Annotated in this window: 109 protein-coding genes (1 of these 109 cut by a window edge); 62 read left to right on the top strand and 47 right to left on the bottom strand. The window is 63.6% G+C overall.

Going from position 1 to position 113437, the window contains the following annotated elements; genetic code table 11:
• Positions 1–190: the start of a tRNA preQ1(34) S-adenosylmethionine ribosyltransferase-isomerase QueA gene (gene queA, locus C84B14_RS09845; protein WP_353223745.1), read on the bottom strand. Its footprint begins 839 nt before the window's first position; 190 of the gene's 1029 nt are visible here — the first part of the coding sequence; the start codon lies at positions 188–190; the stop codon falls past the left edge of the window.
• Positions 191–330: 140 nt separating this feature from the next.
• Between queA and C84B14_RS09840 the strand changes: the two genes are divergently transcribed.
• From C84B14_RS09840 to mscL, 3 genes are all read left to right on the top strand, one after another.
• Positions 331–1101 (top strand): glutathione S-transferase N-terminal domain-containing protein, encoded by a 771-nt coding sequence (locus C84B14_RS09840; protein ID WP_353223743.1) that lies wholly within the window; start codon positions 331–333, stop codon positions 1099–1101.
• A gap of 5 nt (positions 1102–1106) precedes the next feature.
• Positions 1107–1526, top strand: a complete 420-nt coding sequence (locus tag C84B14_RS09835) for a hypothetical protein (RefSeq protein WP_353223741.1) — start codon at positions 1107–1109, stop codon at positions 1524–1526.
• Positions 1527–1601: 75 nt separating this feature from the next.
• Positions 1602–2021, top strand: a complete 420-nt coding sequence (gene mscL / locus C84B14_RS09830; RefSeq protein ID WP_348764765.1) for a large-conductance mechanosensitive channel protein MscL — start codon at positions 1602–1604, stop codon at positions 2019–2021.
• A gap of 151 nt (positions 2022–2172) precedes the next feature.
• Here the strand turns inward: mscL and C84B14_RS09825 are convergent, their stop codons facing one another.
• Positions 2173–2619 carry an SRPBCC family protein gene (locus C84B14_RS09825; protein WP_353223739.1) on the bottom strand — a complete coding sequence of 149 codons (447 nt, stop codon included), beginning with the start codon at positions 2617–2619 and terminating at the stop codon, positions 2173–2175.
• 161 nt (positions 2620–2780) lie between these two features.
• Here C84B14_RS09825 and C84B14_RS09820 point away from each other — a divergent pair, with 161 nt between their 5' ends.
• Positions 2781–3161, top strand: coding sequence for a hypothetical protein (locus tag C84B14_RS09820; RefSeq protein ID WP_353223737.1), 381 nt, complete (start codon positions 2781–2783; stop codon positions 3159–3161).
• A 365-nt stretch (positions 3162–3526) separates the two neighbouring features.
• Here C84B14_RS09820 and C84B14_RS09815 read toward each other — a convergent pair whose 3' ends face one another.
• Positions 3527–4648 carry an enoyl-CoA hydratase/isomerase family protein gene (locus C84B14_RS09815; RefSeq protein ID WP_353223735.1) on the bottom strand — a complete coding sequence of 374 codons (1122 nt, stop codon included), beginning with the start codon at positions 4646–4648 and terminating at the stop codon, positions 3527–3529.
• Positions 4649–4831: 183 nt separating this feature from the next.
• On the opposite strand from C84B14_RS09815, the gene C84B14_RS09810 reads away from it, so the two are divergent.
• The gene (locus tag C84B14_RS09810; protein ID WP_006914525.1) at positions 4832–5086 is read left to right on the top strand and encodes an Lpp/OprI family alanine-zipper lipoprotein; all 255 of its coding nucleotides are present in this window, start codon (positions 4832–4834) and stop codon (positions 5084–5086) included.
• Positions 5087–5195: 109 nt separating this feature from the next.
• On the opposite strand, the gene C84B14_RS09805 is transcribed toward C84B14_RS09810, so the two are convergent.
• The 3 genes from C84B14_RS09805 to C84B14_RS09795 form a co-directional block, all read right to left on the bottom strand.
• On the bottom strand, positions 5196–6155 hold the full coding sequence (locus C84B14_RS09805) for a L,D-transpeptidase family protein (RefSeq protein ID WP_353223733.1): 960 nt from the start codon (positions 6153–6155) through the stop codon (positions 5196–5198).
• 291 nt (positions 6156–6446) lie between these two features.
• The gene (pdxH, locus tag C84B14_RS09800) at positions 6447–7091 is read right to left on the bottom strand and encodes a pyridoxamine 5'-phosphate oxidase (protein WP_353223815.1); all 645 of its coding nucleotides are present in this window, start codon (positions 7089–7091) and stop codon (positions 6447–6449) included.
• 43 nt (positions 7092–7134) lie between these two features.
• Complete coding sequence (locus C84B14_RS09795; protein WP_293626725.1) at positions 7135–7353, bottom strand: dodecin; 219 nt, start codon at positions 7351–7353, stop codon at positions 7135–7137.
• 130 nt (positions 7354–7483) lie between these two features.
• Here C84B14_RS09795 and C84B14_RS09790 point away from each other — a divergent pair, with 130 nt between their 5' ends.
• From C84B14_RS09790 to C84B14_RS09770, 5 genes are all read left to right on the top strand, one after another.
• Entirely contained in the window at positions 7484–8470 is a 987-nt protein-coding gene (locus C84B14_RS09790) for a YhdH/YhfP family quinone oxidoreductase (protein ID WP_353223731.1), read from the top strand.
• A 52-nt stretch (positions 8471–8522) separates the two neighbouring features.
• Positions 8523–9656, top strand: coding sequence for a bifunctional 2-methylcitrate synthase/citrate synthase (gene prpC, locus C84B14_RS09785; RefSeq protein WP_353223729.1), 1134 nt, complete (start codon positions 8523–8525; stop codon positions 9654–9656).
• A 67-nt stretch (positions 9657–9723) separates the two neighbouring features.
• A complete protein-coding gene (locus tag C84B14_RS09780; protein ID WP_348764772.1) occupies positions 9724–10116 on the top strand; it encodes an MAPEG family protein in 393 nt (130 codons plus the stop codon).
• A 315-nt stretch (positions 10117–10431) separates the two neighbouring features.
• Positions 10432–11931 carry a WS/DGAT/MGAT family O-acyltransferase gene (locus C84B14_RS09775; protein ID WP_353223727.1) on the top strand — a complete coding sequence of 500 codons (1500 nt, stop codon included), beginning with the start codon at positions 10432–10434 and terminating at the stop codon, positions 11929–11931.
• Between the two features lie 275 nt (positions 11932–12206).
• Positions 12207–13904 (top strand): glutamine--tRNA ligase/YqeY domain fusion protein, encoded by a 1698-nt coding sequence (locus C84B14_RS09770; protein WP_353223726.1) that lies wholly within the window; start codon positions 12207–12209, stop codon positions 13902–13904.
• A 337-nt stretch (positions 13905–14241) separates the two neighbouring features.
• On the opposite strand, the gene C84B14_RS09765 is transcribed toward C84B14_RS09770, so the two are convergent.
• Positions 14242–15729, bottom strand: coding sequence for an acyl-CoA carboxylase subunit beta (locus C84B14_RS09765; protein ID WP_353223724.1), 1488 nt, complete (start codon positions 15727–15729; stop codon positions 14242–14244).
• A 149-nt stretch (positions 15730–15878) separates the two neighbouring features.
• On the opposite strand from C84B14_RS09765, the gene rsmG reads away from it, so the two are divergent.
• From rsmG to glmS, 17 genes are all read left to right on the top strand, one after another.
• Positions 15879–16526 (top strand): 16S rRNA (guanine(527)-N(7))-methyltransferase RsmG, encoded by a 648-nt coding sequence (gene rsmG, locus C84B14_RS09760; protein ID WP_353223722.1) that lies wholly within the window; start codon positions 15879–15881, stop codon positions 16524–16526.
• A 138-nt stretch (positions 16527–16664) separates the two neighbouring features.
• The gene (locus tag C84B14_RS09755) at positions 16665–17510 is read left to right on the top strand and encodes a ParA family protein (protein WP_353223720.1); all 846 of its coding nucleotides are present in this window, start codon (positions 16665–16667) and stop codon (positions 17508–17510) included.
• 27 nt (positions 17511–17537) lie between these two features.
• On the top strand, positions 17538–18386 hold the full coding sequence (locus tag C84B14_RS09750; protein WP_348764778.1) for a ParB/RepB/Spo0J family partition protein: 849 nt from the start codon (positions 17538–17540) through the stop codon (positions 18384–18386).
• 181 nt (positions 18387–18567) lie between these two features.
• Complete coding sequence (locus C84B14_RS09745; RefSeq protein ID WP_348764779.1) at positions 18568–18918, top strand: ATP synthase subunit I; 351 nt, start codon at positions 18568–18570, stop codon at positions 18916–18918.
• Between the two features lie 52 nt (positions 18919–18970).
• On the top strand, positions 18971–19813 hold the full coding sequence (gene atpB, locus C84B14_RS09740; protein ID WP_348764780.1) for a F0F1 ATP synthase subunit A: 843 nt from the start codon (positions 18971–18973) through the stop codon (positions 19811–19813).
• Between the two features lie 50 nt (positions 19814–19863).
• Positions 19864–20142, top strand: a complete 279-nt coding sequence (atpE, locus tag C84B14_RS09735; protein ID WP_293626704.1) for a F0F1 ATP synthase subunit C — start codon at positions 19864–19866, stop codon at positions 20140–20142.
• 53 nt (positions 20143–20195) lie between these two features.
• A complete protein-coding gene (locus C84B14_RS09730) occupies positions 20196–20669 on the top strand; it encodes a F0F1 ATP synthase subunit B (RefSeq protein WP_353223716.1) in 474 nt (157 codons plus the stop codon).
• A gap of 2 nt (positions 20670–20671) precedes the next feature.
• A complete protein-coding gene (locus C84B14_RS09725; RefSeq protein WP_353223714.1) occupies positions 20672–21208 on the top strand; it encodes a F0F1 ATP synthase subunit delta in 537 nt (178 codons plus the stop codon).
• Between the two features lie 70 nt (positions 21209–21278).
• Positions 21279–22820, top strand: a complete 1542-nt coding sequence (atpA, locus tag C84B14_RS09720) for a F0F1 ATP synthase subunit alpha (RefSeq protein WP_348764783.1) — start codon at positions 21279–21281, stop codon at positions 22818–22820.
• 37 nt (positions 22821–22857) lie between these two features.
• A complete protein-coding gene (atpG, locus tag C84B14_RS09715) occupies positions 22858–23718 on the top strand; it encodes a F0F1 ATP synthase subunit gamma (RefSeq protein WP_353223712.1) in 861 nt (286 codons plus the stop codon).
• A 68-nt stretch (positions 23719–23786) separates the two neighbouring features.
• Entirely contained in the window at positions 23787–25178 is a 1392-nt protein-coding gene (gene atpD / locus C84B14_RS09710; RefSeq protein ID WP_348764785.1) for a F0F1 ATP synthase subunit beta, read from the top strand.
• Between the two features lie 71 nt (positions 25179–25249).
• Entirely contained in the window at positions 25250–25663 is a 414-nt protein-coding gene (locus C84B14_RS09705) for a F0F1 ATP synthase subunit epsilon (RefSeq protein WP_353223710.1), read from the top strand.
• A 168-nt stretch (positions 25664–25831) separates the two neighbouring features.
• Positions 25832–27028, top strand: a complete 1197-nt coding sequence (locus C84B14_RS09700) for a hypothetical protein (RefSeq protein WP_353223708.1) — start codon at positions 25832–25834, stop codon at positions 27026–27028.
• Between the two features lie 133 nt (positions 27029–27161).
• On the top strand, positions 27162–28889 hold the full coding sequence (locus C84B14_RS09695) for an OpgD/OpgG family glucan biosynthesis protein (protein ID WP_353223706.1): 1728 nt from the start codon (positions 27162–27164) through the stop codon (positions 28887–28889).
• Positions 28886–31387 carry a glucans biosynthesis glucosyltransferase MdoH gene (gene mdoH, locus C84B14_RS09690; protein ID WP_353223704.1) on the top strand — a complete coding sequence of 834 codons (2502 nt, stop codon included), beginning with the start codon at positions 28886–28888 and terminating at the stop codon, positions 31385–31387. The genes C84B14_RS09695 and mdoH overlap by 4 nt, the downstream gene beginning before the upstream one ends.
• A gap of 31 nt (positions 31388–31418) precedes the next feature.
• Positions 31419–32795: a bifunctional UDP-N-acetylglucosamine diphosphorylase/glucosamine-1-phosphate N-acetyltransferase GlmU gene (glmU, locus tag C84B14_RS09685; RefSeq protein ID WP_353223702.1), complete on the top strand. Its 1377-nt coding sequence runs from the start codon at positions 31419–31421 to the stop codon at positions 32793–32795.
• A 60-nt stretch (positions 32796–32855) separates the two neighbouring features.
• Entirely contained in the window at positions 32856–34688 is a 1833-nt protein-coding gene (gene glmS, locus C84B14_RS09680) for a glutamine--fructose-6-phosphate transaminase (isomerizing) (RefSeq protein WP_353223700.1), read from the top strand.
• Between the two features lie 153 nt (positions 34689–34841).
• On the opposite strand, the gene C84B14_RS09675 is transcribed toward glmS, so the two are convergent.
• Both C84B14_RS09675 and C84B14_RS09670 read right to left on the bottom strand, forming a co-directional pair.
• Positions 34842–35414: a pesticin C-terminus-like muramidase gene (locus C84B14_RS09675; protein WP_353223698.1), complete on the bottom strand. Its 573-nt coding sequence runs from the start codon at positions 35412–35414 to the stop codon at positions 34842–34844.
• A gap of 12 nt (positions 35415–35426) precedes the next feature.
• Positions 35427–35897, bottom strand: coding sequence for a hypothetical protein (locus tag C84B14_RS09670; protein WP_353223696.1), 471 nt, complete (start codon positions 35895–35897; stop codon positions 35427–35429).
• Positions 35898–36309: 412 nt separating this feature from the next.
• Between C84B14_RS09670 and C84B14_RS09665 the strand changes: the two genes are divergently transcribed.
• On the top strand, positions 36310–36753 hold the full coding sequence (locus C84B14_RS09665; RefSeq protein ID WP_353223694.1) for a hypothetical protein: 444 nt from the start codon (positions 36310–36312) through the stop codon (positions 36751–36753).
• A 128-nt stretch (positions 36754–36881) separates the two neighbouring features.
• On the opposite strand, the gene C84B14_RS09660 is transcribed toward C84B14_RS09665, so the two are convergent.
• Complete coding sequence (locus C84B14_RS09660) at positions 36882–37772, bottom strand: LysR family transcriptional regulator (RefSeq protein ID WP_353223692.1); 891 nt, start codon at positions 37770–37772, stop codon at positions 36882–36884.
• A 78-nt stretch (positions 37773–37850) separates the two neighbouring features.
• Between C84B14_RS09660 and C84B14_RS09655 the strand changes: the two genes are divergently transcribed.
• The 4 genes from C84B14_RS09655 (at position 37851) to C84B14_RS09640 (ending at position 41655) form a co-directional block, all read left to right on the top strand.
• Positions 37851–38525, top strand: a complete 675-nt coding sequence (locus C84B14_RS09655) for an NADPH-dependent F420 reductase (RefSeq protein ID WP_353223813.1) — start codon at positions 37851–37853, stop codon at positions 38523–38525.
• Positions 38526–38734: 209 nt separating this feature from the next.
• The gene (locus tag C84B14_RS09650) at positions 38735–39907 is read left to right on the top strand and encodes an amidohydrolase (protein WP_353223690.1); all 1173 of its coding nucleotides are present in this window, start codon (positions 38735–38737) and stop codon (positions 39905–39907) included.
• 60 nt (positions 39908–39967) lie between these two features.
• The gene (locus tag C84B14_RS09645; RefSeq protein WP_293626681.1) at positions 39968–40195 is read left to right on the top strand and encodes a hypothetical protein; all 228 of its coding nucleotides are present in this window, start codon (positions 39968–39970) and stop codon (positions 40193–40195) included.
• On the top strand, positions 40192–41655 hold the full coding sequence (locus tag C84B14_RS09640; protein WP_353223688.1) for a sodium:solute symporter family protein: 1464 nt from the start codon (positions 40192–40194) through the stop codon (positions 41653–41655). Before C84B14_RS09645 ends, C84B14_RS09640 begins: the two co-directional genes overlap by 4 nt.
• Positions 41656–41762: 107 nt before the next feature.
• On the opposite strand, the gene C84B14_RS09635 is transcribed toward C84B14_RS09640, so the two are convergent.
• The 7 genes from C84B14_RS09635 to C84B14_RS09605 all read right to left on the bottom strand — a co-directional run bounded on the left by C84B14_RS09635 (position 41763) and on the right by C84B14_RS09605 (position 51182).
• Positions 41763–42932 carry a fatty acid desaturase family protein gene (locus C84B14_RS09635; protein WP_353223686.1) on the bottom strand — a complete coding sequence of 390 codons (1170 nt, stop codon included), beginning with the start codon at positions 42930–42932 and terminating at the stop codon, positions 41763–41765.
• Positions 42933–42982: 50 nt separating this feature from the next.
• On the bottom strand, positions 42983–44041 hold the full coding sequence (locus C84B14_RS09630) for a ferredoxin reductase (protein ID WP_353223684.1): 1059 nt from the start codon (positions 44039–44041) through the stop codon (positions 42983–42985).
• A gap of 397 nt (positions 44042–44438) precedes the next feature.
• Positions 44439–45269: a glutamate racemase gene (gene murI, locus C84B14_RS09625; RefSeq protein ID WP_353223682.1), complete on the bottom strand. Its 831-nt coding sequence runs from the start codon at positions 45267–45269 to the stop codon at positions 44439–44441.
• Between the two features lie 158 nt (positions 45270–45427).
• On the bottom strand, positions 45428–47011 hold the full coding sequence (locus C84B14_RS09620) for a gamma-glutamyltransferase family protein (RefSeq protein WP_353223680.1): 1584 nt from the start codon (positions 47009–47011) through the stop codon (positions 45428–45430).
• 564 nt (positions 47012–47575) lie between these two features.
• Positions 47576–48019: a BLUF domain-containing protein gene (locus C84B14_RS09615; RefSeq protein ID WP_353223678.1), complete on the bottom strand. Its 444-nt coding sequence runs from the start codon at positions 48017–48019 to the stop codon at positions 47576–47578.
• A 15-nt stretch (positions 48020–48034) separates the two neighbouring features.
• Entirely contained in the window at positions 48035–49657 is a 1623-nt protein-coding gene (locus C84B14_RS09610; RefSeq protein WP_353223676.1) for a putative bifunctional diguanylate cyclase/phosphodiesterase, read from the bottom strand.
• Between the two features lie 124 nt (positions 49658–49781).
• Positions 49782–51182, bottom strand: a complete 1401-nt coding sequence (locus tag C84B14_RS09605) for a sensor domain-containing diguanylate cyclase (RefSeq protein ID WP_353223674.1) — start codon at positions 51180–51182, stop codon at positions 49782–49784.
• A 281-nt stretch (positions 51183–51463) separates the two neighbouring features.
• Between C84B14_RS09605 and C84B14_RS09600 the strand changes: the two genes are divergently transcribed.
• Positions 51464–52699 (top strand): MFS transporter, encoded by a 1236-nt coding sequence (locus C84B14_RS09600; protein WP_353223673.1) that lies wholly within the window; start codon positions 51464–51466, stop codon positions 52697–52699.
• A gap of 18 nt (positions 52700–52717) precedes the next feature.
• Here C84B14_RS09600 and C84B14_RS09595 read toward each other — a convergent pair whose 3' ends face one another.
• The 6 genes from C84B14_RS09595 to C84B14_RS09570 all read right to left on the bottom strand — a co-directional run bounded on the left by C84B14_RS09595 (position 52718) and on the right by C84B14_RS09570 (position 59666).
• Positions 52718–53107, bottom strand: coding sequence for a DUF2267 domain-containing protein (locus tag C84B14_RS09595; protein ID WP_353223672.1), 390 nt, complete (start codon positions 53105–53107; stop codon positions 52718–52720).
• A 156-nt stretch (positions 53108–53263) separates the two neighbouring features.
• Positions 53264–55684 carry a heavy metal translocating P-type ATPase gene (locus C84B14_RS09590; protein ID WP_353223670.1) on the bottom strand — a complete coding sequence of 807 codons (2421 nt, stop codon included), beginning with the start codon at positions 55682–55684 and terminating at the stop codon, positions 53264–53266.
• Complete coding sequence (locus tag C84B14_RS09585) at positions 55677–56072, bottom strand: MerR family transcriptional regulator (protein ID WP_353223668.1); 396 nt, start codon at positions 56070–56072, stop codon at positions 55677–55679. The genes C84B14_RS09590 and C84B14_RS09585 overlap by 8 nt, the downstream gene beginning before the upstream one ends.
• 321 nt (positions 56073–56393) lie before the next feature.
• Positions 56394–57203 (bottom strand): copper resistance protein B, encoded by an 810-nt coding sequence (locus C84B14_RS09580; RefSeq protein WP_353223666.1) that lies wholly within the window; start codon positions 57201–57203, stop codon positions 56394–56396.
• A complete protein-coding gene (locus C84B14_RS09575; RefSeq protein ID WP_353223664.1) occupies positions 57196–59181 on the bottom strand; it encodes a copper resistance system multicopper oxidase in 1986 nt (661 codons plus the stop codon). The genes C84B14_RS09580 and C84B14_RS09575 overlap by 8 nt, the downstream gene beginning before the upstream one ends.
• Positions 59182–59225: 44 nt before the next feature.
• A complete protein-coding gene (locus C84B14_RS09570) occupies positions 59226–59666 on the bottom strand; it encodes a DUF411 domain-containing protein (RefSeq protein ID WP_348765376.1) in 441 nt (146 codons plus the stop codon).
• Positions 59667–59988: 322 nt separating this feature from the next.
• Between C84B14_RS09570 and C84B14_RS09565 the strand changes: the two genes are divergently transcribed.
• The gene (locus C84B14_RS09565) at positions 59989–60933 is read left to right on the top strand and encodes a Gfo/Idh/MocA family protein (protein WP_353223662.1); all 945 of its coding nucleotides are present in this window, start codon (positions 59989–59991) and stop codon (positions 60931–60933) included.
• Positions 60934–61020: 87 nt separating this feature from the next.
• On the opposite strand, the gene C84B14_RS09560 is transcribed toward C84B14_RS09565, so the two are convergent.
• Entirely contained in the window at positions 61021–61932 is a 912-nt protein-coding gene (locus tag C84B14_RS09560; RefSeq protein WP_353223660.1) for a LysR family transcriptional regulator, read from the bottom strand.
• 128 nt (positions 61933–62060) lie between these two features.
• Between C84B14_RS09560 and C84B14_RS09555 the strand changes: the two genes are divergently transcribed.
• Positions 62061–62912: a carbon-nitrogen hydrolase family protein gene (locus C84B14_RS09555; protein ID WP_353223811.1), complete on the top strand. Its 852-nt coding sequence runs from the start codon at positions 62061–62063 to the stop codon at positions 62910–62912.
• A gap of 93 nt (positions 62913–63005) precedes the next feature.
• Positions 63006–64478 (top strand): sodium:solute symporter family transporter, encoded by a 1473-nt coding sequence (locus tag C84B14_RS09550; RefSeq protein ID WP_353223658.1) that lies wholly within the window; start codon positions 63006–63008, stop codon positions 64476–64478.
• Between the two features lie 144 nt (positions 64479–64622).
• Here C84B14_RS09550 and xth read toward each other — a convergent pair whose 3' ends face one another.
• Positions 64623–65396, bottom strand: coding sequence for an exodeoxyribonuclease III (gene xth, locus C84B14_RS09545; RefSeq protein WP_353223656.1), 774 nt, complete (start codon positions 65394–65396; stop codon positions 64623–64625).
• Between the two features lie 84 nt (positions 65397–65480).
• Here xth and C84B14_RS09540 point away from each other — a divergent pair, with 84 nt between their 5' ends.
• Positions 65481–65951 carry a DUF1499 domain-containing protein gene (locus C84B14_RS09540; protein WP_353223654.1) on the top strand — a complete coding sequence of 157 codons (471 nt, stop codon included), beginning with the start codon at positions 65481–65483 and terminating at the stop codon, positions 65949–65951.
• 14 nt (positions 65952–65965) lie between these two features.
• On the opposite strand, the gene C84B14_RS09535 is transcribed toward C84B14_RS09540, so the two are convergent.
• Positions 65966–68038 carry a M3 family metallopeptidase gene (locus tag C84B14_RS09535; protein WP_353223652.1) on the bottom strand — a complete coding sequence of 691 codons (2073 nt, stop codon included), beginning with the start codon at positions 68036–68038 and terminating at the stop codon, positions 65966–65968.
• Positions 68039–68187: 149 nt separating this feature from the next.
• Here C84B14_RS09535 and gorA point away from each other — a divergent pair, with 149 nt between their 5' ends.
• The 4 genes from gorA to gpmA all read left to right on the top strand — a co-directional run bounded on the left by gorA (position 68188) and on the right by gpmA (position 71804).
• Positions 68188–69534 (top strand): glutathione-disulfide reductase, encoded by a 1347-nt coding sequence (gorA, locus tag C84B14_RS09530; RefSeq protein ID WP_353223650.1) that lies wholly within the window; start codon positions 68188–68190, stop codon positions 69532–69534.
• Positions 69535–69676: 142 nt separating this feature from the next.
• Positions 69677–70546, top strand: a complete 870-nt coding sequence (locus C84B14_RS09525; RefSeq protein ID WP_353223648.1) for an alpha/beta hydrolase — start codon at positions 69677–69679, stop codon at positions 70544–70546.
• 113 nt (positions 70547–70659) lie between these two features.
• On the top strand, positions 70660–71004 hold the full coding sequence (locus C84B14_RS09520) for a 3D domain-containing protein (protein ID WP_353223646.1): 345 nt from the start codon (positions 70660–70662) through the stop codon (positions 71002–71004).
• Between the two features lie 50 nt (positions 71005–71054).
• Positions 71055–71804 carry a 2,3-diphosphoglycerate-dependent phosphoglycerate mutase gene (gpmA, locus tag C84B14_RS09515; protein WP_353223644.1) on the top strand — a complete coding sequence of 250 codons (750 nt, stop codon included), beginning with the start codon at positions 71055–71057 and terminating at the stop codon, positions 71802–71804.
• A gap of 14 nt (positions 71805–71818) precedes the next feature.
• On the opposite strand, the gene C84B14_RS09510 is transcribed toward gpmA, so the two are convergent.
• On the bottom strand, positions 71819–72322 hold the full coding sequence (locus tag C84B14_RS09510; RefSeq protein WP_348765365.1) for a hypothetical protein: 504 nt from the start codon (positions 72320–72322) through the stop codon (positions 71819–71821).
• Between the two features lie 92 nt (positions 72323–72414).
• On the opposite strand from C84B14_RS09510, the gene C84B14_RS09505 reads away from it, so the two are divergent.
• The 4 genes from C84B14_RS09505 to C84B14_RS09490 all read left to right on the top strand — a co-directional run bounded on the left by C84B14_RS09505 (position 72415) and on the right by C84B14_RS09490 (position 75970).
• On the top strand, positions 72415–73221 hold the full coding sequence (locus tag C84B14_RS09505; protein WP_348765364.1) for a hypothetical protein: 807 nt from the start codon (positions 72415–72417) through the stop codon (positions 73219–73221).
• 5 nt (positions 73222–73226) lie between these two features.
• Positions 73227–73640, top strand: coding sequence for a CoA-binding protein (locus C84B14_RS09500; protein ID WP_353223642.1), 414 nt, complete (start codon positions 73227–73229; stop codon positions 73638–73640).
• A gap of 229 nt (positions 73641–73869) precedes the next feature.
• Positions 73870–74661: a ZapG family protein gene (locus tag C84B14_RS09495; protein WP_353223640.1), complete on the top strand. Its 792-nt coding sequence runs from the start codon at positions 73870–73872 to the stop codon at positions 74659–74661.
• A 133-nt stretch (positions 74662–74794) separates the two neighbouring features.
• On the top strand, positions 74795–75970 hold the full coding sequence (locus C84B14_RS09490; protein ID WP_353223638.1) for an alpha-hydroxy-acid oxidizing protein: 1176 nt from the start codon (positions 74795–74797) through the stop codon (positions 75968–75970).
• A gap of 253 nt (positions 75971–76223) precedes the next feature.
• On the opposite strand, the gene C84B14_RS09485 is transcribed toward C84B14_RS09490, so the two are convergent.
• Together C84B14_RS09485 and C84B14_RS09480 are read right to left on the bottom strand one after the other, a co-directional pair.
• Positions 76224–76994, bottom strand: coding sequence for an SDR family NAD(P)-dependent oxidoreductase (locus C84B14_RS09485; RefSeq protein WP_353223636.1), 771 nt, complete (start codon positions 76992–76994; stop codon positions 76224–76226).
• Between the two features lie 100 nt (positions 76995–77094).
• Positions 77095–77511 carry a SufE family protein gene (locus C84B14_RS09480; protein WP_353223634.1) on the bottom strand — a complete coding sequence of 139 codons (417 nt, stop codon included), beginning with the start codon at positions 77509–77511 and terminating at the stop codon, positions 77095–77097.
• A gap of 107 nt (positions 77512–77618) precedes the next feature.
• Between C84B14_RS09480 and yidD the strand changes: the two genes are divergently transcribed.
• From yidD to C84B14_RS09465, 3 genes are all read left to right on the top strand, one after another.
• Positions 77619–77897 (top strand): membrane protein insertion efficiency factor YidD, encoded by a 279-nt coding sequence (yidD, locus tag C84B14_RS09475; RefSeq protein ID WP_353223632.1) that lies wholly within the window; start codon positions 77619–77621, stop codon positions 77895–77897.
• Positions 77898–77986: 89 nt separating this feature from the next.
• Positions 77987–81175 (top strand): isoleucine--tRNA ligase, encoded by a 3189-nt coding sequence (gene ileS / locus C84B14_RS09470; protein WP_353223630.1) that lies wholly within the window; start codon positions 77987–77989, stop codon positions 81173–81175.
• A 55-nt stretch (positions 81176–81230) separates the two neighbouring features.
• The gene (locus C84B14_RS09465; protein ID WP_293623607.1) at positions 81231–81494 is read left to right on the top strand and encodes a type B 50S ribosomal protein L31; all 264 of its coding nucleotides are present in this window, start codon (positions 81231–81233) and stop codon (positions 81492–81494) included.
• 139 nt (positions 81495–81633) lie between these two features.
• Here the strand turns inward: C84B14_RS09465 and C84B14_RS09460 are convergent, their stop codons facing one another.
• Both C84B14_RS09460 and C84B14_RS09455 read right to left on the bottom strand, forming a co-directional pair.
• Positions 81634–82266: a 2-hydroxychromene-2-carboxylate isomerase gene (locus C84B14_RS09460; RefSeq protein WP_353223628.1), complete on the bottom strand. Its 633-nt coding sequence runs from the start codon at positions 82264–82266 to the stop codon at positions 81634–81636.
• An 850-nt stretch (positions 82267–83116) separates the two neighbouring features.
• Complete coding sequence (locus C84B14_RS09455) at positions 83117–84010, bottom strand: LysR family transcriptional regulator (protein WP_353223626.1); 894 nt, start codon at positions 84008–84010, stop codon at positions 83117–83119.
• Between the two features lie 138 nt (positions 84011–84148).
• Between C84B14_RS09455 and metE the strand changes: the two genes are divergently transcribed.
• Positions 84149–86425 (top strand): 5-methyltetrahydropteroyltriglutamate--homocysteine S-methyltransferase, encoded by a 2277-nt coding sequence (gene metE, locus C84B14_RS09450; protein WP_353223624.1) that lies wholly within the window; start codon positions 84149–84151, stop codon positions 86423–86425.
• 58 nt (positions 86426–86483) lie between these two features.
• Here metE and C84B14_RS09445 read toward each other — a convergent pair whose 3' ends face one another.
• Positions 86484–87239, bottom strand: a complete 756-nt coding sequence (locus tag C84B14_RS09445; RefSeq protein WP_353223622.1) for an NAD(P)H-dependent oxidoreductase — start codon at positions 87237–87239, stop codon at positions 86484–86486.
• A gap of 87 nt (positions 87240–87326) precedes the next feature.
• On the opposite strand from C84B14_RS09445, the gene C84B14_RS09440 reads away from it, so the two are divergent.
• Positions 87327–88202 (top strand): LysR family transcriptional regulator, encoded by an 876-nt coding sequence (locus C84B14_RS09440; protein ID WP_353223620.1) that lies wholly within the window; start codon positions 87327–87329, stop codon positions 88200–88202.
• Between the two features lie 9 nt (positions 88203–88211).
• Here C84B14_RS09440 and C84B14_RS09435 read toward each other — a convergent pair whose 3' ends face one another.
• Positions 88212–88676 (bottom strand): GNAT family N-acetyltransferase, encoded by a 465-nt coding sequence (locus tag C84B14_RS09435; protein ID WP_348765351.1) that lies wholly within the window; start codon positions 88674–88676, stop codon positions 88212–88214.
• 292 nt (positions 88677–88968) lie between these two features.
• Between C84B14_RS09435 and gltX the strand changes: the two genes are divergently transcribed.
• A complete protein-coding gene (gene gltX / locus C84B14_RS09430) occupies positions 88969–90399 on the top strand; it encodes a glutamate--tRNA ligase (protein ID WP_353223618.1) in 1431 nt (476 codons plus the stop codon).
• A gap of 37 nt (positions 90400–90436) precedes the next feature.
• On the opposite strand, the gene C84B14_RS09425 is transcribed toward gltX, so the two are convergent.
• Positions 90437–91180: an HAD family hydrolase gene (locus C84B14_RS09425; RefSeq protein ID WP_353223616.1), complete on the bottom strand. Its 744-nt coding sequence runs from the start codon at positions 91178–91180 to the stop codon at positions 90437–90439.
• 25 nt (positions 91181–91205) lie between these two features.
• On the opposite strand from C84B14_RS09425, the gene C84B14_RS09420 reads away from it, so the two are divergent.
• From C84B14_RS09420 to C84B14_RS09405, 4 genes are read left to right on the top strand one after another with little or no spacing between them, the layout of a single operon-like run.
• Positions 91206–91520 (top strand): ArsR/SmtB family transcription factor, encoded by a 315-nt coding sequence (locus tag C84B14_RS09420; RefSeq protein WP_353223614.1) that lies wholly within the window; start codon positions 91206–91208, stop codon positions 91518–91520.
• A gap of 5 nt (positions 91521–91525) precedes the next feature.
• Entirely contained in the window at positions 91526–92488 is a 963-nt protein-coding gene (locus C84B14_RS09415; RefSeq protein ID WP_353223612.1) for a cation diffusion facilitator family transporter, read from the top strand.
• Positions 92489–92525: 37 nt separating this feature from the next.
• The gene (locus tag C84B14_RS09410) at positions 92526–92882 is read left to right on the top strand and encodes a DUF488 domain-containing protein (RefSeq protein ID WP_353223610.1); all 357 of its coding nucleotides are present in this window, start codon (positions 92526–92528) and stop codon (positions 92880–92882) included.
• Positions 92879–93088: an acetyltransferase gene (locus tag C84B14_RS09405; protein ID WP_353223608.1), complete on the top strand. Its 210-nt coding sequence runs from the start codon at positions 92879–92881 to the stop codon at positions 93086–93088. The genes C84B14_RS09410 and C84B14_RS09405 overlap by 4 nt, the downstream gene beginning before the upstream one ends.
• 102 nt (positions 93089–93190) lie before the next feature.
• Here the strand turns inward: C84B14_RS09405 and sat are convergent, their stop codons facing one another.
• From sat to C84B14_RS09385, 4 genes are all read right to left on the bottom strand, one after another.
• Positions 93191–94375 (bottom strand): sulfate adenylyltransferase, encoded by a 1185-nt coding sequence (gene sat / locus C84B14_RS09400; protein WP_353223606.1) that lies wholly within the window; start codon positions 94373–94375, stop codon positions 93191–93193.
• A gap of 476 nt (positions 94376–94851) precedes the next feature.
• Complete coding sequence (gene fur, locus C84B14_RS09395) at positions 94852–95286, bottom strand: ferric iron uptake transcriptional regulator (RefSeq protein WP_348767428.1); 435 nt, start codon at positions 95284–95286, stop codon at positions 94852–94854.
• An 86-nt stretch (positions 95287–95372) separates the two neighbouring features.
• On the bottom strand, positions 95373–96719 hold the full coding sequence (locus C84B14_RS09390; protein WP_353223604.1) for a dihydroorotase: 1347 nt from the start codon (positions 96717–96719) through the stop codon (positions 95373–95375).
• A 140-nt stretch (positions 96720–96859) separates the two neighbouring features.
• Positions 96860–97111: a Trm112 family protein gene (locus C84B14_RS09385; protein WP_348767426.1), complete on the bottom strand. Its 252-nt coding sequence runs from the start codon at positions 97109–97111 to the stop codon at positions 96860–96862.
• A gap of 155 nt (positions 97112–97266) precedes the next feature.
• On the opposite strand from C84B14_RS09385, the gene C84B14_RS09380 reads away from it, so the two are divergent.
• Together C84B14_RS09380 and C84B14_RS09375 are read left to right on the top strand one after the other, a co-directional pair.
• The gene (locus tag C84B14_RS09380; RefSeq protein WP_353223602.1) at positions 97267–98796 is read left to right on the top strand and encodes a methyl-accepting chemotaxis protein; all 1530 of its coding nucleotides are present in this window, start codon (positions 97267–97269) and stop codon (positions 98794–98796) included.
• Positions 98797–98889: 93 nt separating this feature from the next.
• Positions 98890–99936 carry a methyltransferase domain-containing protein gene (locus C84B14_RS09375; RefSeq protein ID WP_353223600.1) on the top strand — a complete coding sequence of 349 codons (1047 nt, stop codon included), beginning with the start codon at positions 98890–98892 and terminating at the stop codon, positions 99934–99936.
• A 375-nt stretch (positions 99937–100311) separates the two neighbouring features.
• On the opposite strand, the gene C84B14_RS09370 is transcribed toward C84B14_RS09375, so the two are convergent.
• Together C84B14_RS09370 and C84B14_RS09365 are read right to left on the bottom strand one after the other, a co-directional pair.
• Positions 100312–100626 (bottom strand): DMT family transporter, encoded by a 315-nt coding sequence (locus C84B14_RS09370; RefSeq protein ID WP_348767423.1) that lies wholly within the window; start codon positions 100624–100626, stop codon positions 100312–100314.
• On the bottom strand, positions 100623–100955 hold the full coding sequence (locus tag C84B14_RS09365) for an SMR family transporter (RefSeq protein WP_353223597.1): 333 nt from the start codon (positions 100953–100955) through the stop codon (positions 100623–100625). Before C84B14_RS09365 ends, C84B14_RS09370 begins: the two co-directional genes overlap by 4 nt.
• 97 nt (positions 100956–101052) lie before the next feature.
• Between C84B14_RS09365 and C84B14_RS09360 the strand changes: the two genes are divergently transcribed.
• The 5 genes from C84B14_RS09360 to zigA all read left to right on the top strand — a co-directional run bounded on the left by C84B14_RS09360 (position 101053) and on the right by zigA (position 106542).
• Positions 101053–101655, top strand: coding sequence for a TetR/AcrR family transcriptional regulator (locus tag C84B14_RS09360; RefSeq protein WP_353223595.1), 603 nt, complete (start codon positions 101053–101055; stop codon positions 101653–101655).
• Between the two features lie 76 nt (positions 101656–101731).
• On the top strand, positions 101732–103912 hold the full coding sequence (locus tag C84B14_RS09355; protein ID WP_353223593.1) for a TonB-dependent receptor: 2181 nt from the start codon (positions 101732–101734) through the stop codon (positions 103910–103912).
• 94 nt (positions 103913–104006) lie between these two features.
• A complete protein-coding gene (locus tag C84B14_RS09350) occupies positions 104007–104825 on the top strand; it encodes a ZIP family metal transporter (RefSeq protein WP_353223591.1) in 819 nt (272 codons plus the stop codon).
• 74 nt (positions 104826–104899) lie between these two features.
• Positions 104900–105307 (top strand): TraR/DksA C4-type zinc finger protein, encoded by a 408-nt coding sequence (locus tag C84B14_RS09345; RefSeq protein ID WP_353223589.1) that lies wholly within the window; start codon positions 104900–104902, stop codon positions 105305–105307.
• A gap of 32 nt (positions 105308–105339) precedes the next feature.
• Positions 105340–106542 carry a zinc metallochaperone GTPase ZigA gene (zigA, locus tag C84B14_RS09340; RefSeq protein ID WP_353223587.1) on the top strand — a complete coding sequence of 401 codons (1203 nt, stop codon included), beginning with the start codon at positions 105340–105342 and terminating at the stop codon, positions 106540–106542.
• A 140-nt stretch (positions 106543–106682) separates the two neighbouring features.
• On the opposite strand, the gene C84B14_RS09335 is transcribed toward zigA, so the two are convergent.
• The 7 genes from C84B14_RS09335 to C84B14_RS09305 all read right to left on the bottom strand — a co-directional run bounded on the left by C84B14_RS09335 (position 106683) and on the right by C84B14_RS09305 (position 113332).
• Positions 106683–107567, bottom strand: coding sequence for a hypothetical protein (locus C84B14_RS09335; protein WP_353223585.1), 885 nt, complete (start codon positions 107565–107567; stop codon positions 106683–106685).
• A 185-nt stretch (positions 107568–107752) separates the two neighbouring features.
• The gene (locus C84B14_RS09330; RefSeq protein ID WP_353223583.1) at positions 107753–108853 is read right to left on the bottom strand and encodes a CobW family GTP-binding protein; all 1101 of its coding nucleotides are present in this window, start codon (positions 108851–108853) and stop codon (positions 107753–107755) included.
• 36 nt (positions 108854–108889) lie between these two features.
• Positions 108890–109135, bottom strand: a complete 246-nt coding sequence (locus C84B14_RS09325) for a hypothetical protein (RefSeq protein WP_353223582.1) — start codon at positions 109133–109135, stop codon at positions 108890–108892.
• A gap of 108 nt (positions 109136–109243) precedes the next feature.
• Positions 109244–110425, bottom strand: a complete 1182-nt coding sequence (locus C84B14_RS09320) for an S-(hydroxymethyl)glutathione dehydrogenase/class III alcohol dehydrogenase (protein ID WP_353223580.1) — start codon at positions 110423–110425, stop codon at positions 109244–109246.
• Positions 110426–110562: 137 nt separating this feature from the next.
• Positions 110563–111360: a DUF3299 domain-containing protein gene (locus C84B14_RS09315; protein WP_353223579.1), complete on the bottom strand. Its 798-nt coding sequence runs from the start codon at positions 111358–111360 to the stop codon at positions 110563–110565.
• Positions 111357–112688: an ABC transporter permease gene (locus tag C84B14_RS09310; RefSeq protein ID WP_353223578.1), complete on the bottom strand. Its 1332-nt coding sequence runs from the start codon at positions 112686–112688 to the stop codon at positions 111357–111359. Before C84B14_RS09310 ends, C84B14_RS09315 begins: the two co-directional genes overlap by 4 nt.
• A complete protein-coding gene (locus C84B14_RS09305; protein ID WP_353223576.1) occupies positions 112685–113332 on the bottom strand; it encodes an ABC transporter ATP-binding protein in 648 nt (215 codons plus the stop codon). The genes C84B14_RS09310 and C84B14_RS09305 overlap by 4 nt, the downstream gene beginning before the upstream one ends.
• Positions 113333–113437 lie beyond the last annotated feature (105 nt).

Here is a 113437-nt window from a genome sequence, read left to right as displayed (position 1 = left end):
TCACGCGCGTATCGTTGAACACGAGCAGATCGCCGGGCGCCAGGCGATCGACCAGCTGCCCGATTCGGCCGTCGATGAGCGCGCCCGTGTGCCGGTCGAGGCTGAGCAGCTTCGAGGCGCTGCGCTCGGCCAGCGGCTGCTGGGCGATGGCTGTAGCCGGCAGGTCGTAGTCGAAGTCGTACTTGTCCATCGTATCGGCCCGATTCGTGCAGAGAGTGGCGCGGGCCGTGGATTCTGGCCAGCAGCGCGCGCGGCGACAAGTCGCGGCGTTCAGCTTCGTTTACGCAAAGCGGCGTAAAATACATCTTTCAGACGCAAAGAGACGCCGGGATGCAGTTGATCAATGCACTCACGTCCACGCTCGCGAGCACGGCCCGCGGTTGGCGTGGCACCAAGGCGGCACGCACATCGCGTCAGCCGGAAACAATGCTCAAACTCTACGAATACGAAGGTTGCCCGTTCTGTCGGTTGGTGCGCGAAGCGCTCACCGAACTCGACCTGGACGCGATCATTCATCCCTGCCCCCGCGGCGGCACGCGCTGGCGGCCAGAGGCCGAGCGCATTGGCGGGCGGGCCCAGTTCCCGTTGCTGGTGGACGACAACACCGGGGATGTGCTCTACGAGTCGGCCGACATCATCGCCCATCTGCGCCAGAACTATGGCACCGGCCATCGTCGCGAAGCGAAAGCGCCGGGCCTGCGCGCTCAGGTAGGGTCCAGCGCGGCGAGCGCGCTGCGTGGGTTTGCCGGCACGAATGCGCGCGCTGGCGCGGTCACGTCGCCGGCACAGCCGCTGGAGCTCTACAGCTTCGAATCCAGCCCGTTTTCACGCATCGTGCGCGAAGCGCTCTGCGAGTTGGAGCTTGCCTATGTGCTGCGCAACATGGGCAAGGCGGTCAACGCCGATATGGGCCCGCCCTGGGTACGCGAGAAGTTTTTTGCCGATACGCCGGTCGAAGGGCGTAATCGCAAGGCCATGCAGGAAGAAACTGGACGCCTGCAGGTGCCTTATCTTATCGACCCCAATACCGATACGCGCATGTACGAATCTGCCGATATCGTGCGCTATCTGCATACGACCTACGGTAGCCAAGCGAGATAACCGCGATGCAAACAAAGATATGGCGTTTCGGGCTGGGCATGGCGGCGCTGCTGGCGCTTGCAGGCTGTGCCAGCCAGAAACCGGTGCTCTACCCCAACTCGACCCTGCAGCAGCGCGGCGAAACGGCCGGTAATCAGGCGATCGAGGCTTGCATGCAACGTGCCGATGCGGCCGGCCTGGATTATTCCAAGGGCAACGTGGCCCGGCGTACCGCCGAAAGCGGCGCCATTGGCGGTGCGGGCGGTGCCGTCGGCGGTGCCATTTATGGCAGCGCCACCCGCGGCGCGATCGCCGGTGCGGCCGGCGGTGCGACCGCCGGGCTGATTCGCGGCATGTTCGATCGCAACGATCCGGCGCCGGTCTATCGGGCCTATGTGAACCGTTGTCTGGCCGAGCAGGGCTACGAGCCGATCGGCTGGGAATAAGGAAGCTACCGCGCGGCCAAGCCACCGACTATGATTCGCGCCAACGCATATGCGTTGCAAGAACCGGAGCGAATCATGGGTTTTTTGAGTGAGTTCAAGGCATTTGCCGTACGCGGCAACGTCATTGATCTGGCCGTGGGTCTGGTCATCGGGACCGCGTTCGGCAAAATCGTGTCGTCGCTGGTCGCCGATATCATTTCCCCGCCGCTGGGCCTGCTGATCGGCGGCGTCGACTTCTCGGGTCTGAGCGTGACCTTGCGTCAGGCGGTCGGCGACACGCCGGCGGTGACGCTCAACTACGGCGTATTCATTCAGACTGTCATCAGTTTCGTGATCGTCGCCTTCGCGATTTTCCTGGTGGTGCGGGCCATCAACTCACTCAAGCGCAAGGAAGCCGAAGCGCCCAGCGCGCCGCCGGCGCCCTCGGTGCAGGAAACGCTGCTCACCGAAATCCGCGACGCCCTGCGCGAGCGCAACGCCCAGGACCGGCCCTAGGGCGTGCCGTCATAAGATAAGGCGGCGCATCGGCTTGGCCGTCGACCGATCGTTATTCTTTGGGGTTGCCCGCGCCGGACGCGCCATGCCGCTGGCGGACCTTGACCGTGGGCCCGCCACGCTCGGCGGCCCGCGCCCTGGCTGACACGCCCTAGCGCAGCCGCCGGGCCCAGATCATCAACGCCAGCCGATAGGCCACCGCCATTTGACGGGCCACGGCGAACTCCACGCCGCGGCCGACCAGGGGCGTGATCGCCTCCAGGGTCGAGCGCCAGTGCACGCGGGTATGCGGCGTGCTGCCCGCAAGCGGCTCGAACGTCAGGCGCGCGCCGTGGTGCACGATGGGCAGGGGCGACGAAATGATGCGATAGCCCAGCGCGCTGGCGGGCTCGTATTCGGTGATGCGCTCGACGATTCGGGCCACGCCCAGGTCGAGTACGCGCTCGGCGTTGACGCCGTCGCGGTGATGGTCGCCGGCGCGGCGCAGCCAGGCATGGCGAACACCGGGCAGGCTGACATAGCCGGCATGATCGCTGACCACATCGAAAGCGGTCGCGGCATCGACGGCAAAGACCTGGGCGACGTGAAGCTTCTGCATGAGAACTCGCGGGCTCAATCCGAAACGCCATCTTATCGCTTTTCGGCATGCGCGAGGTGCGCCCCGCTTATGCAGATGACATCGACCCTTAGTCGACAGGGCCCCCATAAGCCGCGTTTTGTTCTAGACTTTTTGTCCACAAACATTCTTGGGGGAACGTGATGGCCATTCCATACCTGCGCGCCTGGACGATCTCGGCCGCCGCTGGTGCATGCCTGCTGATGACGGCCTGTGCCAGCGATCCGAAGCCGGCCCAGCCCAGCGTGCTCGACGAACCGGTCGATGCCTTCGACGCCGTAGCCGAGCCGCGACGCCCCGGCGCCGGCAACAATCGCGATGCGAATACCCTCTCCACCGATATCGAACGGCTACAGAACGCGCGCCAGGCCTATCGGCTGGAGCAGGAGCGTCTGCGCGCCGAAACGTCGCGTCGTCAGGCTGAATGCCGTGCCCGAGAAGGCTCGCGCGAAGTGCCGATTCAGGACGGCAGCGGCGACGCCAGCGCGACCTATTGCCAGCCGGCATCGCAGAACGAGCGCTGATTCGAGTGGGTTGAGCGTGGCCCGTGGGCATCGCGACGGGCCAGCCCATGACCGCTACAGGCCGTAGCGCCGCGGCGCGTGGCTTGGATAGCGACGGCAACGGTTACATGGAAGGCCTTTATCCGCAGACCGACGCGGATTCACGCAGATTGGATAAGTAACTCCGGCAAAGCGCATGTCGGGGGTTCAGTCGCATGCCGCATTTCAAACGCAGCACAGTCGCCAACGTGGTGGCCTGCAAACCTGTAGATCGATCTGCGCGAATCTTTGCTGATCTGCGGTTAAGAAGAAACCGTTCGGCCTAGAACCCACTGCCGCGCGACGAAAATTGTGCGGCTGCGTGTTGAATCAAACCCGCCGTCGCTTCAGGGCTTTACGTCCGGCAGGTCGCGCAGCGGGTGGTCGCCGTCCCAGGGGGCACGGAAATGGGCGTCGACATACTCGCTGGGCACGGCGGCCACCGATTCGAAGATCCATTGCGGCTCGCGGTCCTTGTCGACCAGCAGCGCGCGTACGCCTTCGGCGAAATCCGGGTGGCGACAGCACTGCAATGCCATCTTGAGTTCGCGCATCACGGCCTGCTTGAGCGACAGATAGCGGCCGTCGCGCAGCTGGCGATAGATCAGGTGGGCGGTCACCGGGCAACCGTTTTCTACGTTGCTAGCCGCTTCGATCAGCCATGGATCCTCGGCGTCTGCGAGTTTGCGAATGCCGGCGACGATACCGGCCAGGGTGGCGGCATCGGTGGCGTCGCGAATGGTCATGGCGTGTTCGAGCAGTTTCGATTCGCCCAGGCCCGCCGGCTGTTCCCGGGCATGCTGGCGCAGCACGCGATCGACCGCGGCATGCGGCTGGTTCCAGTCGGTGATACGCGTCAGGGCATCGAAGACGGTCTGTTTGGCGGCGTGGTCGATGGCGCGATCGGCCAGGCCTGCTACCAGTGCGTCCTGGGCGCCGAGCGTGGCGCCGGTCAGGGCGACGAACAGGCCGAGTCGTGTGGGCAGGCGGTTGAAAAACCAGGTGGCCGCACAGTCGGGAAAAAGGCCAATCTTGATTTCCGGCATCGACAGGGTCGAGGCTGCGGTGACAATCCGATGTGAGGCCGCCGAGAACACGCCCATGCCGCCGCCCATGATCAGGCCATTGCCCCAGGCGATACAGGGCGTGGCGAGCATATGGATCGCGTGGCACAGCCGGTATTCGAGAGTGAAGAAACGGTCGGGATAATCCGGATCGCCCTGCCCGGTCATGCCCTTGTAGAGCGACACGATATCGCCGCCTGCGCAGAAGGCCTTTTCGCCGCTGGCGTCGATGAAGATCGCGGCGATTTCGGTGTCGGCATCCCAGGCGGTCAGCTGCTTGTACAGCGGCTCGAGCATGTCCAGGCTCAAGGCGTTGAGTGCGCTCGTGTTATTGAGCGTAACGTGGCCGATGCGCTTGCCGTTGGTGCTCACGACCTCGTCGAAAAGAATGGCGGCATCTGTCATGGGCAATCTCTTAGCCGGGCTGGTCGGGCGCGCATGCTCGCGCGGAATACGCGCATGCACAAGAATTTGTTTTCGGCTGCAGAATATGATCTACAAAAGTGTATGGCTGTGATAGCTTATAGACGCCCTGTCAGGCGGTTTGCCTGGCCTTATATGAAAGAAATGAAAGACAGGAGTCTTATTATGACCAAGACGCTGCTGAAATCCGCGTTTGTTGTTGGTGTTGTTGCTGCTGCTGCTGGTTGCGCGAGCAGCTCCGATGGCATGCAGTCCAGTGTTGACCAGGCCATGCGTAAGGCCGAATCCGCGCAGTCGACCGCCAACGAAGCGCAGCGCACGGCCAACCGCGCCATGCAGACGGCGCAGGAAGCCAAGTCCGCCAGCCAGGCGAACTCGCAGCGCATCGAGCGTATGTTCGAGTCCTCGCAGCGCAAGTAAGCGTTCGCGAACGACGGCGGCCTGAGCGCCGTCGCGTGAAAAACCCCGCCTTAGCGCGGGGTTTTTTTTGTCCGGTAGCGCGACACGATGGTCGCGCCAGACTGAGCCGCTAGCGTTGTTCGACGGTCACGCCGATCGGTTCCGGCATGCCGTCGGCTTTTTCGACCACGGCCTGGGCGCGATCCCAGTCGATCGGCGCCTTGGGATGATCGGCCGTCGCCGAAATCAGGCTTTCGACCCAGGGCGTAAAGGAACGCACCGGCGCATCGCCGTTGGCATCCGGCGGGTGCGATTCGATAAACAGCGTATTGCCTTCCCAGCCGATCTTGTACGGTTCGCTGATGATATTCACCGGCGTGCCCGTGGGCACCAGCGCGAACAGCGACGCGATATCTTCCGGATAGAGCCGGATACAGCCGTGCGACACCTTCAGGCCGATACCGGCCGGTTTGTTGGTGCCGTGCAGCAGGTACGAGGGCAGCCCCAGATAAAGCGCATGCTGGCCGAGCGGATTGTCCGGCCCGGCGGGCACGACCGCGGGCAGCGTATCGCCTGCCTTTTCATGTTCCGCGCGAATCGAGGCGGGCGGTGTCCAGGTCGGATCCGCCTTCTTGCGGACAACCGTGGTTTTCGCCAGCGGCGTGGACCAGCCTTCGCGGCCGATACCCAGCGGGTAGGTCACCACCTTGCCGGCGTATTCGCTGCCCTCGGGCGGGAAGTAATACAGCCGCATTTCCGGGATGTTGATGACGATGCCCTTGCGCGCCACGTTGGGCAGCACGTAGCGGGTGGGGATCACCATGGGCGTGCCGTCGCCGGGCAGCCATGGGTCCACGTCGGGGTTGGACAGCCGCAGCTCGCGATAACCCACGTTATAGCGGCGCGCGAGTTTGACGAAGGTGTCGTCTTCCTCGGTCTTGATGTGCTGGAGCTTGCCGACCACATCCGAGCCTTCGGGCGGCATATCGTAAATCGCGGCATGGGCGGCGCTCGTGGCAAGGCCGAAGCCCAGTACGGCCAGCGCAAAACTCAGAAGGGAATACCGGCGTAGGCGCGCGGACAAAGTCATAGCATCAGTTCCATCAAAGCGGTACGACCGATATCGGCATTCGGTCCATGCAACTGCAGACTGTACCGAATTCGGCCGGTCGCAGTCGCGCACGAAGCCACGGCTGCCAGGGCCTGTCGTGGCGAGATAAGCCGTCGCATCGGCGACCAAGCCGCGGCAAGACAAGGCATCGCGAGTGGCGCGTGGTTGCATCAGGTAAGCGAGCCAACCCATGAACCATGACGCCGGATTGCCGTGGCTTGGCCGCCGACCGATCGTTATTCGTTTGGGGTTAGCCCGTGCCGACAGGCGCTAGGGCGCGAGCCGATCGATCTGCCAGCGGTCGCCGCTGCGCTGATAACGCAGCCGGTCGTGCAGGCGGCTACGACGTGCCTGCCAGAATTCGTACATATCGGGCACTAGCGCATAGCCACCCCAGTGATCCGGGCGGGGCACATCCTGTTCGGCAAAGCGGGCTTCGACATCCACCACGCGCTGTTCGAGCTCGGCCCGGTCGGCAATCACCCGGCTTTGCGGCGAAGCGTGCGCGCCCAGCCGGCTGCCGCGCGAGCGACGCGCGAAATACGTATCCGATGCGCTGGCATCGAGCTTGTGTACCCGACCTTCGATACGCACCTGACGTTCGAGCGCTTCCCACCAGAACACGAGTGCGGCCTGTGGATGCGCGGCCAGCGCCTCGCCCTTGCGGCTGAGGTAATTGGTATAGAAGCGAAAACCCTGGGCATCGAAGCCCTTGAGCAACACGATGCGCGCCGACGGACGACCGCTGGCATCGACCGTGGCCAGGGTCATGGCGGTCGGTTCGACCATGGCCGCCTGCTGGGCCAGGCCATACCAGTCGTCGAACAGGGTCAGCGGATCGACCGGCGCGTTCTCTTCAATGAGATCGCGCCGGTCGAGCTCGCCCTGCCACGGGCTTGGAGCGTCGTCGGTCATCGAGTCGGGTCCTTTATTCACGCTCCAACTCCCGTAGCAGTGGTTAGCCGGCCTTGTCTTCGAGGGTGAAGCCGACCTTCACCGAGACCTGCCAATGGGCGACCTCGTTGTTCTCGATATGGCCGCGCACGCCGGTGACCTGGAACCAGCGCATGTTCGCGATCGTCTTCGAGGCTTCGGCGATGGCCTTGCGCACGGCGTCTTCCTGGCTGGTTTCCGAAGAGCCGGTCAGTTCCACGGATTTGTATACGTTGTCGCTCATAGATCGTTCTCGTTGGAAATTGAACCCCGGCAAGCCTACGCCCGAGCCGGCAAGGCCTCAAGCGACGGCGAACAGTCGTTCAATATGATACAAACGGCGGCCTGAGTTCTTAGTCACGAACAGGCCAAAAATGAAAGCACTGCGCATCGTCGATACCGACAACGGCACCCGCGCCGACATCACCGACATGGAGCTCAACGAGCTCAGCGAAGGCAATGTCGTCATCAAGTCGCATTACTCCTCGCTCAATTTCAAGGACGCGCTGGCGATCACCGGCAAGGGCAAGATCGCGCGCAAGCGTCCGCTCAATGCCGGCATCGATGTCGCCGGCGTGGTCGAATCCAGCGAGGACGAGCGCTTTTCGCCCGGCGACGAAGTGGTCGTCACCGGCTGGTTCATGAGCGAAACCCGCGATGGCGGGCTGGCCGAGTACGTGCGTATCCCCGCCGAATGCGTGGTCAAAAAGCCCGAGGGACTGACGCTCTGGCAGACCATGGCGCTCGGCACCGCGGGCTTCACCGCGGGCATGGCGGTCAAGCGCATGACCGACAACTTTCAGAAACCCGAGGACGGCCCCGTGCTGGTGACCGGCGCGACCGGCGGCGTGGGCATGTTCGCGATCGATATTCTCGCTCAGGCCGGCTATGAAGTAGTGGCCGTCTCGCGCAAGGCCGACGCCGAAGGCGACTTTCTCAAGCAGCTCGGCGCGACCGATGTGATCACCCCGGACGCGCTCGATCTCGAAGGCAAGCCCCTGGGCAAACCGGTCTATGCCGGCGCGATCGATGCGGTCGGCGGCGATCTGCTCGCCAATATCGTGGCCCAGGTCCAGCCCTACGGAAACGTGGCCGCGATCGGCCTGGCCGGCGGGCCCAAGCTGTCGACCACGGTGATGCCGTTCATCCTGCGCGGCGTATCGCTGCTGGGCATTCATTCGGTGGAATGCCCGAACGCCTGGCGCAAGGAAATCTGGGGCAATCTCTCCGGCGCCCAGAAGCCCGCGCATCTGGACACCATCGCGAACCAAACCGTAGGCTTGGCCGACGTTCACGGCGTGTGCGACACCATTATGGCGGGTGAGAACACCGGCCGCACGGTGGTCGATATCCAGGCCTGAAAACGGCGCAAGCCACACGTCGATTCAAGAACAATCCCAGGAGTTTCGGGTAATGAGCAAGACTGAAAACACGGCCGGTCTGGCCGGTGTCACCGCCGGCAAGACGGCTATCTGCACCGTCGGCAAGAAGGGCGTGGGCCTGACCTATCGCGGCTATCTGATCGAGGACCTGGCCGCCAAGGCCGAATTCGAGGAAGTCGCCTATCTGATGCTCTACGGCGAGCTGCCCACGCAGAGCCAGCTGGACGCCTACAAGAAGCGTCTGGCCGGCATGCGCGGCCTGCCCGACGGCGTGAAAACCGCGCTGGAAGTGCTGCCGCGCGACACGCACCCGATGGACGTCATGCGCACGGGTGCCTCGGTGCTGGGCACCATCGAACAGGAAAACGACGCCGCCAAACAGCAGAACGACGTGGCCGATCGCCTGCTGGCGAGCTTTCCGTCGATGCTGATGTACTGGTACCACTTCGTGGAATCGGGCAAGCGCATCGATGTGGATACCGACGACGACAAGATCGGCGGCCACTTCCTGCATCTGCTGCACGGCGAGAAGCCCAGCGAGGACGCGATCAAGTGCATGTCGACGTCGCTGATCCTCTATGCCGAGCACGAGTTCAATGCTTCCACCTTCACCGCGCGTGTAATCACGGCGACGCTGTCGGATTTCTATTCGGCCGTCACCGGCGCGATCGGCGCGCTGCGTGGCCCGCTGCACGGCGGTGCCAACGAAAAGGCCATGGAGCTGATCCAGACCTTCAAGGATCCGGACGACGCCGAAGCCGGCCTCAAGAAGATGCTGGAGAACAAGGAAAAGATCATGGGCTTCGGCCATCGCGTCTATAAAAAGGCCGATCCGCGTAACGGCATCATCAAGGAGTGGTCGAAAAAGCTCGCCGGCGACGATCCCTACAAGCAGAACCTGTACGCGATCTCCGAACGCCTCGAGCAGGTCATGCTCGACGAAAAGGGCATGTTCCCGAACGCCGACTTCTACCATGCGACGGCGTACCACTTCCTCGGCATCCCCACGCAGCTGTTTACGCCGATCTTCGTGATCTCGCGTCTGACCGGCTGGGGCGCGCATATCTTCGAACAGCGTGCCGACAACCGGCTGATCCGTCCGAACGCGGAATATGTGGGCCCGGAAGTACGCGATTTCCGTCCCATCGATCAGCGCGGCGCATAATCGTATGGGAAGCGCGCGCCGGTAGGCCGTCAGCTCTGTCGACAATAACCAAAGCAAGGAGATAGTGATGATTCTGGCTTACTGGTGCGTGCTTATTGCCGCGCTCATGCCCTTCGGCTTCGTGCTGTACGCAAAGCTCGCGGGCCGCAACAAGATGGGTCTGGAAGAAAACCGCTACCCGCGGCAGTGGCTCGAGCAGGTCGAGGGCGCTCAGAAACGCGCCTACTGGGCACAGCTGAACTCCTTCGAGGCGTTTCCGCCGTTCGCGGCGGCGGTGATTATTGCCGTGATCTCGGGCGGCGCGATCGGCGCGATCAACTTCTTCGCCGTGCTTTTCATCGTGCTGCGCTTGATCTATGGGTGGTGCTATATCAGCGACCGGGCCACCCTGCGCAGCCTGATCTGGTCGGGCGGGCTGCTGTGCGTGCTGGCGCTGTTCATCGTGGCCGCTATCGGCTGATATACGACGGCTTCGGGCCGATCGGGCTTTGAACCGTCTGCCATGCCATACGACAGGCGCCGTATCTGCGCGGTACGGCGCGTCTTGTCGTGCCTGGAATAATTAGCGGTAGGTGCGCGCGCGCGGCAAAGAGCGCAAAGTACGCATGTGAGCGTCAGGCGTAGGACTTGCGTTGCGCGGCCGCGTTCACGATGATTGGGCATAATAAAAATATCGATTTTCAAAAAAACGCGGTGGCATGGCCCGGCCGATGCGGGTGACAAATCGTGCCGGCCGATCAATGTCCGGAATCGTGTGCGAACAGGAGACACGTTGATGGAGACCAAACGCCTGAACCTGGTCGATATGGCCTGGCTCAATGTGGAAACCGAGAATGCGCCGATGCAGGTCGGCGGCCTGCTCACGTTCCAGATTCCCGACGGTGCCCCCAAGGACCTGCCGCGCCGTATCGTCGAGCACTATCATCAGTTCTCCCAGGCCTATTCGCCTTGGAACCACCGGTTGCGCCCGGGCGCGCTGCGTACCGTCGCGCCGGAGTGGGAGCTGCTCGACGAGATCGACGTGGAATACCACTTCCGGCATTCGGCCCTGCCGGCCCCCGGTGGTGAACGCGAACTGGGCGAGCTTGCATCACGTCTGCACAGCCATCCGCTCGATTTCCGGCGCCCGCCGTGGGAGGCGCATCTCATCGAAGGGCTCGAAGGCAATCGCTTCGCGCTCTATATCAAGCTGCACCATTCGCTGCTCGACGGAGTGGCCGGCATGCGCCAGCTCGCCAAGGCGCTCGCCGACGACCCCAACGATACCGAGCGCCCGCCGTTCTGGGCGCTGCCGCCGAAAAAACGCCGCAAACGTTCGCCTAGCGAAACACGGCCGGGCATGTATCGGGCTGTAGCGGAGCTGATGGGCGGTGCTGCCGAGCAGGTGGGGTCCTTGCCGGGTTTTGCGCGCGTGGTGCGCAGCATGCTCAAGAGCGCGCGTTCGGAAACCGGCACGGCCGGCCTGCCGTTCTCGTCGGCGTCATCGCTGCTCAACAGCCGTATTCAGTCGCAGCGGCGCTATGCCACGCAGCTCTATTCGCTGGCCGAATGCCGCAGCCTGGCTCACAACGCCGGCGTGACCGTCAACGATATCGTGCTCACGATCTGCGGCGGCGCGCTGCGACGTTACCTGCGCGAGATCGGCGAACTGCCGAGCAAGCCGCTGACCGCCGGCATTCCGGTCTCGGTACGCCCGGCCGACGACCAGGATGCAGGCAACGCGTTGACCTTCATCGTGGCCAATCTGGCAACCGATATCGAATCGACGCCGGAACGGCTACAGGCGGTCGCGCTTTCGACGCGACGGGCAAAAAACGAGCTGAGCAAACTCTCGGCGGCAGCCATCACCCAGTACACGGTCGCGCTGATGGCGCCCTATGTCCTGTCGCTGGTCACCGGCATGGGCGGGCGCACGCGGCCGGTGTTCAACGTCACGGTATCGAATCTGCCCGGCCCGGAAGGCCCGCTCTATATCCACGGTGCGCAGATGGAGGCGTTCTATCCGACCTCGTTGGTTACCCATGGTCAGGCGCTCAATATCACCGTGCACGGCTACGGCGATACGCTGGGCTTTGGCTTTATCGGCTGCCGGGAAACCCTGCCGTCGATGCAGCGGCTGGCCGTTTATGCTGGCGAAACGTTGGACGAACTGCGCGAAACCTACGGCGATCGGGATACGCCCGCCCAGGATGAGGTCGTCGCCGATGACAAGTCTTCGCCGTCAAAAAGTACCGCCAAGCGGCGCAAGAAGACGACGCAAAGCGCGACCGGCTGATTCGAACAACGCTCTGACCAAAACAAAAGGCCGGCCTTGGGGTCGGCCTTTTATTTGGTCTGGATACACCGGCCCCGTCGCCGACGACGTATTGCCGGCGTCGCGGGCACGGCCAGGGGTGTACCCTCCGGCGGCGTGGGTCGGGGCCGGCAAGTGCGTATCGAATACGGGCGCGCAGTGTCGCAGCGCCGAAAGTGAAGGCCCAAGCCGTTATAATTCCGGCCTGAGTTTTTTGTATTTCGTTCGGCTTGCGGGCACGAGCGCGGGTGGCATTTATGAGCGATAACGCAGCGTCGACGTCCAAATCCGGCAACAATTTCGTACGCAACATGATCGCCGAGCAGATCGAACGCGGCGATCACGTGGGCGAGGTGGTGACACGCTTTCCGCCCGAGCCGAACGGTTTTCTGCATATTGGCCACGCGAAATCGATCTGCCTGAACTTCGGCCTGGCCGAACACTTCGGCGGGCGCTGCAGGCTGCGTTTCGACGACACCAATCCGGAAAAAGAGGAACAGGCCTTCATCGATTCCATCCAGGAAGACGTGCACTGGCTCGGCTTCGACTGGGATGGCCATGTCCGCTTCACCTCGGATTATTTCGATACGCTTTATGAATACGCGCTGCACCTGATCGAAAACGGCGATGCCTATGTCGACGAGCTGACCTCCGAGCAGGCACGCGAATACCGCGGCGACTGGAACACGCCCGGCACGAACAGCCCCTACCGCGATCGCACGCCGGAAGAGAACCTGGCCGCCTTCGAAAAGATGCGCGCCGGCGAATTCGGCGAAGGCCAGGCCTCGCTGCGCGCCAAGATCGATATGGCCGCGGGCAACATGAACCTGCGCGACCCGGTGATCTATCGCATCCGGCATGCGACACATCACCAGACCGGCGATGCCTGGTGTATCTATCCGTCCTACGATTTCGCCCACGGCCAGTCGGACGCCATCGAAGGCGTGACCCATTCCATCTGTACCCTGGAATTCGAGGATCATCGCCCGCTCTACGACTGGTTCATCGAACATCTGCCGGTGCCGGCCCGCCCGGTGCAGACCGAGTTTGGCCGTCTCAACCTCAACTACACCGTCACCAGCAAGCGCAAGCTCAAGCGCCTGATCGACGAGCAGGTGGTCGACGGCTGGGACGATCCGCGCATGCCCACCCTGGCGGGCATTCGTCGGCGCGGCTATACGCCGGCCTCGATTCGCAACTTCTGCGAAACGATCGGCGTGGCGCGCAGCGACGGCGTGGTCGATGCCGCCATGCTCGAACACGCCATCCGTGACGACCTGAACAGCAATGCGCCGCGGGCCATGTGCGTGCTCGATCCGCTCAGGATCGTGATCACCAACTACCCGGAAGACGGCGTCGAACAGCTCACGGCCGCGGGCCATCCCAACCGCGATGATCTGGGCGAGCGCAGCCTGCCGTTCACCCGTGAAATCCTTATCGAGAAAGAGGATTTCCGCGAAGAGGCGAACAAGAAATACAAGCGCCTGGTGCTCGGCAAGCGCGTACGCCTGCGCAATGCCTATGTGATCGAAGCCACCGATGTGGTCAAGAACGACGCCGGCGAGATCGTGGCAGTGCATTGCACCTATGACCCCGACACCCTCGGCGACAACCCGGCGGACGGCATCAAGCCCAAGGGCGTGATCCACTGGGTATCGGCGAGCCACGGCAAGAAGGCCACGGTGCGCCAGTACGACCGCCTGTTCGCGGCCGAACATCCGGGACGCGGCGATCGCGACATGCTCGACGACCTCAACCCCGATTCGCTCACGGTATACGAAAACTGCACGATCGAGCCCGATCTGGCCACGGTCGAGCCGGAATACCGGGTTCAGTTCGAGCGTATCGGCTATTTCGTGGCCGATCGCCACGATCATGCCCCGGGCAAGCCGGTGTTCAACCGAATCGTGCCGCTACGCGATACCTGGGCCAAGATCGAGGCCGACGACGGGTAACGGGCTTCGATTTCGTGAAACGAGTGTGCAAACGAACGCGGATAAACGCGAATTCGGGCAAGTCTTAGAGTGCAGGGATTCGTTCATTGACGCGAACCGCAGATTTCGCAGATTGCACAGATTGATTCAAACCAGCCCTTCGGGCGGCTATCTGTCACCATCGCCGCATAACGCCACCAGGGCTTTAAGCGGCTGATAACCCATCTGCGAAATCTGCGATTGCTGTCTTTAAAAAGCCCGACACACGAACGTGAATGCAACGCAGGCTTGCCCCGGCGCAAGAGCCGGTCCGAGACTTGATCCGCGTTCGTTCGCGGAGCCAGAATTCTAGCCGTGGCTAGGTGTCGAGCGCCGCGGCCAACCAGCGCCGCGAATCGGCCGGGTCGATCACATCGTCGATTTCGAAATAGCTGGCCACGTTTTCGGCCTTGCCCTGTTCATACATCGAATCCACAAGCTGTTGATAGCGGGCGGCGCGCTCGGATTCGTCTTCGATGGCTTCGAGCTCGCGTCGAAACCCGAGCGTGACCGCACCTTCGACGCCCATCGGCCCGAATTCACCCTGCGGCCAGGCCACGGTGAAGTTCGGTCGCTTGAGGTGGCCGCCGAGCATCGCCTGGGCGCCCAGTCCGTAGGCTTTGCGCAGCACGATGCCATACCAGGGCACCTGCACTTTGGCGCCGGCGATGAACAGCTGCGACGCGTGCGCGACCGTGCCGGTCTTCTCGGCCTCGGGGCCGACCATGATGCCCGGCGTATCGCAGAGCGTGAGCAGCGCAATGCCGTGGGTGTCGCACAGGCGCATGAAATCGGCGGCCTTGCGTGCTGCCGCGCTGTCGATCGCGCCGGCCAGGCTGCGCGGGTTGTTGGCGATGACGCCCAGGGGTCTGCCCTCGATGCGGATGAAGGCGGTTACGAGGTTGGGGGCATGGGCTGCACCCAGTTCGGTCATCGAGTCGATATCGGCGAGTGCGGCGACGATGCGGCGCACGTCGTAGGTCATGCGCCGGTTGGCGGGCATGAGCTCGGCAAGCCGGGCGCTGTCCGGTGCCGCAAAGTCGGCGATCGCGCCCTGAAAATACGCCAGGCAGCGCTTGGCCGTGGCCACGGCCTCGACTTCGTCGGCGACCACGATATCGACGACCCCGATCGCGGCCTGCTGCTCGGCCGGGCCGATATCCTCGGGCGCGTATTCGCCCAGGCCACCGCCTGCGATCATGGCCGGGCCGGCCATGCCGAGATTGGCGTCGCGGGTTGCGATGGTGATATCGCAGCAGCCGAAAAAGGCGGCGTTGCCGGCAAAGCAGCGCCCGGCATTGATGCCAATCAGGGGGACCTCGCCGCTCAGCCGGGCGAAGCTGTAGAAGCTGGTGACTTCCAGCCCCGAGTTGACCACCAGCGCGGCGTCGGTATCGCCGGGGCGGCCACCGCCGCCTTCGGTGAAGAAAACCAGCGGCAGGCGTTCGCGGCGCGCAATATCGACCATGCGGTCGGTCTTGCGATGGTTCTGATAGCCCTGGGTGCCGGCGAGCACGGTGTAGTCGTAGCTCATTACCACGCAGCGTGCGTGCGCGCCGTCGAAAATATCGCCGTTAACGCGGCCAACGCCGCTGATCAGCCCGTCGGCCGGCGTCTCGCGCTTGAGCTCGTCTAGCGCGCGCCGGCTGCGCTGGGCTGCGATGGCCAGCGCGCCATATTCGATAAAGCTGTTGTCGTCGCACAGGTCGGCAATATTTTCGCGGGCGGTGCGTTTGCCCAGCGCACGGCGCTTGGCCACCGCCTCGGGGCGGGCGCTATCGTGCGTAGTGGTATGGAAATCGGTCATGAACGATCTTGGCTGAAACGAGGGGCGATCCGGCAGCATGAAGCCTAAAACAGGTCTTTGGCACCTGCGACACGGTCGCGATAACGAATTGGACGGCTAAAATCGCTATCCTGAACGGCTGAATTGGGGAGGACCACGATGGGGCAAGCATGGCGATGACGGATTGGGCCGCCTGCGAACAGCGTCTGGCGGACGGGATCAAGGACATCGGCGTGGACGTGGGGCGCTCGCCGCAGGCGCAGCTGATTGCGTATCTGCGTGAGCTGTCGACATGGAACGCGACCTATAATCTCACCGCGGTGCGCGATCCGCTGGCGATGGTCACGCGGCATCTGCTCGACAGCCTGGCGGTGCTGGATTTCGTTTCCGGCGCGTCGGTGGCCGATATCGGCAGCGGCCCGGGGCTGCCGGGGCTGGTCATTGCGATCACCCGGCCACGCATGACCATCACCCTGGTCGAATCCAACCGCAAGAAGGCCGCGTTTTTGCGCCACGTGCGCCGGCGTCTCGAGCTGGATAACGTGATCGTGGTACAGGAGCGGGTCGAAGCGGTGGAAACCGACGACAAATTCGATACCGTCATTTGCCGGGCGTTTGCCGCTGCCGGCGAGTGTGCGCGGCTGGCGGGTCATCTGGTTGCGCCGGGCGGGCGATTTCTGTTGATGAAAGGCCGCGATCCGGCCGAAGAGCTGGCCGACTTGCCGCTGGATTTCCGGCATGTGGATACGGTGGCCCTGCGCGTGCCCGGCCTCGAGGCGGATCGCCATCTGGCCATTCTGGAGCCGGGGCTGATCTGAACGCCCGGCGAGCGTGTCCAACGTTCGATCACGCCGGCCCGCTCCGCAGCGCGAAACGGTGTGGTCGGGCCGCAGGTCATGCGCTGGAACCGGCTTGCGCATAACATGCGCTTCACGAGTCCATTAGACTGAGCGGCCATGAGCAACATCATCGCCATTGCCAACCAGAAAGGCGGCGTCGGCAAGACGACGACTAGCATCAATCTCGCGGCTGCGCTGGCCGAGGCCGAGCAGCGCGTGCTGCTTGTGGATATAGATGCCCAAGGCAACGCCACCATGGGCGTGGGCGTGGACAAGAACGCGCTCGAGGCCACCGTCTGTGATTTTCTGCTGGGCGACAAGGGCGTGTCCGAAGCGCTGCAGGTGGTGCTCGACGGCCAGTTCTTCCTGCTGGGCGCCAACGGCGACATGACCGCGGCCGAGGTCGGCCTGCGCGATCGCAAGAACGGCCGCCTTGCGCTCAAGCAGGCGCTGGCCGAAATTTCCGACAGTTTCGACTATGTGATCATCGACTGTCCGCCGGCGCTTTCCATGCTCACCGTCAACGCGCTGGCGGCCGCGCGTGGGGTCATCATTCCCATGCAGTGCGAGTATTACGCGCTGGAAGGCCTGTCCGACCTGCTCGAAACCATCGAGAGCGTGCGCAAGATGATGAACCCCGAGCTCATCATCGAAGGCGTACTGCGCACCATGCACGACCCGCGCAACCGCTTGACCGGGGACGTCTCGGCCCAGCTGATCGATTATTTCGGCAGCGCCGTTTACGAAACCTGTATTCCGCGCAACGTGCGCCTGGCCGAAGCGCCCAGCCACGGGGTGCCGATCATGCAGTACGATAGCGCGGCATCGGGCGCGACCGCCTATCGCCAGCTGGCTGCCGAAATTCTCGGACGCGACGACAGCGAAGTCATCGACGCGCCGCGCAAGGGCGCGCGCCGAGCGGTGTCGTCGTTGTTCGGTCGGCGTCGGCGCAACGCCGGCTAAAGCGCATCACTCAAACAAGATCGGGCTATGGCACAGAAAAAACGCGGACTGGGGCGCGGTCTCGAATCGCTGCTTTCCAACGATTTCGACGACACGCCGGAAACCGGCAGCGAACTCGTTGAGCTCGAGCTCGATGCCCTGCGCCCCGGGCGCTATCAGCCCCGTCGCGACATGGACGCGGAGGCGCTGGAAGCCCTGGCGCAGTCGATACGGACACAGGGCGTGGTGCAGCCGCTGGTGGTGCGCGACGCCGACGGCGGCTACGAGATCGTTGCCGGCGAGCGGCGCTGGCGAGCGGCGCGTCTGGCGGGGCTTGCCACCGTGCCGGCGGTGGTGCGCCCCATGGCCGACGAGGCTGCCATGGCCGTCGCGCTTATCGAAAACATCCAGCGCGAAGACCTCAACCCGCTCGAGGAAGCCGCCGCGCTGCGCCGGCTGATCGAGGAATGCGGCATGACCCATGCCGCCTGTGCCGAGGCCGTCGGGCGCTCCAGGGCAAGCGTGTCCAACCTGCTGCGGCTGGCCGAGCTGGTGCCCGAAGCCCAGGCGCTGCTGCGCGCCGGCGATATCCAGATGGGCCATGCACGGGCCTTGCTGGGCGCGCCGAGCGCCCTGCAGGCCGATCTCGCCGCGCGGGTGGCAGCACGCCAGCTGACCGTGCGCCAGACCGAAGCCCTGGTGGCCTCAGCCATGGCAGAGAAAGGCGCCGAAAGCGCGCCGCGGCAAAGCAATCGACTGGTGCGCTTCGAGCACGAGCTGGGCGAAACGCTGGGGGCGAAAGTCACCGTGCGCTCGCAACGCGGCGGGCGTGCCCGGGTGGTGATCGACTATCCCAATGCGGGCGAGCTCGATAATCTGCTCGATCGTCTGAAGTAGCGGTTGCACTGCGTGCTGATCGCATTTTGTTGTAAATAACAGGCGTTTTCGGCGCGATTGACCTTCCATTTCGCTTTGTCTATAGTCCGCCGAGCGTTGGGCGCGCCGCGAGTGATTCGCGTGTCCGTCCGGGGCCGCGGTGGGGGGTTCTCAAGTGATATCCCGACCACGTCCGCGCAACATGCGCCTTGCTTGGGTGGTGTTGGGCACGCAACTCACAATGGGCCTGTTGGTGGCTGCCATGTTTGGCGCCGCGACGGGGCCGGCGTCGGCCAAGGCCGCGCTGTTTGGTGTGGTCGTGGCTGTTTTGCCGGGCCTGTGGATGGCGCTGTGGTTGCTGCCGCGCCGCAGGCAGGTGGACGCACCGGCCATGGCTCGCGCCTTTTATTGGGGTGAGCTGGGAAAATTAGGATTGACTGTGGGGCTGTTCGTGACGGCAGCCCTTTTATTTGGTCAGCAGTTTTTATCGCTGCTGGCGACATACGTGGCTTGCCAAGCTTGTTACTGGCTCGCCTTAGTTTTGACGCGCTAGCTGCCGCCGAAGGTGGGCAGTTCGACGACGGCTTGAACGAGGACAACTCCATATGGCCAGCGCCGAAGAAGGCGGTAACACCGCTAACCAGTACATCCAGCACCATCTGTCGAATCTGCAGCTCGACCTGTCCACCATGGAAGTCGGCGGCAACATCAGTGGCTTCTGGGTGCTGAATCTCGACAGTCTGTTCTTTTCTGTTGTGCTCGGTGTGTTTTTCCTGGCCGTCTTTCGCATGGTCGCCAAGAAGGTCACGGCCAGCGAGCCGGGCAAGCTGCAGACGTTCGTGGAAATGGTCCACGACTTTACCGACACGCAGGTGCGTGACATTTATCACGGCAACTCCACGCTGATCGCGCCGCTGGCGATGACGATCTTCGTGTGGGTGTTCCTGATGAACTTCATGGACCTGATTCCGGTCGATGCGCTGCCCGCAGCCGCCCATGCGGCGGGCATCGATTATCTCAAGGTCGTGCCCACGACCGATCTGAACATCACCTTCGGTCTGTCGTTGTCGGTGTTCCTGCTGATGATCGTCTACGGCATCAAGGCCAAGGGCGGCATGGGTTTTCTCAAGGAAACCCTGACGCATCCGTTCGGCAAGTGGCTGGCGCCGTTCAACTTCGTGTTGTTCGTGGTTGAAACCGTGGCCAAGCCCGTTTCGCTGTCGCTGCGTCTGTTCGGCAACCTTTACGCGGGCGAGCTGATCTTTATTCTGATCGCCGTGTTCACGCTGGGCGCCGGGGCGAGTCTGCTGGCCGTTCCCATGTTTATCCTGCAGATCCTGCTTGGCCTGGGCTGGGCAATTTTTCATATTCTCGTGATCACGCTGCAGGCGTATATCTTCGGCATGCTGACCATTGTTTATCTGAGCATGGTTCAGGACGACCACTGATCGATCGACACCACCAACCACTGACTGACTCGTAAACTGGAGAGTAGAAAATGGAACAAGCCATTGCAGACGTTCAGGGCATGACCGTGATCGCGGTCGCGATCCTCATCGGCCTTGGTGCCATCGGCACCGCACTCGGTTTCGCCCTGCTCGGCGGCAAATTCCTCGAAGGTCTGGCCCGCCAGCCGGAAATGGCCCCGATGCTGACCGGCCGTATGTTTCTTATCGCCGGCCTGCTTGACGCCGTGTCGATGATCGGCGTGGGTATCGCCCTGTTCTTGATGTTCGCCAACCCGTTCGTGGCGGCCGTACAGTCCGCAGGCGGCTAAACACCGGGTTCGCCACGTCGCTTAACTCGAGTTACGCAAGCCAGGGATAACCCATGAGCATCAATGCCACACTGCTGGCCCAGATGATCGTCTTCGCGGTCTTCGTCTGGTTCACCATGAAGTTCGTATGGCCGCCGATCATGCAGGCCATGCGTGATCGTCAGAAGCGGATCAGCGAAGGTCTCGCGGCCGCCGAGCGCGGCGTTCGTGAGCTGAACGAGGCCACGGCCAAGGCCGAGGATATGGTCGCCAAGGCGCGTACGCAGGCGCAGGAAATCCTGACCAATGCGCAGCGCCAGGCCGACGACACACTCGAGCGTGCCCGTGAAGATGCGCGTGCCGAAGGCGAGCGCATCGTGACCGCGGCGCGTGAGGAAGTCGACCAGGCCGTAGTCTCCGCGAAGGAAGATCTACGCCGCGAGGTCGGCGCACTGGCCGTCGTGGGCGCCGAGCGCATTCTCAAGCGCGAGATCGACGCCAAGGCGCACAATGACATCATCGACGACCTCGTCGCGGAGATTCGTTAGCCATGGCAGAGACGCAAACACTGGCACGGCCCTATGCCGAGGCCGTGTTCGAGCTCGCCGAATCCAACGGCCGGCTGGGCGAGTGGTCGCGGGCGCTCGAAGCGCTTTCGGCCATCGTGTCCAACCCGGACGTGGCGTTGCTTCTGGACAACCCCGAGATCAGCGATAGTCGACTGGTCGAGCTGGTTGTCGAGATCGGCGGAGACGATATGGATGAAGCCAGTTGGAACTTCGTTCGGCTGCTCGTCGACAACGGGCGGCTGGGCCTCGCGCCGGTGATTGCGTCACTCTACGAGCAGCGCAAGGCCGAGGCCGAGAACCGGGTGGACGTCAGTGTCACCTCGGCCGTCGAGTTCTCCGAAGAGCAGCGTGCGGCGCTGGTCAAGTCGCTGGAAAAGCGGCTTGCCCGCAACGTTTCGCTGACGTTCGAACAGGATGAAGACGTGATCGGCGGCGCGATTATCCGCGCTGGCGATCTGGTGATCGACGGTTCGTTGCGCGCACAGCTTGAGCGCATGCGCCAGTCGCTCGCGCAATAGTCCGGCCCACAAGCGATCATCCGCTGGCGGCAGCTCGCCGCAGCGACATGGATACAGAGGAATAAGGTCAATGCAACTCAATCCGTCGGAAATTTCAGACCTGATCAAGAAACGGATCGAAAACTTCGATTCCGTGACCGAGTCCCGCAATGTCGGCACGCTGGTGAGCCTGGCCGACGGCATCGCAAAAATTCACGGCCTGGCCGATGCGATGCAGGGCGAGATGCTCGAATTCCCCGGCGGCACCTACGGTATCGCGCTCAACCTCGAGCGGGATTCGGTGGGCGCGGTGCTTATGGGTGAGTACACCCATATCTCCGAAGGCTGCGAAGTCAAGACGACCGGTCGAATCCTCGAAGTGCCGGTGGGCGACGAGCTGCTCGGGCGCGTGGTCGACCCGCTGGGCAACCCGATCGACGGCAAGGGCGAGCTGGGCACCACCCAGACGTCGCCGATCGAGAAAGTCGCCCCGGGCGTGATCGAGCGTCAGTCCGTCGACGAGCCGGTCCAGACCGGCCTCAAGTCGATCGACGCAATGATCCCGATCGGCCGCGGCCAGCGTGAGCTGATCATTGGCGACCGCCAGATCGGCAAGACCGCGATCGCGATCGACGCCATCATCAATCAGAAGAACACGGGCATTAAGTGCATCTACGTGGCCATCGGGCAGAAGAACAGCTCGATCGCCAACGTCGTGCGCAAGCTCGAGCAGGAAGGCGCGATGGATCACACCATCGTGGTCGCGGCCGGCGCCGCGATTTCGCCGGCGCTGCAGTACATCGCGCCCTATGCCGGCTGCTCGATGGGCGAGTTCTTCCGCGACAAGGGCGAAGACGCGCTGATCGTGTACGACGATCTGTCCAAGCAGGCCGTCGCCTATCGCCAGATCTCGCTGCTGCTGCGTCGTCCGCCGGGGCGTGAAGCCTATCCGGGTGACGTGTTCTATCTGCATTCACGGTTGCTGGAACGCGCTTCGCGTATCAACGCCGATTACGTGGAAGAGCTGACCGGCGGCAAGGTCAAGGGCCAGACCGGTTCGCTGACCGCGCTGCCGATCATCGAAACCCAGGCCGGCGACGTGTCCGCGTTCGTGCCGACCAACGTGATCTCGATCACCGACGGCCAGATCTATCTGGAAACGGATATGTTCAACTCCGGCACGCGTCCGGCGGTGAATGCCGGCCTGTCGGTGTCGCGTGTGGGTGGTTCGGCCCAGACCAAGATCATCAAGAAGCTCGGTGGCGGTATCCGCCTGGCGCTGGCGCAGTACCGCGAACTCGCGGCCTTCGCGCAGTTCGCCTCGGACCTCGACGACGCGACGCGCAAGCAGCTGGAGCACGGTGAGCGTGTCACCAAGCTGATGATCCAGAAGCAGTACAACCCGCTATCGGTTGCGCTGACCGCATCTTCGCTGTTCGCGGCGGAAGAGGGCTATCTGGACGACGTCGACGCTGACAAGGTCACCGATTTCGAAGCCGCGCTGCATCAGTACATGGAAAGCGAGCAGAAGGAGCTGGTGGACAAGATCAACGACACCGGCGACTACAGCGACGAAATCAAGTCCGGGCTGCACAGCGCGCTGAAGGAATTCAAGGAAACGCATACGTGGTAACACCGCGCGTTCCTGAGTCCACCAACGGAGTCAACTGATGGCCGGCGGCAAGGAAGTCAAAAGCAAGATCAAGAGCGTAGAAAATACGCAGAAGATCACCAAGGCCATGGAAATGGTCGCCGCGTCGAAGATGCGCAAGGCCCAGGAGCGCGTGGAAGCTTCGCGGCCCTATGCCCAGAAGATTCGGCGCACGATCGGCCATCTGGCGCAGGCGAATCCCGACTTCAAGCATCCGTTCATGGTGGAGCGCGAGGTCAATCGCGTCGGCATGATCGTCGTGTCGACCGATCGCGGCCTGTGCGGCGGTTTGAACATCAACCTGTTCCGCAAGGTGCTCGCCGAGCTGCGCGAGTGGGATAAAAAGAACGTCCCGGTCGATGTCGTGGTGGTGGGCCGCAAGGCAGCGAGCTTCTTTCGCCGCATCAAGGACATCAAGGCCGAGGTCACCGACCTTGGCGATAGCCCGCACCTCGAGGACCTGATCGGCACGATCAAGGTCATGCTCGATGACTATCGTGAAGGCAATATCGATCGTCTTTTCCTGATGGGCAACGAGTTCGTCAATACGATGACGCAGCGTCCGGATATCCAGCAGCTGCTGCCGGTGCCCGAGGACGAAGACGACGAGCTGCCCGACCACTGGGATTACATCTACGAGCCGGAGCCGCCGGAACTGCTGGAATCGATTCTGGTGCGCTACGTCGAGGCCCAGGTTTACCAGGGCGTGGTAGAAAACGTGGCCTGCGAGATGGCTGCGCGCATGGTTGCCATGAAATCCGCGTCGGATAACGCGGGCGACATCATCGACGACCTGCAACTCGAGTACAACAAGCAGCGCCAGGCGGCGATTACGCAGGAGCTGTCGGAGATCGTGGCCGGCGCGGCCGCGGTATCGTAAGAGCCTAACAAGCCAAACCCTAGACACAGATCGGCAGCGATTCACGCTGCCCAGGTGAGGAATCGGATATGAGTAGCGGTACTATCGTTCAGATCATCGGCCCCGTGGTAGACGTGGAATTCGATCGCGAATCGTTGCCCAGCATCCACGATGCGCTGATCCTCAAGGAGGCCGACCTGGTGCTCGAGGTCGAGCAGCAGATTGGCGATGGCGTCGTACGCTGTATTGCCATGGGCGTGACCGAAGGTCTGACCCGCGGTGGGCAGGTGGAAAACACCGGTGCGCCGATTTCCGTGCCGGTGGGGCAGAAGACGCTCGGCCGCATCATGAACGTGCTCGGCCATCCCATCGACAACGGCGGCGACATCGGCGCCGACGAAAGCGCGCCGATCCACCGTGCGCCGCCGACGTTCGAAGACCAGGCCGGCAGCCAGGAGCTGCTCGAAACCGGCATCAAGGTCATCGATCTGCTCTGTCCCTTCGCAAAGGGCGGCAAGGTCGGCCTGTTCGGCGGTGCCGGCGTCGGCAAGACCGTGAACATGATGGAGCTCATCCGTAACATCGCGGCCGAGCACTCGGGCTACTCGGTGTTCGCCGGCGTCGGCGAGCGTACCCGTGAGGGCAACGACTTCTACTACGAAATGAAGGAGTCGAACGTCATCGACAAGGTGGCCCTGGTCTACGGCCAGATGAATGAGCCGCCGGGTAACCGTCTGCGCGTGGCGCTGACCGGCCTGACCATGGCCGAGTTCTTCCGTGACGAAGGCCGTGACGTGCTGTTGTTCATCGACAACATCTATCGTTACACCCTGGCCGGCACCGAAGTATCCGCGCTGCTGGGCCGTATGCCGTCGGCGGTGGGCTATCAGCCGACGCTGGCCGAGGAAATGGGTCTGCTCCAGGAGCGTATTACCTCCACCAAGACCGGCTCGATTACGTCGGTGCAGGCCGTTTACGTACCGGCGGACGACTTGACCGACCCGTCGCCTGCCACGACCTTTGCCCATCTGGACGCCACCGTAGTGCTTGCCCGTGGCATTGCCGAGCGCGGTATCTATCCGGCGGTGGATCCGCTGGATTCCACCTCGCGTCAGCTGGACCCGAACGTGATCGGCAACGATCACTACCAGACCGCCCGCGACGTGCAGCAGACCCTGCAGCGCTATCGTGAGCTCAAGGACATCATCGCGATTCTGGGCATGGACGAGCTCTCCGAGGAAGACAAGCTCTCGGTTGCCCGCGCGCGTAAGATCGAGCGCTTCCTGTCACAGCCGTTCTTCGTGGCCGAAGTATTCACGGGTTCGCCCGGCAAGTACGTGCCGCTGTCCGAAACCATTCGCGGCTTCCGCGGCATCGTGGACGGCGAGTACGATCACTTGCCCGAGCAGGCCTTCTACATGGTCGGTACCATCGACGAGGCCGTGAAGAAGGGCGAAGACATGGCCAAGAAGGCGGCCTGAACGGCGCCCGAGTTCAAGGCGTGACCGGCGCCCATAGAGCGCCGGTCTTTTCCTTTCCCTAGAGCAGCGATATGAAACTACACGTTGATCTCGTCAGTGCCGAAGGCCAGATCTACTCGGGGTCGGCGACCATGGTGGTCGTGGCCGCGGAAGAAGGCGACGTGGGTATTGCCCCGCGCCATGCGCCGCTGCTCACCCGTATGCGCCCCGGCCAGGTGCGTATTCAGCAGGAAGGCCAGGAGGAACTGCAGTTCTTCGTTTCCGGCGGCATTCTGGAAGTGCAGCCGCATCTGGTGACCGTAATGGCCGACACGGCCGAACGCGCCGCCGATATCGACGAGGCCGCGGCCGAACAGGCCAAGCAGCGCGCTGAGGAGAACCTGGCCCAGGCGGGTGATCGCGTGGACGTGTCTCGTGCGCAGGCCGAGCTGGCCGAAGCAGCGGCACGTCTGACCATGGTCAAAAAACTTCGCGCCGGACGCTAACACCCCCGGACCCCGTCCTTTAGGTCGTCTCTAGTTCATCCATCGCGCGATATTGAACGGTTAACTTGCCGTATTGGCAGCGATCGTCTAGGTTGTTGCACTGCGACACCCACACTCGCATAAACACCCGGCATGCTGTCTCAGGGCCATTCAATTCCAATCGCCGTCGTGCTCGCCGTGAGCCTGGGACTCGCCTGGCCCGCGTCGTCGCTTGCCGGGCCCACGAAATCCATTTCTCCGTTCATGTCGTCGTCCTTCGATCGGACGATTCACGGGGAAGAGCGGGAAGTCGATCTATCTGAAGTCAGAAAAGGGCTCGGCCGCGCGGAGGCCTTCTTCGGCGTCGATGCGCTGAGCACACCGCAGCAACGCTATCTGACCAGTGGTCTTCAGTGGCAGGGCGGGGCGAGCGATGCGTCGACGCTGCGCGCGGCCGCGATTCGTACCGAGGGCGAGGGCGCGGCCTTTGGCGGTGGTCAGACGCTGGTACGCGCAGAGCACCGCCTTGATCTCGGCGGTCGGTGGTATATGCCGGATCTGGCGACCGAAGTCGCGCAGGTCAGCAATACAATGAACGACGGCAACGTGCTGGGCGGTCGCGCTGCAAGCATCGGTCTTGCCCAGTCGCTGGGCGCCAACGACCTGACCCTGAGCTATTTTCAGGCCGACGCACAGTTCGATGCCCTGGGAAGCTCGGTGGTGCCCGGCGACAACGGCTTTGGGCTGCAGGCAAGCCGGCCGCTCGGCAACGACTGGCAGCTGTCCCATGACGTGCGCCTGCACGAGCCCTCGCCGCTGCGTAGCGATGCGGCTATCTCGCAAACCTTTCTACTGGCGCGCAACAGCCGGCTCACCGATATCGGCCGGCCCTGGCAGATCCGTGCCGAACTCGGCGCGCCCACCGACGCCCAGGCCGCGAGCAACAGCCCAATGGCACTGGAAATCGCCGCCCAAACGCTACAGTGGCGTGATTGGCGCATGAACAGCAGCCTGGGCTGGTATGACGCGAGCATGGATGCGCCGTTGAATCTGCCGGTGGACGGTCGCCTGTGGCGACTGTCGGCGACGCGGGGTCTGAATATCGGTGGGCTAGAGGCAGAGCTGTCGCCCACATTCGCCCTCGGCGACAGCCGCTATCAACCGGGCGTGGGCGGCGCCCGTGCCGGCTTGAACCTGGGGCTGTCCCAGCTCAGCGACCGGATCGATTTGAGCGTGAACTATCTGTCGGCGGGATGGGCGCCCACGGCGGACGCGGGCGACGACGTACAAATGACGCTCAATTTCACTCAGAGCACCGGCGCGATCATGCCCGGCATCCGCAACATGGCAGAGACGCTGCGCCTGCCCTGGCAGCGTCGGCGCTGAGGCTCGTACCGCGCGCCCGCGTGGCCTGTGTTTTGATCGGTTATCATTACGTATGGACGAGGGGGAACTCGCCCGCACGGTTCGCGGTCGGTAGCAGCATGACGGCGTGGGCCGGCTCACACTGGAGTGATACATGACAAGGCATTGGCCTGCCGGCGTGCTTGCCGGTTTCGTCGTACTGAGCGCCGCGATCGCGCTTCCGGCGACAGCAGCAGATGCGCCCAAGGCAGCGGAACAGGGTACGTCCGAGGCCACCGCAGCAGATGCGTCCAAGGCAACAGAACAGGATGCGTCCGAGACGACAGCAGCAGACGCGTCCGATGCAAAAGCAAAAGACGCGTCCAAGGCACAAGACAACCCCGACGCCGACGCCCAGACCACCGAGGACAGCGACGCTGCCCAAACCAGCCGTCGGTTCGACTACAACCGCGTTGTCGACAAAGCCGAGGCGCTGGCGGCCAAGCCTTATTCCGAGCCGCCGAAGATTCCGCAGTTCCTGCAGGACTTCGATTTTGCCGCGCTTGACCAGATCAAGTACAAGCCGGATAACGCGCTCTGGCACGAGCGGCAACTGCCGTTCGAGGTGATGTTCTATCACCCGGGTTCTTATTACGTACACCCGGTGAAGATACATCTTGTCACCGACGATGGCGTCGGCGAGTTCCGGTTCGACAAAAACCGCTTCCAGTACCCGAACGAAGACCTGCGCAACCGTATCCCGGATGATCTCGGCTATGCGGGCTTGAAGTTCATGCACGAGCTCGATACGCCCGGCAAGCTCGACGAGATCGCCTCGTTTCTGGGCGCGTCCTATTTTCGTGCGCTGGGCGCGGAGCAGCATTATGGTCTGTCCGCACGCGGGCTGGCCATCGACACGGGCGGCGACAAGGGCGAAGAGTTCCCGGCGTTCGTGAGCTTTTGGCTGGTCCGTCCCCGCCCGCAGGCGCGCACGGTCACCGCCTATGCCCTGCTCGACTCACCGAGCGCGGCCGGCGCCTACAAGTTCGAGATCAACCCCGGCGATTCCACCGTCACCCGCGTGGAGGCGACGCTGTTCACCCGCAAGGCAATCGGCAAACTCGGCGTGGCGCCGCTGACCAGCATGTACATGTGGGGCGAGAACAGCCTGGCCCGGCTAGACGACTATCGTCCCGAAGCGCACGACTCCGACGGCATGCTCATTTCCGCCACCAACGGCGAATGGCTTTGGCGGCCGCTGCGTAACCCGCAGAAACTGTCGATGAACCAGTTCTCGGCCGACAACGTGCGCGGTTTCGGGCTGCTCCAGCGCGATCGCAACTTCGATCATTATCAGGATCTGGACTACGAGTACGAAAAGCGCCCGAATGCCTGGATCACCCCCGAGGGGGACTGGGGCAAGGGTCATCTGGAACTGGTCCAGATTCCCTCCGACAGCGAAGTCAACGACAACATCGCGCTCTACTGGGTGCCCAACGATCCGGTCGAAGCCGGTGCGCGGCTGCACTATGCCTACAGCATTCGTTGGGGTAAGGAACTGGCCAGCCCGGCCTCTCTTGCCCATACCACGGCCTCGCGTGTCGGCCGTGCCGCGGTTACCCCGGGTCAACCGCGCAACACCATTCAGGTGGCTATCGAATTCGAAGGCGGCGAGCTGGGCAAGTTGACCGACCCGGGCAGCGTCCAGCCCCGCGTTAACGCCATGCGCGATGCGACCATCAATAACATCGAGGCGGTGCGCAATCCGCATACCGGCGGTTGGCGACTGACGTTTCTGGTGCCCACCGATTCGCTCAAGACGCCGTTGGAGCTGCGCGCCTATCTCGCCGGCTCTGACGGCGGCGCGCTGACCGAGACCTGGAGTTATGCGCTATCACCGTGAGCGATTCTAACCCTGCGTCCGAGGTCGTCGATGCAATCGACGCCTATCTATCGTATCTGAGCCTGTCGGACGACCGCCGTCGAGCGTTGCGCGCGCGCGTGCTCGATGCCGGGCCGGTCGATCGCGGCGCCGCGATCGAACGCCTGCAGAGCGAACTCGAAAAAGCCCCGAGCGAGCCGGAGCTGGAAGACGACGACCGCGAGCTGCTGGGCCGGCTGCACGACAGCTACCCGAAGCTCAGCCAGGACGCGGAAACACGACCCCCTACAGCCGGCGCGCTGCGCAGTGCGGCCATGCCGCCGCTCAATCGCTGGCCGATGTCGCCGGCGGATATTGATCGCCGGCCCTGGCGGCTGCTGCCCTGGCTCGGCCGGCGCCGCAGCAGCAGCCTGCCCAAGTCGGTGCCCAGTCGGCTCAAGGGCGTGGTGCGCTGGCGCCAGACCCTGCTGGCCTTGATGGTCGCGTTCCCCGCGGCCGGGGCGGCGGCCTATATGGCCACGGTACTGCCACACCGCGGTGCAACCGTGCTCGAAGCCTTCATTCTCGGCGCGGCGTTCATGTTGTTCGCCTGGATTCTGGTGGGGTTCTGGACGGCACTGTCCGGGTTCTTCGTGCTCTGGCGGGGCGACCGCTATCTGGTGCGCAGCGATCCGCCGCACGACCCGCCGCCGCGCAAGCCGCCTGTCGAGGGTGATGCGCGCACGGCGATCGTCATGCCGATCTACGAGGAAGACGTATCCCGGACCTTTGCCGGGCTGCGGGCGATCTACGAGTCCCTGCAGGCCACCGGCCGCCTCGAGGATTTCGATTTCTTCGTGCTCAGCGACTCGGTCAAGCCCGATACCGTCATCGCGGAAGAAAACGCCTGGGCCGAGAGCTGTCGTACGCTCGATGCCTTCGGCCGGCTGTTCTATCGCCGCCGTCGGGCCCGGGTGAAGCGCAAGAGCGGCAATCTGGCGGATTTCTGTCGGCGCTGGGGCGGGCATTACCGCTACATGATCGTGCTCGATGCCGACAGCATCATGGCCGGCGATACGCTGGTCGCGCTCGTGGATCGCATGCAGGCCAACCCGGGTGTGGGTCTGATTCAGACGCCGCCCACGGCGGTCAATCGCGACAGCGTGCTGGCACGCGTACAGCAGTTCGCCACCCGCGTGTACGGGCGCATGTTCGCGGCCGGGCTGCATTTCTGGCATCTGGACAATGCCCACTACTGGGGCCATAACGCGATCATCCGCATCGAGCCGTTCATGGCCCACTGTGCGCTGCCGCGTCTGCCCGGCCGCGGTGCGTTGTCCGGCGATATTCTCAGCCACGACTTCGTCGAGGCCGCACTCATGCGCCGCGCCGGCTGGGGCGTGTTCATTGCCTACGACCTGCCCGGCAGCTATGAAGAAGTGCCGCCCACGCTGCTCGACGAACTCGGGCGCGACCGGCGCTGGTGCCAGGGCAATATCCAGCATATCCGGCTGTTGTTTTCCGACAACCTCGCGCCGGCCCATCGGGCGCTGTTCGCCAACGGCGTCATGGCCTATACGTCGGCCGCCATCTGGTTCGTATTCCTGCTGCTGTCGAGCACCGAAGCGGTGCTGGAAGCGGTGCGCACGCCGGATTATTTTCCGGTGGCCGGCGCGCTGTTCCCGGCCTGGCCGGTATGGCAGCCCATTTGGGCGGTAAGCCTGTTCGTGGCCACCCTGGTGGTGCTGTTCTTGCCCAAGATTCTGGGCGTGGTGATGATCGTCGCCAAGGGCACGCAGCGCGAGTTCGGCGGCGTGGGCAACCTGGTGGCCTCCACGCTCATCGAGATCGTGCTCACATCGCTGCTCGCGCCGATCCGCATGCTGGCGCATACGCGCTTTGTTTTCACCACGCTCATCGGCAAGCAGGTGAAGTGGGATAGCCAACAGCGCGCGGATGCGCAGGTGCCCTGGTCGCGCGCGCTGCGCTTTCATATCTGGGGCATGCTGCTGGCACTCGGCTGGGGCGCATTGCTGCTGTGGTTTACGCCCGGGTTCGCGCCCTGGCTAGCGCCCATCCTCGTGCCGTTGATCATTGCGCCGGCGATTACCGTGCTGACCTCACGTGCCGATCTGGGCATCTGGCTGCGTCGTCACGACCTGCAGCTGATTCCCGAAGAGCGCCACGCGCCGGCGGAGCTGGCACGGGTGGTGGAACTCGAAGCCGCGGCCGCGCCCGAGGCGGGTTTTGCCGAGGCCGTGGTCAATCCGGTGATCAATGCCCTGCATATCGGCATGCAGGGCCGCGACCGTTCGCTGACCGGGGTGATTGCGGAGTATCGCCAGCTGCTGGCCGAGCGCGCGCTGGATAACGGCCCGGATGTACTGAGCACCGATGAACAGCGTCGCCTGCTGGCCGATCCGCAGCGTATGCGCTGGCTGCATGCCCAGGTCTGGGCGCAGGCGCCGTCGGCCTGGCGCGCCTGGCTGGTCGAACGCCCGGCCGCGGCACCTACGCAGGACTCGCCGCGGACTGTATAGTCCCCAACAAACCGTCGAATCGTCTTTAGTTATGGGTCTGCATATCGTCGTCCTGGCCGCGGGCAAGGGTAAACGCATGCGTTCGGCGCTGCCGAAGGTGCTACAGCCGCTCGGTGACCGGCCGTTGCTCAAGCACGTGGTGGAAGCCGCACAAACGCTCGATCCGGAACAGATCCACGTGGTCTACGGCCATGGGGCTGAGCAGGTGCAGTCGGCTCTGGGTTATCTCGAGGTGAACTGGGTCTACCAGCAGCAACAGCTGGGCACCGGGCACGCCGTCAGTCAGGCGATCGACGACGTACCCGACGATGCCAGCGTGCTGGTGCTCTATGGCGATGTGCCGCTGGTGCGCGCGGCCACCCTGTCGCACCTGGTGGACGCGGCCGCCAGCGATGCGCTGGCGCTGCTCACCGTGGTGCTCGACGATCCCGCCGGCTATGGGCGTATTCGTCGCGATGATGAGAACCGCGTGGTCGGCATCGTCGAAGACAAGGACACCAGCGCCGATGAACGCCATATTCGCGAGGTGAACACCGGGCTGCTCTGTGCCCAGGCGCGGCATCTGCGCGACTGGTTGTCGCGGCTGACCAACGAAAACACCCAGGGCGAGTATTACCTCACCGACTGTATTGCCATGGCGGCCGGCGACGGGGTATCGATCGTGGCCGGCCAGTCGGGCAGCATCGAGGAAACCCAGGGCATTAACGACAAGCGCGATCTGGCCACCGCGGAACGCCTGCTCCAGCGGCGCCAGGCCGAGGCGCTGATGGATCAGGGCCTGACCCTGCGCGACCCGGAGCGCTTCGACCTGCGTGGCTCGCTGCATATCGGGCGCGACTGTCTGATCGACGTGAACGCGGTGATCGAAGGCGAGGTGGTGCTGGGCGAGGGCGTGCATATTGGCCCGCACTGCGTGCTGCGCAACTGCACCATAGGCGATCATACCCAGGTGCTGTCACATACCGTGATCGAGCATGCTAACGTGGGCGCGCGTTGCCAGATCGGCCCGTTCGCGCGGCTGCGCCCGGACACTGAGCTGGCTGATCGCGCCAAGATCGGCAACTTCGTGGAAACCAAGAAGCTCAGGCTCGGTGCAGGCAGCAAGATCAACCACCTGAGCTATGTGGGCGATGCGGTGGTGGGCGCCAACGTCAACATCGGCGCGGGTGTGATTACCTGCAACTACGACGGCGCCAACAAGCATGTCACCACCATCGGCGACGATGCCTTCATCGGCTCGGATTGCCAGCTGGTGGCGCCGGTCAGCGTCGAGCGCGGTGCCACCATCGGTGCCGGCACCACGCTGACCAAGACCGCGCCGGCCGACACGCTCACGCTGTCGCGCGCCAAGCAGTTCAGCATTGACGGCTGGAAACGCCCGCGCAAGAAAAACCCCGGCCACTCTTAACCATCACCCGATACGCCCTGCGGTCGATAGCGCAGGGCCGATCACAAAGGAATCAGCGCCATGTGCGGAATTGTCGGCGCCAGTGCGCAGCGCAATGTCGAACCCATCCTGCTCGAAGGTCTGCGACGGCTTGAATACCGCGGCTACGACTCGGCTGGCATGGCGCTGGTCAACGACGGCGCGCTGGACCGCACCCGCGCGGTGGGCAAGGTCCAGGCGCTGGCCGACAAGCTTGCCGAAGCCCCGCGCCCCGGCGTGCTCGGCATTGCCCATACCCGCTGGGCCACCCACGGCGGCGTATCCGAAACCAATGCCCATCCGCACGTATCGTCGGACCGCATCGCGGTGGTACACAACGGCATCATCGAGAATTTCGAGCCGCTACGTGAGCGCCTGAAACAGGCCGGCTACGAGTTCACATCCCAGACCGACACGGAAGTCGTCGCCCACCTGGTGGATAGCCATCTGGGCGAGAGCAACGACCTGGCCGCCGCCGTACGGGCCACCGTCGCCGAACTGGACGGCGCCTATGCGCTGGCCGTGGTCTGTCGCGACGATCCGCATACCCTGGTCGCAACGCGCAGCGGCTCGCCCCTGGTGCTGGGCGTCGGCATCGGCGAGCATTTCGTGGCCTCCGACGTCGCGGCTCTTCTGCCCGTAACCCGCGATTTCGTCTATCTCGAAGAAGACGATCTCGTGGTGCTGACCCACGAAAGCTATTCCATCATCGACGGCAGCGGCGCGCCCGTCGATCGGCCGGTCAAGGAGTCCGGTCTGTCGCTCTCGGCGACGGAGAAAGGCGACTACCGCCACTTCATGCTCAAGGAAATCTACGAGCAGCCGCGGGCGCTGGCCGAAACCTGGCAGGGGCGCGTGTCCGCCGACGACATCTTCGCCTCCAGCATCAGCGCCGAAGCACGCGAGCTGCTCGACGGCGTCGAGTACATTCATATCGTCGCATGTGGCACCAGCCATCATGCCGGGCTGGTCGCACGCTACTGGCTCGAAGCCATGGCGCGGATTCCCTGCAACGTGGAACTGGCCAGCGAATACCGCTATCGCGACCCGGTGGTGCCCAGGAACTGCCTGTTCGTCACGCTATCCCAGTCCGGCGAAACCGCGGATACGCTCGCCGCACTGCGCTATGCGAAATCGCTGGGCACCGGCGACGGCGGCTATCTGGCCACGCTTGCCATCTGCAACAAGCCGGAAAGCTCGCTCACCCGCGAGTCCGACCTGGTGCTCATGACCCATGCCGGCCCCGAGATCGGCGTGGCCTCCACCAAGGCCTTCACCACCCAGCTGCTGTGCCTGTTGCTGCTTACCGGCATGCTCGAACGCAAGGCCGAAGACCGGCGCGCGTTGGCCGAGGATATTCACCAGCTGGCCACCTCGGTCGAACGCGTGCTCGAACTCGACGACGCCATTCGCCATCTGGCCGAAGAATTCGTCGACAAGGATCACGCCCTGTTCCTCGGGCGCGGACCGATGTATCCCATCGCCATGGAAGGCGCGCTCAAGCTCAAGGAGATTTCCTATCTCCATGCCGAAGCCTATGCCGCCGGCGAACTCAAGCACGGCCCGCTCGCCCTGGTCGACGAAAAGATGCCCGTCATCGCCATCGCGCCCAAAAACGACTGGCTGGAAAAGGTGAAATCCAACCTGCAGGAAGTCCGCGCCCGCGGCGGCAAGCTCTATGTCTTCGCCGACGCCGCGTCAGGCCTGGATACCGGCCCCGGCATCACCGTGCTCGACATGCCCCACGTCGACGAAACGCTGGCCCCCATCGCCTATACCGTCCCGCTACAGCTGTTGGCCTATCACGTCGCCGTGGCCAAGGGCACCGACGTCGACCAGCCTCGGAATCTGGCCAAGAGCGTGACTGTCGAGTAGCGCGCATTGGGTATGTAGCTTCCCGCTGAGAAAACATCTGTATGCCCGGCCTCGCGTTAGAGTTGAGCCCGAGGCTCAGCATCTATGGGCCATCGTCGCTGACGCTGGCGATTCGTCTTTAGCGGCCGGATTCGTCCGGCGCTCACCTTCTCGCTATTGGTTCGGCTCGCTGATGGCCTTGTTGAGCAGGGCGGCTTCCAAATTCCGCCTGGACGGATATGCATCGCCAAATGACTTTAAGATTTTCACAGTTCTCGGCCAGTCTTGCTCGGTAACCGCAGCCCAGAACTTCGGTGTTCGCACAGAGAGGTTGGTGCCGTACTGAAATGACACGGAGGCAATGACCGTCTGCGCTGCTGGGATGATCTCTTCAAAGCGCTTTTTATTGTCGGGTATCGAGTTGTAGGCACTTTTAAGTCGACGCAAATGCGTTGCTTTCACGGCGCGGTCGATTCGCAGCGCTTGTGCCGCTGTAATCGTGAGCGGCGAGTCGGAAAGGAGCGAAACCGCATCGGGGCCCGTCACGCCGAGATATGGCTCGAACTTCTTAATGAGCGGACTGCCCAAGTTCAACAGCCTTAGATCTTTTTTGTTTCGCTGTCCCAGGTCGAAACCGGTCGCGATGGTAACGCCGCTTTTACTCGAGGAAGCCGCCGGCACGTACCCTTTCGTCTTTCGGCCACCTTCGCGGGCACTCAAAAAGTCGTAATCTATTTTTACTGGCATGTGTCGAACCGATCATTCGTGTATTCGCTTACAGGTCGGTGTTTCGATTAAATCGAAAGCGAGCGCGACAAGGTATCCGGCCGAATCGTATCGACTGACTAACAACGGGGTTTGAACACTGTAAGTGCCGTCACGGGCTCGATCCTGAAAGCAAAGCTTTAAATCCTCGATCCCGTCCCCGTTGAAGTCGCCACGCTCGAGGACTTGGATACGATATCGCCAGTCGTTCGATTCGAAGACGACCCCATCTCTGGATCGGCTTGTCGGTTCCATTCCGAGGTCAGCGAATGTGTGGTCACCCGGTTCGCGCCTTGGCCCGAGTGAGTTTCGGAATGACGCCAGATCCAGCGTCGAGATGATGAATTCGCCAACGCCTTTATCGGGTATATAGCTTTTCGTTTTCGATCCGGCGATTGCGGTGGTGCTCACGGTCACGCTCAAGAACAATAAATAGAGCAGTGGCATCCGATAGCGCATGATCATCCTTTCAAACCTATTTTTCCTATCATAAACGGGCAAGGATTGCAGACGCCATGCATGACGCTTTTATAGGCGTAGTAACCTGTAGATTGACGGCGGCGATTTTTCGTTATCCTAGGTAAGTCTAGTGAACTATCGTTTTAAAGAATTAATCCGGCTGATCCACTCGGTCCGAAATAGCCGGGATATCCCATACTGTCCCTCGATCTCCCGATCCCGAGCGGTGGCGTTCAGCATGTTGGTGCGATCGGCGATACTTGCATCCTTTGTTTTCTTGGCAGGCTGTGCTCCGTATACACGATCATACGAGCGTCTAAGCTTTCCTGGTCATGAAGTAGAATATGAGAAGGAGCATTGCCACCACTCTATCGGAGCCCCGGTATGGCTAGGGTTTCATTACCACGGTATTCGTATCTTGGCGAGCCTTAACGATTCGCGCGCGGATTTGACGGGCGGGTTCAATCCTCTATGGATCGAAGCTCCCGAGGGGGTTAACGTCGCCCTGGCCGAATATAGTGTCACGCTTATTTCTGTTGTCGACGGCAGGCATTTTGAAATCGAACTGCCATTAACCCACAGCATGGTAATCGGCGCTGCGGCATGGCGAACCAGCCCCTCGATCGAAGATAAGCCTGTAACTGCAACTTTCGAAGGAGCAACGAAGAAAAGTGTGACGTTCTGGGGTGGTGAAAAAAAGTCTCACGATTCGATTTATTTTTCTGCCGAAGAAATTCCTAGAATTGGTGGCCGAGGTCAAATGATATTACCGGACTTGATTATAAATGGCGTGCGCTATCCAGGCCCGACTTTGGTTTTTCAGCGTGACCGGTTTTTTGGGTATGCGTCATTTAATTGCTAGGTCTAGGCGAAACTTAGGTTATTGAGTTGGCGACGGCGGTAGATGTAGATGTGCGAATCTGGTTATACGCTCGTCTTACGAAAACTGTGATATCGCTCCGGGCTCAGTGGTCGCCTATCACTCGGGATTTAAAGGGCGCAGCATATTGACCACCCAGTCGATAAACACCCGGTCGCGTGGCGCCACGGCGCGGCGGCGATGGAACAGTAGATTAAGCGGACGCGACACACTGGCGTAGTCGGGGACAGGCGGATTGATGCGCCGGATGCGACGTGGTCTGCTACGTTCATTTCGCCGGTCATCACCACACCGGCATCTTGCAGGGCAAGCTCGATGAGTGATGTGGCGTCGTTGATGGCAATCGCTGGTCGCGGAGTGATTTTGATTTGCTCCTCGCCCTGGGTGAAGGTCCAGAGATCGGGGGCCGGGTAGCTGTCGAACAGGTAGTTCAGACAGCGGTGTTGTGCCAGTTCACTAGGGTGGTTTGGTAGGCCGTGCTGCTTTACGTAGCCCGGCGAGGCAAAAGCCGCGATACGAAATGGCGCGAGCCCCCGGACGGAAAGCTCTGAGTCGGGCAGGTCGCCGATGCGCAGGGCGATATCGAAGCCTTCGCCGGTCAGATCGACCACGCGGTCGGCGAGTGTGAGTTCGAGCGCGATATGCGGATAGGCGGTTTCGAAGTCGGGTAGGTTCGGCACGATTCGACAACGCCCCAGACTCAACGGCGCCGTCACCCGCAGGCGCCCGTAAGGCAGGTCGGTCAGGTTTTCGACGGAGGCGTCCATGGCTTTGACGGCGTCGAGCGTGCGTCTTGCCCCCTCGGCACAGATACGGCCGGCCTCGGTCAGGCTCAGGCGTCGGGTCGATCGATGTAGTAAGGCGGTGCCGTATCCCGCTTCCAGGGCATCGACATGTTTACCGGCCATTTGGGGCGACATGCCCAGCTCCCGGGCCGCCGCCGAAAACGAGCCCAGATCGATGGCGCGAAGGAATACCTTGAGACTGGTCAATCGATCCATTTGAAACGCTCGTTTTCAACTGACCATAGTGGTTGCGCTATTCTGCTTTTATTCGTGTGAAATTACGATCATCTCGTCATTCATTCTGCAAGCGTGATCGAGATGAAAATCGGAATTATCGGGGCCGGCAATATCGGCGGGAATCTGGCTCGGCTGTTTCGCGATGCCGGACACGAAGTGTCGGTGAGTGCGCGCCGGCCTGAACACATCGATATAGACGGCGTGCAAATCGCGACGCCAGAGCAGGCGGCGTTGTTCGGCGACATCGTGATCGTCGCGGTGCCGCTGATCGCGGCCGGCGATCTACCGCTGTCCGCGTTACGCGACAAGGTCGTCGTGGATACGATGAACTATTACCCCGAGCGTGATGGTCGAATCGCGGAACTGGATGCGTTCGAGACGACCACCAGCGAGTGGGCCGCCCGCCATGCGCCGGGGGCGATCTGGGTCAAGGCCTTCAATTCGATTCTGGCTATGGATTTGCCACGGGAAGATCGTCCGGCGGTCGAGGGCGGGCGTGCATTGCCGCTTGCCGGCGATGATGCCAACGCCAAGGCGCGCATTGCCCAACTGCATGCGAATATTGGCTTTGAAGCGGTCGACACGGGCTCGCCAAGCGAGAGCTGGCGCTTCGAGCGCGCCATGCCGGCCTACTGTATTCCGGTCAATCACGCTGAACTCGTGGCCAAACTCGCACAGGCCGAGCGTGGTCAGGAGTTGCCGCACAATAGCTGGCATCGAAACAACGCCTGATCTATCCATCCACGGTCGCGCCGGCGTGGTCCGCACGCGTACGGCGCGCCAGGATGGCGGTAACACCGGTTGCCGAATCTGGAGTGCTATAGGTTCGCGGCTGCGATAACCGTTGTGGCAGCAGCGACTTACCAAAAGCGGCATGCTGAAATAGTCGCCGACGTTTGCTATTTTTCTGGTCTATCCAGCTAAAGCACGAGCGTATCCCCATGTCCGACGACGCGCCGACGCATTTGGTGGCCCTGCGTCATGCCTTGCACGAAAACCCGGAGCTGGGCTTCGAGGAGCAGATGACGTCGGATCGGGTGTGTGCCCATCTGGATGAGCTGGGCGTCGAATACGAACGCGGTATCGGCGTGACCGGGATCGTGGCCTGGGTGCAGGGCGAACAGCCGGGCGGTTCGATCCGCGTTGGCCTGCGGGCCGATATGGACGCGCTGCCCATTCACGAAACCAGCGGTGTGGCGCACGCCTCGAAAGTCGACGGGCGCATGCATGCCTGCGGCCACGATGGGCATACCACCATGCTGCTCGGCGCGGTGGAACATTTCGCGGCGCATCGCGATTTTGCCGGCACGATCTACTTCATCTTTCAACCGGCCGAAGAAGGCGTGGGCGGGGCGAGCGCGATGATCGCCGACGGGCTGTTCGAGCGCTACCCGATGGATACGGTGTATGCCCTGCACAACTGGCCGGCGTTGCCGATCGGCCAGTTCGGGCTGATCGAAGGCCCGATCATGGCAGGCGGTGATCGCGTGGACATCACCATCCACGGCCGCGGCGGCCATGGCGGGCTCAATCCGCATGGCTGTATCGACCCGGTACGTATCGCCGGCGACTTGATTACCCAGGCCCATGCCATCGTGGGCCGGGATATCGACCCGCTGGCGCCGGCGGTGCTCAGCCTGTGTTCGATTCAGGCCGGTGATCTGGCCGGTTTCGCGGTGATTCCGGATACCGCGCGGCTGTCCGGCACGCTGCGCGCGCTGGACAACGACACCCGCGAGAAGCTCCGCGAACGCCTGCGTGCGATTTGTGCGGGGCTGGAAGCGAACTATGGCGCGACCATCGAGTTGTCCATCGAGGACAAGTTCAGCGTGACCTACAACCATGCCGGCCCGACCGCCACGGCCCGCGCGGCGATCGCCTCGACGTTTGGCGAAGCTGCCCTCGCGCCGAACTATCCGCCGTGCATGGGCGGCGAGGATTTTTCCTACATGTTGGATGTATGCCCGGGGGCCTATATTCATGTCGGTTCGGGCGACGACACGCATACCCACGGGCTGCATCACCCGGCCTACGATTTCAACGACCGCATCATGGCGCCCGGCATTTCGCTGTTCGTGCAGCTGGCCCGGAACACGCTCGCCCAGGGGGCGTAATCAGCCGCGGCCCGGCCAAATGCATTGGGGCCGGCCGGGCTTTTCATCGCAGGGAGCATCATGGAAAACAAACCCAGGCGTCGCAGTGCGACTGGCGCGTATATCGTGTTCTTGATCGCGGCGGTCACGCTGATGACCGTGCCCGTATTCACTTTCGCGGATCGCGTCGAGCCGCTGGTGTTCGGGCTGCCGTTCAATCTGTTCTGGATCGTGTTGGTCGAGCTGGCCGCGTTCGTGGCCATTCTTTGCTTCTACGTCTATGAACACGGCCGCGGGAGCGAGACATGAGCAACTGGATGTTCGCGCTGGGCTCGATGCTGGTCTATCTGGTCATCGCCTTCGCGCTGGGGCTGCTGGCCGGTCGCAAGCGCTCGTTCTGGTCGGTGTCCGAATATGCGGTGGCCGATCGGGGGCTGGGCTTCATCGTGGTCTGGTTCATGATGGGCGGTACGGTCTTCAGTGCCTTTGCCTTTCTGGGCGGGCCGGGGATGGCGTTCTCGCAAGGCGCGGCTGCGTATTTCGTACCGGCCTATCTGGCGCTGGGCATTCTGCCCTGGTACGTGCTCGGGCCGAAGGTCGGGCGGATTGGCGCGCGCAAGAACTTCGTCACCCTGGGCGAGTTCGTGGGCGACCGCTATCGCTCGCGTGCGCTCACGATATTGATCGGCGTGATCTCGGTACTGGCCTTCATCCAGTACCTGACGCTGCAGATCAAGGGCATGGCCTTCATCTTCAGCATTCTCACCGAAGGCGTGATCCCGTACTGGTTCGGCGCGCTGCTGGCCTACGGCATCGTGGTGATCTATGTCGCCAGTTCCGGCGTGCGCGGTGCGGCCTGGAGCGATGTGCTGCAGGGCGCGCTCATGCTCATCGTCGCTTGGGCGGTGGGCTTTTATCTGGTGAATACGCTGCACGACGGGCCGAGCGACATGTTCTCGGCCATCAACGCCGCGCAGCCGGATTTTCTGACCATCGGGCGTGACGGCTCGCCCATGTCGGCGATGGCCTTTGCCTCGGTGATCGTGGTGTCGGCCCTGGGCTTTCTGATGTGGCCGCATCTGTTCACCAAGTCCTATACCACCACGGAAAAACGCATCAAGCTCACCACGCTGGCCTTCCCGCTGTTCGGTATTTTCCTGGTGCCGGTGCTGTTCGTGGGCTATGCCGGTATCGGCGTGGTCGCCCCGGACGCGCTCGGCAGCGCCGACGAGCTGCTGCCCTATCTCATCACCAACGAGCTCGGCGCCAGTGGCTGGCTCTATGGCCTGATCGGTGCGGGTTCGCTGGCTGCGGCCATGTCGTCGTCGGATGCGATCACCCACGGCGGTTCGGTGTCCTTCGGGCGCGATATCTGTCGTGCGGTCAAGCCCGATCTGTCCGAGCGCGCGCAGATCTGGATCATGCGTCTGGCCGTGGTCGGCATCGGCGCGGCGGCCTACTGGCTGTCGATTTTCGGCGCGGCCGGGATCATTGCCCTGCTGGTGGGCGCCTATGGCTCCATCGCCCAGTTCGTGCCTGCGGTCTACGGCGCACTGATCTGGAAGCGCGGCACCGCCGTAGGTGCGATCAGTGGCATGGTGGTGGGCATCGGCGTCAACTACTACTACCAGATCGTGGCCGACACCACGCCCTGGGACATGAACGCGGGGCTTATCGGGCTGCTGTGCAATATCGCGATCTTCGTGGCCGTGAGCCTGATCACCAAGCCGGTTGATGAAGCACTCGCGGCTGAATATCGAAACGCCTAGAGCACGAGCGCTCTAGCGGTCTATGGATAGCGCGCTACCCGAGGGTAGCGCGCTGTAGGTCAGCCTGCAGGGGCAAGTATCGCCTGACCCTGCCAGGTATCTCGCTCTCAATGGGCAGCCGCCGTGGCCGCCGAGCCGTTCGTGCGCGTGCGCCGCTGGGCCTGCGTTTTCGCTGCCGGGCGTTCGTGGTGAATGCTCGAAGGCATCGGCCCCTTGCGCTTGCGCCGATGGGGCAGCGCCATGCGCAGAATGCGTTTCGCCACACCGCCGAGCTGTTTCGAAAACGGGCCGGTGTTGTAGTTAAGATTGTAGCGTTCGGCGATCGCCTGGATCTTGGGCCCGATTTCGCGATAGCGGTTGGAAGGCATGTCCGGGAACAGATGGTGTTCGATCTGATAACCCAGATGGCCGGTCAGCACATGGAACGGCACCGAGCCGTTGACGTTCGACGAGGCCAGCATCTGGCGCAGATACCACTCGCCCTGGGTTTCGTTTTCGGTTTCCTCGATACGAAACATCTCGGCTTCTTCAGTGAAATGCCCGCAGAAGATGATCAGGAACGACCATACGTTGCGGTTGAAGTTGGCGACCATGTTGCCGGAAACCACGAACGGCGCCATCGGCCCGGCCAGCACCGGGAACAGCACATAGTCCTTGAGCACCTGCCGGCGAACCTTGCGCCAGATATCGCGGCCCTGCGATAGCGCCTCGGCATAGCTCTTGTCCTTGCCCACGCGCTCCCATTCCAGGTCGTGCAGGGCAACGCCCCACTGGAAGAATGCGGCGAGGGCGAGCACATAGAACGGCTGGAACAGAAAGGCCGGGTTCCATTTCTGGTCTTCGCTCATGCGCAGGATCGAATAGCCCACATCGCGATCCATGCCCACGATATTGGTATAGGTGTGGTGCATGTAGTTGTGCGAATGCTTCCACTCGCGCCCGGGGCAGGTGTTGTCCCAGTCGTAGGTGGCCGAGTCCAGGGCCGGGTCCTGCATCCAGTCCCACTGGCCATGCATGGCGTTATGGCCGATTTCCATGTTCTCGAGGATCTTGGAAAGCGACAGCAGCGCGGTGCCGGCCAGCCAGGCCGGCGGCAGGATGCCGGCAAACAGCAGCGCGCGCCCGGCCACTTCGGAAAAACGCTGGGTATTGAGCACGCGATAGATATAGCGGGCGTCGTCCTTGCCGAGGCTTTTCATCACCTCGTCGCGCAGGGCGTCGAGTTCGGCGCCGAATTGTTCGACGTCGGCGTCGCTTAAATGTGTCGGTCGGCCCATGATTTGCTCCTCGGTTGGGTAGAACGGCGTTCTTGCATCGAGAACGCCTGTTAGATTTCCAGCGCGACGTCGCCCGCCGCGGCATGGATACAGATCTGGATGTCGGTATCGCGAATCTCGCGCACTTCGTTGTTGCGCAGATCGCGCACCGTGCCCTCGCTCACGCGGCACTTGCAGCTATGGCAAATGCCCATGCGACAGCCATAGGGCGGGTTCAGTCCGGCGTTTTCCGCCACTTCCAGCAGCGAGCCTTCGTCGCCGGAGGCGGCCACGTCGGATTTGATGAAATGCACCTCGCCTTCGCCCTGCGCGGCCTCGCGGCGGCTGGCTTCGAACTGTTCACGAAAGATGGGCTTCGTGGTGCGTGCGTCGAGCAGCGACTCGGCGGCGTCCATGAAACCCGACGGCCCGCACAGCCAGGTCATGCGTTCGCCAAGTTCGTGCACCTCGCGATCGAGCGTGTCGCCATCGATACGCCCGTGCTCCTGGGTATAGCGGATGACGAGCGACAGCGACGCATGGGCGTCAGCCAGTGCGTCCAGCTCGTCTGTATAAATCATGTCTTCGTCGGTGCTGGCGTAATGCATGAACACCACGTCCGGCAGACAGTCCTGATCGATCCAGGAGCGCAGAATACTCATCACCGGTGTGATGCCACTGCCCGCGCTCAGCAGCAATGCCTTGGCCGGCGGTTCGACGTTGGGGTAGAACTCGCCTTCGGGATGGCTCAGATAGACCAGCTGGCCGGCCTTGGCCCGGTCGACCAGAAAATTGCTGACCACGCCGTCGCCGTTGCGCTTGACCGTGATTTCCACCCGGTCGTTACGGGCCGCGCTTGCAATCGAGAAGCAGCGGCGATGACGTACACCGTCGAGGTCGATACCGAAGAGAATATGCTGGCCCGGGCGTGGCGTGATCCAGTTGTCGTTGGGGGCGATGGTCAGGGTGACGCTGTCGGGCGTCTGGCGCTGGACATCGGCAATACGTCCGCGCGGCTCGTTGACGGAAAGCTTGCTGTCGATCAACCCCAGGTAGTGATCGACCGACAGCGGCGTGGTCAGTGACTTCGCCAAAGAGCTCTTCAGCACCTTCCTCACGATCGGTTTCATCGCATCTCCTCGCACGGCATGGCCGTTGCAGTCGTGTGGGCTCTACGGCGCGCTTCGACTGCTTATTTTGTTCGGTTTGTTGTAGCACAGGCGTTTCGTTTCAGATATGGCGGTGCTTTTTCACCATTGCGGCAGGATGAATCGTACCCGCCGGCCGGAAACGTCTTTATCGATCAGGGCTGTGGGTTTTGAAATGGATTATTTTACGATTAGTGCCGCGAAACCAGAGGGTTAGATTCGGTACGCATAGGCGACGACTTGAACTCGGTTTAAGCTCTAATAATCGTCATTCAGCGCGTTAGCGACGTTAAATCGGTATGCGCAACGACCGGTAACCGGCGCTGACCGCGCTGCGGCATGCCGCTATCGCGCAATTAAACGACGACACACGCTTTTTTCAGGCGATCAGTCCGGGCCCCGGTACCGCGACCCGCAAACCGAATTGCTCCATCAGCCGGCGCTGTGCCGGATTGGGTCGTCGGGACGTAAACAAGGCAACAGGATCCGTCCCTTCGCCGGTCGCAGCCGCAGGCTCTGCCGGGCTGACAGCGACCGTGGACACGCTGAGCACGTGGCGGGCGATCGCCGGCGCCGGATCGAGCCATTGCACGGGCCAGGGCGCCAGCCGCTCGAAGACACCGGCCAGAAACGGATAGTGGGTACAGGCGAGCACCACGATATCGGTGCGCTGACCGGCCTTTTCGACGAAGCAGGGGGCGATTTCCGCACGGATCGCCGCGTCGTCGTCGGCGTTATTCTGAACATGGGCCTCGGCCAGACGGGCGAGCTGACGGCTGCCCACCAGGTTGATCTCGCAATGGGCCGCGAACGTTGCGATCAACTGGCGGGTGTAGTCGCGGCGCACGGTCGCCGGTGTGGCCAGTACCGATACCAGCCGCGAGCGACTGCGCTCGGCGGCCGGCTTGATCGCAGGTACCGTGCCCACGAAACAGGCGTTCGGATACGCCGCGCGTAGATCCGCCAGTGCGAGCGTGGCCGCCGTATTGCAGGCAATGACGACGATTTCCGGCGCGTGGTCCCTCAACAGGCGGCCCATCAGTGCGATCAGGCGATCGCGCAGCCGGTCTTCGTCCCAGTCGCCGTAGGGAAAGCCGGCATCGTCAGCCACATAGACGAGGCGGCGATCGGGCAACACCTGCCGGATTTCGCGCAGCACGGTCAGCCCGCCGATGCCGGAGTCGAATACCAGAATGGGGCGCCTTGCCATGCCTGTTGGGGTCTGCCTGCGAAAGCCGGCTATTCTGGCATAGGGCGTGTCGTCATGAGATAAGGCGGCGCATTGCCCGCGCTGGGCGTGCCATGCGGCGTTCCGGGCCTTGACCGTGGCTCGCCACGCTCGGCGGCCCGCGCCTTGCCTGGCACGCCCTAGAGCGTGACGGCACCGCCGTCGGCGCGCGGGTCGCTCGCACCTTCGCAATAGCCCTCGGGGTGGCGCACGACCGCACCGGCATGTCCTGCCAGGTCGGAAAAGGCATCGATCATCTCCACCTGGTGGCCGGTGGCGATGAGTTCGTCCACCAGTGACGGCTCGAAACGATTTTCCAGCTTGAGGCTGGTGGTGGCATCGCCCCAGGTCTTGCCCAGCAGCCAACGCGGTGCGGTGACCGCGCGCTGCAGGCCCTGGCCGTACATGGCATAGCGTGAGAAAACGGCTGCCTGGGTCTGGGGCTGGCCTTCGCCGCCCATGGTGCCGTAGGCCATGACCCGGCCGTCGTCGAGTTCGGCCATGGCCGGGTTGAGGGTATGGAACGGACGCTTGCCGGGGGCAAGCTGATTCGCGCCGGGTTCAAGCGAAAAGCCCGCCCCGCGATTCTGGAACGTCACCCCGGTGGCCGGGCAGGTCAGCCCCGAGCCGAACTCCCAGAACACGCTCTGAATGAAGCTGACCATGGTGCCCTCGGCGTCGGTCGCCCCCATCCAGATTGTATCGCCGGCCTTGGCTTCGTAGGGCCAGTCCAGCGCCTTGCGCGGGTCGATGGCGCCGTGCAGTTCGTCCAGATGCGCGGCCTCCAGCCAGGATTCGGCCGGGCGGCTCATGTGGTCGGGGTCGCCCAGTTCGGCGTTACGGATCAGAAACGCCTGTTTGGTGGCCTCGATCAGCCCGTGCAGATGATCGAAGCCCTCCGCCTCGGCCACTTTCAGGCGGTCGAACAGGGCCAGAATCATCAACGAAGACACGCCCTGGGTGGGCGGCGGCATGTTGTAGATCGTACCTACGGACAACGGCGTGGACAGCGGGGCGACGATATCGGCCGCGCATTGCGCCAGGTCGGATGCACGCAGCGGCGACCCCATGGCCTCCAGATAGGCCGCATGCGTTGCCGCCAGCGAGCCTGTGTAATAGCTGTCCAGGCCTTCGCGGGCCAGCGTTTCCAACGTGTTGGCAAGGGTCGGCTGATAGAAGATCTCGCCTTCGCGCGGCGCGCGATCGCCGGGCAGGAAAATATCCGCGAAGCCGGGCACGCCGCGCAGCTCGTCGGCCTTGGCGGCAGTGCAGGCCGCCTGGTTGCCGGTGGTCACGAAGCCGTCGCGGGCATGGGCGATCGCGGGCGCGAGCAATGTGTTCAACGCCATCGGCTCGCGCTCGAGCTGGTTCAGCGCGGCCTGCCAGCCGGCGATCGTGGCCGGCGCCGTCAGCGCGGCGCGGGCGCCGCGGGCCGGGATCTGTTCATGCTCGCCGTGACCGGCATACCAATCCGGCGTGGCCAGTGCTGCAGCACGCCCGCAGGCCGAGATGCCGATCGGCGCCTGACCGGGTTTCTTGATCAGCCAGAAACCGTCGCCGCCGATCGAGTTCATATGCGGATAGACCACGGCGATGGTCGCTGCGCTCGCGACCATGGCTTCAATGGCGCTACCGCCGGCGGCCAGTACATCACGCCCGGCCAGAGCGGCCGACAGATGCGGGGCGGTGACACAGCCGTAACGGCCTTTCGCGCTTTGCAGCATGGATAGCGTCCTGGGTGACTAAGGGGCGTTGCCGTATCGGCCGGCCCGGTCTAAATAACGGGTTGTAGCCGAATAATGCCGTATGCAGATGGTGGCTTGCATGGATCGGCGCAAGCGTTGCCGGTCGGTGGTAGCGGTGGTCGCTGGCGTTGCGGTCAAGGCGGGCCAGCGGCGCGAGGCACCCGCGGCTGTGCGGGTTCGGGTAGCGCAGCCGTTAATGCGTCTCCAACGCGCATATGCGTTAGAGACGACTGCCTGGGTCGCCCCTGCGCCTCGCGTGCGCGCCGGCATGACAGGGAGCTCGAGAGGCCCTGGGGCGTGTCGTCATAAGATAAGGCGGCGCATCGGCGGCCAAGCCGCGGCAAGACAAGGCATCGCGAGCGTAGCGTGGTCATGCCACGTAAGCGAGCGATAACGCCGAATTGCCGCGGCTTGGCCGTCGACCCTCCGGGTTGTCCGCGCCGGACGCGCCATGCGGCGTTGCGGACCTTGACCGTGGCCCGCCACGCTCGGCGGCCCGCGCCTTGCCTGACACGCCCGGCGCGGGCAATGCGACGTCATATCTTATGACGACACGCCCTCGCCCGGCTCCGCGTCGTAGAGGTTTGCACGCAGCACGTTAAAGATTTCGTTGCCATCGAGTCCTGCGAATTCGAAGCCGCTATCACGCCCTAGATGCCCGAAACGTTGCTCGGCCGCGGCCTGTGCGCCGACGTAGGCCATTGCCCAGCTGGAAAATACACGGGCATCCGAAGGCTCGAACAACAGCACGGTCACGTCGGAATGGCGTTCGTCGCACTGGATGCGTTCGAAGGTGGCCTGGATCGCATGGTGCGGGCCTTCGAGCACCTGGGCGAAACAGCCGCTATTGAACATGAGTGCGCCGGTGATCTGGGCTTGGCGGTTGTTTTCGCGCGAGATTTCCAGAATGCCGCCGATCTGCGGTTCCATCTCGTCGCTAATATCGTTACGGCTCATATAAACGAGGCGGTAGAGCGTATCGGGCATCGTGTCTCCTGAAGGCTAGCTCGCCTGCGCGGCGGACAGGCGGAATTGGCCGAGAAAGTCGGCGATCTGCTCGGCCGGCATGGGCCGGGCAATGTAGTAGCCTTGGGCTAGATTGCAGCCTTCGTGTTCGAGCTGGCGGTATTGTTCGAGTGTTTCGATGCCCTCGGCCGTGGTGGCCATGCCGAGGTTCGACCCCATGGCAAGAATGCCGCTGATCAAGGCCTTTGCACGCGGCGAAGGCTCGGCCTGGATGAAGGATTTGTCGATCTTGATCTTGGAGAACGGGAAGCTGTTGAGATAGCCCAGCGATGCATAGCCGGTGCCGAAATCGTCGATCGCGATGGCCACGCCCAGTTCCTGAATGGCCCAGAGCCGACGCATGATCGCTTCCGATTCATCGAGGAACAGGCCTTCGGTAATCTCCAGCTCGAGACGCGCCGGCGCGAGGCCGCTGTGGGCGAGCGCATCGCGAACGACGTCGATGATGGTGTCGTCGGCGAACTGGGCCGGGGAGACGTTGACCGCCACGATCAGGCGTTCGTCGCGCCAGGTCATGGCCTGTTCACAGGCCTTGCGGATCACCCAGCGGCCAATGGATGCAATTTCGCCGATCTCTTCGGCCAGCGGGATGAAGTCCAGCGGCGATACGCGCCCGCGCGTGGGATGCTCCCAGCGAATCAGCGCTTCGAAGCCGATCACGCGTTCGTCGCGGATCGAGGTCTGTGGCTGATAGTGCAGGGTGAATTGGCGCAGGCCGAGCGCGCGCCGCAGATCGACTTCAAAGTCGCGCCGGTCGAAGGCGCGTTGTTCCAGCTGGGACTGGAACACGTAATGGCCCGCGCGCCCCTGATGCTTGGCCTCGTAGAGGGCGAGATCGGCATGGCGCAACAGGTCCTGAAGCTGTTCGCTGTCGCCCACGAGCGTGGCAATGCCGATGCTCGCACCGATATTGATCTGGTGGCCGTTGACCAGAAACGGGCGTCCGAGCAGGTTGACCAGTCGGGCCGCCAGCGCTTCGAGGCCTTCGCGCCGTTTTTCCTCCGGTATGAGGATCACGAATTCGTCGCCGCCGAGCCGGATGAGCGTATCGTTGCCGCGGGTCGAGGCGCGAATACGCTGGGCGACCAGCACCAGCAGTTCGTCGCCGGCGCCGTGCCCGAGCGTGTCGTTGACCTGCTTGAAGTGGTCGAGGTCGATGACGAGCACGGCCGCGCAGCGCGCGCCGGTGGCTTCGAGCTCACGCAGGCGTTCGGCATACATCAGGCGGTTGCCGAAGCCGGTCAATGGATCGAGCTGTGCGGCGAGATCGAGCGTGGACTCTTCGCGACGGGGCCAGCCGCTGGCTACGATAACCATGCGTTGGTCGTCGCGGCGTGCGCCGATATAGAACGTCAGCGTCCGGCCGGGCGCGATCTCGATGGTGAGCGCCGATTCGCCGATATCCCGCAGCTGCCATTCGAGCAGGTCGCGGGAACGGGCTTCAGGCAGGGTGATATCCGTGAGCCGGCGCGGCAGCACCTCAATATTTAGCCGCCGGGCGAACGTGGTATTGGCATACGTAATGACGTTGTCGCCATCGATAATGGCGATGCCCGTGGCAAGCGCCTCAAGCTCCGTCACGCTGTCGATCATGCTCATGGCCCGTTCGTCGCACACAGCGACAATAGACAGACCGGCACAGCCGGGTCTGCGCTAATAAATTGGTAGTACGACGTTTGATCGGCGGTTGCGCCGCCAACTTGAACGGATGTTTGGCTGTCGGCTAGCCGCAGTTCACGCGGTCGCGGCCGTCGTCCTTGGCGCTGTAGAGCGCATCGTCGGCGCGCTTGAGCACCTGAGCCGGCGTCTCGTCGTTCTGGGCGCAGGTCACCCCGGCGGAGACGGTGAGGGTGATTTGCTCGCCTTCGATTTCGAGCGGGGTATCGCGTACGCGAGCCACGAGGCGCTCGAGCGTGTTGGCGGCCGCGGGCAGCGTTGTTTCGGGTAGCAGCGCCAGAAATTCCTCCCCGCCCCAGCGGCCGATCGTGTCGCTGTTGCGCAGCGTCTGGCGCGCGATATCGGCGAACAGTTTGAGCGCGGCATCGCCGGCGGCGTGGCCGTAGCGGTCGTTGAGCTGCTTAAAGTGATCGAAATCGATCAGGGCCACGCTCAGGTTGCGCGTATAGCGCTGGCCGCGATTGAGTTCATGATCGAGCTGCTCGGAGAGCAGCCGCCGGTTGGCCAAGCCGGTCAACTCGTCCTGCGTGGCAAGCGTTTGAAGTCGTTCGTGCGCATGGCGAAGTGCGGCGAGATCCTGTTCGCGCGCGATTTCATGACCCAGCCACTGGGCGAACATGGCGATCAGATCGTAGTCTTGCTGAGTGAAGGGGGACGACGGCAGAGAGCTGGAGAAACTCAACACACCATAAACACGGCCGTCCACGGTGATCGGGGCGCCCAGATACGACTCGAGCCGGAATTTCGCATAGCAGGGATGGGCGTTGAGTTTGCTCTCGCCGGCGTGATGAACGCCGAACGGACCCCGCTTCGAAAGCACGTGATAGCAGTACGTATCGGGCAGTTCATAGATAGCGCCGACGGCGATGCTGCCGTCCGGCGATTCGGCCTCTTTGACTTCGTAGCGCTGGCCGTCGATTTTCGCGACCACCCCGTAGGCCATGGCGAAATGCTGGACGCCCAGCTCGACAATCTCACGCCGGCGTTGCTCGAACCCGCGGGTCGGATCGGACGTGATCTGGTTGAGCGAGTGCAGCACCTTGTTCGTGGCGATATGCGACGATACGTCGCGAATAATCCCCAAAAACAGTGGCGTGCCGCGGTCGCCGTGGCGGATCGCACCGGCGGTGGTCTCACCTTCGAATACGCTGCCGTCGCGACGCCGATAGCGCATGAGATAAGTATGACGGGCGTCGTCGGCCTGGGCGTTGTAGCGCGTCGCGCCGAGCTGCTCGAAATCTTCACGCCGCTCGTATAACGCCGCCGTGGAAAGGCCGGCGAATTCAGCTGCGGTATAACGAAAGAGGCGGTTGGCGGCTTCGTTGGTCATCACCACCCGTCGGTCGACGTCGCTGATGATGACGGCCTCGCTGACCTCGGCAAACACCCGGGCGAGCAGAACACGCAGCGATTGACTGTCGAGCGCCAGTGCTTCGTCTGCGATCATATCTGCGCTTAGGTTTTTCAAGATGCCCCCCTGGCACGCGTAGGGTCGCGTGTTTCGCCGCCGAACATCGCGTGCGCGATCTGGCCACCTCCAAAGCGTACCGCAAACCCGCCCGGCCTTTGTGCGAAGTATGGCTTTTATCGCCGGCCGGGCATGTGCTATGCCATACCCAGGCGGCGTCAAGACCGCTTTGAACCGCGAACCGGAGGATAGACCTTGCTGATCGACCACCCGGGATATTCGTGGCGTGTGCGTGGTGGCGCGCCCGTCGAGCCCGAACGATGACGGCGAAAGCGTCGAGCAGCGGCGTGCCTGATCCCGCGGGTCGCTGGCAGGCATTGCTGATTCTCGCGGCGGCGCTGCTTTTGGGCATGACGGCCTGGTTTTCGGCCACCGCGGTCGTGCCCCAGCTGCGTGCCGGCTGGGCCCTATCGCGGGGTGCGGCGGCCTGGATGACCATCGCGGTACAGCTTGGCTTCGTGATCGGCGCGCTGGCCAGCGCGGTTTTCAATATCGCCGATCGTATGGCGCCGCGCCGGCTGATGTTCTACGGCGCGCTGCTGGCCGCGATCTCCAACGCGGCGTTGCTGCTGGCCCCGCCGGTGGCCCTGGCCGTCTTACTGCGCGTGCTCACCGGCATCGGCCTGGCCAGCGTCTATCCGCCTGCCCTGAAAGCGATGGCGACCTGGTTCAAGGTTAAGCGCGGCACGGCGCTGGGCATCATGGTGGGTGCGTTGACCCTCGGGTCGGCCGCGCCGCATCTGGTCAACGGACTGGGCGGGCTGGACTGGCGGGTGGTGATCGCCGCGAGTTCGATCATGTCCTTCGCCGGCGGCGTGATCGCCCGCTATCTGGGCCGCGACGGGCCGTTCGACTTCCCGCGTGCCGTGTTCGACCCGCGCAAGGCTTGGCAGGTGTTTTCGGATCGGCCGGTGCGTCTGGCCTGTATCGGCTACTTCGGCCACATGTGGGAGCTCTATGCCATGTGGGCCTGGTTCGGCGTATTTCTTGGCGATGTGCTTGATAGGAATGCGTTCGAGGCACCCCGGGCGCTGGGCGCGGTCGCCACCTTTGCCGCCATCGGGGTGGGGGCCGTTGGCTGCTGGGTGGGCGGTATTCTGGGCGATCGCTGGGGGCGCGGCAAAGCCACCGTGTTGGCCATGGTCGTATCCGGCGGCTGTGCGCTGATTATCGGTTTCATTCCGACCACCGCCTGGCCGCTCATTCTGATCGTGGGGCTGATCTGGGGATTCTGGGTGGTGGCCGATTCGGCCCAGTTCTCGACCGCGATCACGGAGCTGGGCGATCAACGCTATGTCGGGACCGCGCTGACGCTGCAGCAGGCCATCGGCTATGTGCTGACCATCCCCACGATCTGGCTGATACCGATCGTGCATGAATCCATGGGTTGGTCGTATGCGTTCGCACTGCTCGCGCTTGGGCCGCTGGTCGGCACGATCGCGATGCGCAAGCTCGCGCAGATTGAAAATGCGCCGGCCCGGGGCGGGCCGGCGTAGCGTCTGCCGTAGGGCGTATCAGCTGGCCAGAAGCGTATTCAGCTCGGGCGGCAGGTCGAAGGTGACGTCGACGAATTCGCCGGTGGTCACCGCCTGCTTGAGCGTATTGATCACCGCACGCACGGGTTCCTGCACGTCGTTTGCGTCCATGTTCGCGCGGGTGGCGACTTCGCTATAGAAATCGTCCAGGGCCACCGAGCCTTCGGCCTGGCCCCTGTGCTGCTGGCCGCCCTTGAGTGCGGCCTGGGACAGTTCCGACGGCAGCTGCGAGGTGAGCTTGCGAATCTCTTCCTGCGGCAGGTGCAGGCACAGCGATTCGATGGTCGCGAATGTCACGTTGGTGGCTACGGTGCGATCGTTAACGCCGCTGGCCTGTTCTACGCGGGCAATGAAATCTTCGGTCTGCATGGGCAATCCCTGTTCTGTCGTTCGATTCGGATACGCCGTCAAACGTATCCACTGGCCGGGGACTATGCCCGCACTGCCCCCGCGCGGCTATCGGGGCAACCACGTAATTGCGGGCATGCACGGGCCACGGGCGTGGCCGCTCGCAACAAAGATCGGTTAGAGCGAGGCTGCGCGCAGGCGTAGCGCGTTCGTGATCACCGACACCGACGACAGGCTCATCGCTGCCGCGGCGAGCATGGGCGACAGCAGGGTGCCCAGCAGCGGATACAGCACGCCCGCTGCGATGGGTACGCCGATGCCGTTGTAGGCAAAGGCAAAGAACAGGTTCTGGCGAATATTGCGCATGCTCTGGGCCGAGAGTCGCTGGGCCTTGGCGATGCCGCGCAGATCGCCTTTCACCAGCGTAATCGGCGCGCTTTCCATGGCGATATCGGTGCCGGTGCCCATGGCGATACCCACATCGGCCTGGGCCAGCGCCGGCGCGTCGTTCACGCCGTCGCCGGCCATGGCCACGCGGTGCCCTTGTTGCTGAAGTTTTTCCACCAGGGCGTGTTTGTCTTCGGGCAGGGCACCGGCATGGACTTCGTCGATGCCCAGCTCGGCCGCGACCGCTTTTGCGGTGGCTTCGCTGTCGCCGGTGAGCATCACCAGACGCAGGCCGGCCTCGTGCAGAATGGCCACCGCATCCCGGGTGTTGGCCTTGATCGGGTCGGCCACGGCCACGAAGCCCGCCAGGGCGCCGTCGACGGCGATCCACATCACCGTTTCGCCGCTACCGCGGCGTTCGTTGGCCTGGGTCGTCAGTGCCGTGGTGTCGATGCCGTAATGCGTCATCAGTGCGGCATTGCCGACCTGAACCGTACGCCCGTCGATACGCCCGGCCACGCCCCGGCCGGTGATCGATTCGAAATCGCCGGCCTGTTCGAGCGACAGCTCGCGTTCGCTGGCGGCCGCGCAGATCGCGCGCGCCAGCGGATGCTCGCTGGCGCGCTCAAGGCTCGCGGCCAGGCGCAGCAGTTCGGCCTCGTCGAAACCGCCCGCCGTCTCGATAGCGACCACGCGCGGCGCGCCTTCGGTGAGGGTGCCGGTCTTGTCCATGAGCAGCACGTCGACGTCCTGCATGCGCTCGAGCGCCTCGGCGTCGCGGATGAGTACGCCTTCGCGGGCACCGCGGCCGATGCCCACCATCACCGACATCGGCGTGGCCAGGCCCAGCGCACAGGGGCAGGCGATGATGAGCACCGAAATGGCGGCTACCAGCGCATGGGACAGTGCCGGTGCCGGCCCGAACAACGCCCATGCCGCAAAAGCAATAACGGCAGCCAGCACCACCGCCGGCACGAACACGCCAGCCACCTTGTCGGCCATGCTCTGAATCGGCGCGCGTGAACGCTGGGCGGCGGCGACCATATCCACGATGCGCGACAGCACCGTGTCGTCGCCGACCGATTCGGCCTGCATCACGAAGCCGCCGGCCTGATTGACCGTGCCGCCGGTCACCTTGTCGCCGGATTGCTTGTTCTGGGGTTCGGGCTCGCCGGTGATCATGGATTCGTCCAGCGTGGAACGGCCGTCGACGATCACGCCGTCCACCGGCACCTTTTCGCCCGGGCGTACCCGCAGGCGGTCGCCGGCGGCCAGATCGTCGAGGGCGACATCGGTTTCGTTGCCGTCGTCGTCGAGCCGGTGGGCGCTGGGCGGGGCGAGATCGAGCAGGGCCGACAGGGCACGCGAGGTCGCGCCGCGGGCACGCGCTTCCATGACCTGGCCGAGCAGAATCAGGGTGATGATCACCGCGGCGGCCTCGAAATACAGCGGCGTATGTCCGTTCTGGGCGAACGCGGCGGGCAATACACCCGGCAGCAACAGGGCGACGATGGAAAAGCCGTAGGCCGCGCCCACGCCGAGCGCGATCAGCGTCCACATATTGGGGCTGACGTTGACCACCGATTGCCAGGCGCGCTTGAAGGCAAAGCCGCCGCAATAGAACACCACCGGCGTGGCCATGGCGAACTGCAGCCAGCCGAAGCCCGCACCCAGCCAGGTGTGCAGATCCACGCCGGGAATCATGTCGCCCATGGCGAGTACGAACACGGCGCCGGCCAGCGGCAGGCTGATCCAGAACCGACGCTGCATGGCCTGGAGTTCCGGATCTTCGCTGTCCGGACTGACGGCGGTGGGCTCCAGCGCCATGCCGCATTTCGGACAGTCGCCGGGCTTGTCTTCGACGATTTCCGGGTGCATGGGACAGGTGTACTGCGTCTGGCGTTTCGGCGGCTTGGCCGGTTCCAGCGCCATGCCACATTTGGGGCAATCGTCCGGGTGGTCGCTTTCCACGCCCGGACACATGGGGCAGATATAGCGGGTGCCGGGCGGCGCGGGCGTATCGTCTTGTACCGGGTTCAGAAACGATTCCGGATCGGCGGCGAAACGCTCGCGACAGCGCGTGCAGCAAAAATGAAAGGTCTGACCGTTGTAGTCGTAGTGCGGCTTTTCGCCGGGCACCACGGTCATGCCGCAGACCGGGTCCTTGGCCGTATTGTCGTGGTCGGCCTGTGCGTGGCAGCAATCACTCATTGTCGTTCAACGTTTCGATGATGGGGCAGCCCTCGACCGGGCCGTGGCCCGAGCAGCGCCGGGTCATGTCTTCGAGCGTGGCGCGCATGCGCTGCAAATCGTCCAGACGGGTTTCGATCTCTTCGAGCTTGGCCTCGGCAATCGCCTTGATATCCGCGCGCTGGCCGCCGGCCTGCAGCTGCAGCAGGGCCGCTATCTCGTCGAGCGTAAAGCCCAGCCGCTTCGAGCGGCGAATGAAGCGCAGCCGCTGAACGGCATCGGCCGGGTAGCGCCGATAGCCGCTGGCCGCGCGCGGCGGCTCCGGCATCAAGCCTCGCCGTTCGTAGTAGCGAATGGTTTCGATACCCGTATCCGTGGCCTTGGCCAGTTGTCCGATCGAATAGGTCATGGCGTCACCTGCGTAGGGACTTCAAACCTTAAGTCTGTAGTCGGCTACAGAGTCAAGCCTTTATTGCAGCGTTGGCATCTGCTCGGGCTGAAGGCAGGGACGTTGTGCCCGGGTTTTCGACCGTGGGTAGGGCCTGTCGTCGCGAGAGAAGCCGTCGCATCGGCGACCAAGCCGCGGCAAGACAAGGCATCGCGAGTGCCGCGTGGTTGTGTCACGTAAGCGAGCCAACCCATGAACCATAACGCTGAATTGCCGTGGCTTGGCCGCCGACCGATCGTTATTCGTTGGGGGTTGCGATGGTATATCCCGCGACGACAGGCCCTAGTACCAGGCGCGCAGGCCCACCACGAACGCGGTCGAGGAAGTGGCTTCGCCCTCGGCGCGGGCCATGTCCTTGGTGTCGCCGTAGGTCTGCTCCCAGCGCACGCCGATATAGGGGGCGAACTCGCGCATGAATTCGTAGCGCAGGCGCAGCCCCATCTCGGTATTGTTCAGGCCGCTGCCGATGCCGTAGGCGGGCACGTCCTGGACGGCGACGTTGATTTCGGCGCGTGGCTGCAGGATCAGCTTCTGGGTGAGCAGCAGTTCGTATTCGAACTCGCCGCGCAGGCTGGCGTCCCCGTCTTCGCTGACGAAGGCGGCCAGATCGGTTTCGAGCCAGTACGGGGCCAGGCCCTGTAATCCGAGCACGGCAAAGCCGCGGTCCGGGTTGGGATTGATGTCGTAGCGCAGGCCTGCCTGTGCGCTCCAGAACGGCGAGATCGTGCGGCTGTAGAGGGCCTGGAATTCGGTGTCCTCGGGCGAGCCACCGCGCATGGGCCCTTCGCCTTCGGTCTTGAGCCAGAGCTTGTTGAGGTCGCCGCCGATCCAGGCCTGGGCATCCCAGAGATAGTTGTTGGTGCCGTCGATGTCGCCGTATTCGAGGCGGTCGAGCAGCACGAAGGTATGGGTCTGCTTGTCGTGGATCGGTTTGTTCCATGCGGCCGGAGCGCCGCTGTTGGGGTCGGCCGGGCCTGCCGGAATCACCGACTCCAGAGCGGCCTTGCCGTCGCCGTCGGCCTGCGCCCATGCCGACGTATTCACGCCCGACAGCAGGGCGCAGCACAGGAGCGTGAGTGCTTGGTTATGCATCGGCGCCTCCGGCCCGGTCGCTCACGCGCACAACGCGAAACATGCCCATTTCCATGTGGTAGAGCAGGTGGCAATGAAACGCCCAGCGGCCCGGCTCGTCGGCGGTGACGAGTAGCGAGGCACGCGAGGCCGGCAATACGCTCAGCGTGTGCTTGAAGGGCAGCCGGTCGCCCTGGCCGTTTTCCAGCTCCATGAACATGCCGTGCAGATGGATCGGGTGCTCCATCATGGTGTCGTTGACCAGGATCAGGCGGATGCGCTCGCCGTAGGGGAACTCGATCGGCGTCGAATCGGAATATTTCACGCCGTCGAAGGACCACATGTAGCTGTCCATATTGCCGGTGAGATGAATTTCGATGGTGCGTGATGGCTCGCGGCGATCCTGCATGGGCCGTACGTTGCGCAACTGGCTGTAGGTAAGCACGCGATGATCGACGTGCTCGAGGCCGGTGCCCCGTTCGGCCAGCCGGTCGCGCTGCACGGTGGCGACATTGATATTGCCCGCGCCGTGCATGTCGGGCCCGTGTTCGGCGACGATCGGTCCCGCCTGTTCCATCATCGCGCCGGTGCCCGTATGTTCGGCGTTTGGCCCACTGCCATGGGTCATCTTGCTCATGTCGTGGTCCATGCCCGCCGTTGTCGCGCCGTCGGTGGCGTGACTCTGATGGCGTGTATGGCCCATGCCGGCCATGCCGTGGTTCTCTTGCGCGGCCGGCATGCCCGGCATCGAGTCATGGTTCATGTCCTGGCTCATCGCGTCGCCGTGCTGGCCGTGGCCCATCTTCATGTGGCCCATATCCATATCGCCCATGGCCATGCCCATGTCCATCATCGTGCGCTGTGGCTGTTCGCGCAGCGCGGGCACGGGGGCGGCCATGCCCACGCGCGGCGCGAGGGTGCCGCGGGCATAGCCGCTGCGGTCCATGCTTTCGGCCATGACCGTATAAGCCTGGTCGGCGGTGGGTTCGACGACCACATCAAACGTTTCGGCGACGCCGATCTGGAATTCGTCGGTCTCGACCGGTTCGACTTCCTTGCCGTCGGCGGCGACCACGGTCATCGGCAGGCCGGGCACTCGGACGTTGAAGTAGGTCATGGCCGAGGCGTTGATCACCCGCAGGCGGATACGCTCGCCCGGCGTGAACAGCCCCGTCCAGTTGGCCTCGGGGTGCAGGCCGTTCATGAGATAGGTGTAGGTATGGCCCGTCACATCGGCGATATCGCGGGCGCTCATGCGCATTTCGCCCCAGGCCAGACGGTCCCTGAGGGTGCTGGCGACTCCGGCGGTACGAAAATCCTCGGCCAAGTCGCCCAGGGTGCGCTCGCTGAAGTTGTAGTAGTCGCTCATCTTCTTGAGTCGGGCGACGATGCGGTGCGGATCCTCGAAGGTCCAGTCGTTGAGCACGATGACGTACTCACGGTCGGCGTCGATGCCGTCGTCGTCGGCCGGATGAATCACGATAGGGCCGATCTGGCCGCTTTGTTCCTGCAACCCCGAATGGCTGTGATACCAGTAGGTGCCCGCCTGCCGGACCGGGAAATCGACTTCGAAGCGCTCGCCCGCGGCGATCCCCGGGAAGGCCACACCGGGCACGCCGTCCATCTGAAACGGCAGCAAGAGGCCGTGCCAGTGCATCGAGGTCGGTTCATCCAGATGGTTATGCACCCGCAAACGGGCGTTACGGCCTTCCCAGAGTTCCAGGATCGGGCCGGGCGTACTGTGGTTGATGGTCAGCGCCGAGGCCCGGCCGCCGGCGATATCGATGCGCTCGCGACGCACGTGCAGATCCATGACGACATCCCGGGGCGCCCCGCCTGCGACCCGGGCCGCGGGGGCGCTCGGCTGCTGTCGTGCGTCGGCGCCCCGGTTGTCCCGGGCATAGGCCGGCAACAGGGCGTTGAAGCCGGCCAGCAGCCCGCTCGCACCCATGGCGCGCAACAGGCGGCGGCGGTCGCTATCGGTGGTTCGTTGACCCATGAGTCCTCCCGAATTCGAAATCCGGCGCCGGATTCGGCGCGGGTCTAGAGGCGCGCATAGACATCGCCCTGCAAGGTGCGCACGACGAAGGTCTGCGTTTTCTCGCCCGGCATGCCGGGGGTGCCGATCGGCATGCCGGGCAGGGCGATGCCGTCGATGTCCGGCTGTTCGCGCAGCAGTTTCGCCACGACTTCGAGCGGCACATGGCCGACCACGGTATAGCCACCGATGCGCATCAGATGGCAGGAACTCAGCTCGGGGGCTACGCCCGCGGCCCGAAACCGCTCGGCGCGATCGCCCATTTCGGCCACGGTTACGTCGAAGCCGGCCGCGCGCAGATGATCGACATACTTGTGACAGCAGCCACAATTGGCATCGCGATACAGGGTCGCGCTCAGCGGCGCGGCGACCGCGGCGCTGGCGAGTGCCCATAGCAGCATGGCGGCCGTGAATCGGTAGAGCGTGCGAAAACGAGACGCGGTCATGGCGTGGCTCCGACAGCTGGGCGCGTAGCATGCGCGGGGTTGGGTCACGCCGAATATAGCCATGCCAAGGCTACGGCGACAACGTGGACCCGGGTACGGACTTGGGTGCTGGGTCGGTCGATAAAATATTTTTAATCAATAGCCTGAGAGCCATGCGGGAAATTCTGTCGGAGGCTGGCCGACAGGCAGCCGGCACTCAATCCGCGCCGTTCGAGCGGCGGCCGCCACACGAGTGTCCAGGCCCGGTCGGGCCTGCTTGAAGACAAGCGCGTACACTACGGCGCGTTACGAACCGGTGACAGGACGACGACGTATGCGAGTAGTGGCGATTGGGGCCGGCGCCTGGGGCAAGAACATCATCCGTAATCTCGACGAGCTCGGCGTGCTGGCCGGGATTGTGGAAGGCAATACGGAACGGCTGAACGGCTACGGCGAGCAGTATCCGGGCGTATCGCTATTCGAGGACTGGCGTGCCGCCCTGGAATCTGCCGACTGCGATGCCGTCACCATTGCCACGCCCACGCCGTCGCATTTCGAGATTGCCATGGCGGCCATCGAGGCCGGCAAGGATGTGTTCGTCGAAAAACCGCTCACGCACAGCTCTGGCGAAGCGCGCCAACTGGTAGACGCCGCGCGGCACAATGACGCCATTCTCATGGTCGGCCATCTGCTGATCTACCAGCCCGCGATCGCCTGGATACGCGAATACGTCGCGAACGGCGAGATCGGCGAGCTGTTTTCGATTCGCCACGAGCGGCTCAATCTCGGGCGTGCGCGCAGTGCCGAGAACGTGATCTGGGATATCGGCGTGCATGATATGGCGGTGATGCTGTATCTCGTCGGCGAAGCCCCCGAACGGGTCCGTGGTACCGGCCATCGCATGCTTGGCCTGGGCGTCGAGGACGAGGTGCATGTGCATCTGGAATTCGCCAACGGCGTGCGCGGCAATATCCATACATCCTGGCTGTGGCCGGAAACCGACCGGCGCACCATCCTGCGCGGCTCGCGCGGCATGCTCGTTTACGACGAAGTCGCCCAGACGGTCACCCATCATCGCCGCTGGATCGATGCCGAACTGCAGAATCACGATGAAGGCAGCGAGGTCGTCCACCGCGGCGACGGCCAGCCGCTCAAGCTCGAGCTGCAGCACTTCCTCGACCGCGTGAAGGATCGCGAGCCTGCCCGCTCCGACGGCGAAAGCGCGCTGGCCGTGGTGGAAACGCTGGAGCGCATCAACGCGGCGGTAGAGGAATCCAGCCGCTATTGACGTTGTGGTAGTACAGGGGGCCGGGTATAACGCTCGGCCGATCAATCGGAACGGCGATGGCCGGCCGGCGAATGGTGACCGGGGTATTCACGCGTCTGAGTAAAGCAGCCGTTGATCCCTGTTTACCCGGTCGACGATGAAATGCCAGCTGCGGTTAACGGCGTCGAAGCGATGCAGGTCGCGGTTGGTGGATATCCAGTAATGCCGCACGAAGCGCAGATCGTCGGTCAGCACCCGGGCCAGGCGCGGCTCGTGCGCCGCCATGTAGTCGGGCAGGATCGATAGCCCCACGCCTGCCAGCGCCGCTTCCTTCTGAGCGCCGATGGTGGTGCTTTGGAACACGAAATTCAGCTGCGGCGCGATCTCGTAGTGGTACCTCAGTTCGCCGGTGAACAGCCTGTTGTCGATATAGCCGATCCATCCATGATCAATGAGCTGGCTGCGATGGCGAATGGCGGCGTGCCGGGCGAGATAGTCGTGGCTGGCATAAACGCCCAGCGTATAGGCGGTCAGCAGACGCCGGATCACGAATTCCCCGGTCGGCTGCTCCAGCGTGATGCTGATATCGGCTTCACGGCTGGTGACGGTGGTCGACTTGGGCAACGAGATGAAATCGATATCGATACCGCTGTCGGGTACCCAGGCCGCAATGCGGCGTGACAGGTAGTTGTCGCCCAGCCCTTCGGTGACGCCGATGCGTACGCGCGATCGTGCGCCCGGCGCCTCGATCCCCTCCAGGCCGAGACGAAGATTGCGTTCCAGATTTTCCGCGTGGCGTAACAGGCCCATGCCGACGTGGGTCAGCTTGAAACCGTCGCCTGTCTGCACGAACAACTGTGCGTCGAGCGCGCTTTCGAGTACCCGGATACGGTTGCCGACAGTCACACGAGAGGCGTCGAGCACACGTGCGGCCCGGGTCAGGCGCCCGTGTCGGGCAAGCGCCAGGAAATACTTCAGGTCGTTCCAGTTTGTCGCGAGTAGTTGGGCTTCGTCTGACATGTCAGCCAAGGTGGCATAGTGGCGAGCGTAAAAATTATGACATGCGCTGTAACAATTTTTATCTATCGCAGGGCCGGCATGAGCGGCTAGCTTCTCGACATTGAATCAATCGAGAAGATGTCTTGGTGATGAAAGCGAACACGGCTGTATCAGTGGTGCAGCACGCGCCCGGCGACATGGGGCAGATGGAAGCCAACCTGGTCTATATCGAGCAGCGGCTCGAAGAGGAAGGCCAGCGTGGCAGTGAACTCGTGGTGTTCCCCGAAATGGGCATCACGAGTTTTTTCCGGCACGAACCCGGCGGCTATGAACGCTACTGGCGCGAAGCCACGATCGAGCTCGACGGTCCGGAACTCGGTCGTGTGGCCGACGCGGCCCGGGCCGCCAACACCCATGCCGTGGTCGGGTTCGCCGAGCGTGCAGATACCACCGGCGTGATCTACAACAGCGCCGCATTGATCGGCCCAGACGGTCTGCTCGGGGTTACCCGAAAGGTCCACCTGCCAGGTCTGGAAAAGCTCTATTACACGCCTGCAGATTCGATCGAAGTCATCGATAGTCCGCTCGGACGTATCGGTATCGCGATCTGCTACGACGTGATGTTCCCCGAGTATTTTCGAGCGCTGTCCGACCAGGGCGCAGAAATCATCGTGTTCTGTTCGTCCACCTGGCGCGGTGGCGCCAAGGGCGGGGTCGGAATCGAGCACGTCAAACGCGATTACTGGGCGGCGCTGCCGATGGTCACGGCGATACAGAACCAGGCCTTCGTCGTGGGCTGCAACGCCTGCGGAAGCCTCGATATGGGCTCTCAGGCCGGTGTCTGGGAGCGCCTCGGCCTGAGCCAGATCGTCGCGCCGACCGGCCAGATCCTTGCGACGGCGGGTGAGCGCGACAGCGAAATTCTAAGGGCCGAGCTGGATAGGGAAGACCTGATCGCTGCCCGCACCAGCTATCGCTTTCTGACTGACCGGCTGCTCTAGCAAGCGGGCATCGCTTGGAAGGCGTTGAAAACAGCTGACGCAGCCAGCTGTCTTGGTGCCGGATTAATAATCACTGAAATTGGGGGAGTCAACGTGAACGACACGCGAATAATGATATGGATCGGCCTGGTGATATTTTTGGCGCTGATTGCCGTGCTCGGCTATATCGGCTCCAAGAAAACCGCCACCATCGCCGACTTTTCCATCGCCGGGGCCTCGCTGGGACCGGTCGTGCTGGGCCTGGCCTATGCCGCGACTTTCTTCAGCGCCTCGACTTTCGTCGGCTATACCGGCTGGGCCTACGAATGGGGCTTTTCGTCGCTTTGGATATTCCTGACCCTGATCGCGGCCTCGCCGCTGGGCCTGATCGTCATCGCCAAGCGCGCACGGGCAATGAATATCAGTCAGAAGTCATTGTCGCTGCCCGATTGGCTGGGTGATCGCTATGACAGCGATTTCGTGCGGGTCGGCGCCGCGTTGATCTGTCTTTTCAACATTTTCTATATCGCCGCACAGTTTGCTGCAGGGGCCTGGATCTTCAACACCCTGCTCGGGTTGCCTTACGACGTCGGCGTCGTTTTCATCGCCGTCATCGTGGTGGCCTATGTGTTCGGTGGCGGTTCCTATGCCGATATCTATACCGATGCGGCCCAGGCCTTGCTGATGGTGATCATGGGGGTGCTGGTGTTCGTCTCCGTGTTCTGGATGTTCGACGGCGGCCTCACCGCCGCGCTGACCGAAATATCGCAGACGCTGGAAGCGCGCGACCCCAATCTGGTGGCCGTGACCAATCCCGATTCGATCGTGTTCTATTCGGTGCCGGCCATCGTGGGTGCTTTCATCATCCAGTTTGCGTTCGCCGCCCAGCCGCAGCTGTTCAACAAGGTGCTGGCGCTCAAGGACCCGAAAGATATGCGCCGCATGATTATCGTCTATATCGTGGCGGCGCTTGGCTTCCTGTTGGTCATATTCGGGGGGCTGTATGCCGCGGTGACCGTGGACGTCGACAACCTGGATACCAGTTTGCTCCAGTACGTGACCGTCGCCTTTCCGCCGATCGTATCGGCGTTTCTCGGCCTGGTCATCATCGCCGCGGCCATGTCCACCACCGACGGGATTTTCGTGGTGATGTCCACGATCGTGGCCAACGATATCTATCTGAAGGTTCTTGTACGCCGTGGCTATATCAAGAAATCGCCGGCCGAAGCCGAACGCTCGGCGCTGCTGCTGTCGCGTATTTCGGTCATCGTAGTCGGCGTGGTCGCGTCTTTGATCGTGTTCAATCCCCCCGAGTCGATCGGCATGTTCATTTGGGTGGGTATTTCCGGGGTGGCCTCGGGCACGCTCGGGCCGTTGCTGGCCAGCCTGTTCTTCCCGGCCTTGGCCACGCGGGCTGCCGCCTCGTGTTCCCTGGTCGCCGGTCTGGTCGCCTATCTGGCCATCATGTTCACGGATGCGATCAAGAGCACCATGGCCGCCGGTTCGGTCGGCGTACTGATCGGTCTGACGGTCATGCTCGTGGTCGGCATTGCCACCCGTCACCATCTCACCACACAGGAGGGCTGAAGCATGTGGGTCAACGAAATGATGACTATCTGGCTCTATGGAACCATCGGGGCGTTGGCGGTCTGCGGGCTCGGTCTGGCCCTGTGGTACCGCGACTGAGCCGGTCAGGTGTTTGCTTGCTGCCCGTAGGCGGGCAGCAAGCGCTTATAGGTCGAACTCGGCCACCACCGGCACATGGTCGGAGGGGCGCTTGCGCCCGCGTTCGCCGACGTGTGCCTTGCAATCGCGACAGGCCTCGACCAGCGCGGGTGTGGCAAGTACATGGTCGATACGCAGCCCGGCGTTGCGTGCCCAGCCGCCGTTGCGATAATCCCACCAGGTAAAACGGTGCCGGCCTTCGCGCTCGTCGAACAGCCGCCAGCAGTCGGTCAGCCCGGCGTCGAGCAGGGTCTGCAGGGCGGCGCGCTCGGGCGGCGAGCACAGAATGCGGCCTTCCCATTTGTCCGAGTCGTAGGTGTCTTCCGGGCGCGGGGCGATATTGAAATCGCCGGTGAGTACGAGTTTGTCGTGGCTTTGCAGCTCGGCTTTCAGCCAGCTGGCGAGGGCTTCGAACCAGGCCAGCTTGTATTCGAACTTGGGTGAATCCAGCGCCTGACCGTTGGGGCAGTACACGCCGATTACGCGTACCCCGTTCACGGTGGCCGCGATCACCCGCTTGTGGTCGTCCTCGAAGCCGGGCAGCGCATAGACGACATCCTCGGCGGGCGTTTTCGTGAGAAGGGCCACGCCGTTGTAGGTTTTCTGGCCGGTGAACACGGTTTCGTAGCCGGCTTCGCGGATGGCATCTCGGGGGAACTTGTCGTCGGTGAGCTTGGTTTCCTGCAGCGCGAGGGCATCGACCGGGTTCTTTTCGAGCCAGGCCAGCACGTGCTCCAGACGCACGTTGAGCGAATTGACGTTCCAGGTGGCGATTTGCATGCGGCGGGGTTCCTTTGCGTTGCGGTCGAGGCGGTCGGCGCGCTATACCTGCGGACAACCTTCTTGCCCGTGCCGGATCACGCCATGCGTCGACTTCTATCCAAGCCTTTTACTGCCGCCATTGTAATGACCTCGGGCCTGATCGGCTGTGCCAGTCCGCCCCCGAAGCAGTTCACCCGTTCGGCAACCGAATTCACGCCCTGTTCGAGCGCGCCCCACTGTGTTTCGTCGCAGGCCGATCGGGACGACTCGAAATACGTCGCGCCGTTTGCCTACAAGCAGGCGACGGCCGCGGCTGCCCGCCAGACCCTGTTGGATATCCTTGGCGCCAGCGAGGGTGCGACCGTGGAGCGCGCCGAAGAGCGCTTCATCCATGCCACCTTTCGCAGCACGCTGGGGTTTGTCGACGACGTGACCTTCATCGTCCAGCCGCAAGCCGAACACATCGACGTAAAGTCGTCGTCGCGGCTGGGCTACTACGATTTCGGCGTCAACCGGAAACGGGTCGAGCAGCTGCGCGCCCGATTCAACGCGCAGCTGTCGGCCCAAACCTGAGCGTGCCGGCCGCGCTAGGCGGCCCGCTCGTTACCGTCCAGCCCGCTGTGGCGCAGCAGGGCATCGATCGACGGTTCGCGCCCACGAAAGGCCACGAAGTTGTCCATCGCATCGCGGGTGCCGCCGCGTTCGAGCACTTCGGTGAGAAAACGCTGGCCGGTGGTGGTATCGAACAGGTCGGTTTCCTCGAAGGCGGCGAATGCGTCTGCGGAGAGCACTTCGGCCCATTTGTAGCTGTAGTAGCCGGCCGCATAGCCGCCCGCGAATACGTGCTGGAAGCTGTGCGGGAAGCGGTTGACCGCCGGCGGCGTGAGCACGGCCACTTCGGCACGCACCTTGGCCAGCGTATCCATCACCTGACTGGCCACGTTCGGGTCGTAGTCGCGATGCAGGCGCAGATCGAACAGTGAAATCTCGACCTGACGCAGCATCTGCCAACCGGCCATGTGATTGCGCGAGGCATAGAGCTTGTCGAACAGATCCTGGGGCAGTGCCTCGCCGGTTTCGTAGTGGGCCGCGAACAGATCCAGCGATGCCCGCTCCCAGCACCAGTTTTCCATGAACTGGCTGGGTAGCTCGACCGCATCCCATTCCACGCCGGAGATGCCCGAGATCGGGCCATAGTCCACACGCGTGAGCATGTGGTGCAGGCCGTGGCCGAACTCATGGAACAGGGTGGTGACCTCGTCGTGGGTCAACAGCGCCGGTTCGCCGCCGATGGGCGGGGAGAAGTTGCAGGTCAGAAAGGCGACCGGCAGCTGCAGGCCGCTGTTGTCCATGCGCCGGCTCTGGAAGCCATCCATCCAGGCGCCGCCGCGCTTGCCTTCGCGGGCATAGGGGTCGAGATAGAACACGCCGCGGCGTTCGTCGGCGTCGTCGCGGATTTCGTAGACGGTGACGTCTTCGTGCCAGGTCGACACGCCCTCGAGCGCGGCGATACGGATGCCGTAGAGTTTTTCTACCACCTTGAACAGACCGTCGATCACCTTCGGCCCCTGGAAATAGGGGCGCAGGTCCTCGGCGGAATAGTCGTAGCGCTGTTCCTTGAGCTTTTCGCTGTAGTAGCCGACATCCCAAGCAGCAAAGTCGTCGATGCCGTCGTCGGCGGCCAGCGACTTGAGTTCGGCCAGCTCGGCTTCGGCCGGGCCCCGGCTGCGCTCGGCCAGATCGAGCAGGAACGCTTCGATCTCGTTTGGCGTTTCTGCCATCTTGGTGGCCAGCGACTTCTCGGCATAGTTGTCGAAGCCGAGCAGGCCCGCGGCTTCATGCCGTAGCGCCAGAATCTCGTCCATGATCGCGCCGTTGTCGAATTCGCCCGCATTGGGGCCGACTTCCGACGCACGACTGGAGAAGGCCTCATAGACTTCGGCACGCAGCTCGCGGTCGTCGGCGTGGGTCATGATGGCGATGAAGCTGGGCGCATCGAGGGTGACCAGCCAGCCGTCGAGATCCTTGTTGCTGGCGTTCTGGGCCAGCAGCGAACGCGCCGACCGGGGCAGGCCGCTCAGGCGTGCTTCGTCGGTGATGTGCTTGCGCCAGGCCTGGGTGGCATCGAGCACGTTCTGCTGGAAGGTGGTCGACAGCTCGCTCAGGCGCTGGGCGATTTCGGCATAGCGTTTCTTGTTGGCGTCGTCGAGTGCCACGCCGGCCAGACGGAAATCACGCAGCATGTCGGTGACCACGCGCTGCTGGGCCGCATCGAGCGTGTCGAATTCGTCGGAGTCGCGCAGGCGCTGCACCGCTTCGAACAGGGCCGTGTTCTGACCGAGTTCGGACGAAAACGCGGTGAGCTTCGGCAAGCAGGCCTGATAGGCCTCGCGCCAGGCCGGCGAATCCATCACCGAATGCAGATGCGATACCGGCGAAAACGCGCGCCCGATGCGGTCCTCGGCTGCATCCAGCGGGGCGATGAGCTTGTCCCAGCTCGGATTCACGCTTTCGGCAATAGCGCGATCCACCGCGCGCCGGGCGTCGGCAATCATGTTCTCGACGGCCGGTTCGGCATGTTCGGGCTTGATGGCGTCGAAATCCGGCAGCTGGCCGCCGTCGAGCATGGTCACCAGCGGGTTGTCTTGCGTATCGGTCATGATGCTCTCGTGTAGGAAACTAGGCGAACACTGCGGAGTCGCCGATGCGTACGAATGTGCGGCTGCGGTGGCGCCGGATCAAGAGCGCCCCACGACGTGCCGCGCTCCGGTGAATACAATGGGCACCATCATATGGCGAGCGAGCAGTTATGAGTGAACATTTCGACCTGGTCGTAATCGGTGGCGGCAGCGGCGGTATGGCGACCGCACGCCGGGCGGCCAGTTATGGCCGGAAAGTGGCGTTGATCGAGCGCGGCCGCCTGGGCGGTACCTGTGTGAACGTGGGCTGCGTGCCCAAGAAGGTGATGTGGCATGCCGCCGAATTCGCCCAGCACGCGGGCGACGCGGCGCACTACGGCTTCGCCACCAGCGTGCCCGAACACGACTGGGCCAAGCTCGTGGATAACCGCGAAACCTATATCAAGCGCCTCAACGGCATCTATGCCCGCAACCTCGACAAGGACGAGGTCGAGTTCATCGCCGGCGACGCACGTTTCATCGGCGAGCGCCGGATTGCGGTCGGCGAGCGCGAGCTCGACGCCGATCATGTCGTGATCGCCACCGGCGGCAAGCCGCATTGGCCGGAGATCCCGGGGGCGGCGCTGGGCACCGATTCGGACGGCTTTTTCACCTGGCGCGAGCGTCCGAACAGCGTGGCGATCGTGGGCAGCGGCTATATCGCCGTGGAACTCGCGGGCGTGCTCAATGCGCTGGGCAGCGACGTCAAGCTGCTGCTGCGCAAGGATCATGTCATCAAGGGCTTCGATTCGATGCTCGGCGACACCCTCATCGAACGCATGAAAGAAGCCGGTATCGATGTGCAGATGCATCGCAGTACCGCCGAGCTCAGCGAAGCCGGCGAGCAGATCCGGGTCGATTTCGAAGACGGCGATTCGGTAACCGTCGACAAGCTCATCTGGGCGATCGGACGGCTGCCGAATACCGATAATCTCGATATAGAGGCTTCAGGTGTGGCGCTGGCGTCCGACGGCACGATCGTCGTCGACGAATGGCAGGACACGTCCATCGACGGCGTGCATGCGCTGGGCGATGTCACCGGCGCGATCGAGCTCACCCCGGTGGCGATCGCCGCCGGCCGGCGCCTGTCGGATCGACTGTTCGGCGGCCAGCCGGATCGCAAGCTCGATTATCACAACATCCCGACCGTGGTGTTCACGCACCCGCCGATCGGCAGCGTGGGCCTGTCCGAGGCCGATGCGCGCGCGCAGTACGGCGACGACGCGGTGAAGATCTATACCAGCCATTACGTCGCGCTCTATCACGGCGTGCTCGAACACAAGATACCCAGCGACATGAAGCTGGTCTGCGTGGGCGCAGAGGAAAAAATCGTCGGTGCGCATGTGATCGGCGACGGCGCCGACGAAATGCTGCAGGGCTTTGCGGTCGCCGTAAAAATGGGCGCGACCAAGAAGGATTTCGACGACACCGTGGCGATTCATCCGACCAGTGCGGAAGAGTTCGTCACCATGACGTGAGGCCTCTACATAACTACTGCGCTCGGTATCTTGGCTGTCGTTGGTGCTCGAAATCCTCATGTATGCGCTTATACATTGCGGTTTTTGCGCTCCAGCGCCAGCCAACCTACCGTCGCTCGCTACGTTATGAAGAGGCTTCACTGTGCATAGATTTCTTCTCGGCTTGAGCGGCTTGGTCGTGTCTTCGTTACTCGCGGCATGCTCCGGGCAGTTCTGGGCCAATGCGTTGACCCCGCGCTGGGGCTACGATCGGCATGCGGATATTGCCTATGGCGATCTCGAGCGCCAGACGCTCGATGTCTATGTGCCCAACGAACACGCGGCTGGCGCGCCGGTCGTCGTGTTCTTCTACGGCGGCAGCTGGCAGAGCGGTAACAAGAACGGCTATCGCTTCGTCGGGCAGGCGCTGGCCTCGCGCGGCTTCATCGCGGTGCTGCCCGATTACCGGCTGTATCCGCCCACGACCTTCCCCGGTTTCGTCGAAGACGGGGCCAAGGCGGTGGCCTGGGCGCAGGCGCATGCGGCCGACTATGGCGGCAATGCCGAGAACCTGTTCGTCTCCGGCCACTCGGCTGGCGCGCATATCGCGGCCATGCTGGCCACCGACGGGCGCTATCTGAACGCGGCCGGTTCATCGGTTTCGGCGCTGGCCGGCTTCGTCGGCATGGCCGGGCCCTATGATTTTCTGCCCATTCGCGATCCGGTGCTGCAGGAGATTTTCGCGCCGCGCGAAGACTGGCCGCAGAGCCAGCCCATCGAGTTCGTCGACGGCGACGAGCCGCCGATGCTGCTCATGCACGGCGCGGCGGATAAAACGGTGTTGCCGAAAAATAGCCGAAACCTGGCAGCTCGCGTGAATGAGGTCGGTGGAAGCGCCGAATTGGAAATCTATCCCAAGACGTCGCATATTGGTCTGATCGCACCGCTTGTCGCGCCTTTGCGCGGGACGGGAAGCGAGCTCGACGACTTCGCCGCCTTCATCAACAAAGTGGCCTCGGACAGCTTACGTTAAGCTTCGGCGTGTATTCTGCGCGGCTTAATCTAGTCGCCTACGTAATCATGCGTCGTTTTGTCATAACAACGATAAGCGTGCTCGTACTGCTGTGCGCGTCAGTTTCCACGGCGATGGCCGAGTCCGTCGAATGGAAAGAACTCAGCGTCTCGGCTACAGCCTATAATTCCGTGCCCTGGCAGACCACGGCGAACAAGCCTTCGGTCGCGGCCTGGGGGGACGAGCTGCGTCCCGGCATGCGCGCCATTGCGGTATCGCGGGATTTGATCAAGCAGGGGCTCACCCACGGTGCTCGGGTCAAGATCGAGGGCATGCCCGGGGTGTATGTGGTTCGCGATAAGATGAACAGCCGCTGGAGTAACAAGATCGATATCTACATGGGCAAGGATATCGACGCGGCACGCGAATTCGGTATACAACACGACCTGCGTATCAGCTGGGCCGAGCCCGGCAGCTGATAACGGGCCGGCGAGCGTTCGTCGGCCGTCCATCGATACAAGGAGAGACGATGCCCGGCAAGCTCGTACTGCTACGCCACGGCCAGAGCCAGTGGAACCTCGAGAACCGATTCACCGGCTGGGTCGACGTCGACCTCACCGATCAGGGCCGGGCCGAGGCGCGCGCGGCGGGCCGCCTGCTGGCCGAAGAAGGCATTCGCTTCGATATCGTGTTCACGTCCATGCTCCAGCGCGCGATCAAGACCATGTGGCTCGCGCTCGAGGAGCTGGAACAGCCCTGGGTCGAGGTGGTACGCCACTGGCGCCTGAACGAGCGCCACTATGGCGGCCTGCAGGGTCTGGACAAGGCCGAAACTGCGGCCAAGCACGGCGAGGAGCAGGTGCATATCTGGCGCCGCAGCTATGATATTCCGCCGCCGGAAATGGCCGCCGACGATCCGGGCCACCCCCGCAACGATCCGCGCTACCGGCATCTGGATGCGCGCGTGCTGCCGGGCACCGAGTCCCTCGCGCTCACGCTCGATCGGGTGCTGCCGTACTGGCACGACGCCATCGCACCGCGCTTGAAGGCCGGCGAGACGGTGCTGGTCACCGCCCACGGCAACAGCCTGCGGGCACTGGTGAAATACCTCGACGGCATTGCCGACGACGTGATCACCGGCGTGAACATCCCCACCGGTATTCCGCAGCTCTACACGCTCGACGATGAACTCAACGTCATCGAGTCGCGTTATCTGGGCGATGCCGAGGCCGCAGAGGCGGCCGCGAAAGCGGTGGCCGATCAGGCCAAGTCGAAATAAACGCGGGCGTGCGCTCAGCGGCGAACGCCGATATTGAGCGCACCGCTCTCGGGCTCGATCAGGCCGGCGGCGACGAGCCAGGCATGGGCGTCTTCGGCGTCCTCGGCAAACCAGGCCGCGGCGCTGCCCAGGCGAAAGGTGTAGCCCCAGCGGTCCATGTCGGCGCACATACGCGCTTGGCTCATGCCGTCGAGATGTTCGCTGGCCAGAATCTGCCAGTAGCAGACCGCGTTTTCCTCGTCGTAGGTGCCGCCGGCGTTCGTGTGCAGCGCGTCGCGGCGCGTCTGGTCCATACACACATAGTGGCCGGCTTCGTGCATGGCCGAATGCACCGGCGTATCGTCGCGCACGTAAAGCGTGTCGCCGATCAGACCGGCTTCCTCGTCGCCCCAGAAACTGCCGGGGATGGGTTGGCCCTTGGGCACACGCGCAAGCGTCAGGCCCAGACGGCCGAAAAAGCGCCTCAGCGACTCGAAACCAAGCGCCTCGACGGCGAGTACCGCAAGCGTTTCGGGCACGGCGTGGGGGCTTTGGCGTACAGTATGCAGATTGCTCAATGCACAGGTGAAACGTGAAACCGCAAGCGAAATCCTATCTTATTGGCGTGTTGATGGCTGCTGCCGTGTTGGCGGGCTGTGCGACCGGCCCGGCCGACAAAGCGGCGCAGGAAAGCGCCGCCGACCGCGTGATGGCCGCTTACGACGTGCCGGATCTGCTCGCCCAGGCCGCGCCTGCGGTCACGCAGTCGCTCAACCAGAACCTGCCCGACGACGTGGATACGACCACGCGCAGCGCGCTGCGCGATGCCGTCTACGAAGCCTACGATCCGCAGACGCTGCAGCAGGACGTGCTCGATCGGCTGCGCGATGCCGCCGCCCGGGATGACCAGCAGCGTGCGCTCATGAGCGCGGCCGATGCCCTGCATACGCCGCTTGCCACCCGCATGATCGCGCTGGAGTCGGCCACCGGGGATCCGGACTTCGCCGCCAACTTCAAGGCGTTCGTCGAACAGCCGGCCACGCCGGAACGCAAGGAGCGTCTGCGCAAGGTCGATATGCTCGCCGAGAACATGAAGGTCGTGGAGCTGCAGACCGACTTCAACGTCACCCTGCTCGAAGCCATGATCCGTGCCCGCAACGAAGCCTCGGCGGCGGAATACCAGGTCGATAACAGCCGTGTGGAGCAGATGGTGGCCGAAACGCGCGCGGACATCGGCAACAAGCTCGAACAGCGTGTGCCGCTGATGCTGTTGTACGTTTATCGCGACGTCGACGATAGCACCCTGAGCGAATATACCGCGCTGCAAAACCAGCCGGAGTTGGTCTGGGCCAATCAGGCGCTCAAGAACGCAATCATCGACACGCTCTCCGCCGCCAGCGATCGCGTGAGCGAGAATTTCACCCCCGTTTCCAGCTGATTCACATGCCGATAGTTACCGAAGATAGTCGTATTCGAGAAATCCTGGCGCAGACCCGTCGCGTGATCGTGATCGGGCTGTCCTCCAATCCGGACCGGCCGTCCCATGAAGTCGCCCAGGCGCTCCAGAGCGAGGGCTTCGATATCGTTCCGGTCAACCCGAACGAGCGTGAAGTGCTGGGCGTGAACGCGTTCCCGGATCTACGTCACGTCACGGGTATGACGGATGTCGTGGACGTGTTCCGTTCCTCCGAGCACGTACCCCAGATCGTCGACGCCTGCATCGAGCGCCATGTGCGCACCCTGTGGCTGCAGGAAGGGGTGATTCACCACGAAGCCGCGCAGAAGGCCGTGGATGCCGGCATCGAAGTCATCATGGATCGGTGCATGCTTAAAGAGTACCGGCGCCTGCTGGGCTGACAAGCCCATAGCCTCGGCTCGAACCGCCCGTTGCTGGCGCAGGATTGTTGCCAGTGACGGGCCGCGAGCCCAGGGTGTTGCCGTGCCCCTGCGTCTGCCCCACGCAGACGGCGCGCAAGGCCGTCGATCGCGACCAAGGTTGCACGCTTGGCACTTGCCGTTCGCGGCGCGACGACACAGTATGGGGCGCACGTCCGATTCATGCCCTGCCCCCGGGAGATACCGCTCCATGGCCAATCTCAGCCCTCTTGTCCTCATCCTGATCGTCGTCGTATGCGCCGGCATCGCGCTCGCGGTCGGTTATTTCCTCGGTAGCCGCTTTGGCGGCAAGAAATCCGTGGCCATGAAAGAGGCGACGGAAAAGCACGACAGCTACAAGAACGACGTACGCGAACACTTCGAACAGACCTCGGCGATCATGTCGCGCATGGTCGACGACTATCGCGACATGTATAAGCACATGGCCGATGGCGCCGAGAAGCTGGCCGAAATGCATCCGGAAAAGCTGGTGACCCCGCCGCCGGCCCCGGAAGCGATTACCCGCGACACGCCGGTCGATCAATCGGCTACCAAGACCCAGGCCGCCCAGTCGAAGCAGGGCGGCGATCGCAGCGCCAACAATACGGCCGAAGCCAAACCCGCCGCCGCGCCGCAGAAATCGGCCGGGACCAACCCCCAGTCGTCCACGCAGGCCAAGACAAGCGAGCCGGCGGGCAGCCAGTCCTCAGCCAAGGCGGCCGCATCGGCACCGGGCAAGAACCAAAGCGATACTGCCGCTACAGCGGCGAAAGCCGACTCTAAAGCGTCTGCGAGCGCAGCGGGGGCCGAGAAGGCCGGCAGCGCGACCACGCCTGGCGCCAAGGCTGATACCGATCCCAAGGCCAGGCCCGATGCCAAGGCCGATACGAATACCGGAGATGCCGCCAACCGCGATGCGGTGATGAACAGCGACTCCTCCAACGACCGGCCCTGGAACAAGGAAAGCAAGAACAAGGACGGCAAGCGCTACGGTCTGGAATGATCGGCTCACGTCGGCGCTCCATGCGCTTGCGTGAAAAACGAAATACTGTTCTGATTCAGCCGGCCCTGTGCCGGCTGTTTTCGTATGGAGCGCCGGCGCATACGAAATAAAACAATGATCGAGGAGTAAGCCGGTGGAACGCAGCAATACCCCCTACGGTAACCATCAGTTCGGTATCTACAGCGCCGGGCTCAAGGGCGAGCTGCCCACGTTGCCGTTGCGCTATGAAGACCTGGAAGCGCGAGCGCGGGACGTGCTCGACCCCGCGGCCTACTGGTATGTGGCGGGCGGCGCGGGCGAGGCCTCCATGGCGGCCAATCGCAGCAGTTTCGATCGCTATCCGCTGTTTCCGCGCATGCTCACCGACGTGAGCGAACGCGACCTGACCACCACGGTGCTCGGCAAGAAGCACGCCACGCCGTTGATGCTCGCCCCGCTGGGTGTCCAGGAGATTCTGCATCCCGACGCCGAGCTCGCGGTCGCACGCGCCGCGGCCGACGTGGGCGTACCCATGATCCTGTCGACGGTGTCGTCCTATCCGATGGAGCAGGTCAAACACGAGCTCGGCGACACCACCGGCTGGTATCAGCTGTACTGGCCCAACGACGACGAACTGGCCACCAGCCTGGTACAGCGGGCCGAGAAAGCCGGCTACGAAGCGATCGTCATCACGCTGGACACCAAGATGCTGGCCTGGCGCGAACGTGATCTCGAAGGCGCCTATCTGCCGTTTCTCCAGGGCAAGGGGCTGGCCAACTACACCAGCGATCCGGTCTTTCGTGCCGGGCTCGACAAGGCGCCGGAAGAAGACGTGATTGCCACGGTCAAGCACTGGTCGCAGGTGTATGCCTCGCCCGAGCGCAGCTGGCCCGATCTGGCCAAGCTGCGTGCGGCCACGAACCTGCCGCTGATCCTGAAAGGCGTGCTACACCCCGAAGACGCGCTGGCCGCGCGCCGTGCCGGCATGGACGGCGTGATCGTGTCCAACCACGGCGGGCGCCAGGTCGATGGCAGTATTGCCGCGATCGATGCCCTGGCCGGTGTAGTGGACGCCGTGGGCGATCATATGACCGTACTCTTTGACAGCGGCATTCGTCGTGGTGCGGACGTACTCAAGGCAGTGGCCCTGGGCGCGGATGCGGTACTGGTTGGGCGCCCGTTCGCCTGGGGGCTGGCCTGTGCCGGCGAGCAGGGCGTGGCCGAAGTCCTGCGCCGGCTGTTGGCCGATATCGATCTGACCCTGGCCTTGACCGGCCACGATCGGATCGACGGGCTCACACGCGCAGCGATCGCGCCCGTTCGCTATTGATTGTGGCGTGACGCGGCTTGCCTGCCTTGTGCCCTGTTGGATTACGCTTCGCTAATCCAACCTACGTCCACTGCGGCCTCAATACCTGGCCGAAGCCGCGTAGGTTGGCGTAGGTTGGCTTAGGCCGCAGGCCGTAAGCCCACAGGAAGCGCCTCGGGGCCGGCCGCAGCCACGGGGCGAGGCGCGGCTTGCGTGCGGTGTTCCCTGTTGGATTACGGTTCGCTAATCCGACCTACGCCCAACGCGCGGTGTATTACATGCGCCCGAGATGCATGCCGGCGTCGAGCAGCAGGGTTTCGCCGGTGGTAATGCCTGCGCCGGCGGCGAAATAGGCGATCGACTCGGCCACGTCTTCGGGTGTGCAGACACGGGCCAGCGGCGAGTTGGCTTCCAGGCGCTCGATCATCGCCGTGTAGCGTTTCTCGCCCAGGCCTTCGGCCAGCCAGCTGCCGCGTACGAAGCCGGGGCAGACCGCGTTCACGCGGATCGCCGGGCCGAGTGCTCGTGCCAGCGACTTGGTCATGGTAATGAGCGCGCCCTTGGAAGCGGCATAGGCGATCGAGCTGCCAAAGCCCATCACGCCGGCAATCGAGGCCACGTTCACGACGCTGCCCGTGCCAGCGGCCTGCATCGCAGGCGCGACCGCGCGCACCATCTGGTAAGCGCCGACCGTATTCACGGCATAGAGGTCCTGGAAATCCTGTGCGCTCAGGCCTTCAAGGTTTTCGTGCGCGCAGAAACGGGTGGTGCCGGCGTTGTTGACCAGAGCATCGATACGGCCCCAGCGTTCGAGCGCGCTGTCGGCCAAGGCGCGACAGTGCGCATCCTCGGCCACGTTGGCCTGCTGGACGAGCGTTTCTGCGCCCAGCGCTTCGCATTCTGCGGCTACCTGTTCGGCGGCCTCGGCGCTGCGAGAATAGTTGATGACCACATTGTAGCCGCGTTCGGACAGCCGGCGGGCAGTGGCCGCGCCGATGCCGGAGGAGGAGCCGGTGATCAGGGCGACGGGACGATTGTTGGACATGCGCTAATTCCTGAGCGGGCCGCGCATGAAAAGTCAGGCCAAGGCGCGGCGTGAATCGACGCCGCAGCATAGCCGATCGTTGCGGTGCTAGGGCCTGTCGCTAGGAATCGAGCTGCCGGTGGGCGGTGCGCTGGATGGTTTCCACCATCGAGTACAGCCCGTTGCGCCGGTTCATGGTGATGTGCTGTTCCAGGTTGAGGTCGGCGAATATCTGGTTGATATCGATCTCGGCGATCTCTTGCGGCGTCTTGTCGGAATAGATCATCAGCAGCACGCCGATCAGCCCGCGCACGATATGGGCATCCGAATCGCCCCGAAAATGCAGCTTGTCGTCGTTGCTTTCGTCGGCCACGAGCCACACCTGGCTCATGCAGCCGCGCACGCGGGTGGCCTCGTTGCGCTCTTCGTCGTCCAGCGGCTCGAGCTTGCGGCCCAGATCGATGATGAAACGATAGCGTTCCTCCCAGTCGGGCAGCATCTCGAAGGTGGTCTTGAGTTGCTCGATCTGTGTATCCATAGGGCGCGTGTTCAAGCAGGGTGTACCTGTTACAAGCTTGGGCCATAGCGCGCGCCAGTCAAGCGTTCGCACTCGTGTACGCCGTCGCCAGCGGCTAGACTGGCCACATGCAAAGCCCATCGGCCATGGCCAGAATCTCGACAGCGCTGCGCTGGCTGGTTGTGCGCCTGCTGCAGCTGCCGATCGTGATCTATCGCTATACGCTCTCGCCGCTGCTGGGCCCGCGCTGTCGCTATATGCCCAGCTGCTCGGCCTATGCGCTGGAGGCGCTGAAGGTACACGGGCCGATTCGCGGTTCCTGGCTGGCGTTTCGGCGTATTACCCGCTGCCATCCGCTGCGCGAAGGCGGTTTCGACCCGGTGCCGCCACCCCGCGACAAGCGTTGACAGCGGCGTAGCACCGATGCATGGGGCGCACGCAGGGTTTATGATGGCGCGCTTTCATTGACTAATCCGCCTGGATCGACGTCTCGCCCATGACCGGTTTCACCGAACACAAGCCGCTGGATCTGTCTGCACTGGATGGCGATATCCGCCGCTGGTGGGATCAGGAAGACGTATTCGAGGCCAGCACCGCCGCGCGTGCCGATGGCCCGACCTTCACTTTTTATGAAGGCCCGCCCACGGCCAACGGCCGGCCGGGCATCCACCACGTGCTCGGGCGCACGATCAAGGACACCTTCTGCCGCTACAAGACGATGTGCGGCTATCGGGTCGACCGCAAGGCCGGTTGGGATACCCACGGCCTGCCGGTCGAAATCGAGGTGGAGAAGGAACTGGGGCTGTCCTCGCGCGAGGATATCGAGAACTACGGCATCGCCGAATACAACGCCGCCTGTCGCGAGTCCGTGCTGCGCTACAAGACCCAGTGGGACGAACTGACCCGGCGCATCGGTTTCTGGGCCGATCTGGATGCGCCGTACGTCACCTTCTCGAACGAGTACATCGAATCGGTGTGGTGGCTGCTCAAGCAGCTCCACGAGCAGGGCCTGCTCTACAAGGGCCACAAGGTGCACTGGTATTCGCCGGGTTCGGGCACGGTGCTGTCGTCGCACGAGGTCAGCCTCGGCTACAAGGAAGTGCAGGATCCGTCGATCACGGTGAAGTTCTTCCTCGAAGACGAGCCCGACGTGGCGATTCTGGCCTGGACCACCACGCCCTGGACCATGCCATCTAACGTGGCCCTGGCGGTCGGCCCGAAAATCGAATACGCCAAGGCACGCGGCGAGGATGGATCGGTCTACATCGTGGCCCGCGACTGTGTGGCCGCCACGCTCGGCGAGCATGCCGAAATCCTGGAAACCTTCGGCGCCGATGTGCTCATCGGCAAGCGCTACAAGCCGCCCTACGACTGCTTTGCCGATCATCCCGAGGCCGATCAGGCCTGGCGCGTGATCGCGGCCGATTTCATTACCACCGACGATGGCACCGGCATTGCCCATGAAGCGCCGGCCTTCGGCGCCGATGACTTCCGGGTGACCACGGCCGAAGGCATGCCGGTATTCAATCCGATCGAGCGCGACGGCCATTTCCAGGCCGACTTCCCGCTAGTGGGCGGGCTGTGGTTCAAGGACGCCGACAAGCCGGTGGCGCGCGATCTCAAGGAGCGCGGGCTGCTGTTCGAGCAGAGCGTGACGGTGCATAACTACCCGCACGACTGGCGCAAGGGCACGCCCTTGATGAACTACCCGGTCGAGTCCTGGTTCGTAGCAACCCAGCAGAACAAGGACAAGCTGGTCGCCTACAACGACCGCATCAACTGGTTCCCGGCTCATGTCGGCACCGGCCGCTTCGGCGACTGGCTGGAAAACAACGTCGACTGGGCGCTGTCCCGGCATCGCTACTGGGGCACGCCGCTGCCGATCTGGGTCAACGACAACAACCCGGACGATATCGTCGTCATCGGCTCCATTGCCGAGCTGCGCGAGTACGCCGGCGATCAGGTCGCCGCCGACGACACGCTGGATCTGCACAAGCCGCAGGTCGATGCCATCACTTGGATGGCAAAAGACGGCGGCACCATGCGCCGGGTGCCCGAGATCATCGACGTCTGGTTCGACTCGGGCGCCATGCCGTTTGCCCAGTGGCACTACCCGTTCGAAAACAAGGAACGCTTCGAGGCCAACTTCCCGGCCGATTTCATCTGCGAAGGCGTGGATCAGACCCGTGGCTGGTTCTATTCGCTGCATGCCATCGGCACGCTCATCAAGGACTCGCCGGCCTACAAGAACGTCGTGGTCAACGGCCTGCTGCTCGACGCCAACGGCGAGAAGATGTCCAAGTCCAAGGGCAATACGGTCGATCCGTTCGAAGCCCTGGATACCCACGGCGCCGACGTCATCCGTTGGTACATGCTGGCCAACAGCCCGCCGTGGGATAACACCAAATACGCCGACCGCGGCCTGCGGGAAACGCGTACCAAGGTGTTCGGCACCCTGGAAAACGTGTATTCGTTCTTTGCCACCTACGCCAATATCGACGGTTTCAACGCCGATACCCCGGCACCGGCCGTGGCAGAGCGGCCGGAGCTGGATCGCTGGATTCTCTCCAGGCTGCAATCCACGGCCGCCGAAGCATCGGCCGCACTGGACGAATACAACCCGACCCGGGCCGCGCGTGCGGTGGAGCGCTTCATCGACGCGCTTTCGAACTGGTATATCCGCCGCTCGCGGGCCCGTTTCTGGGCCGGCGCGCGTGCCGATGCCGGCGGCGATGCCAGCGAATCAGACGTCGCTGACAAGCGCTCGGCCTATCACACCACGCTCACCTGTCTGCGCGATGTGGCAGCGATGATGGCGCCGATCGCGCCGTTCTTCTCCGACTGGCTGTACGGGCAGCTGGCCAACGAAAACGGCGCACGGGCATCGGTGCATCTCGCCGACTTCCCGGCCGCCGATGCCGCGCTCATCGATGCCGACCTGGAACGGCGCATGGCGCTGGCACGGGCGATCGTGGCCAACGCGTTGGCCTTGCGTAACGAAGCCGGGCTGAACGTGCGCCAGCCGCTGGCACGCATTCTAGTGGTCGAGGAAGCCGAGGTGGCACGCGCCGACGTCGACGCCATCGCCGCCATCGTGCGCGACGAGATCAACGTCGACGCCATCGAATTCGTGGCCGGCGAGGGCGATCTGGTCAAGCGCAGCGCCAAGCCCAACTTCAAGACCCTGGGCAAGCGTCTGGGCAAGAAGATGAAGGCGGTGGCCGGCGCCGTGGCGGCCCTCGACGACGAAGCCATCGCGCGTTACATGCGTGACATGCGGCTGATCGTCACCGCCGACGGCGAGGATATCGAACTCGGCGAAGGCGACCTGCTGGTATCCGCAGAAGGCGTGGAAGGCTGGCTCGTCGGCCGCGAAGATGGCGTTACGGTCGCACTTGATAGTACACTGACGGATTCACTACGCGAACGCGGGCTGGCGCGCGAAGTGATCAATCGCGTACAGCGGTTGCGCAAACAGGCCGAATTTCATGTCGCCGATCGGATTCGCGTGCAGTATCACGCCGACGACGAGCTGGCGAAAGCGATCGAAAGCCACAGGGCGGTGATCGCGCGTGAAACCCTGGCCGAAGCGTACGCGCCGAACGCGCAGCCGTCGGGCGAGGTCGAGCAGGCCTTCGATATCGACGGCGCGCAGATCACGCTAGCCCTGGCGCGCGTTCGATAACGCGCGTATCGCAACGGTTTTACTTTTTAACGATCGACAGTCGAGACAGCAGGCCATGCAGAAAGACATCCACCCCAACTATCGCCCCGTCGTATTCAAGGACATGGGCGGCGATTTCGCGTTTCTCACGCGCTCGACCATCGAGACCAACGAAACCATCGAATGGGAAGATGGCAACGAGTACCCGCTCGTGAAGCTGGAAGTCACGAGTGCGACGCACCCGTTCTATACCGGCAAGCAGAACATCATGGACACGACCGGCAAGGTCGAGCGCTTCAACCGGCGCTTTGGCATGATGAAGGGCGCCAAGAAGCAGTAAGGCTTCTGGCTCCCGCGCCCGATCTGATTCGGGCGCGGGGCTCGCTGAATTCGAGCCGGCCGGCGTGAAATACGCCGGCCGGCTTTTGCGTGTCCGGCGTTTGCGTTGCGAGGCCGGGGCGTCGGATGGGGCGGCTGTTTCAACGCATGGCGCCGATGGGCAGCGCGGACACCCGCTGCATCTCGGCATCGTCGTCGAGGCTGGCCGGGTCAGCCAGGTATTGCGCGGCCATGGGCATCGCATCCGCGCCCCAGAACAGTTCCTTGCCGATCGCAAGCGTCGGTACACCGAATACGCCGCGCGCACAGGCCTGCTCTGTCTCGACGCGCAGCTGCTGTTTGACCTCGGGCGCGGCCAGCCGGGCCGGGTCCACGTTCAGCGCCTGCGCCAGCGTCTGCACCACGCCCGGATCCTGCGCATCGACGCCGGTCGTCCATAGCCCGGCGAAGATACGATCAATCGCCTGCGTAGTGCTGCCGGCCGCGATCGCCAGCCGCAGATAGGGCAGGGAATTGAACGGATGCGCGGCCGGCATGCGAAACGCCAGCCCGTGTTCGCGTGCATGCCAGGCACACCAGCGATAGGTCCAGCGTCGTTTCGGACCGATTTCGGCCGGGCCTTTCTGACCGTGGTGGGAGAGCAATCCCGCCAACAGAATCGGTCGATACGTGATCGTCGCATCCGTGGCCAGCTCCGGCAGGCGTTGCCAGGCGAAATACGCGAACGGGGAAATGAAATCGAAGTACCAGTCGATGGTACGGGTTTCGTTCATTGAGCGTCCTGAGCGGGCTGCGGGGCGAAAATCGAGGTTAGCGGAACACGTGAGCACTGGCGCTATTGCGGTTCGAATCGTTTGAGTTCTGGATCAATTGAGCAGGCAAATTTTGGCTTTGGGTTTCGCACTGCTGCGCGAGGTACTTCTCTTTGCTTGTCCAAAGAGAAGTACCCAAGAGAAAAGACACCCTGTCTTGCGTCGGCGCTGCGCGCCGATGCCCTGCGCGGCTCCGGCCGAACGCGGGCCAGCCGGAAACTCGCTTCGCTCAAACATCCGGCCGGCTTGATCCGCGCTCGGCCTCCACTGCTCGGCGCTACGCCCAAGGGGCCGATACAGACAAGCTCGCTGGCGCTCGCTTAAGGTCGGCTTAGCGAAGCGTAAGCCGACAAGAACGCAGCCAACGGCCTCGGTTCCGGTATGTAGCTGAACCGACTGATCGCTATGGGCTACCCGCTGTATTCGGGCTCCGTGTGAAGCGAACGAGAAGCACAGGGCCGAAGGGTTCCGGCGCACGGCGCCGGGGCGGCCAGCCTGTTTGAGGATCGCGAAAGCGATCCGGCCTACTTATGTCATCAAGGGGCCGCACCCTTCGGCCCGAGAACTTATCGAACGAATTGGCAGTGGTTCGGCGCGTAGCGCCGACGTGTAATCCGGGCGTCTTTTCCTTTGCCTACTTACCTGGACAAGCAAACGAAAGTGGGTCGCGCAGCAGCGCGAAACCAAAGGACTGACAGACTCGTGAGCGCCGAAAGCAGATAGCCTGGGCCTGTTTTTTCCGACTTAACTCCAGGGGTAAATCTGGTCTAGGGTGCTGCGCTGCGACGGAAAACCCGACGCGGCCCCTCAGTCAAACCCTCTCCCTATGCGCAGCGGCAAGCTCAAGAAACCCCTCGAGCGCCGGCAGCCCGCGATCACCGCGGCGCACGCCCAGATGAATCTGTTTGGCGATACCCTGCTCGCCCAGGGGGCAGGCGACGATGGCAAGCTGGGGCTGGTATTCCTCGATCAGCCAGCGCGGCAGGGCGGCCACGCCACGCCCAGCGGCGACCATCTGCAGCATGATGTCGGTCGATTCCACCGTCTTGTGGCGATGCGGCGTCACGCCGGCCGGGGTGAGCAGCGATACGTACACGTCCAGCCGGCTGGGGTCGACGGGGTAAGACAGCAACGTCTCTGCAGCCAGATCTTCTGCCTGTACCGCGCCGCACGCGGCCAACGGATGGTCGGCCGCCACCGCCAGCACCTGTTCGTAATCGAACACCGGCTCGAACTGCACGCCTTTCTTCTTGAGCGGGTCGGGCGTGACGAGGATATCGATCTCGTGGTTGAACAGGGCGGCCATGCCGCCGAACTGAAACTGCTGGACCACATCGACATCCACCCCGGGCCAGGCGCTCAGATAGGGCTCCACCACCTTGAGCAACCAGCGATAGCAGGGATGGCATTCCATGCCGATACGCAGGGAGCCGACGGCGCCGCTGGCATAGTCGGCCAGCATGTCGTCGACCCGTTCGAGCTGGGGCAGCAGCCGATTGGCGGCGGCCAGCATCTGCTCGCCGGCAGCGGTGAGTCGTACCCGCCGTCCTTCCCGGCTCCAGATCGTGCTACCCGAGCGCCGTTCGAGCTTGCGGATCGCATGGCTCAGCGCAGACTGGCTCAAATGCAGGGTTCGCGCCGCCGCGGTAAGCGAGCCTTCCCGGTCGATGGCCCGGAGGATGCTCAGGTGGATACGCTCGATCATGGCATTTAATGAGATGAATTCATATATCGATGTAAATATACCAATGTTATTCATTGGTAGCGCGCTATAGAGTTCCGGTTCGCGAACATCGGCGTCAGGCATTTGGACGTCGGCTGCACCCAACCCATCGGAGCGACCATGACGATTTCCCAGAACCTCGGTTTTCCGCGTATCGGCGAACGCCGCGAACTCAAAAAGGCCACCGAGGCCTACTGGAAAGGCGATCTCGACTACCCAGGCCTCGAAGCCACCGGCGCCGAGCTGCGTCGCGCCAACTGGGCGAAACAGAAGGCGGCAGGCATCGACCTGATCCCGTCGAACGATTTCTCCTTCTACGACCAGGTGTTGGGGCTGTCGTGTCTCATCGGCAACGTGCCCGAGCGCTTCGGCTGGGATGGCGAGGCCATGAATATCGACGTGGCCTTCGACATGGCCCGCGGCACCGATGCTGCGATTGCCTGTGAAATGACCAAGTGGTTCGATACCAACTACCACTACATCGTGCCGGAATTCACCCGCGACACGACGTTCGAACTCGTGGGCACGAAGATCTTCGACGAGTTCGCCGAGGCCAAGGCACAGGGCATCATCACCAAGCCCGTGATCGTCGGTCCGGCGACCTATCTGACGCTCGGCAAGGTCACCGACGGCTCCGATCTGAACAAGTTCGATCTCGCCGACGAGCTGATCGCGATCTATGTCCAGATCGCCGAACGGCTGGCCGAGCAGGGCGCCGAATGGCTGCAGATCGACGAGCCGATCTTTTCGCTGGACCTGAATGACGCCCAGCGCGAGGTCGTTCGCAAGGCCTACGATGCGCTCGCGGGCGTTGCCGGCATCAAGATCATGGTCGCCAACTATTTCGGCGCGCTGGCCGACAACCGCGAGCTGTTCGTATCGCTGCCCGTCGCCGCCCTGCATATCGACGGCGTACGCGGCGTCGAGGAAGTCGAAGCCGTAGCCGCACGTTTGTCCGACGACAAGCTGCTCTCGGTCGGCATCGTCGACGGACGCAATATCTGGAAAACCGATTTCACGCGCGCCTTGGACCGGTTGCAGCCCGTGCTCGGCGAACTGGGCAGCGAGCGTCTGATCGTCGCGCCCAGCTGTTCGCTGCTGCATTGCCCGGTCACCCTGCGCAGCGAGCACAAGCTCGACGACGAATTGCTCAACTGGCTGGCGTTCGCGGAGGAAAAACTCGACGAAATCGTGTTCCTCGCCCGTGCGGCGAACGGCAAGGTCGACAAGGACATGCTTGCCGCCAACGCGGCCGCGATGGTGGACCGTGCCAACTCGACGCGTATTCATGACAGCGCGGTCAAGAACCGGGTGGCGAATACGGGCGCGGCCGACTACAAGCGTTTTTCTGCTTACCCGGAACGCGCTGAAAAACAGCAGGCCAAACTCGATCTGCCGGCGTTTCCGACCACCACGATCGGCTCCTTTCCGCAGACTGCGCAGGTGCGCAAGGCACGCGCGGCCCACAAGCGCGGCGATATGAACGACGCCGACTACGACGCCTTTCTGGAAGCCCAGATCGCCGAGGCCGTGACCATGCAGGAAGCCATGGGCTTCGACATGCTCGTGCACGGCGAATTCGAGCGTAACGACATGGTGGAGTATTTCGGCGAACAGCTGGCCGGCTATGCCTTCACCAAGTTCGGCTGGGTACAGAGCTATGGCACCCGCTATGTGAAGCCGCCGATCATCTTCGGCGATGTGTCGCGGCCCGAACCGATGACCGTGAAATGGTCGAAATATGCCCAGTCGCTGACCGACAAGCCCATGAAAGGGATGCTCACCGGGCCGGTCACCATGGTGCAGTGGGCGTTCGTGCGCGACGACCAGCCCCGATCCGAAACGGTCAAACAGGTGGCCCTGGCCATTCGCGACGAGGTCTGCGATCTCGAAGCCGCCGGCCTGGCGGCCATCCAGATCGACGAGGCGGCTTTTCGTGAAGGCCTGCCGCTGCGGCGTTCCGAGTGGGCCGAGTATCTGGACTGGGCGAGCGCCAGCTTTCGCCTGACCGCGGGCGGCGTCGCCGACGACACCCAGGTGCATACCCATATGTGCTATTCGGAATTCAACGACATCATCGAGGCGATCGCGGCCATGGACGCCGATTGTATTTCCATCGAAACCTCGCGTTCGCAGATGGAGCTGCTCGACGCCTTCGTGAAATTCCAGTACCCGAACGAGATCGGCCCCGGCGTCTACGACATTCACAGCCCGCGCGTGCCGGCCAAGGCGGAAATGATCGCGCTGCTGGAAAAAGCGACCGAAGTGCTGCCACCCGAGCGGATCTGGGTGAACCCGGACTGCGGCCTCAAGACTCGCGGCTGGGCCGAGGTTCGGCCCGCGCTCGAACATATGGTCGATGCCGCCCGCGAGCTGCGGCAGAGGCAGGCCGCCTGAGCCGATCACCGCGACCGTTCGGCCGTCCCGATGAATTCCGGGACGGCCGAGCGCGATCTCACGGCCCCCAGCGCAGCGTGTGATCGGCGCGTAATACGCCGTCTGCGTCCCAGTCGGGCCAGCCGGTGAATGGGATCGGTCGGGCCGAATCGAGCGCGCTCAGGCGTTCGGCCCAGTCGTGTTTAAGGCTGTCGAGGTGCTGCTCGAACACGTCGCGCTGTTCGTAGGCGATGCCGCCGCCCTGGATGCCGTGGGCGACGAATGGCGCCAATACGTCGAAGCCCATGTAGTGCAGCGAGTAGTGGATGGGCCAGAGCAGGCGCTCGATCGGCCCGCCGCGGCCGTAGGGCGAAAAGGTGGCCGCCGGCCCGCCGGTGGTCACCGACAGCATCGCGCGCTTGCCGCGAAAATGGCCTTCGTCGTAGCGCCGGCGCCCGGTATAGAGCTCGCCGTAGACGAACACGCGATCGAACCAGCCCTTGAGGATGGCCGGCTGGGCATGCCACCAGAGCGGAAACTGGAGGATGACCAGATCGGCCGCGGTCAATCGATCGATTTCGCGCTGTATTTCGGCGGCGCGGCTTTGCTCGTTGCCGGCGTGGCGTTGTTCGGTTAAAGCAGAGAAATAGCCCGCGTCGGCGCGCTCGTCCGCGTGATAGTGGGCCGGGCCTTCGACAGGATCGAAACATTCCGCGTACAGATCGGAGCGTGTGACCGTCATGCCCCGGCCGGCCAGGGTTTCATCGGCGATATCGGCGAGTGCGCCGTTGAAGGATTTCGGTTCGGGATGGGCGAATACGATATGGGCGTGCATGACGTCTGCGAGTAGAAATCAGGCCGCTAGTCTGCTGTTTGCGTTATCGTCACGAAATAGACAGAACGGCAAGCTGTATTTGCGCTTATGCAAACCGATATCGCCTGGGACGATCTGCGCCTGGTGCTGGCCATTGCACGGGCCGAAACGCTGGCCGGTGCTGCACGCACGCTCGGGCTGCACCACGCCACGGTCTATCGACGGCTGATCGCCTGTGAACGCGCCCTGGGCACGGCGCTGTTCGAACGGGATCGGGGGCGTCATGTGCCCACCGCGGTCGGCGCGGAATGGGTGGCCGTGGCCGACGACATGGACGGTGCGGTGGTGGATGCCGCGCGCCGTATCGCCGGGCGGGATGTTACCCCGGCCGGTACGGTGCATCTGACCACCACGGATACGCTGCTGCACGGGCTCGTATCGCCCATGCTGGCCACGTTTCGGGAACGCTTTCCGGCCATTCGCCTGGACGTACGCCTATCCAATGCGCCGTTCGATCTGGCACGCCGGGATGCCGACTTGGCGATTCGCGCCGCCGACGAGCCGCCGGACCCGTTGATTGCCCAGCGCCTTGGCGAGATTGTCATGGCGCGTTATCGCTGTGCGCAGCATGCGCCGCCGTCGAATGCCTGGGTGGGGTTGAGCGAAGCCGTGCCGTTTGCGGCCTTGCATCGATGGATGGCCGCCGGCGTCGACGCGAACGATATCGCCTTGCAGGTCGACAGCATGCTTGCCATGCAGCGTGCTGCAGCCGACGGGCTGGGCGACGCGCTGCTGCCCTGTTATCTCGCCGATACCGATGCGCAGCTGCTGCGCGTCGGCGCGCCCATACCGGAATTGACCACGCCGGCCTGGCTGCTGGTCCATCCGGACATGCGACGTACGGCGCGTGTTCGCGCGCTTAGAGATGCACTCATCGATGCGTTCGCCAGCCCGGATGTGCGTTTGCGGCTGGCCGGTGGATAGGGCGCCGATTCAGTTGCCGAGCGTGCGTTTAAGCCCTTCGTGGGACGCAACGAAACCCAGGCTTTCATAGAAGCGTAGGGCGTCGGGACGCTGCTTGTCGGTGGTGAGCTGGATGAGTCGGCAGCCGCGTTCTTCTGCGCGCTCGATCGCCCATTCGAACAGCGTTCGGCCGAGCCCCTGACCGCGTCGACTACCGGCGATGCGTACGCCTTCGACCAGCGCGCGCCAGCTTCCTTGATAGGTCAGATAAGGGATATAGGTCAGCTGCAGCATGCCCGCGATCTCGCCATCCTGCTCGGCGACGATGAGCTCGTTGTTGGGATCGGCATCGATCGCTGCAAACGCCTGGCTGTAACTCGTCGGCAACGGGCTGGATGGGCACTCGCGTGTCGCGCCCAGGGCATCGTCGGCCAGCAGCTGTACGAGCGCGTCGAGATCAGCGGCCCGGGCCGTACGAAAAACGAGTTCGGACATGGTCACTCCCGGTGTTCTTTGAACGCAGTCAGTCTGCACGCCTGCCCTAGGACTTCGCAGTCACATCCTATCGCGGCACGGCCTTCGCGCCAGTCGAGTGCGCATACCGTGTTGTCGAGGTTGTCGTTTCCGGGTGTGGATGTGCAGGCGCCGGTACAGGTGTTCGCCAGGCGGGGCGTGCATACAGTCGAATCGTTGACCAAAGCAACGCATGCGATAGGCGATCGGGCCACCCGCCATCGGGCGGATTGTTAAACTACGCCGCCTGTCACTACCTGCCCGGCCTTTTGCCATGACGATCACTACCCGTTTCGCGCCGTCGCCGACCGGTTATCTGCATATCGGGGGCGCACGTACCGCGCTGTATTCCTGGCTGCATGCAAAGGCCAGCGGCGGCCGCTTCGTATTGCGTATCGAGGACACCGACCGCGAACGCTCGACCGACGAAGCCGTGCAGGCGATTCTGGATGCCATGGAATGGCTCGATCTCGAGCACGACGGCGAGATTTACTACCAGACCAAGCGCTTCGATCGATACGCCGAAGTCATCGACTGGCTGCTTGCCGAAGGCAAGGCCTATCGCTGTTATTCGAGCGCCGAGGAAGTCGAAGCCATGCGCGAAGCCGCGCGGGCCAAGGGCGAAAAGCCGAAATACGACGGCACCTGGCGGCCGATGCCGGGCAAGACATTGCCCGAGCCGCCGGCAGGCGTCGATCCGGTCATCCGTTTTGCCACGCCGCTGGACGGCGAGACCGTTATCCACGACATGGTCAAGGGCGATATCACCATCTCGAATACGGAGCTGGACGATCTGGTGATTGCCCGTGCCGACGGCACGCCGACCTACAACTTCTGTGTGGTGGTCGACGATATGGATATGGCCATCAGCCATATCATTCGCGGCGATGACCACGTCAACAACACGCCGCGCCAGATCAATATCCTGAAAGCCTTGATCGGCGATTTTGCCGAGCTGCCGGTCTATGCCCATGTGCCCATGATTCTCGGGCCCGATGGCAAGCGGCTCTCCAAGCGCCACGGCGCGGTGGGCGTGATGCGCTATCGCGAAGAAGGATTTCTGCCGGGCGCGCTGCTCAATTATCTGGTGCGCCTGGGCTGGGCCCATGGCGATCAGGAAATCTTCACCCGCGAACAGATGCTCGAACATTTCGATATCGAGCATGTTCAGGGCGGCGCCTCGACCTTCGACCCGGACAAGCTGCTGTGGGTGAATCAGGAGCACCTGAAGATGGCCGCCCCCGAGGATCTGGTCGGCGAGCTGCGCTGGCACCTCGCGCGTCTGGGCATCGACGGCGTGGACGACACGCGCCTGGCCGAGATCGCTGCCATTCAGAAGGGCCGCTGCAAGACCGTGCTGGAAATGGCCGAGCAAACACTGTTCGTGTTCCAGCCGGTCACCGAATACGAACCCAAGGCGGTGAAGAAACATATCAAGGCCGGCACGCCGGATTTGCTAGCGCAGGTACGCGACGGCCTGGCAGCGCTCGACGACTGGAACGGCGAAGCCGCGAGTGCGGTGGTCAAGCAGGTATCGGCCGACAACGAAGTCGGCATGGGCAAGGTCGCCCAGCCGATCCGTATCGCGGTGACCGGCGGGCCCGTGTCGCCGTCGATCGACGATACGCTGGTGCTCCTCGGTCGCGATGAAACGCTGGCACGCCTGGATGCGGCCGTGGCGGCGTTTGCTTCGGACGAGGGCTAGCGAGCGAGTTTTTCGGGAAAGACGGCCGGCGACAGGCCTATAGCAGCGCGTCCAGCTCGGCCAGCGTGGTGATCGTGTAATCGGGCACGATCGCCGTCTCGTTGGCCCGGCCGTCGCGGTTGAGCCAGACGGAGGTGGCACCGATGGCGTTGGCGCCGGCGATATCGGTGTCCAGCGCGTCGCCGACATGAATCATCTGCGCCGGGCTGCAACCCGTATGCAAGAGCGCGTGCGAAAACATGTCCGGCGCCGGCTTGGCACGGTGGGCGTCGCCGGCAAATGCGATGACGTCAAAGCGATCGGCAATACCCAGGTGCTGCGGATGGGTATTGCCATTCGAGAGCAGCGCGAGTCGTAGATTGCGATTGAGCCCGGCGAAAAACGGCGCCGTGTCGCTGTATAGCGCCGTTGCCTCGAGCCGGTGTTGCAGATAGGCCGTATACAGTTCGTCGCCCAGCGCCTCGTCGGGGCGGTCGTGTTCGGCCAGCAGGGCATGAAACGCACGTCGGCGGATTTCGGCGAATGACAGATGTGCGGCGCTTTCCTCGACCAGAATGCGATCGCGCAAAGCAATCATCGGTGTGATATCGACCAGCGCCGCGGCCATATGCGGCCGGCGTTCGAGCAACAGCGTACGCGTGCGTTCGAGCGCGGCGTGCATGCCAGCCTCGAAATCCCAGAGCGTCATGTCCCCGTCGAAGCTGAGCAGCCGGTAGTGCAACGCGACAGTGACCCGATTCGTATCGTGCGAAATACCATAACAGGCGCGTGCTCGATACAATGCTTGTTCAATTGTCGAGGTTCGCATGACCACCACCTATCTTGAACTGCAGGTTCTGAGCACCGGCCAGACCTCGCGCCTGGCCGAGATGTTTCGCCTGCTGGGCGAGCCGAACCGGCTATCGCTGGTCTATGCCTGCCTCGAAGAGCCGCAGAGCGTGCAGACGCTCGCGGCCGATATCGATATCTCCATGTCGCTGGCCAGCCATCATCTGCGCCTGCTGCGGGCCGCGCGTTTGCTGCGCGCCGAGCGTCGCGGCAAGCAGGTGTTCTATGTGGCCGCCGACGCGCACGTGCAGCGCGTGCTGCGCGACATGGTCGAACACAGCGTTCAGGAGTAGGCGTCATGGCTCATGCGCATGCCCACGACAGTCATGAGCACGGCCACGAGCACGGCCACGAGCACGGACTGGGCGGACACCACCATCATGGCGGCAGCGGTCGGGCGCTCGTGCTGTCGCTGTGCCTGACGCTTTCCTTTGCCTTCGTCGAAGCCGTCGGCGGCTGGTGGGCCGATTCGCTGGCATTGATGTCCGACGCTGGTCATATGTTCACCGATAGCTCCTCGCTTGCTATCGGGGCGCTTGCGGCCTGGATGGCCAAGCGCCCGGCGTCCAAGGTGCATTCCTTCGGCCTGCAGCGCGCCGAGGTGTTGGGCGCACTCATTAACGCCGTGCTGATGATCGTGGTGGTCGTGGCGATCGCGTTCTCTGCGATCCAGCGCTTTGCCGAGCCGCGCGAAGTGGCCGGCGTGCCGGTGATGATCATCGCCACCATCGGGCTGGTGATGAATATCGCGGTGGCCGCCATTCTCATGCGCGGCGAACAGACCATGAACGTGCGCGGCGCGCTCATTCACGTGCTGGGCGACCTGCTGGGCTCGGTGGCCGCGATCGTGGCCGGCGCGGTGATTTTGCTGACTGGCTGGATGCCGATCGATCCGCTGCTTTCGCTGCTGGTGAGCGCGCTGATTCTGGTATCGGCCTGGCGTCTGCTCAAGGACGTCGTGCACGTACTCATGGAAGGCGTGCCCAAGGGCCTGGATGCCGCAAGAGTCAGCAAGGAACTCGCCGGTATTGAAGGCGTGCATTCGGTGCACGACCTGCATATCTGGAGCCTGTCATCGAGCCAGCGTGCGCTGGCCGCGCATATCGAAATCGGCCGCATGAGCGACTGGCAGGCCATCCTGCCGCGGCTGCAGACGCTGCTGGCCGAGCGATTCTCGATCACCCATACCACGCTGCAGCCGGAAGACCGTCAGACCGCGCTGGCCTGTGCGGTGGATTCGGACTGCGGCGTGGCCACTTGAAGACAGTGCCCGTGGGAGAACGGGCAGGGGGTTGGCAATGTCGATACAACTCAAGCGTATCTACGATTCCGTAGCGGACGACGACGGCCGCCGCCTGCTGGTGGACGGCATGTGGCCGCGCGGCGTCAAGAAGACCGATGCCGCGCTCGACGACTGGTACAAATCGGTCGCGCCGTCGAGCGAGCTGCGGCGCTGGTTCGGCCACGATCGCGATCGCTGGGAGACATTTCGCGAAAGCTATCGCGCCGAGCTGGACGACTCCGACAACGAGGATCTCGACGCCCTGCGTGAAATCGTGGCCCAGGAAGACGAAGTGACCCTGCTGTTTGCCGCGCGCGATACCGAATGCAACCACGCGGTAGTGCTCAAGAATTGGCTGGAAGACGCCGCATGAGCGACCCGGCCGGCCTGGACGACGCCGAACGCGTTCGCGACGCCTGTATCGAAGCCGCGCTTGCCGGCTACGAGGACGCCGCCATGGCCGGCCTCTGCGGGGAAGGCGCCTTGGAGATGGCGATCAGCGCGATACGCCGTCTCGACATGGCCGAGGTGATTGGCAACAGCGATGCCGCCGCGGCCGACAGTACCCATAAGCCGTAATAGCGCAGGCGCGTAGCCGCGGCGCGTGCGGACAGGCATGAAAAAGCCCGGGCCGCATACGGCGTGCCCGGGCTTTGAAACGACGCGCGCGCGTCGGTCGCGCTATTTGCTCTGGTAGTACTGCATCAGAATCTCGGCGACTTCCGGGCGCGAGAATTCTTCCGGCGGGGCGATACCGTTGCCCAGCATTTCACGCACCTTGGTGCCGGACAGGATCACGAAGTCTTCCTTGGTGTGATCGGGCACGTCGCGCATCATCACCACCTTGCCGAGTTTCTTCGAAAACGCGGTGTGGTCGGCGGCGAAGATCTCGATATCCAGGGCGTCGTCGGGTACGCGTTCCTCGAAGATCTTCTGGGCATCGAAGGGGCCGAAGAAATCGCCCACGCCGGCATGGTCGCGGCCGACGATCAGATAGGAGCAGCCGGCGTTCTGGCGGAACACGGCATGCAGCACGGCCTCGCGGGGGCCGGCATAGAGCATGTCGAAGCCATAGCCGGTGATCATCACCGAGTTCTTGGGGAAGTAATGATCCACCATCGTGCGAATGGCGGCATCTCGCACGTTGGCCGGAATATCGCCGGGCTTGAGCTTGCCCAGCAGCATATGCACGAGAATGCCGTCGGCGCCGGTGGCTTCCATGGCCATCTTGCACAGTTCTTCATGGGCGCGGTGCATGGGGTTGCGGGTCTGGAAGGCCACGACCTTTTCCCAGCCGCGTTCGGCGAATTCGTCGCGAATCGACTGCGCGGTACGGAAGGTATCGGGGAAATCCTTCTCGAAATAGCTGAAGTTCAGCACCTGGATCGGCCCGTGCACGACATGGCGGCCAAGCGATTTGAAGGTGGCCACGCCGGGGTGTTCTTCGTCGGTGGTGGTGAAGATCTGCTCGAGCAGCGTGTTCAGCTCGTCGTCGCTGAATTCGTCGACGCCCTCGATGTCCTGCACCGCGATCACCGGGTTGCCCTCGACGTTGGGGTCGCGCAGGGCGATACGGGCCGCGCCCTTGATGGGCTCGATATCGTCGACCAGGTTGAGCACCGGCACCGGCCAGAACAGGCCGTCGCTGGTCCGCAGGTCGCGACCCACCGATAGCGCATCGGCCTTGCTCATGAAGCCGGTCAGCGGGTTGAAATAGCCGGCGCCGAGCATCACGGCGTTGGCCGCGGCGGCCGAGCTGACGGTGATCGCCGGCAGTTCGTGGGCTTCCTGTATGAGTTGCTCGCGGGCGGCCTCGTCGGCCACATACAGCGGGTTGAGCGTATCGGAACCGTGCGGTTTGATCATGTCGTCGCGCCTTGCGTTGTCGAATGGCAAAAACGGGTCGCATGACGCGCCGTGCGTGCCATGCATAACGGAAAACGCGGCTGTCGTGCCGCGTTTCGACCGTCAGGATTTTGCGGATTCTAACGTATTGCGGGCGCGATGCCCGTGACACAAGGGCGTATTAGGGAACCTCTGATCTATTCATCCACGGTCGCGTTTGAGTCCCAAAAGGCCGCGATACAAGGCGCATGGCGCCGCGTCATAGGCACTCTATGATCCAGCCATGCAACGCCGTAGCGCGGCCTTTTGGGCCAAACCGCGTAGCGGCCGGGCTTTTGCGCGCGCCTGAGCGGCGTTGCCGCTCGCTTATCTGCATTCAGCAAACGGCGCTCGCGGCGTCTTGTCAGACGCGCGCAAAAGACACCGGCGCGACCGTAGATGAATAGATCAGAGGTTCCTTAGGCCCTGGGCCACGCTCAAGGGGCGAAGTGTCGCGGCTACGAGCTCTTCTTGCTGGTGTCGTTTTCGCAGTTGTCCGTGCGGCATTCGCCGTAGAGCACCAGCGTATGCTTGGACAGGTCAAAACCGGATTTCTGGGCCACGTCGCGCTGACGCTGCTGGATTTCGGTATCGAAGAACTCCTCGATCTTGCCGCACTTCACGCAGATGAGGTGATCGTGCGGGCCCTGTTCGAGCTCGAACAGGGCATGGCCGTCCTCGAAATGATGGCGAATCACCAGGCCCGCGTCCTCGAACTGGGACAGCACGCGATAGATCGTGGCCAGGCCGATGTCCTCGTCTTCGGCCATGAGGCGGCGATAGACGTCTTCGGCCGAGAGATGATCCTCCCGGTTGTTTTGCAGCACTTCCAGGATCTTCAGGCGGGGTAGTGTCGCCTTGAGTCCGGCTTTGCGCAGATCGCTGGTTTCCATGCGTCGGCACCTCGATAAATCGCAGAACGGTCCGTTTGATAAGGACCGTCCGGGCGCTGAATGATTCAGCCCGGTCGGGGCGCTGCCTAGCGTGCGTGGTCGCGATCGTAGGTCAGCGCTCGGCCGATACAGCCTCGGCTAAGTTTACCTTCATGATAGGCCAGTTGGCCAGACACGAAAGTGCTCATGATGCGGCTTTGAAAGGTATGGCCGGCAAACGGCGACCAGCCGCATTTGGCCAGGATCGGTTCGTGATCGACCACGGTCTGTCCGCTCAGGTCCGCAATCACCAGATCGGCCCAGTAGCCTCCCCGAATATAACCCCGCTCGGCGATATCGAAGCGATCCGCCACATTATGCGCGCTCTTGGTCACCAGCTGTTCCAGGCTGAAATGCCCCGCACTGACGTGATCGAGTAGCGAAGGCATCGCATGCTGAACCAGAGGCAGCCCCGCCGGCGCGCCAAAGTAGGATTTTTCCTTCTCCGATAGCTGATGCGGTGCATGATCCGTGGCTAATACATCGATGCGGTCGTCGGCGACGGCTTTCAACAGGGCCATGCGATCGGCATGGGTCTTAATGGCCGGATTGCACTTGATCAGCGTGCCGCGGGCCGCGTAATCGCTGTCTTCGAAGAAAAGATGATGGGCACAGGCCTCGGCGGTGATCTGCTTGGGCCCCATGGCGCCGGCGTCGAACAGATCCAGCTCGTCGGCGGTGGTGATATGCAGGATATGCAGCCGTGCTCCGTGGCGTCGGGCCAGGTCGATCGCTTTCGACGAGGAGGCATAGCAGGCCTCGCGCGAGCGAATGACCGGGTGCTCGCTCATCGGCACATCCTCGCCGTAGAGCTCGCGCGCCCGGGCTGCGTTCGCCTCGATCATGGGCGTGTCTTCGCAGTGGGTGAGGATGGTCAGCGGCGAATGCTCGAAAATCTGTTCGAGCGCGGTGTCATCGTCGACCAGCATGCGCCCCGTGGAGGCGCCCATGAAGATCTTCACGCCGGCCGACAAGCGGGTGTCGAGCTTCTTGATTTCTTCGATGTTGTCGTTGGTGGCACCGAAGTGAAAACCGTAGTTCGCCGTGCAGCGCCCGTGCGCGAGCGCGTGCTTGGCCACCATGGCGTCGTGGTCGACGGTCGGCGGCTTGACGTTGGGCATGTCCATGAAGCTGGTGATGCCGCCGGCCACGGCCGCGGCCGATTCACTGGCCAGGTCGGCCTTGTCGGTCAGGCCCGGCTCGCGAAAATGCACCTGGTCGTCGATCATGCCGGGCAGCAGGTAGTGCCCGCCGGCATCGATGACTTCGACATCGGCCGGCGCAGCGATATGGCCGGCAATCTTCTCGATTCGCCCGTTACGAATCAGCACGTCGGCTTCGCGGCGCTGTCCTTCGTTCACGAGGCGGGCGTTCGCAATCAGGTAGTCGGTCATGCGGCGGGGCGGTAGGAATTTGCCCCCAGTTTATGACCTGTGGACGTTTCGTACGAGTCTACGCCCAGGGCTGCGGCCTGATTGTTGTCGGCAAACGGCTGTGCCGCTCGCGGCGCGGGCAGGCGCGGTGCGACGGGCGGCTAGGCCCTAGACAGATCGATCCCGCGCTCGGGCAGCATCACCGGAATCCCGTCGTCGACCCGATAGGCGGTATGGCGATCGGCGGTAACCAGGGCCTGTTCGAGCGGCGAGTCCACCGTGCTGTCGTCGGCATAGCGTGCCTGGCCGGCGCTTACGCGTTCGTTGAGTCGGGCCAGGGTGTCCTGATCGGCCAGCGTGACGGCCGCGCCCGATACCGGGCACACCAGAATATCCAGCAGTTTCTTGTCCACGATGGCCACTCGTTGCGATCCAGGCCGGCGATTCTAGCATCGGCGGGGCCCGGTTCGGGCGCTATTCAAGAATCGCGGCGCATGGCCGCTATCCGTTTTCAGGATATAAGCCGTGGGCCGGCGAGAGCATGTGCGCGGCGCGCAACGAGAATGCCATGCAACACGTGACCGGCCCCCTCATCACTGCCTACCGACAGCGTATCGACCCGCACATGGGCGCGGTGGCACTCCTGCTCATGCTGGTGTGTCTGGGGGTGGGGCTGGGCAGTGGCAGCATGCTGCTCGCGCTGGGCGTGCTCGTGCCAAGCGCGGCGCTCACCCTTCTGATTGTCTTCCTGGCGCCGGGTACGATGGCCAGCGCGCTGTTGATGGCGGCTCAGTTCGTCGTGCTCTCGGCCCTGCTCATAGACCAGACCGGCGGGCGCATCGAGGCGCATCTGAGTGTGTTCATCGCGCTTGCGGCGCTCGTCGCCTATGCCGACTGGCGCGTGCCGGTGGTGGGTGTGGCCCTCGCGCTCGTTCATCACGCGTTATTCGCTTACCTGCAATACCGGGGCCTGGTCACGCTCTATGCCCCATCGCTCGAGCCGACGGCGCTGCCGGTGCGATTCGCGATGCATGCCGGCGTGCTGGTGGCCTATGCCGGGGTGCTCGGCTATGTCGGGGCAACCCTGGGGCGCGCGGTACGCGATACTGCCGCCATCCAGGCGTTCGCCGAAGCGGCCGAACGCGGCACGCTGACCCAGGCATTCACCGCCGCGCAGCTGCAGCGCCCGGCGATCGCCGCCGTCGCCCGTCTGCAATCGCGCTTTTCGCAGCGGCTGGCCGCGGCCGGCAAGGCAGCGAACGCGGTTCGCCGGCTCAGCGGCGATGCCGCGCAGGCGCAGCAAAAGCTTCAGGTTCAGACCGAGCGCAGCGGCGTCCATATCGAGCGCATGGCCAGCAGCAATCGGACGCTGGCTACGACCAGCCGCCAGAGTACGGACCAGGCCGAGCAGGGCCACGCGCTGGCCACGAACGTGGGCGGCGCGCTCGATCAGAGCGCACAAAGCGTACAGCGCCTGGACGATACGATGGCACGGGTCGATGAAAGCGCGCGCGATATCGCGCGGCTTCTGGGCGAGATCGATGCGATCAGCGCCCAGACCAATCTGCTCGCGCTCAATGCCTCGGTAGAGGCCGCCCGCGCCGGCGAGCAGGGGCGCGGGTTCGCAGTGGTGGCCGGCGAGGTGCGCAAGCTCTCGCAGCGCAGCAGTGACATCGCCCGTTCAATTCGCGAGCGCGTCGAGCGTTCGCTCGGCCATGTCGAAACCGGGGTGGCCGATGTCGAGTGCGCGGCCGAGCGCATGCATGCCGTGGTGGCCGTGTTCGAACAGATCCAGCAGCGCCTGCACGAAATCAGCGCTTCAGGGCACCAGCAGCAGGACGGTATCGATGTGCTCGATGAAGGCATCCGCGCCATGCAACAGGCGATGGCTGCCTCGGCGCAATCGATCGAGAGCACGCAGGACGTCGCCGAGCGTTTGAATCGCGAAGCCGACATGCTCGGCGAGGCGATCGGTTATTTCCGTATCCCGGCCGAAGAGACAGCCGGGCCCGGCGGGCGACGCGAACGCCGGCATCGCCAGCGTCCGCCCAAGGAATCGGTCACCGAGTCGGTACGCCGCGGCGTATTGCCGACCTGAAGGCCGACCACAAGTCCATGCCGCGGCCGGCCATGGCGGCCGTGCAATGCGGCGGTATAAGCTGTAGCGGTCGTTCCACGTATACGATCGATCATGCGCGACGAGGTCAAGGACTATTACGGCCGCCAGCTCACCGGCAGCCAGGATCTGGCCACCACGGCCTGCTGCGATCAGGCCCCGCCTGAGCATCTCAAGCCGGTATTGGCGAAGCTCCATGACGAGGTGATCAGCCGCTACTACGGCTGCGGTCTGGTTGCACCGGCCGCGCTCGAGGGCATGCGTATTCTGGATCTGGGCAGTGGCAGCGGGCGCGATGTCTATCTGTTGTCGGCCCTGGTCGGCGAAACGGGCGAAGTCGTCGGTGTCGACATGACCGACGAACAGCTCGAGATCGCCTGCCGGCATCAGGATTATCATCGTCAGGCCTTCGGCTTCGAACGCTCCAACGTGCGTTTTCTCAAGGGCTATATCGAAGCGCTCGACGAACTCGATCTGGCGCCGGCGAGCTTCGATATCGTGATCTCGAACTGCGTGATCAATCTAAGTACCGACAAGGCCAAGGTGCTGGCCGACGTCAAACGGTTGCTCAAACCCGGTGGCGAATTCTATTTTTCGGATGTCTATGCCGATCGCCGCGTGCCGGCCGAGCTCGCACGCGACCCGGTGCTCTACGGCGAATGTCTGGCCGGCGCGCTCTATTGGAACGATTTCGAAAATCTCGCCCGTGCCAGTGGCTTTGGCGACCCGCGCCTGGTGGAATCGCGGCGCCTGGGCATCGACAACCCGGCCATCGAAGCGCGGCTTGGCAATATCCGTTTCTATTCGGCGACCTATCGGCTGTTCAATATCGATGCCCTGGAGCCGGCCTGTGAGGATTACGGTCAGGCCGTGATCTATCAGGGCACGCTCGCCGACATGCCGCACGCCTTCGTGCTCGATGGCCACCACAGGATCGAAACGGGCCGGGTATTTCCGGTATGCGGCAATACCTGGCGCATGCTCGCCGAGAGCCGTTTCGCGGCGCATTTCGAGTTCATCGGCAATTTCGATACCCATTACGGCATTTTCGCCGGCTGCGGCACGGCGCTGCCTTTCGATGAACAGATGCCTGCGACAGCCGAGGCCGGTGGCTGCTGTTAGCTCGGGGCCGGGTGGGCTGGCTTGGGCCGCCAGGCCGTAAGCGAACATGGAACGCCCGCCTCGGGATTGAAAGCGGTGGGAATCGAACCCGCGGGCTGCGTTCCCTGTTGGATTACGCTGCGCTAATCCAACCTACGCCCTTCGTTCGCGGGTGATCGTTATCGTCGTCGAATGGCGAGCCATCCTTTGATCGCTTGGTGTCCATCTGCGGACTTTGGTGGTCGTTAGGTGAGGCCGCGTAGGTTGGCTTAGGCCGACAGCCAACAGGTCACGGCTTCTGTGGCGCGTGCGAAAGACGCGGGTCGAATCGCGCGCTCTTATTCGCGCTTTTAGCGTTCGTTCGCGGACTTCCTCGTCCGCCGAAGCTCGCCAGAGTCAATAACTGCTCTTGAGCCCGACCACTGCGACCACGATTGCCAGCACGCACACCAGCCGGGCCGGGCGCGCCGAATCGCCCCAGAACAGGATACCCAGCAGCGTGCTGCCCACCGCGCCCACGCCGGTAAACACGCCGTAGGCCACGGCCATGGGAATGCTGTGCATCGCGTAATGCAGACAGGCCAGCCCCAGGCCGAAGCCGCCCACACCGAGCAGCAAGCCGGAAGCATAGATACGCCGCGTCAGGCGTTCGAAGCCGGCCACGCCCACGATTTCAAAGGCCCCTGCGCATAACAAGGCCAGCCAGCTCATGACGTGGCCTTCGCGCTCGAAGTGGCGGTGAGCTTGAGCCCGCAGATCGCCGCCAGCAGCAGGGTCAACCAGGCGAGCGCGGCCGGGTCGAAGCGCATGCCGAAGGCGAAGTGGTCCAGCAAGGCGGTGCCGGCTGTGCCCAGGCCGACGAACAGGATATAGACCGTGGTGGCGGCCAGCCGGCGTGCCGCGAGCAGGGCCAGGCCGAAACTGGCGATGACGCAGCCACCGGTCGCAGCCCAGTCGATGATGCTATCGGCGGCATTGAGTCCGAAAATCCAGCCGACTTCCGCAGCGGCGGCCAGAACCAGCCAGATCAGGTTTTGCATCGTTCGCTCCTGCTAACTAACGGTCGTTAGTATAAGCCAGCGCGGTCGAACTGCAAGGGCCGGTGCGGCCTGGTTCGCTCGCGCTAGAATGGCTGCGATGAACGACGCCGCTGCATCCACCGCCGAACGGATCGAAAAAACCGCCCTCGCGCTGTTCGCACGCCAGGGCTACGAAGCCACCACGCTCGCGCAGATCGCCGACGGCGTGGGTATTCGCAAGCCTTCGCTGTACAACCATATCGACAGCAAGGCGGCGCTGTTTCTGGCCCTGGTCACCCAGGTGGAGGCAGCTTTCTTCGTGGTTCAGGATGCAAGTCTGGCCCGGCATGCCGAGGCCGATGTAAAGACCCGGCTGCACGCGCTCGTCGAGGACTTGAGCGCCTTTATCTTCACCGAGTCCCAGGGGGCGTTCTACAAGCGCTGCCTGTTGTTTCCCCCGGAGCCGCTGGCCGCGCAGATCCGCGAAATCAACGCGGCCAACGAACGCCGTATCGACCGTGCCCTGCGTGACCTCTACCTACAGGGCCAGCGCGAGGGCTGTTGGTGGGCGATTGGGGAGCGGGCTTTTCTGGACGCGTTCTACTGCCTGATGGACGGCCTATACAGTCAGCGCTTCATCTACGACGAGGCGGAATATCGACGCCGGCTGGCTTCGAGTTTGGCTGTCTTCTGGGCCGGGCTCGTACACGCGCACGATTGAAGCCCGGTTTGGTTCTACTTTACCCGTATGGTAAAAATGTAATGTTATTTCATTTTATTTATCAGTCGGGGATCTCATGCGGGGGAATCATCAGTACGGGCCGGTCGCGGTACAGCGGCCGTGGCGGCGTTCGGCCGTCTGTCTTGCATTGCTGTGCGTGCCGGCGTCGGCCTGGGCGGCCGGTAACGACGCCGACACGCTCGCCTTGCCCGGCCAGGGTGCCAAGCAGCAGGCACTGGGCCCGATTTCGGTGACCGGCGCGCCGCTGCCGGGCAGTCCGTTGTCGCAGGCGGCGGATGTCGACGTGGTGGAATCCGACGATATCGAAGCCAAGGGCGCGACCAATCTCGGCGAGGCGGTCGAGGACCTGGCCGGCGTGGATTCGATCAGCACCGGCAACAGCGTGGGCAAGCCGGTGATTCGCGGCCTGTCCGGCGAGCGCATCAAGATTCTGTCGAATGGTGTGGGCGTCGATCACCAGCAGTACGGCGTGCGCCATATGCCCACCACCGACACGTTCCTGATGGATCGGGTGGAAGTCGTGCGCGGTGCCTCGAGCGTGCTTTATGGATCGAGCGCGCTGGGCGGCGCAATCAACCTGCTGCCCCCGGCCATTGCCTGGGACACGCCGGTGCAAGGCGAGGCGCTGACCCGCTATGCCACCAACAACGGTCAGTGGGATACGGGCGTGAAGGCCACCGGCGGCAACGGCCGCTTCGGTTACGCGGCCGGGCTCATCCGGCGCAGCGCGGGTAATATCGAAACGCCCGACGAAACGACCTATTTCCCGCCGCCGCCGGCCGAGCGGTTTCGCGACGCGCCGGCCTATACCGGCACGCTCGGCTATACCGACTTCAATCAGGTCAACGGCGATTTCGCGCTGGGCTATCGCGACGACGACGGTGGCGAATGGACCGCGCGCTACTCGCGCTACAACGACGAGCACAATTTTCTACTGCCGCCGCCTGCGGGCAACCTGCCGCCGGCCGCCGGTGAAGAAGGCGTGGGTCAGTACATCGACAACGAGCAGGTCGAGCTGGCCGGTAACAAGCAGGCCGGTGGCATCACCTGGAAGCCCAAGCTCGTCTGGCAGAACAATCGGCGCCGCTCGAACGCTGCCGGCACGCCCCGCGCGGCCGGTTTCGATAACGCCATCGATATCGAATTCGACCAGTACACGGCGCGCCTGGAAGGCCAGCACGGCCCGGTGCTCGGCCTGGACGGCGGCACGGTGGGTATCGAGTACGTGAACAAGGATCAGGTGTCGCGTGGCACCACCCAGCTGTCGCCGGGCGGCACGGTCGAGAACGCGGCGATCTTTGCCTTCGAGGAGAAAGGCGTCGGCGACCTGCTGCTGCAGGCCGGCCTGCGCTACGACCACCACGAGATCGAGGGTAATGCCTCCAAGACGGCGAACCCGTCGCAGAGCGTGCTCGATGCCGATACGCAATCCTATGATGTGGTGACCGGCTCGCTCGGCGGGATCTACAGTCTGACCGACCGTCTGTCGGTCGCGGCCAACGTTGGCCGCGGGTTTCGTGCGCCGAGCCTGTTCGAGCTGTATGTCGCCGGCCAGCACGGCGGCGTGGCGGCATTCCAGCAGGGCAATGCCGATCTCGACGAGGAAACCTCGCTCAATACCGATCTGTCGCTGCGCTGGGCCTCGGGTACGCTGCGTGCCAAGGCCACCGTGTATCGCAATGCCATCGACGACTACATCTTTCTGGCCAACACCGGCGAGACGATCAACGGCCTGCCGGTGGCGGCCTACAACCAGGCAGACGCCAAGCTCACCGGCGCCGAGTTGTCCATCGAAAAGGATATCGGCAGCTGGATGACGCTCAGCGCTGCGGCCGCCACCGTGGACGGCGAGCGCAGGGACAACGGCGACGAGCTGCCGCTGCTGCCGGCCGATAATGTCCGTCTGGGCGCCGAGTTCACGCCTGCCAGCGACGGCTGGATTCAGGACCCGAGAGCATCGGTAACGGTTCGCTACTACGCCTCCAAGGACGCCGCCCCCGGCGAGCCCTTCGCCCAGTTCGACGATGCGCCGTTCGGGTCGGCCTCCACCGACGACTACTACCTGGTCGATCTCGGCGCCGGCTTTTCGCCCGAGGTGGCGGGGCAGACGGTGCATCTCGATGTCGCCATCAACAACCTGCTGGACGAGGACTACCGCGGTTTTCTGGATACCTATAAAGGCTATGCGCTGTCGCCGGGCCGCGATGTGCGTCTGACCGCACGTGTTCCGTTCTAGACGTGATGCGTATCGACACCCGGTCCGGCAGGCGTGCGGCCGGCCCATCGAGCGCGGGCGGCCCGCGCAACTGCAGTCGCGGTCGTAACCCGTGATGACGCAATCGGCAGTGGATGCGCCGGTCGATCGCTCCGGGCGCAGCGCCGGCTACACGATCGCGGCGGTTTTTATCGTCGCGGTCGGCTTTGCGGCACTCACGGGCTATACGAAGGTCGCCTCGATCGCCCTGATTGCCTGCGTGGCCATGCTGGCCGGCGGCGTGCTCGGCTATCGGACCCAGGGCACGAGCGCATTCTGGCAGGCCCTGGACGGCGTGGCCGGCGGGGCGATGATCGCGGCCGCCTGTATCCTGCTGTTGCCCAAGGCCGTGTCCCTGGATGCGGGCCTGGCGGGTGTGGGCGTGTCGTTCGGCCTGCTGTTCGGTCTGGCCCTGCATCGTGCCTGTCGTTTCCAGGCCTGGCGCCCCGGGGCGCTGGGCGAATCCAGCCTGCTTGCGTTGACCGTGCATTCGGCCGGGGCGGGCGTGGTGATCGGCATGCTGTATGCGCAGACGCCTGGCCTGGGGTTATGGGTGGGCAGCGTCATCGTGGCCCACAAGTTCCCGGCCGGCTATGCGGTAGCAAGGCGTCTGCGCGCCAACGGCGGCGCGCTGGCCGGTATCCTGCTGCCGGCCTGTGCGGTGGGCATCGTCGCCGTGCTCGCGGCCATGACCACCGGCGTGTTGCCGCCCTCGGTCGGGGTGGGGGCGCTCGCCCAGGGCCTGGCTGCCGGGATCTTTCTGCATGTGGGTCTGGAATGCGTCGCCCTCGAGGGTCCGGCCTCCGCTAGGCCCGACACGCCGGGCTGGCATATCTGGTTGCCGGTCGCGCTCGGCATTCTTCTCATGCTTGTCTTGAAGCTCGCGATGGGGTGAGCGCCAAGGCCGGCGAGTGACCCGCTTGACAGCTTCTATATAGTTTATTTGTTATGTTATAACGTAGATAAATTATGACAGAAGACGAACTCCGGGCCATGCCCGACAGCCAGTACATGAGTCCGGATCAGCTCGCGTTCTTTCGCGGGCGCCTGTTGCGGCTGCGCGAAGAAGTGCTCGTACGCGAGCGGGATATTCGCGTACGGCTCAATGAAAACCTCACGTTCGCGGATCCGGGCGACCGCGCCCTGGCCGAAGAGGCGCGCTGGCTCGATCTGCGCCTGCGGGATCGCGAAGCCCAGCTGCGCAACAAGATCGATGCCTCGCTAAAGCTGATCCGCGACGGCGACTACGGCTGGTGCGAGGTCTCCGGTGAGCCGATCGGTATCGAGCGCCTGCTGGCCCGTCCGACCGCCACCACCTGTGCCGACGTCAAGACCGACGCCGAGCTGCGCGAGCGCGCGTTTCGCGCGGCGCGCTGAATACCCCCACACGCTTTCAAAAAGGATTGGATATGCGCGATACACGCCTGCCGGTCACCGTGCTTTCGGGCTTTCTCGGCGCGGGCAAGACCACCGTACTCAACCACGTGCTCGCCAACCGCGACGGCCTGCGCGTGGCGGTCATCGTCAACGATATGAGCGAGATCAATATCGATGCCGCCCGTATTCGCGATAGCGGCGCGTTGTCGCGCGTCGACGAGAAGCTGGTCGAATTTTCCAACGGCTGCATCTGCTGCACGCTGCGCGACGATCTGCTGGCCGAGGTCACGCGGCTGGCACGCGAAGAGCGCTTCGACTATCTGCTGATCGAATCCACCGGTATCTCCGAGCCCATGCCGGTCGCGGCCACATTCGCGGTGCGCGACGAAGAAGGCTTCTCGCTGGCCGACGTGGCACGTCTGGACACCATGGCGACCGTAGTCGATGCCGCTGCGCTGCTGGCCGACTACGAAAGCGCGGACTTCATCGCCGATCGCGGCGAGTCGCTGGGCGAAGAAGACGAGCGCAGCGTGGTGGATCTACTCGTCGACCAGATCGAGTTTGCCGACGTCATCGTGCTCAACAAGATCGACCTGGCCACGCCGGAACAACGCCGTGCGGCGCGCGGTGTGATTGCTGCGCTCAACCCGGCCGCGCAGGTGGTCGAGGCCGAACACGGCCGCATCGCCACGGGCGATATCGTCGGCACCGGGCGCTTCGATTTCGATCGCGCGGCGATGTCGGCCGGCTGGGTACGCGAACTGCAGGGCGTACATACGCCGGAGACCGAAGAATACGGCATCAGCAGCTTCGTCTATCGGCGTCGCCAGCCTTTTCACCCCCAGCGTCTGCTCGATCTGTTCCATTCGGACTGGCCCGGCGTGCTGCGCAGCAAGGGCTGGTTCTGGCTGGCCACGCGGCCCGACTTTGTTGGCGAAATGGCCCAGGCCGGTGGCGCGCTCACGCATCAGGCGATTGGCCTGTGGTGGGCCAGCGACCGGGCCGGGCAGGCGCCGGAAGACGCCGAAGCACGGGCCACCGTCGATGCCCTGTGGGATCCGCTCTACGGCGACCGGCGCCAGGAAATCGTGATCATCGGCATGGGCATGGACGAAGCGGCGCTGATCGAGCGTCTGGATGCCTGTCTGCTGACCGAGGCCGAATGCATGGGCGGGCCCGAGATGTGGCGCGAATTCGACGACCCGTTCCCCCGTTGGCAGCTTGCTGCCCATTGATCAACGGTCGTCCGTCTGTCCCGGCGTTCGTTTCCTCGCGGCGCCGGGGCCTTTTTATATGAACGAGATAATGGCCACCTGCCTGCGGGCTCGGAACAGTCAGCTGCTATGACTGCGGGCGAAACGCCGGGCGGGGTGAATCATTCGACGCGTACGAAATGCCCATCCACAAACTTGAGTGCCAATGAGCGCTCTGCATTCTTGTTCAGTATGGAATGCTGGAGCCGGCTCGAATCCTGGGCCACCAAGACTTTATCGCGACCGGGTTTTTTACGACTCAGTCCGGGAATGAATTGACTGTCCAGATCGACAAAGGAAAGGACCTGCGTATCCGCATCGAACGACATGTGTTGCCGATACGAATTCGGCCTGCGTGCATCGTAAATCGACGCCTCGAGTAACGGATAGCGTTCTTTGAAGGCCGGATAGTCGAGCTTCAGCTCATCGCCCTCGAAAGCAATGACCAGCGCCGTGATATACGCTGGCTCACGGTTGCCCGCCTGGTCGCCGAGTAGCAGATACAGCTCTTCGTCGGCCGGCTGCAGCTTATGGATTGCCCTGACCTCGGCCTGTGCACCCTCCTGGCGTACCTGTGGCCACTCGCCGTCCATTTTGTAGAGGCTGCGTGCGCCCCAGGAACCGTTGGCCTTGCGCCACTGAATGATCGGATAGACATTGATCGCGTAACAGTTCTGCCCGGAGCATTCCTGTTGCTCGTATCGGACGTGCTGGAAGCTGTTCTGGTGCCAGAGCGTCGCCACATGGATCGCGCGATCCGACTGCTGCCATGACACCTGGCGCAGATGTTGTTGGTTGTCGGGCTGCAAGTCCTCGATCAATGCCGGTAGCGCCACCTCGTGCGCGCGCTCGATCAGCGCGTCGGTGATACGGGCCGCCAGTTTTTCCTGTTCGGGCGGATACCCATTGCTGACCATTTCTTCGATCAACGCATTCACGTCCGGTTGGGCGACGGCGCTGGTGGCAAGGAAAAACAGCGCGAACGGGATCACGAGTCGAAGCGTCATTGGACGGGCCCGGGTTGTATGCCTTGTTCCGGCCACCGTCGGCACGCGGCGACCGAAACTCATTGATAAACGGGCTTTATACAGCAGGCGCGAGGGATATCGGGGATACCGTGTTCGAGCGCGCTGGACAGGCGGCCTCGCCGCGCAGCCATCGTTCCAGAACGGCGCACACGCGAAGTGCGTCGCTATGCCGAGGCCTCCAGCGCGGCCAGAATGCCCGCCAGCGAGTCGCGCGGAATATCGCGGGTGATGAATACCAGCCGCGAGCGCCGGTCGTCGTCGGGCCAGGCGTCCAGCCAGGTCATGGGGTGGAAAATATGCTGTACCCCGTGGATGACGGCGGGTCGGGCTTCGCCGGCGATATGGATCAAGCCCTTGATACGCAGCATGCGCTCGCCCATGAGCGACACCATCAGCTGCAGCCAGACCTCGAGGCGATCGGCGTCGATGGGCGTATCGAAGGTAAAGCAGTGCGCCCGAACCCGATCATCGTGGCGATTCGGATCGTTGGCCACCGGTGTCGGCATGAGCGTCGATGTCGGCGATGCCACGGCTGCGCCCAGACGCAGTCCGGTCGCGGCGCCGGGCTGCGGCGTATTCTTGGCGGGTGCGGTGCCCAGCCAGCGTTCGATATCTGCACCGTGCGCGCGCTGCGGGTCGATACCCAGGTCGGTCAATTCGCTGGCATCGACATGGCCGTGGGTCACCGTCATCTGGCGGGCGCCGCTGTTGAGCGCGCCGAGCCGTGCGCGCAGATTCGCCAGCGTGTCGGCCGCGGTGAGATCGGCTTTGGTAATTAACAGTAGATCGGCCATGGCGGCCTGCTTCATTGCCTCGTCGTGCGCATCGAGGCTGGCCTGCCCGTGGACGGCATCAACGCAGGTCACCACGCCGTCCAGCCGATAGGCGCGGGCGATACGGGCGTCGGTCATCAGGGTATGCAGAATGGGCGCCGGGTCGGCCAGGCCGGTGGTTTCGATTACCAATCGATCGAAAAAGCGTTCGCCCTCGCGGGCGAAACGCCAGGTGGCATCCCGCAGGGTGCGCACCAGATCGCCGCGCACCGTGCAGCACAGGCAGCCACTCTCAAGCGCGACAGGCTCGGTTTCGCGGCTGGCGCTGAACAGCTGATGGTCCAGGCCTATTTCGCCGAACTCGTTGATCACGACGAGCGTCCGGTTCATGCCGGGCTGGCGTACCAACCGATTGAGCAGCGTGGTCTTGCCGCTGCCCAGAAAACCGGTCAGCAGCGTGATAGGGATCGGGGTATCAGTGGATGCGGGCATTAGCGGTGATCGTTGAGCATAGTGCAGCGCCCAGCCCTATCCACGCGGCGAGTCGGCCGCGTTCAGCTCGGCGCCGGCGCGTTCGAACCAGCCGATGACCGCACGATGGTGTGCCGGTCCGTAGACTGCGATGAACCGTCGGGTGGCGTCATCGTTGTCATCGCGCAGTGCGTGCAGCCGTTGTTCTATATAGGCCGGCGTGAGTGCCATGCCGCAGTCGACCGTGATGCAGTGTCGCCACTGTTCGTAGGTGCGGGGAACGAGGTCGTTATGCGATGCCATGGCGGCCTCTTGCAGCAGGTTGTCGATAGGATAAGTTCAGCGATGCGCTGCGCGGTGCAAAAGCCCGCCGCATGGTGCATGCGACGGGCCGGTTCGCGACCTGGCAGGTCAGGCGGGTTCGACCACCGCGTTGCTGGACGTGACGAGTTCGCCCGGCAGATCCGGGGTGAGGGTTTCGTCGCGATAGTGAATCACCGAACGGATGGCCTGGCCGGTACGCAGCAGTTCGAAGGCCGTGTTGACCTGCTCGTGGTCCATGTTGTGGGTGATGTATGGATCCACGTCGATGGTGCCGTTAAGCCATTCGTCGACCATGCCGGGCAGCTCGGAGCGACCCAGTACGCCGCCGAAGGCGGAGCCGCGCCAGACCCGGCCGGTCACCAGCTGGAACGGGCGGGTCGAGATCTCCTCGCCGGCCCCGGCCACGCCGATGATGATGCTCTCGCCCCAGCCCTTGTGGCAGCACTCCAGGGCCGCGCGCATCAATTCCACGCTGCCCACGCACTCGAAGGAGAAGTCCACGCCGCCGTTGGTCATATCGATGACGACTTCGTGCAGCGGCTCGGAATAGTCGCGCGGGTTGATGCACTCGGTCGCACCGAGCGATTCGGCCAGGGCGAACTTGTTGGGGTTGATGTCGATGCCGATGATGCGTCCGGCACCCTGGAGTACCGCGCCCTGGATGACCGCCATGCCGACCGCGCCGAGGCCGAATACGGCGACCGTATCACCGGGCTGCACCTTGGCCGTATTGCGTACCGCGCCGACGCCCGTGGGCACGGCACAGCCCATTACGCAGGCCTTGGACAGCGGTGCGGCCGGGTCGATTTTGGCGACCGCGATCTCGGGCAGTACGGTGTATTCGGCAAACGTCGACGTGCCCATATAGTGGTGCAGCATCTGCCCGCGATAAGAAAAGCGGCTCGTGCCGTCCGGCATCAGCCCCTGGCCCTGGGTCTTGCGGATGGTCTGACACAGATTGGTCTTGCCCGATTTGATGTAAGGGCAGTTCGGATCTTCCGGCTGGTAGAGCGGAATGACGACGTCGCCTTCCTTGACGGACGTGACGCCCTTGCCGACATCTTCGACGATACCGCAGCCTTCGTGGCCGAGAATGCAGGGAAAATTACCTTCCGGATCGCGCCCCGAAAGGGTGAACATATCCGTATGGCAAAGACTGGTGGTGACGATACGCACCAAAACTTCCCCCGCCTTGGGGCCTTGTAGATCGACCTCTTCGATCTCGAGCGGGGTGTTGGGCGCCCAGGCGATGGCAGCACGCGTTTTCATTTGCAAACCCTTGGGTTCTGTTAAGGACGTTATAACATAGCAATCTTGTCAACCACGCTGACCATGCGGCCTTACAGGGGGCGGTGCGTGCAGCGGCAGCCGGGCCGGTGCCTGACGCCCGGCAATGCCGACCCGCGCTAGCGGTTGACGACTCGGGCGTCGGTCAGCCGGTAGAGCAGGCCGTCGTCGGTCTGGGTTTCGGCCTGGAGCGTGCCTTCGACCACAACCGGCTCCCAGGTCATGTCCATGGCGCGCTGGGTGTGCACGTCCACAACGGTGGCCGGGCCGCCCGGCATATGAAAGAAGCACACCGGCGGGTTGGCCGAAAGGATGAAGCGAGTCTGGGTCGTGGACATCTGCATGGGCAGCATGTAGCCGACCAGACGCACGGTCTGGCCGAAGCGCTCTTTCAGCGCCGCCGGGTAGATGGCGGATACCCGAAACTGTTCGTCGTAGTCGATCTGGGCCTGCATGAGCGCCGCCCAGCCGAGCACGTTATCGCTGTCGTCGATGCCTTCCAGCGCGCTGGCATAGTCATCCACTGCGTCGGGTTCACGCACGTCGAGGCCGATCTGGGTGGACACCGGCCCGGCCGACACCGTGAGCGTATCGCGCCCTAGGGAGCGGGCTACCAGGGCCAGGTCGGTATAGCCGCCGTCACGCGTTACCGGCTTCGGGCCGACCAGTTCGTTATCTCGGGTAGAGCTTAAGCTGATAGGTACATCGTCGAGCAGCTCGCCGTCGGCGTCGCGCACCTCGGCGGCCAGGTAGACGATATCGTTCTGAATGGCCGGAATCACGGGCGCGCCGTCGCTGGGGGCGAGCTGTTCGTAGATCAGGTCGATGGACGCCGGTTCATTCGCCCAGGCGGTGCTGGCGATCAGCGCGATCGCCAGGCCTATCAGCAGGCTGCATCCGTGTGCACGCCGATTCATTCGCCGGCCAGCGTACGGGCGATATCCACGCGATAGGCCTGGATCGCCGGCAGCAGTGCGGCCAGCAGGCCCACGATCACGGCCATGGCCAGAAGCCCCCATTCCGCGGGCTGCCACGCCCAGCCGGTCAGATGAAACAGTTGTGCGTCCTGCAGCCATAAACCCAATCCTTCGGTCACCAGATGTCCGATCAACAAGCCCAGTGTGACACCGCCCATCGCCAGCATCTGACCTTCGAGCAGGATATGGCGCAGAAGTTGTGCGCGCGACGCACCGAGCGAGCGCATCATGGCCAGGTCGACGCGGCGGGCGCGCAGCGCGTTGTACAGGGCCACGAATACACTCAGCGCGGCCGCTGCAATCATCAGCCCGGCGAAGGCGGCCAGCGTGTCCAGGCCGAAGCCGATCAACCCGAGCAGCCGGGTGATTTCGGCTACCGGCGCAGCCGCCTGCAGGCTGGATACACGGTTGATCAGCCGTGGCAGGGTCAGCCCCGCCAGCGGCGAGTCCGAGATCAGCAGCAGCGCGGTGATCTGGCGGCCCGTGGCAGGGAAGTCCGGGGCCAGGATCGACGGCAACGGAGTGTGATCCACCGCGGTGGGCGCGTTGTGGTGGGAGGCGCCATGCCCGTCGCCGGCATGATCGTCTTCGTGCTCGTGCTCGTGCTCGTGCTCATGGTCATGACCGGCTTCGTGCGCTGCGTCGTGGCCCGATGCGCCGTGTAGTGCCCAGACGCTGCGCACGTCGGTGAGCGCCAGGCGGTCGATCACGCTGCGCGTGGGCGCCAGTACGCCGACCACGCGGTAGCGGGCATGCTCGTGGTTGTGTCCGCTGGCGGCAAAACCATGCACGCCCGCAAAGGTATCGCCCACCGCCAGTCCGGTCGCGGCCGCGACCCGGGCGCCCAGTACGGCTTCCATTGGCGCATGCCAGCTGCGGCCGTTGGCGATCTCGGCGTCGTAGAGCGCCGGGAAGTCGTCGCTCGTACCCACGATACGAAAGCCCTGCACGCTGTCGCCGAGCGCGACCGGCATAGCGCGGTCGACCAGCCGATGCCGGGACCATCGCCGTGCCTCGGCAAGATCGATATTCCCGGTGGGCGTATCGATATGGTAGATGCCCGACAGAATCAGCTGCAGTGGCGAGCCCTTGGCACCCACCACAAGATCGATCCCGCCGGCATCGCGGACCAGATTGTCCTTGAGCTGGGTGGATGCCAGCAGTAGCACCACGATGATGGCACTACCCAGCGCCAGCAGAAACACGTTCAACGCGGCCGTGAGTTTCTGGTGGCGCAGATAGGCCAGGCTCAGGCGCCACAGATTCATGCGACCACTCCGGCTTCGCCGAGCATGAGCCGGCGCTCAAACCGATCGGCCAGGCGACGATCATGGGTGGTCACCATCAGCGCGGCGCCGGCCGCACGGGCCCGCTCGATCAACAGCGTGGCCACACGCTCGGCGTTGGCGTCGTCCAGGCTGGAGGTGGGCTCGTCGGCCAGAATCAGCCGCGGCTCGTTGACCAGCGCACGGGCCAGCGCCACGCGTTGTCGTTGGCCCTGGCTGAGTTGTGCCGGATAGCTGCCCTTGAACGCGGCCAGGCCGACACGATCGAGCGTTTCATCGATACGCGCGGCATCGGGCGCGAGGCCGGCGAGATAGCGCGCCAGGGCCAGATTGTCGGCCACCGACAGGGCCGCGATCAGGTGCAGGCTCTGGTAGACCAGCCCGATATGGCGGCCGCGAAAGCGATCGCGCGCGGACTCGCGCATGGCGGCCAGCGATTGATCGCAAACCCGGATATCGCCGCGTGTCGGGGTGAGCACGCCGGCCAGCAAATGCAGCAGCGTCGACTTGCCGCTGCCGGACGGCCCGAGGATGGCCAGTTGTTCGCCGGCTGCCACGTCCAGGCGCTGTAGGCGTACGACGGGCACGTCGGTATAGCAGTGCTCCAGATCGCGAATACAGAGCATGGATTAATAAAGAAGGCCAGGGATGCTATAACGTTACATATTTTAAGCCCGGATGTCTGCCGATTTCGGCATCCCGCGCCCAAAAAAAGGTTCATCGCACATTAC

It is taken from the genome of Salinisphaera sp. C84B14 (genome assembly GCF_040361435.1).
Lineage (GTDB): Bacteria > Pseudomonadota > Gammaproteobacteria > Nevskiales > Salinisphaeraceae > Salinisphaera.
The sequence above is the reverse complement of the archived record's forward strand: the minus strand, read 5'-3'. Positions and strand labels throughout refer to the sequence as shown.

Coding starts and splice junctions, on each gene's coding strand:
- C84B14_RS09540 (WP_353223654.1), top strand. CDS start 65,481: ATGCGTCGACTTCTATCCAAGCCTTTTACTGCCGCCATTGTAATGACC.
- mscL (WP_348764765.1), top strand. CDS start 1,602: ATGGGTTTTTTGAGTGAGTTCAAGGCATTTGCCGTACGCGGCAACGTC.
- C84B14_RS09320 (WP_353223580.1), bottom strand. CDS start 110,425: ATGAAAACGCGTGCTGCCATCGCCTGGGCGCCCAACACCCCGCTCGAG.
- C84B14_RS09835 (WP_353223741.1), top strand. CDS start 1,107: ATGCAAACAAAGATATGGCGTTTCGGGCTGGGCATGGCGGCGCTGCTG.
- C84B14_RS09335 (WP_353223585.1), bottom strand. CDS start 107,567: ATGACGCTTCGACTCGTGATCCCGTTCGCGCTGTTTTTCCTTGCCACC.
- glmU (WP_353223702.1), top strand. CDS start 31,419: ATGGGTCTGCATATCGTCGTCCTGGCCGCGGGCAAGGGTAAACGCATG.
- C84B14_RS09380 (WP_353223602.1), top strand. CDS start 97,267: ATGCAACACGTGACCGGCCCCCTCATCACTGCCTACCGACAGCGTATC.
- C84B14_RS09465 (WP_293623607.1), top strand. CDS start 81,231: ATGCAGAAAGACATCCACCCCAACTATCGCCCCGTCGTATTCAAGGAC.
- fur (WP_348767428.1), bottom strand. CDS start 95,286: ATGGAAACCAGCGATCTGCGCAAAGCCGGACTCAAGGCGACACTACCC.
- C84B14_RS09780 (WP_348764772.1), top strand. CDS start 9,724: ATGATTCTGGCTTACTGGTGCGTGCTTATTGCCGCGCTCATGCCCTTC.
- C84B14_RS09765 (WP_353223724.1), bottom strand. CDS start 15,729: ATGACCGATTTCCATACCACTACGCACGATAGCGCCCGCCCCGAGGCG.
- C84B14_RS09420 (WP_353223614.1), top strand. CDS start 91,206: ATGACCACCACCTATCTTGAACTGCAGGTTCTGAGCACCGGCCAGACC.
- C84B14_RS09675 (WP_353223698.1), bottom strand. CDS start 35,414: ATGCCAGTAAAAATAGATTACGACTTTTTGAGTGCCCGCGAAGGTGGC.
- C84B14_RS09435 (WP_348765351.1), bottom strand. CDS start 88,676: ATGTCCGAACTCGTTTTTCGTACGGCCCGGGCCGCTGATCTCGACGCG.
- C84B14_RS09480 (WP_353223634.1), bottom strand. CDS start 77,511: ATGGATACACAGATCGAGCAACTCAAGACCACCTTCGAGATGCTGCCC.
- atpE (WP_293626704.1), top strand. CDS start 19,864: ATGGAACAAGCCATTGCAGACGTTCAGGGCATGACCGTGATCGCGGTC.
- C84B14_RS09590 (WP_353223670.1), bottom strand. CDS start 55,684: ATGAGTGATTGCTGCCACGCACAGGCCGACCACGACAATACGGCCAAG.
- C84B14_RS09615 (WP_353223678.1), bottom strand. CDS start 48,019: ATGCCCGATACGCTCTACCGCCTCGTTTATATGAGCCGTAACGATATT.
- C84B14_RS09630 (WP_353223684.1), bottom strand. CDS start 44,041: ATGAAACCGATCGTGAGGAAGGTGCTGAAGAGCTCTTTGGCGAAGTCA.
- C84B14_RS09585 (WP_353223668.1), bottom strand. CDS start 56,072: ATGACCTATTCGATCGGACAACTGGCCAAGGCCACGGATACGGGTATC.
- C84B14_RS09555 (WP_353223811.1), top strand. CDS start 62,061: ATGAAAGCGAACACGGCTGTATCAGTGGTGCAGCACGCGCCCGGCGAC.
- atpB (WP_348764780.1), top strand. CDS start 18,971: ATGGCCAGCGCCGAAGAAGGCGGTAACACCGCTAACCAGTACATCCAG.
- C84B14_RS09570 (WP_348765376.1), bottom strand. CDS start 59,666: ATGACCGCGTCTCGTTTTCGCACGCTCTACCGATTCACGGCCGCCATG.
- C84B14_RS09600 (WP_353223673.1), top strand. CDS start 51,464: ATGACGGCGAAAGCGTCGAGCAGCGGCGTGCCTGATCCCGCGGGTCGC.
- C84B14_RS09535 (WP_353223652.1), bottom strand. CDS start 68,038: ATGACCGATACGCAAGACAACCCGCTGGTGACCATGCTCGACGGCGGC.
- C84B14_RS09605 (WP_353223674.1), bottom strand. CDS start 51,182: ATGATCGCAGACGAAGCACTGGCGCTCGACAGTCAATCGCTGCGTGTT.
- C84B14_RS09795 (WP_293626725.1), bottom strand. CDS start 7,353: ATGAGCGACAACGTATACAAATCCGTGGAACTGACCGGCTCTTCGGAA.
- C84B14_RS09370 (WP_348767423.1), bottom strand. CDS start 100,626: ATGAGCTGGCTGGCCTTGTTATGCGCAGGGGCCTTTGAAATCGTGGGC.
- C84B14_RS09730 (WP_353223716.1), top strand. CDS start 20,196: ATGAGCATCAATGCCACACTGCTGGCCCAGATGATCGTCTTCGCGGTC.
- C84B14_RS09840 (WP_353223743.1), top strand. CDS start 331: ATGCAGTTGATCAATGCACTCACGTCCACGCTCGCGAGCACGGCCCGC.
- C84B14_RS09745 (WP_348764779.1), top strand. CDS start 18,568: ATGCGCCTTGCTTGGGTGGTGTTGGGCACGCAACTCACAATGGGCCTG.
- C84B14_RS09405 (WP_353223608.1), top strand. CDS start 92,879: ATGAGCGACCCGGCCGGCCTGGACGACGCCGAACGCGTTCGCGACGCC.
- C84B14_RS09575 (WP_353223664.1), bottom strand. CDS start 59,181: ATGGGTCAACGAACCACCGATAGCGACCGCCGCCGCCTGTTGCGCGCC.
- murI (WP_353223682.1), bottom strand. CDS start 45,269: ATGGCAAGGCGCCCCATTCTGGTATTCGACTCCGGCATCGGCGGGCTG.
- C84B14_RS09505 (WP_348765364.1), top strand. CDS start 72,415: ATGGCTGCTGCCGTGTTGGCGGGCTGTGCGACCGGCCCGGCCGACAAA.
- C84B14_RS09445 (WP_353223622.1), bottom strand. CDS start 87,239: ATGCACGCCCATATCGTATTCGCCCATCCCGAACCGAAATCCTTCAAC.
- glmS (WP_353223700.1), top strand. CDS start 32,856: ATGTGCGGAATTGTCGGCGCCAGTGCGCAGCGCAATGTCGAACCCATC.
- xth (WP_353223656.1), bottom strand. CDS start 65,396: ATGCAAATCGCCACCTGGAACGTCAATTCGCTCAACGTGCGTCTGGAG.
- C84B14_RS09650 (WP_353223690.1), top strand. CDS start 38,735: ATGTCCGACGACGCGCCGACGCATTTGGTGGCCCTGCGTCATGCCTTG.
- C84B14_RS09640 (WP_353223688.1), top strand. CDS start 40,192: ATGAGCAACTGGATGTTCGCGCTGGGCTCGATGCTGGTCTATCTGGTC.
- C84B14_RS09360 (WP_353223595.1), top strand. CDS start 101,053: ATGAACGACGCCGCTGCATCCACCGCCGAACGGATCGAAAAAACCGCC.
- C84B14_RS09500 (WP_353223642.1), top strand. CDS start 73,227: ATGCCGATAGTTACCGAAGATAGTCGTATTCGAGAAATCCTGGCGCAG.
- C84B14_RS09560 (WP_353223660.1), bottom strand. CDS start 61,932: ATGTCAGACGAAGCCCAACTACTCGCGACAAACTGGAACGACCTGAAG.
- atpA (WP_348764783.1), top strand. CDS start 21,279: ATGCAACTCAATCCGTCGGAAATTTCAGACCTGATCAAGAAACGGATC.
- atpD (WP_348764785.1), top strand. CDS start 23,787: ATGAGTAGCGGTACTATCGTTCAGATCATCGGCCCCGTGGTAGACGTG.
- C84B14_RS09580 (WP_353223666.1), bottom strand. CDS start 57,203: ATGCATAACCAAGCACTCACGCTCCTGTGCTGCGCCCTGCTGTCGGGC.
- gltX (WP_353223618.1), top strand. CDS start 88,969: ATGACGATCACTACCCGTTTCGCGCCGTCGCCGACCGGTTATCTGCAT.
- C84B14_RS09355 (WP_353223593.1), top strand. CDS start 101,732: ATGCGGGGGAATCATCAGTACGGGCCGGTCGCGGTACAGCGGCCGTGG.
- C84B14_RS09770 (WP_353223726.1), top strand. CDS start 12,207: ATGAGCGATAACGCAGCGTCGACGTCCAAATCCGGCAACAATTTCGTA.
- C84B14_RS09755 (WP_353223720.1), top strand. CDS start 16,665: ATGAGCAACATCATCGCCATTGCCAACCAGAAAGGCGGCGTCGGCAAG.
- C84B14_RS09825 (WP_353223739.1), bottom strand. CDS start 2,619: ATGCAGAAGCTTCACGTCGCCCAGGTCTTTGCCGTCGATGCCGCGACC.
- C84B14_RS09485 (WP_353223636.1), bottom strand. CDS start 76,994: ATGTCCAACAATCGTCCCGTCGCCCTGATCACCGGCTCCTCCTCCGGC.
- C84B14_RS09820 (WP_353223737.1), top strand. CDS start 2,781: ATGGCCATTCCATACCTGCGCGCCTGGACGATCTCGGCCGCCGCTGGT.
- C84B14_RS09305 (WP_353223576.1), bottom strand. CDS start 113,332: ATGCTCTGTATTCGCGATCTGGAGCACTGCTATACCGACGTGCCCGTC.
- C84B14_RS09520 (WP_353223646.1), top strand. CDS start 70,660: ATGGCCGAGTCCGTCGAATGGAAAGAACTCAGCGTCTCGGCTACAGCC.
- metE (WP_353223624.1), top strand. CDS start 84,149: ATGACGATTTCCCAGAACCTCGGTTTTCCGCGTATCGGCGAACGCCGC.
- yidD (WP_353223632.1), top strand. CDS start 77,619: ATGCAAAGCCCATCGGCCATGGCCAGAATCTCGACAGCGCTGCGCTGG.
- C84B14_RS09705 (WP_353223710.1), top strand. CDS start 25,250: ATGAAACTACACGTTGATCTCGTCAGTGCCGAAGGCCAGATCTACTCG.
- C84B14_RS09390 (WP_353223604.1), bottom strand. CDS start 96,719: ATGACCGACTACCTGATTGCGAACGCCCGCCTCGTGAACGAAGGACAG.
- C84B14_RS09805 (WP_353223733.1), bottom strand. CDS start 6,155: ATGACTTTGTCCGCGCGCCTACGCCGGTATTCCCTTCTGAGTTTTGCG.
- gorA (WP_353223650.1), top strand. CDS start 68,188: ATGAGTGAACATTTCGACCTGGTCGTAATCGGTGGCGGCAGCGGCGGT.
- C84B14_RS09345 (WP_353223589.1), top strand. CDS start 104,900: ATGACAGAAGACGAACTCCGGGCCATGCCCGACAGCCAGTACATGAGT.
- C84B14_RS09620 (WP_353223680.1), bottom strand. CDS start 47,011: ATGCTGCAAAGCGCGAAAGGCCGTTACGGCTGTGTCACCGCCCCGCAT.
- C84B14_RS09610 (WP_353223676.1), bottom strand. CDS start 49,657: ATGAGCATGATCGACAGCGTGACGGAGCTTGAGGCGCTTGCCACGGGC.
- C84B14_RS09635 (WP_353223686.1), bottom strand. CDS start 42,932: ATGGGCCGACCGACACATTTAAGCGACGCCGACGTCGAACAATTCGGC.
- C84B14_RS09645 (WP_293626681.1), top strand. CDS start 39,968: ATGGAAAACAAACCCAGGCGTCGCAGTGCGACTGGCGCGTATATCGTG.
- C84B14_RS09775 (WP_353223727.1), top strand. CDS start 10,432: ATGGAGACCAAACGCCTGAACCTGGTCGATATGGCCTGGCTCAATGTG.
- C84B14_RS09810 (WP_006914525.1), top strand. CDS start 4,832: ATGACCAAGACGCTGCTGAAATCCGCGTTTGTTGTTGGTGTTGTTGCT.
- C84B14_RS09315 (WP_353223579.1), bottom strand. CDS start 111,360: ATGAATCGGCGTGCACACGGATGCAGCCTGCTGATAGGCCTGGCGATC.
- C84B14_RS09410 (WP_353223610.1), top strand. CDS start 92,526: ATGTCGATACAACTCAAGCGTATCTACGATTCCGTAGCGGACGACGAC.
- rsmG (WP_353223722.1), top strand. CDS start 15,879: ATGGCGATGACGGATTGGGCCGCCTGCGAACAGCGTCTGGCGGACGGG.
- C84B14_RS09460 (WP_353223628.1), bottom strand. CDS start 82,266: ATGAACGAAACCCGTACCATCGACTGGTACTTCGATTTCATTTCCCCG.
- atpG (WP_353223712.1), top strand. CDS start 22,858: ATGGCCGGCGGCAAGGAAGTCAAAAGCAAGATCAAGAGCGTAGAAAAT.
- C84B14_RS09790 (WP_353223731.1), top strand. CDS start 7,484: ATGAAAGCACTGCGCATCGTCGATACCGACAACGGCACCCGCGCCGAC.
- C84B14_RS09750 (WP_348764778.1), top strand. CDS start 17,538: ATGGCACAGAAAAAACGCGGACTGGGGCGCGGTCTCGAATCGCTGCTT.
- C84B14_RS09455 (WP_353223626.1), bottom strand. CDS start 84,010: ATGATCGAGCGTATCCACCTGAGCATCCTCCGGGCCATCGACCGGGAA.
- C84B14_RS09660 (WP_353223692.1), bottom strand. CDS start 37,772: ATGGATCGATTGACCAGTCTCAAGGTATTCCTTCGCGCCATCGATCTG.
- ileS (WP_353223630.1), top strand. CDS start 77,987: ATGACCGGTTTCACCGAACACAAGCCGCTGGATCTGTCTGCACTGGAT.
- pdxH (WP_353223815.1), bottom strand. CDS start 7,091: ATGACCGACGACGCTCCAAGCCCGTGGCAGGGCGAGCTCGACCGGCGC.
- C84B14_RS09350 (WP_353223591.1), top strand. CDS start 104,007: ATGACGCAATCGGCAGTGGATGCGCCGGTCGATCGCTCCGGGCGCAGC.
- C84B14_RS09325 (WP_353223582.1), bottom strand. CDS start 109,135: ATGGCATCGCATAACGACCTCGTTCCCCGCACCTACGAACAGTGGCGA.
- C84B14_RS09330 (WP_353223583.1), bottom strand. CDS start 108,853: ATGCCCGCATCCACTGATACCCCGATCCCTATCACGCTGCTGACCGGT.
- C84B14_RS09695 (WP_353223706.1), top strand. CDS start 27,162: ATGACAAGGCATTGGCCTGCCGGCGTGCTTGCCGGTTTCGTCGTACTG.
- C84B14_RS09415 (WP_353223612.1), top strand. CDS start 91,526: ATGGCTCATGCGCATGCCCACGACAGTCATGAGCACGGCCACGAGCAC.
- C84B14_RS09440 (WP_353223620.1), top strand. CDS start 87,327: ATGCAAACCGATATCGCCTGGGACGATCTGCGCCTGGTGCTGGCCATT.
- C84B14_RS09495 (WP_353223640.1), top strand. CDS start 73,870: ATGGCCAATCTCAGCCCTCTTGTCCTCATCCTGATCGTCGTCGTATGC.
- C84B14_RS09670 (WP_353223696.1), bottom strand. CDS start 35,897: ATGATCATGCGCTATCGGATGCCACTGCTCTATTTATTGTTCTTGAGC.
- C84B14_RS09815 (WP_353223735.1), bottom strand. CDS start 4,648: ATGACAGATGCCGCCATTCTTTTCGACGAGGTCGTGAGCACCAACGGC.
- C84B14_RS09365 (WP_353223597.1), bottom strand. CDS start 100,955: ATGCAAAACCTGATCTGGCTGGTTCTGGCCGCCGCTGCGGAAGTCGGC.
- zigA (WP_353223587.1), top strand. CDS start 105,340: ATGCGCGATACACGCCTGCCGGTCACCGTGCTTTCGGGCTTTCTCGGC.
- C84B14_RS09310 (WP_353223578.1), bottom strand. CDS start 112,688: ATGAATCTGTGGCGCCTGAGCCTGGCCTATCTGCGCCACCAGAAACTC.
- C84B14_RS09595 (WP_353223672.1), bottom strand. CDS start 53,107: ATGCAGACCGAAGATTTCATTGCCCGCGTAGAACAGGCCAGCGGCGTT.
- prpC (WP_353223729.1), top strand. CDS start 8,523: ATGAGCAAGACTGAAAACACGGCCGGTCTGGCCGGTGTCACCGCCGGC.
- C84B14_RS09725 (WP_353223714.1), top strand. CDS start 20,672: ATGGCAGAGACGCAAACACTGGCACGGCCCTATGCCGAGGCCGTGTTC.
- C84B14_RS09375 (WP_353223600.1), top strand. CDS start 98,890: ATGCGCGACGAGGTCAAGGACTATTACGGCCGCCAGCTCACCGGCAGC.
- gpmA (WP_353223644.1), top strand. CDS start 71,055: ATGCCCGGCAAGCTCGTACTGCTACGCCACGGCCAGAGCCAGTGGAAC.
- sat (WP_353223606.1), bottom strand. CDS start 94,375: ATGATCAAACCGCACGGTTCCGATACGCTCAACCCGCTGTATGTGGCC.